Here is a 115,343-nt window from a genome sequence, read left to right as displayed (position 1 = left end):
ATCATCGCTATGCGATTGCCACGCAGCTTGCGCATTTCACGCGACGACATTGACCGCAAATCCTGCCCTTTGAAGCGTATCACGCCATCCGTTATCGACAGTGGTTTGCGCAGCAATCCGATCATCGATAGTGCAGTGATGCTCTTTCCGCAGCCAGACTCTCCAACCAGTCCGAATGTCTCGCCGGCTCCGATAGTGAACGATACGTCTTCGACCACGTTATGTTTGCTCGAACCAGAAACAATATCGATCCGGAGGTTCTCTACCTCAAGAAGTGCTTGTTCGCTCATACCTTGCGTGTCCTCATATGCGGGTCGAGCCAGTCGCGAAGACCGTCCCCGAACAGATTGAGTCCAAGCACCGTGAAGAAGATGGCCAAACCGGGAAATACGGCAGCCCAAGGCGCGTTCACGATCAACTCACGCGCATCAGTGAGCATGTTGCCCCAGCTTGGATCCGGTGGACTGATCCCAAGACCAAGATAGGAAAGTGCTGCTTCTGCGAGAATTGCGTCGCCCATTCCAAGAGTGCCGATAACGAGGATCGGTCCGATCATGTTTGGCACGATCTGCGTGATCATGATGCGGGCATCGCTATAGCCAAGCATCTTGGCAGCCTGAATATAGCCCTGCTTCTTTAGTGAAAGGGTCGAACTGCGCGCAATGCGGCAAGTCCAGGACCAATTCGTCAGGCCAAGCGCGAGCAGAAGGCTTGGCAAACCGGGGCCGAGGACCGCCATAATTGCCAGCGCGAAGATCAGCGACGGAATTGCCAGCATGAGATTAGTGAGACCATTGACGAAATCATCCCACCAACCGCCGAAATAACCGGCAGAAATGCCAAAACACAGACCAATAACCGTGTTGATGCATTGCGAGACGACACCAACGGTCAAAGACACTTGCGCACCATAAAGGATGCGCGAATAAACATCACGACCCTGGGCATCAGTGCCAAACCAGAACTGTGCGTCAGGCGGCAATTCAGCATTCATCAAATCAGCGTCGAGAACCGGATTATAGTGCGCCAGCAACGGCGCAAAGACGGCTGCTGCAACGATGACGATACACACGAACCCGCCGAATACGAGATTGAAACGGAGCTTCATGGGCTTACTCGTGGCTTATGCGCGGGTCGATAACCGCGTAGAGAATGTCAACGATCGTATTGATGACCAAAAACCACAACACGATTACGAGAATTGCCCCCTGCACCACGGGAATGTCGCGCAGCGAAACGCTATCGATCAGCAAGGAGCCAAGGCCCGGCCATGAGAATAGCTTCTCCACCACCACGGCCTGCCCCATCATCGATCCGAATTGCAAGCCGATTGTCGTGATAATCAGCACCAGCGCATTGCGCATGACATGCCATTTCACCAGGCGAAAGCTGCTCATGCCTTTAGAGCGGGCGGTACGAATGAAATCAGCGCCCATCACTTCAAGCACGGCTGCACGCGTTGTTCTTGCCAGCAACGCCAATGGCGCAACACCCAACGTCAGCGCAGGCAAAATGACGTTTCTGATGCCTCCATCGCCATAGCCGAAACTCGGCAGCCATCCGAGTGTCAGTGCGAAGAGATACATGGCCAGCAGGCCCAGCCAGAACTGTGGTAGCGAGAGGCCCGAGACTGCGCCTATCATCGTCACACTGTCGAGAAGGCTTCCGGGTTTAAGTGCCGCGAGAAACCCAAGCGGTACGCCTATCAGGATCGCAAACCCCATAGCCGCAAAAGCGAGCTTCAATGTTGGCCACATGCGCTCCTGAATAAGCGAGACAACCGGCTGTCTTGATCGATAGGACGTACCAAGATCAAACTGTGCCAGTTGAACCAGATAATTGCCGAAACGCACATGGACAGGCTTGTCGAGGCCAAATTCCTGAGTGATCTTTTCGACCATCTTCGGGTCGTTCATGCCCTTACCATTGGCAATTAGGCCAGAAGCGATGCTGCCCGGAACAACACTGAAAATGATGAAGATCAGCAGTGATACAGCGACGACCGTCGGTATCATCTGCAAGACGCGCCGAAAAATAAAATAGAGCACACGGTCCTCCTTTCGGATCAGCGTAAACTACGCTGGAGCAAAGGGGATCAGTGGCCCGCCCGATAACGAGCGGGCCGATCCAGATCAGCCAGAATTAGCGACCGGACGGAACCGTGTCATCAACCCACAGCTTTTCATAGGACTGAACGGCGAGCTCCGCCGAGTTTGGCTGCAGGCCATGCAACCATGGCTGATGTGCCATGACAGCCTTATTGTAGTTGAAGAACCAGACCGGCGCTTCTTCCTGCAACAGGTTGTTGGCCTTCTTCAGAAGCTCGTTCTTCTCTCCTTCGGTTTTCGCCACCTTTGCCTCATCGACAATCTTGTCGAATTCTGCGTTCGAGAACTTCTGGTAGTTGCACGCAGATTGTGGGGTCGTGGAATAGAAGCACTGCATCGCCGTCAGTGCATCCGGACCGCTTTCGAGCGACCACATATAGGCCTGGAAATTGCCAGCCGGAACTACATCCGCAAGCACTGACGCTTCAACCGGCTTTGCCTTCACCTTGATACCGACCTTGGCGAGCATCGGAATGATCGCTTGAACGATGGTCAGGCCCCAACTCTCGTTTTGCGTTGCTGTCAATTCGAATTCGAAGCCGTCGGGATACCCAGCTTCAGCAAGCAAAGCTTTTGCTTTTTCAGGGTCATACGGATAAGGCTTCGCATCCTTGTCGAAGGCTGGCGATGAGTTTGGCAGCCAACCAACAGCACGATAGGCCTTGTCCTTGACGAGACGCTTGATGATGAGATCGCTATCGATGGCGTAGTTGATTGCCTGACGAACGCGCTTGTCCTGGAACGGCTTGAAATCCGGATTAAAGCCGACGGCGCGCGTATAGACCTCGGCTACCTCGACCATATTCTTCGCAAGTTCAGGATCGGCCAGATAGGCCGTATACTGCGCCGGCCCGAGCACGGCTACGTCGATCTCCTTGTTGCGGAACGCAACGTCGCGCGCGGCCGCATCACCCATGATCATGATGTTGATCTTGTCAGCGTAAGGCTTGCCCTTTTCGTAATACTTGTCCCACTTCTCAACCGTCAGGCGCGAGCCGGGAACATATTCGGCAAACTTGTAGGGTCCGAGACCAATCGGGTGGCGCTGAAACTCTTCGCTATCACCCTCACCTGCCGGGTAAATGGCAGTGTTGTTGCGCATGAACTGGAAGCCCGGATCAATTGGCTGTTTCAGCGTGATTTCGAGCGTATGGTCATCGATCTTCTTCAGGCCGGAAATTTCCTTGGCCTTGCCCTGCGTATATTCCTCCGCCCCTTTGATTTCGGCGATGTAACGTGCCGGTGGGAATGCCTTTTTCGGATCCATGATCCGGGTGTAGCTCCAGATAATGTCGTCTGCCGTCAAAGGCTTGCCATTGTGGAAAAATGCGTCCTGACGAAGCTTGTAGGTATAGACGAGCCTGTCGTCGGACACAGTCACATCGGTTGCAAGACCGAGTACCGGTTTGTTGAGATCAGCATCCCAATCATAGAGCGTACGGTGAATCGCCTTGGCGTAGAACTCGTCTTGTGTGGCAGGCGATGCTTGAATATCGAGCGTCGAGAAGCTGTCGCCGTAGGGCGCGACAAAATTGATGACGCCTCCCGAACGTGGTTCGTCCGCCGCGTAAGCCGCCGTTCCGGCCAGCAGGACTGCGGACAGCGCTGCCAGCAATGCAAATTTTCTCATGTTGTTCCCCTTCATAAATGTCATTCTTGCGATTCAGATGAACCGTTCTTCGGGCAGCTCTGTCGAAACCTCGCTGCCCGAAATCGCCCCGAAGCGTTTACGCTTCAATTCTTTTTATTGCCCCCGGAAACCGGGAGCATTTAACTCACGACCGTTCGAATACGACCTCACCGTCACGCATGGTAAGAACACAATGCGTGTCGTTGAGAATCTCTTCCGGCTTCGCGGTGAGCATATTGCGTGAAAAGACCGCAATATCAGCAACCTGCCCAGGTACAAGCTTGCCCTTCACATTCTCCAGCTTCTGAGAGAAAGCACCGAACTCCGTATAAACCTGCAGGGCCTCTTCGATGGTCACGCATTCGCGGGTATCCATCACCGTTCCCTTACCCGTTTCGCGCGTAAGCATCGAATAGATGTTTGGATAGGGGTTCGGATGGCAGACCGGTGAATCACTGCCAGTCGCAGGCTTAAAGCCCAGATCCTTCCAAGTTTTCAGCGGATAGCTTGAAAGAGCGCGTTCCTCGCCAAGAACAGAAATATAGGCGTCACCAAAATCGTATATGAAGACCTGTTGCGGACAAGGATAAATCCCGGCTTTCTTCATCCGCTCATGCTGTTCCGGCGTAGAGAATCCGCAATGTTCGATACGATGGCGGCGATCTGGATCGGGATGCGCTGCGAGTGCCTTTTCATAGGCTGTAATAAGTTGTCCAATCGCTGCATCGCCGATAGCGTGGCAAGCCAACTGATAACCCTTTTTGTGGGCATCGAGCACCAGCGCTTCCAGTTCTGCATCCGGCAATATCTGGACACCTATATTATCGTCGTCGCCGAGATACGGCTTGCTCATCCATGCAGTGCGTCCGCCCGCCGATCCATCAAGGAAAATCTTGACGGCACCGACTGTCAGCATGTCATCGCCGACACCGGAAACAAGGCCTGCTTTGTAGCATTCTTCGACAATGGAAGGTCCCGGATCGCCGAGCAGTACGAGCCAGGTGCGCACCGGCAAGCGCTTGTCGAGTTTGGCGAGGTTATAGGCACGGATTTCATCGAAGCCCGCGACCTGACCGACAGCGGCGTCCATAACGCTGGTGATGCCATAGGAAAGGAGAAGATTGCCTGCGGCCTCAATGGCCTCGATCATCTCTTCCGTCGTTGCCTTGGGGATCGCTTTGCGGACAGCGCCTTGCGCATTTTCTGCAACCATCCCCGTCAAAGTACCATTCTTCTGCTCGATCAAGCCGCCATCCGGTACCGGGGAATTTTCGTCGATACCCGCCAGTTCAAATGCCTTCGAATTGAAGATCGAAACGTGGCCACATGCGCGTACCACCATGACAGGATTGTTTGGAGCAACAGCATCAAGCTCCGACTTATGCGGATGGCGACCGACATCGAGCTTGGTCTGGTCATAGCCGCGTGCTCTGATCCATGCCCCGGGAGGTGCGGAAGCAGCCTGTTCCCGAATGGCGTCAAGCAGGCTTTGCAATGTCGGGGCCGCCTGCGGCGTCGCATCAATCCACTTGAGTGTCAACCCAATCGAAATGAGATGCAGGTGAGCGTCATTCAGCCCGGGTGTGGCAAAGCGCCCTTTCAGATCGATCAAACGCGTATTATCGCCCTTCAAAGACCAGATTTGATCCTTGGTGCCCGTAGCAAGCACCTTGCCTTGCCAGATCGCTAGGGCTTCGACTGTGCCCTCTTCATATCCACACCAGATCGTGCCGTTATAAACTATGGTATCGGCACACAATTTGGGCATTACAGGCATTTCAGCGATCCCCTCCCTACTTCACGCTTTTATAAGTGCAGGGAGATTTCCATTGATGCTTTGAACGATCAAGCCGTGGATTTGTTAAATTTCGTGGGAACAAATTGTTCAAAATGACAACTACACGGTCAATCTGCCGAAACTTTTGAAAAAAAGACCGGCATCCGCTTGGCAAAATGATAAAAGGTTTCCACCATAATGATAGCTGCCGCGCTCACCTGTCAGCAATCGCAGCTTATAAATGTTAGCGAAAAAGCGAAACATGAGCGGCGGTCACTCGTGAGGGTGTCGCATGATCCGGAACAATCTGGATCAACCACGTACCCCCGAACTCGTTCCTTGACGACTGTTGAGACCAGCACAATTAGCCGTCAAGGGATGGGGTGAACAGGGCATCCTCGTCAGCACGACCACGACGCCCTGGAAAATGACGACCAACCTGTCAATATGCCGATCCGGGCGAGCGATCCGCCAATTGTTCGGGTGTCAGCAAATCTGCATGATGAGCACGCGCAACATCAGGATGGGACCGGAGGCGACTTTTGAGATTATTTGCACCGACCTCTCGGAAGATTGGATTTAGCGCATCAACAGTAACGCCGCGCTCCCTGGTCTTCAACTCATCCGGCAAATCTATAACAGGGATGATTGCATCGTATCGGGCGCCCAGGAAAAAGGCGACGGAAAAGCGTTCCACACCGGCTGGCGGCGCGACAACGCCATGCACATCTGCCCGCACGAATCCATTGGTGGCAAGCTCAAGCAATTCTCCCGTATTGATAACAAAAGTGCCGGGAACCGGAGGCGCATCGATCCATTCACCGTCTTCCCGCTGAACGCGCAGACCGGGGACAACATCCTGCAACAGAACAGTAACGAAACCGCCGTCCTTGTGGGCTCCTACCCCTTGTTCGCTTTCCGCCACATCGCGCCCAGGATAACGGATAATCTTCAGGAGCTGAGACGGATGCGGCTCATAAATCTGGGCGAAGAAGTCTTCCGGCTGTCCCAAAGCCGCCGCGATGGCCTTGAGAATATCAATGCCAACGCGTGTCACCTCGGCCTGATAAGCAAGCAACAATGGCTTAAGTTCGGGCAGTGCTTCCGGCCACTGGTTCGGGCCGATCAAACGCTTCCATGCCGGGCTATTCGGACCGATCTCGGCAGGTTCTGCTTCCGTGTTGATATCGAGCTGTTCGCGCCAATCCTGCTCGCCACGCGTCCGTTCAAGGCCGGCACGATTGTAACCGCGGAAATGCGATGACTTCACCATTTCTATCTTGAGTTTTTCTTCCGCTGGAAGTGCGAAGAACGTCTTCGCCGTTGCAACCACGTCCTCCACGAGTTTCGGATCGACGCCATGTCCCGTGAGATAGAAAAAGCCATGTTCGTGAAGAGTGCGGCGCAGCTCCTCAATGAAACTGTCGCGCTCCTCGGCGCTGCCGTTGAAACGGGACAAATCAAGCAGAGGCAGATTGATTGGGGTGGTATGTATATTCATCGGAAGCTCCTGAAAAACTCTCAGCGGGAACGACGGCTGCGCGCCACACGGTGATTGACAAGACGGGCAGCGTAGTCGCCCGTGATCTGGATGGATTGCACGATCGCAACCAGGATGATGACGACGGCAACCATGACTTCCGGCATGAAGCGTTGATATCCGAAGCGAATTCCGAGATCGCCCAGTCCACCGCCGCCGACTGTTCCTGCCATCGCCGAGTACCCGACAAGGCTGACAAGCGTAACTGTTTGCCCCGCAATGATCCCGGGTAGCACTTCAGGCAAGAGCACCTTGAAGATGATCTGAATTGGCGTTGCACCCATGCTCTCGGCAGCTTCGATCAGGCTCTGGTCCACCTCACGCATCGCCGTTTCGGCGAGCCGTGCGTAGAGAGGTGCGATTGCCGCGGTCAGTGGTACGATGGCCGCATAGGTGCCAACGGTCGTTCCGGCAATCAGGCGCGTTAAGGGAATGATCGCCACCATCAAAATGATGAATGGCGTGGATCGAACCAGATTGACGACAGTGCCCGCAACACGATTGAAGACCGGCCGTTCGAGAAACTGGCCCGGACTGGTAACAACCAGTGCAACACCGAGCGGCAGGCCAATCAATGTCGACAGAATGGCAGATGCGGCCACCATAGTAGCCGTCTGCTTCAGCGATTCAAGCAAGAGCCCGACGAGTGCCGGCGGAAGCAGATCGGACAACATGACCGAGGACCTCTCCATGAAGATTGAGTGAAGACAGATAATTGCGAACGTCCGCGAGATCGGCGGAACCATCCTCAGCGACGAGCGTTATGATGCCCAGTGGTCTGCCACCGATATAGTCTATGCGCCCGTGCAATATGTTCGGATTTATCCCGAAGCGCTGTACGAGCGTAGCAACGACCGGCGCATGCGCGGCTTCACCGGAAAAGATAATGCGCAGAACCGGATCCGACCCGACAACTGGTTGTGGAAGCACCCGCTGCGATACTTCCGGCGGTAGGTCGTGGGCGACGATGCTAGCCAGAAATGACCGGGCGATCGGTGTTTGCGGAAAGGCGAAGACGTCGAAGGTCGCTCCGTTTTCAACGACTTTGCCGCCATCAAGAACCGTCACGTGGTCTGCGATCTGGCGCACCACGTCCATTTCATGCGTTATGAGTACAATCGTCAGCCCCAGTCGCCGATTGATATCTTTCAATAACGAAAGAATTTGCTCCGTGGTTTCGGGATCAAGCGCCGACGTCGCCTCATCCGACAGCAAAACGCTCGGCTCCAGAGCCAATGCGCGCGCGATACCCACACGCTGTTTCTGACCACCAGACAGTTCCGATGGATAAGCATCGGCCTTTCCCTTGAGACCCACCAGATCAAGCAAATCGTTCACGCGGGTTCTTATGGTGCTGCGATCAACGCCTGTGAGCTCCAGTGGCAGGGCTATGTTGCCAAAAGCAGTTCGTGAAGACAGCAGACTAAAATGCTGAAATATCATTGATACCTCACGACGAACCTGTCGCAATTCGCCTTGACGCAACGTTGTGATCTCTCGCCCGGAAACAACGACTTGTCCTCCGGTTGGGTGCACCAGACCATTCAGGCAACGCACGAGCGTGCTTTTTCCAGCGCCTGAACGACCAATGATTCCGTGAATGGTTCCCTTGGCGATTTGAAGCGAGACATTGTCGATGACCGGACCGGCCTTCTTGTCAAAGGTCTTTGTCAGCGAACGTATGTCGATGATTGACGGTGCCGGGTTTGTATCGTCCGGTACGGCGTTCGACACAGGTCCGCTGCGTACGAGCACGTTCATGTCACCAACCCGCTACGATATTGCCATCGAACTTCTTCTCGATGAAGGCTTTGACATCAGGAGATTTATAAGCCTCGACAAGCGTCCTGACCCACGGTGCATCCTTGTTCTTTCCCGCGACAGCAAGCAGGCAGAAATAATCGGATAACTGGTCTTCGATCAGGATCGCATCACGGGTCGGAACCAGCCCGGCACTCAGCGCAAAATGTGAAGTGATGACGGAAAAATCCACGTCTTCCAGCGACCGTGGAAGCTGGGCCGTTTCCATCGGTATGATTTTGACCTTTTTCGGATTATCGACAATATCGAGTTCAGTTGCGTTGAAAGTTACACCCGGCGTAAGCTTGATAACGCCGCCAGCTTCAAGAAGCTTCAAGGCACGGCCTGCATTGCTCGGATCATTGGGAATGGAGATTTGTGCGCCCTCTGGCAGCTCACTTAGAGATTTGTACTTGCGTGAGTAACCAGCCATTGGCAGCAAGACAGTACGTCCGCCAACAGCAACGAGATTGAGACCTCGATCCTTGTTCTGTTGATCGAAGTAAGGTGTATGCTGAAAGCCATTGGCGTCGAGATCGCCATCATTTGTCGCCGGGTCGATCAGTGCGCCGTCCGAAAACTCCACAATCTCGATATCCAGCCCCTTTGCCTTGGCAACGGGCGCGAGTGCTTCGGCGATTTCAGCATGCGGCCCCGAAGTTACACCAAACCGGATTTTTTCCGCAAGCGCCGGTGAAGCGACGAGCACTGAGAAGAGTGCTGCGGAAACTGCACCGCGCAAAAATGAAACTGAATGCATCTTATTTTCCCTGTAGTGATTTTCGGGCGCGCCTATGATGCCGCGCGCCAATTGTGCTCATTATTCCACTGGACCAGCCGTGAAGCGGCCTCCCGCAGCGTTTCTTCGCCCTTGGCGAAACAGAAACGGACATGGCTGCGCACATCGCGTGCACCATAAAAAGATGAGATAGGAACCGGGGTTACACCTGCTTCAAGCGTCAACCGTCGGCAAAAATCGAGATCGTCACCGCCATGATCGAGCGACTTTATATCGGCCACCGCGAAATAGGTGGCAGGGACAGCTACGACATCAAAACCCGCAGATTTCAGCCCTTCAACCAGCAGATCCCGTCGCGATGCCAGCGTTGTCCGAAGGCCGACAAAGTAGCTATCAGGTAACGAAAGCCCAACCGCAACCGCCGACTGGAATGCTGGCGGCGTGGCGAAAGTGACATACTGATGAGCACGAGCAATCGGTGCGAGAAGCTTCGCGGAAGCTGTCACATAGCCGACCTTCCATCCTGTCAATGAAAAGCTCTTTCCAGCGGAGCCAATTCGCACGACACGGTCGCGGACTTTCTCAACACCGAACATAGAATGAAACGGGTGACCGTCGAAGACGAGATGTTCGTAGACCTCATCCGAAACGATCACGAGATCATGCTTGATCGCAAGTTCGGCGAGAAAGTCCAGCTCATCTGGATCCAGTATCTTGCCGATTGGGTTCATCGGCGTATTGACGACAATGAGTTTCGTCCGTGGAGAAATGGCTTTTGCCAGCTCCTCTCGCGGTAGCTCCCAATGAGGTGGTTTCAGCCGTACCGGCACCACCTTCCCGCCTGCACGGCGGATAAGCGTAGCGTAAGCATCGTAGACCGGCTCGAACAAGATAACCTCGTCGCCCGTATCCAGATGCGCCAGAAACGTATCGGCGAGCGCTTCCGTAGCGCCGGACGTAACTAGAACTTCCCTTTCCCAGTCTACGTCAATACCGAGAAATCGCCTTGCGTTTTCTGCGACAGCTTGGCGGAGAACCGGCAGCCCCATCATGGGCGGATATTGTTGTGAAGTTTCACGAAGAGCCCGAGCAGCGGCATCAAGGAGCTCGGACGGTTCAAAGCCTTCTGGAAATCCCTGCCCCAGATTGATGGCTCCACGCTCAACAGCAAGTCGCGACATCGCCTCAAAAATAGACGTCCCCGCCTCGCCGAGTACCTGATTGACCATCGAAGCTCCCCTGTTGCAATCGAATTCACGGGGAGAAAGATAAAGCCTACAAAATTAGTAGACAAAGCATGGACTTGCCATCCTCGAACGAGCGAGAGAAAGCTTTTTCAAATTCTGCCGGACGTGAAACAGTTTTACGTTCCACAATCGCAACTACTTCCAAATCACGCCGCCGCCCGGCTGTGGCGATTTCGCCAGAGCTTTTCGGCTTTCTCGAAAAATTGCGCATGGCTTTCGTTGTCTGCGGCGGCGGCCGTCATCATCGCCATGGCAGCCGTCGCAACGATTGTATTTTCTGCACGTTTGTCCGTTGCCGCGCCAGACCAGATGCCATACCAGTATTCGAATGAACTGAAGCTCGAATGCTTGTCACCACTTTCCTTGGAAAGGGTCGGAAGCAATAAATCTGTTTCACGACCATTAAGAAGCCTATGGATCGTATGCGTTCGATGCGGAACTAACTCGGCAACGTCCCGGCTGGTCGAAACTACCGAAATAGAAGGCATATCAAGAAGTACGCCCGCATCGCGGTGTAACTCACGATATGTGGGCTGTGTAACCCCCAAAAACGATGCCTTGAGATTCATCGGATTGAGCAAATGAACGAGGCTATTCATCGATGAACGCGACTCGAACAGTGGGTAAAGCGCCATCAGCGCATGAATCTGAGGAGCGAAACCGGCCAACGGCATAAAACAGATGCCATGCGCTCTTAATGCACCTTCTGCGAGCGAATGTGATGTCGCGATCGGGAGATTGATAGCTTCGGCCGCTATCTCAAGCTTGCCCGAGATTTCACCTGTGCCACAATTACCGTGTAAGACAACAGGATAACCAGCCCGCGCGACCAGCAAGGCTGAAAGCATGAACCACGGTGACTGCACAGAATTCGGCGATAGATAAGCTGGCCAGTCCAGCGCTGGCATGTTCAAGCCCGCCTCCACGGAATAAATTCGTCTCGCTGCTCGCGCTATGCCAGCAAGTTCCGGTGCAGTTTCCCCACGATAGTGAATGAGCCGCAGCAACGCACTGATCTGCATCGGATCGGCATTACCCCTAAAGATCGTCGTGAATGCATCATCAGCCTCAGACATCTCGAGCGGACGGGTGTGCCCGGCTTTTCGCCCTACAACAGCGATATATTTCGCTAGTCGTCTGGCCGGATCGTTTTCGTCCTGGATGTTGGCGAACTGTGCTGCAAGCTGCTCTGGTGTCGGATGGTTTTCAAGCTCAACAACCTTACGGATTCCGAGCGGCGGCGGTGTTACAATGGCGCTTCGCTTCCACCCGTGATGCCCGGTACAGCTCGACTTCGGCAATTCGGTAAAGTCCAAACTCAACAGCGTTTCGGCCTCATTCGCCAACCGCCGTAAACGCCCGCGCAGCGCCTCGGCTTTCGGGGTGGCCACCATGTTTCGGCCGGAGCGAACTAGAATGGGGTCGTTGAACTTTTCGCGAATCTGTCCGAGCAGTCGGCTCATAGCCGCAATGCTTAACCCCATCTGTTTGGCAGCACCGCCAACACTGCCTTCCACAAGAAGTGCATCAAGAGCGATAAGCAAGCGCAATTGTCCCAAACGAAGGCTTTCACTCTCACCTTTCTCCGTTTGTTGCTGCGTTTTCACCGGCTTGCCCGACATCACTTTCTTACCCGTCCATTTGCGGTTTTTGAAATTTAGAACACTTATAAAACATCACGATTGACGTCACCCGACAGCCATACATAAGGAGACTTGAAAACTCAACTTTAAACGGTGACGAAAATGACCAGCTTGTTTCGGGGATTGTGGGCCGATGGTACACAAAACAGGCGTTTGGCCAGCAAATCGCTCATTTATCGGGCGATCCTTGCGGGGACGTGTCTTTCCACAACGCTACTTCTGAGCGAAATGAATGCCATCGCGCAAACCGCGATCAACGCTGCGGAAGAGGCAACTTCAGACGAAGCTGGCACCAAGAAGAAAAAGGCAACGGAAGCGGGCATCGAAACGACCGCTGATGGAGCTGTCAAACTTAACCAGATTGTTGTCACGGCAACAGGGTTCGAACAGAACATCACCGACGCTCCGGCAAGCATCACTGTCGTTCCTGGCGAAGAGCTGGAAAAAGGCGCCTATCGCGATCTGACCGATGCTCTGAAAGACGTTCAGGGCGTCGCGGTGACAGGTCCGGCGGCCGAGCGCGACATATTCATTCGTGGTCTTCCTGGTTCTTATACTTTGCTGCTCGTTGACGGGAAGCGCCAGAGCACGCGCGATGCCCGCACCAACGGCAACTCCGGCTTCGAGCAGAGCTTCTTACCGCCTGCGAACGCAATCGAACGGATCGAGGTCATTCGTGGCCCCATGTCTTCGCTCTACGGATCGGACGCGATGGGCGGCGTTATCAACGTGATCACCAAGAAAGTATCGGACACCTGGAGCGGTTCTTTCTCTGTAGACGGCACGGTTCAGCAGCATTCCAAATTCGGAAATTCGTTGCAGGGGTCTTACTACATGACCGGGCCGCTGGTCCCGAACCTCGTCGGCGTTCAGGTCTGGGGACGCGGTCTCAAGCGGCAGGAAGACAATATCGTCAGCGGGACGCCAGAACAGAAAGATATCGACATCACCGGTCGCGTTACAATCACGCCGAATGAAGATCATGATATCATGCTCGAGCTGGGCAAGACTCGCCTTCGTCGCGACGCCACCGTCGGCAACACGGCGGCATCGGGCTCGGATTCCTACAACTACAATGATCGCGATCATTGGTCGATCAGCCATACTGGTCGCTGGGGACCGACAACGTCGGAATTCTCATTCCAGCAAGAATGGGCAGAACGCACCAATTTCAATTGGGACAACAAGACCAAGAGCTACGTCGAGAACCTGCGTTCGCCGCATATCCGTAATTCGGTACTCGATGGCAAGTTCACAACTCCGTTCGAATTCTACGGTAATCACACGCTGGTAACCGGTGGACAGTTTTCGCAATCGGTGCTGACCGATCAGAACCCAGGACGTCGTACCGGATTGGATGAAGAGTTCAGCGTTCGCCAGTGGGCGCTCTTTGCAGAAGATGAATGGTGGATCACGCCAGACTTCGCCCTGACAGGCGGTCTGCGTATGGACGACCATGAGATTTATGGCTCCCATTTCAGCCCACGCGGCTATGCCGTCTGGCACGCAACTGAACAACTGACGTTCAAGGGCGGTATCTCCACCGGCTTCCGTGCACCGGAACTCCGTACTATCGCCCCGGGATATGCTTATACGACGGGCGGCGCGGGATGCTCGTATGGTCCAAACGGCACCTGCGGCGTAATCATCGGCGATCCAGATCTGCAGCCTGAAAAAAGCACAAGCTATGAAGCGAGTGTTCTCTGGGACAACCAGTCTGGCCTTCGCCTCGGCGCAACCTATTTCTACACGGATTTCAAAGACAAGATCAGCAATGCGCTGGTGACGGATGCCAATGGTAATCCAATTCGCTGGAGCGAAGATCCGAACTATCGTCTCTGGTACAGCTTCAATATCGATGAAGCCGTCATGCAAGGTGTGGAGTTAACCTTCAACTGGGAAGCAACCGACACAATTACCGTGCGCGGCAACTATACCTACACCGACTCCGAACAGCAGACCGGTGACTACAAGGGCTTGCCTCTGACACGTACGCCGAAGCACATGGCCAGCTTGCGTGCAGATTGGATAACGCCGATTGAAGGCTTGAGTGCATGGGCCAGCGGTAACTACCACGGCGAAGAAACCAATGCGGGTGCGCGTATCGGCACAGCCGGTGAACCCGTCTACAGGAACGGCAAGGTAGTCGCTCGCAAGTACAAGCCCTATGCAACCTTCGATATCGGCGGCTCGTATGACTTCAGCGAGAATGTTACTCTGAACGCTGCCGTCTACAACGTCTTCGACAAGAAGGTTGATGTTGATGACTTCAATACAGTCGTCGATGGTCGTCGCCTCTGGGTCGGTATGACTTCCCGCTTCTAGTATCACAACAAAAAGACGCCTGCCCGCAATGGCTGGCGTCTTTTGCATGAATGGGATGCTCTTATGAGCGCACTGACGAATATCGTGAAGAAAGCATGCCTGATGATGACGGGGATACTGATGGCTTCCACCGTGAAGGCTGCTGAGCCTTCCACCTCGTCCTTTGATATGGAAGCCAACGGCATCGCCTATCGTATATTCACCGCTGCACCGCAGGAGGCTGCACCCGAAGGTGGCTATCCTGTCATATACATGGTCGACGGCAATCGCATGTTGCCGATTGCAGCAAAGCTCATGGCAGAAAACTCTGCCCTGAAGGCTGTATTTGTGGGCATCGGCTACCCGACTGACAATCAGGAAGAAATCGTCCGCCTGCGATATTTCGACTTCACGCCTCCGACACCTGACGATCTGATCCCAGTCCACTTCAATGTACCAAAGACTGGAGGACGAGATGCATTCTTCGACTTCATCGACCATCAGGTAAAGCCAGAAGTCGAAAAGCGTTTCAACGTCGATGAAAGCCGACAGGCCCTGTTCGGCCACTCTCTGGGCGGATTGTTCACCCTTTATGCCTTGTTCAACCACACGAATTCCTTCCAGAGCTATAGCGCAGCGGACCCATCGATCTGGTGGAATGATCGTTCAATTCTAACTGATAAAAATCAGTTCATCACGCGCTTCAAGGATGCCCCTCGCCCAATCCGCTTGCTTATAGAAACCTCCGGCAAACGTGGTAGCCGCCCCGGCCAGACGAAGCAGGACGATGACCGTTTGAAGAAACTGCGTGGCGGACCTTCCGGTTCAGACATCTTCAAAGAGCTTTCTGAACTACCGCAAGTTGGCGCAGCCTTTCATCGTTTCGAGGATGAGAGCCACGGCTCAATGATACCGCTCACGGTGGCGGACAGCCTTAATTTCATTGTGCTCGGACAAAACCCCAAGGGCAAAAACAACTGAATTTTCTCTCTCGGTCTTTGACGGAGAAGATACTTGACTGTAAAGCACAGGATTGATGAAAGGATCGAACATCATGCTGAATATCGCTCAACAGGTTACACGCTTGTGCGGTGCCGCCATAATGGCGCTGAGCATTGCCTCAACTGCAAATGCTGCTGATGTGACTATCAAGCATGCTCAGGGTGAAACAGCAGTTCCAGCCTCACCGGCTAAGGTACTGGTTTTCGATCTCGGCACCCTCGACAATCTGGATCGCCTTGGCGTCAAGGTGACTGGTGTTCCCAGCGGCATATCGTTTCCTGAATATCTGAAGAAATATCAGGGCGACGAGTATGCGAAAATCGGCACATTGTTCGAGCCTGACTATGAAGCCGTTAATGCGGCAGAACCAGATCTTATTATTGTGGCAGGTCGTTCGGCTGCGAAATATGGTGAGCTTTCGAAGATCGCTCCAACCATCGATCTGACGACCAATGCGAAGAATTTCATCGCCGACACTGAAGCCAATGTCGAGAAACTTGGCCAGATTTTCGGGAAGGAAGCAGAAGCAAAGGCGGAAGCCGAGAAGCTTGATGCCGCACTTGCTGCATTGAAGGAAAAGGCCGCCAACAAAGGCACCGGCCTTCTGATCCTCACTTCCGGCGGCAAAATCAGCGCTTATGGCCCCGGTTCGCGTTTCGGCGTCTTGCATGACAGTTTCGGGGTCAAGCCTGCAGCGCCTGACCTTTCCATCGGCAATCATGGCCAGCCCGTGAGCTCGGAATTTATCCTCGAAACCAATCCCGACTGGCTGTTTGTCATCGATCGTGACGCCGCCATCGGTCGTGAAGGCAATTCGGCAAAGCAGGTTCTGGACAATGAGCTCGTGCGCCAGACCAATGCCTGGAAAAGGGAGCAGCTTGTCTATCTGAACGCTCAGAACTGGTATCTGATTGGCGGCGGTCTCGGCGCGCTTCACGGCACGATCGATCAGCTTTCCCAGGCTTTCGACAAAGCAAAGTAACAGCTTTCCAAACCCAATCCGGTCGGGCCACACAGTTAATAGCAGGTGGCCCGAAACCGTGATCAGGCAACAGAACAGGAAACGAGCGTGAAGGGACTTGCAGCAGCCATTGCCGTTGTCGCCGTACTGGCTGTCATCAGCCTGTTTATCGGCGTCAGCGATGTGTCGCTGAGCACGCTATTCGGCACCGAAAGCACTGACCGTGCCGCCGAAGTCATGCTTGTCAGCCGTATTCCACGCACCCTTGCAATCATTCTGGCGGGCATGTCCATGGCCGTCTCAGGCATGATCATGCAGATGCTGACACGCAACCGTTTCGTTGAACCATCGACGGCAGGTACGGTGGAATCTGCCAGTCTTGGCATCCTTCTGGTCATACTGTTTGCACCGGAAACGCCAGTAATCGGAAAAATGCTGGTCGCTTCTGTTACGGCGCTTGCCGGAACTGCTTTGTTCCTTCGCATTCTTCGTGCCATTCCGTTGCGATCCGTTCTTGTCGTGCCCTTGGTCGGCATCATGCTTGGTGGTGTTGTCAGCGCAATCACTACTTTCATTGCTTACCGCTTTGATCTTCTGCAATCGCTCAACTCCTGGACAACCGGCGATTTTTCCGGCGTTCTTCGCGGACGCTATGAACTCTTGTGGCTTGCGTTCTTCCTTACAATCATCGCCTACATTGCCGCTGACCGCTTCACGGTCGCGGGACTGGGCGAGGATTTCACCACCAACCTTGGCCTAAATTATCGCCGTGTAGTCACACTTGGCCTTGTCATCGTTTCGATGGTCAGCGCATCAGTCGTCGTGACCGTTGGCATGATACCTTTCCTTGGTCTTATCGTTCCGAACGTCGTCAGCATGTTTATCGGCGACAATATGCGACGGGCTGTACCGTGGGTTGCAATACTCGGCGCTGGACTTGTTCTTGCCTGCGATATTGTCGGGCGAGTAGTCCGCTTTCCTTACGAAATTCCAATCGGTACCATGATGGGAGTCGTGGGAAGCGTCATATTCCTCTATCTTCTGTTGCGGCGGGGATCACGCCTTGCTTAAGCGCCCTACCTTGATCCTCTCGCTCCTCTCTGTGATCACTCTGCTTGCAGTGGCAGCATTCATGACAGTCGGCGCAAAGGGAAGCTGGTCTTTCATCCTGTCCTTCCGCGGCACCAAGCTTGCAGCCATGGTACTGGTCGCATACTCGATTGCGGTTTCAACGGTGTTGTTCCAGACAGTCACGAACAACCGCATCCTAACCCCCTCGATCATGGGGTTCGACGCGCTTTATATTCTGATTCAGACATTGGTAGTCTTCTTCTTCGGCGCTGTTCAAATCGATTGGATCGGACCGAATATTCGCTTTCTGGCAGAAACCGCTATCATGGTGGTTTTCGCTGGTACACTCTATTACTGGCTCTTCTCCGGAGCAACGCGCAGCCTGCACCTCGTTATGCTTGTCGGCATTGTCTGCGGTGTCTTTTTCCGCAGCATTTCCAACCTGATGCAGCGGATGCTTGATCCAAATCTTTTCGCTGTTCTGCAAGACCGTTTCTTCGCCAGTTTCAACACCATCAATAGCGACATTCTGATTATGTCAGCCGTTATTGTCGCGGCTGTTTCGCTCTACGGTCTGCGCTTCGTCTATGTCTTTGACGTCCTGTCACTCGGCAGAGATCCGGCAATCAATCTGGGCGTCGATCATCGACGCATCGTGCGCAAAATCCTGTTCATGGTCACGGTGTTGGTTTCCGTTTCCACCGCACTGGTTGGACCTATAACCTTTTTCGGTCTTCTGGTCGCCAATCTGGCTTACATGCTTGCCGGTTCGGCAAAACACCGGTTTATCCTGCCTATAGCCATCTTGCTTGCAATCCTCTGCATCGTTGGCGGACAGACCATTCTGGAACGGGTCTTCTCGTTCAATACCGCACTCAGTGTCATCATCGAGTTTCTGGGCGGCCTTGTCTTCATTATCCTTCTCGTCAGGGGGCACGCGCGTTGATAGAAATCAGCCAAGTCAGCAAATCCTACAACAGCACACTTGTCGTTGATGATGTGACCCTGAAATTGCCTGCTTGCGGCATAACCTCGATCATCGGGCCGAATGGGGCAGGAAAATCGACGCTGCTCTCGATGGTGAGCCGTCTCCTGCCAATGGACAAGGGTCGTGTGACCGTAGACGGACTCGATGTTTCAACGACATCCGGTGATGTGTTGGCAAAACGCCTTTCGATCCTACGACAGGAAAATGCGATTAATTCCCGCCTGACCGTGCGCGACCTCGTAACCTTCGGTCGTTATCCCTATTCTAAAGGCCGCCCGAATAGTGAAGACCGCAATCATGTCGAGCAGGCCATCGGCTATCTCGGTCTTGAAGATCTAAGCGGACGCTTTCTGGATGAACTTTCGGGCGGACAGCGCCAGCGTGCATTCGTAGCAATGGTGCTATGCCAGGATACAGATTATGTGCTGCTGGACGAACCGCTCAACAACCTCGATATGAAGCATTCAGCTTCAATGATGAAGTTGTTGCGGCGAGCTGCAGACGAACTTGGAAAAACCGTTGTTCTGGTTCTGCACGACATCAATTTCGCATCGTGCTATTCCGACCACATAGTCGCCATGCGCCACGGCAAGGTTGTGCATCAAGGAAGCCCGGATGAACTTATTCATCCGGAAATCCTTGCAGACATTTACGAGATGGAGATTGCCGTCGAAATTATCGGCGGCAAACGCATTGGCGTCTATTATCTTTAAGCAACCGCATCCGAGGGAAGCATCATTTGCAAGGCATCATAGGATGCCAGCACGGTTTCCATTTGCGCCGTGTGTCCCTTGACGAAAGCATCGCCATAAACCGTCTCATCCGGATACTCGGTGATCAGCGTCAATGGCACCGTATGGCGGTCATCCACGCCGACGAGGCACGGAAACCCATTGATGATGCGGAAACCCGTTTCGCCTGCATGCTGCTCGAACAGCCTGATCTGGGCATTGTTATAGGCAACCAAGCCATCAATCGCGGCCAGATGTTTCGTCACGCGGTCGATTAGTTCTTCTGCTGCCTTCTCCCAGGAGGCATGGTGGCGGATGATCAGGAAAAAGCCCTTCGGCAACGTCCACATGGCAAAGGAACGCGGCACATAGCCGGACAGCGGACGCGTCCATTCATGCGATGGATAACCATGCAGGTTGACGTGCAGTTTCGCATCCGTCAGCTTTTCAGCCTCGACACGAATGGCCTTTTCGTAAAGCCCCTCGCCGCTGCGATATTCAAGATCGTCACCCAGCGCCGTATAGCGCGCGGCGTGATGCATGTGGTGCGGCTGAAGTGCGCAAAGCCGCTTGTGTATCTCGTATCCGTCTGGATTCTCCTGCGGGGAGATCGTGAAATGCGCGCTTTTGCGCGCAGCAAGCCGGTTAGCCGCCCGTAACGCGCCGACAACGCCGGTCGTTTCATTGGCGTGCTGTCCGGCGCTGATCATCATCGCGGCATCGCTGCCCTTGCGATAGGTCGCGCGCACCGTTCTGCCTGAACGGGTCTTTGCCTCGAACGGCTTGCCGCCCAGTCTGGCGATTTCACGGCGGATCTGATCGGCGGAAAGCGGCGCTTGCGCCGTCTCCAGAACCTGTTCTGCCGTCAGCGCGTCATCGGTTGAAAGCGAGCGTGTCTCCACTTTGACCGACGGCTCGGCATCGCGAAAGCGGACTTCCGGTACAATCTGGCCCGGTTGCAAGCCACGATCGCCCACCGGACGACCCGACTTTTTCTGAAAAACTTCGAGCAGCGAGAAGTAGATATCCTCGTGCATGGCTTCGGTGAGGCTCAGCGTTTCCTCGTCGTAAGGCAGGCGGCGGTCGGTGATCGGCAGACTGACCGCGATGTTCAACTCATCGAAATAAGGTTCGCCACGCTTCCAGTCATGGGCGGCGATGGCCGCGACGGTGTCATGAAACAGCTTTTCATAGGATGTCTCATAGCGCGCGTTTTCAATCTTGCCGTGCCGCGTGACGGCCAGCCAGCCGGTTGGCGACACCAGCGTTTCGCCGATGAAATCCACATGCACGCGGTTGGGCGCGAAAACCCGATGGCTTTCGCTGTGGCCATCGGCAAAGACCAGATCGACTTCATAATGAAAGTCGTCTTTGCCCGAAGCCGAGAAATCTATCTCCGTCTCCGGAAGAAGCGCTGATAAAGGATAGGTCTCAAGCAGAAACCTGTTCTGCACACAGGCGTCATGACGCGGATAACGGATCGCTGCCGACTTCAGCGCAGAGCCATCAACTTCTTCCAGAAAGAAATGCAGGAGCGGCTTATAAGCCGAGCGCAGCCGCACCTCGACACCAGCCTCGCGCAGCGTCGTTTCCGCGGCAAAGCGGCTCGGCTGATCATCGAACAGCCATGCTTCCACCTTCGCGCCGCGCATTTCCGGTTTCAGGAAGCGTTCGACAAGCGCATGAACCGTACGCGGATAGGTTTTCTCAAAAAGCACGCTCATCGGGAAGTCCTGCCGGTTGGATCTAGGCTGTCGCGCAGCCAGTCGCCAAGAAGATTGAGACCAAGCACCGTGAACAGAATGGCGAGGCCCGGGAAAATGCTCACCCACCATGCAGTCTGGAGATAAGTGCGACCATCGGCCAGCATGCCGCCCCAGCTTGGAATGGTCGGATCAACACCAAGGCCGAGGAAGGTCAGGCTCGATTCCAGCAGGATATTATTGGCGACATTGAGCGTCATCAGCACGATGACCGGACCAAGCAGGTTCGGCAGCAGGTGCTGGAAGATGATGCGCCAATCCTTCACGCCGATGGCCCGGGCTGACAGGATGAACTCGCGCTCGCGCAACGACAACACCGAGCCGCGCACCAGTCGCGCATATTGCACGCATTGCGAGACGATCAGCAAAATGATGGTGTTGAAAAGCCCGCCACCCAGAATGGCCATCACAGTGATGGCAAGCAAAATGAAGGGCATGGCCAGCTGCACATCGACAAAGCGCATCAGCGCCATATCCCAGAAGCCGCGATAATAGCCAGCGACGAGACCCATGATGGTGCCGATAAGAACGGAGCCGATCACCGAGACAAAACCGACAAACAGCGAAATCTTGCCGCCGGTGATGACACGCGCCAGCACATCGCGGCCCAGCGGATCTGTGCCGAAAATATGGGCCTGATTGACAAATGGCGGTGTCAGGCGCGCCAGGAGATCGATCTTGTTGGCGCCGCCCGGAAACAGATAGCCGGAGAAAATCACCGCCAGACAAATGCAGCCGGTCAGCACGACGCCGACGATGAATTCGAGGCTCGCAAAACGCGAAAACAGAACGGATAAGGTCTTGGTTGCCATGGGTCCTACTCCGTGCGGATACGCGGATCGACAAGGCCATAAGCGATGTCCACGAGAAGATTGACGCCGATGATCAGCATGGAAAGGATCGCGATGGTGGCCTGCAGGACAGGATAATCGCGCCCGGCCACCGCGTCGAAGGCAAGTGTGCCCATGCCCGGCCAGTTGAACACGCGTTCCACCACGACGATACCACCGAGAAGACCGCCGAACTGAAGCCCGAGATAGGTGATCAACGGAATGGCGCAATTGCGCAGCGCATGCTTGTAGAGAACCTTGTTCTCGCTCAACCCCTTGGCGCGCGCCACCATAATATATTGCGATTGCAGCGTCTCCAGCATCGCCGTGCGCACAAGACGAACATTGGTTGCAGTCAGGATGACGCCCATGGTGAGCGCGGGCATGATGAAGCTTGCAATGCCGCTCATGCCGCTTGGCGGTAGCCATTGCAGCGAGATGCCGAACAGCAGCACCAGCATGGTCGCCAGCCAGAAGTTCGGAAAGGACAGGCCCACCAGCGAGCAGATGCGGATCAGCTGATCGGCCCATTTTCCACGCGACACCGCAGCCTTGATACCGAGTGGAACGGAAATCACGATAGAAACGAACAGCGAGGCGAAGGCCAGCATCAGCGTGGCGGGCAGAGCGCCAGCAACGAGCGTGGAAACCGACGTTCCACCGAGGAAACTGCGCCCCAGATCCATCGTGAACAGTCCTTTCAGGAACTGCCAGTATTGAACGAAGAACGGCTGGTTGAGACCGAGGCCTTCACGGATGCGCGCAAGATCAGCTTCGGTAATGCTGCCCGCGCCTTGCGTCAGCATCAATGCCGGATCGCCTGTCAGGCGGACCGCGAAAGCGACAAGCAGCGTCATCGCGACAAGCACGAACAACGCCTGCAAAATTCGTTTGATCAGAAATCCGGCCACCAGTGCGCCTCCGAAATGCTGCAGCAAGCCGGATATGACCGGCTTGCCGTATTGTCATTCTTGCTTACTCGACAGTGACGTCCGTGAGACGCAGACGGCTGTCGGGAACCGGCACGAAGTTCTTCACGCGTTTGTTGACGCCGAAGATTGCCTTGAGATTGTAAAGCGGCATTTCGAGTGCACGGTCGGCAGCGTAAACCGCGATTTCCTGCAAGAGCTTTTCGCGCTCGCCGCGATCAATAACCGAGCGCTGCGCTTCCAGCATCTTGTCGAGCTTTTCGTCCTTGTCGTAAGGGTTCCACTTCTCGCCGGAATGGTACATGGAATAGGCGGTGTTATCGTAGTCGAAGGTCCAGCCGCCCCAGGCCTGCTGGAACATCGCGCCGGTCTTGCCCTGCGGGATGATATCGTTCAGCAAAACATTGGTGTCATAAGGCTTGATGGTGGCATTGACGCCGACCATTTGCAGGAAGCTTGCGATAGCCTGCGCCACTTCATTGAAGCTTGCATCCTGACCGCGCACATCGATCTGCACGGTTGCGCCGGGCTTGACGCCCGCTTCTTCGAGCAGTTTCTTCGCGCCTTCCGGATCGTAAGGCAGCGGCTTCATGTTCGGATCGAAACCGAAGGACAGCGAGCCCTGGAAGCTTGCAATCGGTTCTGCCTGACCGGCCAGAATGGACTGGATGATCGCATCGCGGTCAACTGCCATGATCAGCGCCTTGCGAACGCGCTCGTCCTTGGTGATGCCATCAGCCGTGTTGAAGCGCAGGGCATAGACCGTCGGGCCTGCCGTCGTGACGAGTTCCAGCTTCGGATCGCCCTGAATGGTCGGGATCATGCCAATCGGAATGGTCGGCGGAATGACCAGATCGACGCGCCCGGCCTGAAGTTCGGCAACGGCGGTCGAAGGCTCGGTGATGAAGCGATATTCCAGTTCGGAAAGTTTCGGCGCACCGCCCCAATGATCAGCGAAAGCCTCAAGCTTGATGCTCACCTTCGGTTCATAGGACACGAATTTGAATGGCCCGGTACCGACCGGATGCGTGTTGAAATAATCGTCGCCTTTTTCCTGAATGTATTTTGGCGGAACGATCATGCCACCATAACCGGCCAGCTTGGTGATCAGAACCGGATCTGGCGCCTTCAGATGGAAATCGACGGTCTTGTCGTCTATAACTTCCACCTTCTCGATGGCGATATAGTTCGAACGCTGCGGGCCTTTCGCGCCCTCGTCACCGAGCAGGCGATCAAAGGTGAACTTGACGGCTTCGGCGTTGAACGGCTCCCCATTATGGAACTTGACGTTCTCGCGCAGATGGAAGCGGATGCGCTTGCCGTCATCCAGCTCATCCCACGAGGCTGCCAGTGCCGGAACAATCTTGAGGTCTGGTCCGCGATAGACGAGACCGTCGAAAATATTGGTGGCGACAGAAGCCCAGTTGACGAGGAAAGTGTCGATCGGATCCCAGCTGCCCGGGTCCTGCGGCGACGAAACGGTCAGCTTTCCGGCAGCGAAAGCCGGAGCAGATGCAAACACTGCCGCCGAGAGAGCGGAAGCCATAAGAACGGCTTTAAGTGTCTTCCTTATCATTGTTTTTTCCCCTTTGGGTTTCTGTTGAACTTTATGCGTCAGACGGTTTCGGCCACGAAATGTCCGGCTGCGATCTCGCGATGACGATAGATCGGCGGCTTGTCGTCGATCCGGCGCGTCGTGCTTGGAATTTCACCTTCCAGTGCGGACCGGTTGGTGCGCGCAGCGGGATCGGCAATCGGCACCGCCGAGAGAAGCCGCTTCGTGTAGTCATGCGACGGCGTTTCGAAAACCTGCTGCCGCGAGCCGAGTTCCATGATCTGGCCGAGATAGAGAACGGCCACGCGGTGGCTCATCTTTTCGACCACCGCCATGTCATGGCTGATGAAGAGATAAGCGAGATCCTGCTCTTTCTGGAGGTCCATGAACAGGTTGATAACCTGCGCCTGAATGGAAACATCAAGCGCCGACAGAGCTTCATCGGCAATGATGAGCTTCGGCTTGGAGGCAAGCGCACGCGCAATGCAGACGCGCTGGCGCTGACCGCCGGAAAATTCGTGCGGATAGCGCTTGGCATGTTCCGGGCCGAGACCAACCCGCTCCAGCAATTCTGCCACGCGCGCATTGATCGCCTTACTATTGTCGAGAAGGCCATGCGTGCGGATCGGTTCTGCAATGGAAAAGCCAACCGTCTTGCGCGGATCAAGCGATGCAAACGGGTCCTGGAAAATATACTGCACTTCGCGACGCATGGCATATCGCTCGGCAGCACTCATGGCCGAATAGGCCTTGCCGTTGAAGCGAATATCGCCGGAAAGCGGCGTCTGCAATTGCTGGATGGTGCGCCCTATGGTCGATTTTCCCGAACCGGATTCACCGACCAGCGCCAGCGTTTCGCCCGGATAGATATCGAATGCGACCTTCGACACAGCGTTGCAGACATGCGTGACCTTCCCGAACAGGTTCTTCTTGATCGGAAAGCGCACATAAAGATCGTCTACGGAAAGCAACGGCTTGTCGCCATAACGCGCCGTGTCCTGAATGCGCTCCTCGCCCGTCAAAACAGGCATGCCGTCACGCATGGTCATGACCGGCATCCGCTTGGGAAAGGCTTCGCCCGTCATGCTGCCAAGCTTCGGCACTGCCGACAGCAGCGTCTTGGTATAGGCATGTTCCGGTTTCGAGAAAATCTGCCCGACCGGGCCTTCCTCGACCTTCTTACCCTTCCACATGACGACGACATCGTCGGCCATTTCCGCCACCACGCCCATATCGTGTGTGATGAAAATCACCGCCATTTCAAGCTCTTGCTGCAAATCTCTGATAATGTGCAGTATCTGGGCCTGAATAGTCACATCGAGTGCGGTGGTCGGCTCATCGGCGATCAAAAGCTTCGGGCGGCAGGCAAGCGCCATGGCGATCATGACGCGCTGGCGCATCCCGCCAGAAAGCTGGTGCGGATAGCGCTTCAGCAGTCCTTCCGCATCCGGCAGCCGCACCATTTCCAGAAGCCGCCTACCCTCGGCAAGCGCCGCCTGCTGGGTCATGCCCTCATGCAGCATCAGCACTTCGGATAGCTGGTTGCCGATGGTGAAAACGGGATTAAGCGACGTCATCGGCTCCTGGAAGATCATGGCGATCTCCTTGCCGCGAATGCCGCGCATCGTCTTTTGATCGGCTTTCAGCAGATCACGTTCGCCAAACAGAATGCGGCCAGACGGGAATTTCGCGCCGCTCATATCGGCAAGCCGCATGATGGAAAGCGACGTGATGGACTTGCCCGAACCGGATTCTCCAACCATGGCCAGCGTGCGACCCGGATGAACCGAGAAACTCAGATCGTCAACGACACGGCTCGCGCCAAATTCGACACTGAGGCCATCGACAGTCAGCAGAGGCTTTGAAACTGGTGCGTTCAACTCGGTTCCGCTCAAACTTCCAACCCTTTTACAGTGTGATGGCAGACCGCGTGGCCTGATTGAATGCACCGGACATGAAGCGCAAAAGCGCAGCCACTTCCGAAAGCGTTTCTTCCGAAGGGCGTGCATTGGCAGTGGAATCGACCAAAAGGCGCTCGCGAATCTGCGCATAGCGCGCGCAGGCATCAGCGCCCTTGGCGGTGATCTTCACCGTCTTTTCCTTCGCCGCCTTGCCGGTCGTCAACAGACCGGCATTTTCAAGCTTGCGGATGGCATAGGTGGCAATATGCGTGTCTTCAATGTCGAGAACGAGGCAGATATCGGCAAGCTTCTTCTCGCGATCACGATGGCGGATCGAATGGAGAATCAGCACCTCGATGGGCGAAAGCCCCGGCAATCCAGCCGCAGCCATGCAGCGAACCATCCAGCGCGAAAATGCGTGCGATGCGAGAATGAGGCCATATTCAACCTCGGACATACCTGGCGAACCGCCTTCGGCAAGATGCGCAGACGATACAATGGGACCTATTGAGGCGACGGGGCGCAGATGCTTGGGCAACGCGACTTCATCGAAGCTTGCTTCCCGGGTCTCGGAAGACACCGTTACAGTTTCTTCGCTGTCCCTGTTCTTCCCCATTCTTGCTGCTCCCTTATTTATGTGTATTTTATGTCACCATCTTATCGACATTTTGTCAATAAAGTGGGACTATGAAATCCTGAAAAGATTTCGAAATGCACCAGTAGTGCTGTGTGAGGGAGCCGATAATGAGCGGAACAGGACGCGGAGTATGGGACTTCTGGATCGACCGCGGCGGTACGTTTACGGACATCATCGGGCGAGATCCGCAGGGCCAGCTCCATGCACGCAAGGTTCTCTCCGAAAATCCGTCTGCCTATAAGGATGCCGCCGTTCACGGCATTCGCCTGCATCTTGGCCTCAGGACCGGCGAAGCGGTTCCCGCCGGTATCATCGGCGAAGTTCGCATGGGAACGACGGTCGCGACCAATGCGCTTCTCGAGCGCAAGGGCGAGCGGCTGGCCCTTGTCACCACCAGGGGGTTTCGCGATGCGCTGCGCATTGGCTATCAGGAACGCAAGAACATCTTTGCGACTGAAATCATCAAGCCGGAAGCGCTTTACGAAAAGGTGGTCGAGCTGAACGAACGCGTTCAGGCAGACGGCACGGTTGAAACGGCGCTCGATCCCGCCGAGGCGGAAGCCGTACTGGCTGCACTGAAGGAACAGGGCTACAAATCCGTCGCCATCGCGCTCATGCATGCTTATAAGTTCCCTGCACATGAGGCTGAAATTGCTCGCATTGCGCGCAGTCTCGACTTTGAACAGGTCTCCGTCAGCCATGAAGTTTCGCCGCTGATCAAGCTGGTCGGGCGTGGCGACACCACTGTCGTCGATGCCTATCTGTCGCCGGTTCTTCGCCGCTATGTTGCGCAGGTCTCCAACGAGCTGGATGTCGAGCGCACCGGCGCACGCGTCATGTTCATGATGTCGTCAGGCGGCCTCACCGCAGCCGATCTGTTTCAGGGCAAGGATGCAATCCTCTCCGGCCCGGCAGGCGGCGTCGTCGGCCTCGCCCGGACCGGCGAAACGGCTGGTTTCCCGAATGTCATCGGCTTTGACATGGGCGGCACCTCCACGGATGTCGCGCATTTCGACGGCGAATATGAACGCGCTTTTGAAACGGAAGTTGCCGGTGTGCGCGTGCGCGCGCCGATGATGCTGATCCACACGGTTGCCGCAGGTGGCGGTTCGATCCTGCATTACGACGCCGGACGTTTCCGTGTCGGACCGGATTCGGCAGGCGCCAATCCCGGTCCGGCCTGCTATCGCAATGGCGGACCGCTCGCCGTCACCGATGCCAATGTCATGCTGGGCAAGCTTCTACCGGAATTTTTCCCGGCAATCTTTGGCCCCGACCAGAACCAGACACTTGATGTGGAGCGGGTGCGGGAACGCTTCGCCGCGCTGGCAACTGAAATCGGCGATGGTCGTTCGCCGGAAGCGGTTGCCGATGGTTTCATCCGCATTGCGGTTGCCAATATGGTCGAGGCCATCAAGAAAATTTCCGTCCAGCGCGGCTATGATGTGACGCGCTATGCGCTCAACTGCTTTGGTGGCGCGGGCGGACAACATGCCTGTCTCGTGGCCGATGCGCTTGGCATGAAGAATATTCTTCTCCATCCCATGTCCGGCCTGCTATCCGCCTATGGCATGGGCCTGGCCGATATTCGCGCCACGCGCCAAAAGGCGCTTGGCGTCGCGCTCGATTCAGCAGCGCCTTCAGCCTTGAAAGAACTCGGCGAAGAACTGGCGCAGGAATGCGTCGTTGAACTTCTGGCCCAGGGCATAGAGGCTAAAGCCGTGCAGCGTCATCTGCGCGCCCACATCCGCTATGCGGGCACCGACACGGTGCTCTCCATTGAAGCCGCCTTCCCGGCACAGGATAATGCCGACCGTCTTCGCGCCGAGTTCGAGGCCGCCCATAAGCGCCGTTTCGGCTTCATTGCGGAAAACAAGGCTCTCGTTATCGACGCAGTGGAAGTTGAAGCCGTTGGCGGAGGTGCTGGCGAGACCGAAAGCGCCCAGTCGCTCGACAGCGATCTGGAAGCGGCAACCGCCAAACGGACCAGCTTCTTCTCGCAAGGCACGTTGCACGATGCGGGCGTCGTCTTGCGTGAGCAGATGCAGCGCGGCCAGACCGTCACCGGCCCGGCAATCATCATCGAGAAAAACCAGACCATCGTCATCGAAGATGGCTGGCAGGCTCGCCTGACCGCGCATGACCATGTGGTGCTGACGCGCATCAAGGCGCTGCCCGCCCGCACGGCCATCGGCACCGAAGCCGATCCGGTCATGCTGGAGATTTTCAACAATCTCTTCATGTCCATAGCCGAGCAGATGGGCGTGACGCTTCAAAACACCGCCTATTCGGTGAACATCAAGGAACGTCTCGACTTTTCCTGCGCAGTTTTCGACGCGGCAGGCAATCTCGTCGCCAATGCGCCGCATATGCCGGTGCATCTGGGTTCCATGGATGCATCCGTCGCCACCGCCATCCGCGAAAACAGCGACATCAAGCCGGGCGATGTGTTCCTCATCAACGCGCCTTATAATGGCGGCACGCATCTGCCCGATCTTACAGTATGCACGCCGGTTTTCGATGACGACAATCGCGAAATCCGCTTCTGGGTCGCTAGCCGTGGCCATCACGCGGATATTGGCGGCATCGCGCCGGGTTCCATGTCGCCGCTTGCGGTCAATATCGAGCAGGAAGGCGTCTATATCGACAATTTCAAGCTGGTTGATCGCGGCACCTTCCGCGAGGAAGCGCTCGCCGCTCTGCTGACGGGTGCGACCTACCCCGTCCGCAACCTGACGCAGAACGTCAACGACTTGAAGGCGCAGATCGCCGCCAACGAAAAGGGCGTCGCCGAGCTGAAAAAGATGATCGGTCTTTTCGGCGAGGATGTTGTGAAAGCCTATATGGGCCATGTTCAGGACAATGCCGCCGAAAGCGTGCGCCGTGTGCTCGACAAGCTGCCGGACGGCCATTTCACCTATGAGATGGATCAGGGCTGCCAAATTGAGGTGCGCGTCACGATCGACAAAGAAAAGCGCGAAGCGACGGTTGATTTCACCGGCACGTCGGAACAGCGCCCGGATAATTTTAATGCGCCGGAACCGGTGACACGTGCCGCTGTGCTCTATGTCTTCCGTGTGCTGGTCGAAGGCGACATTCCGATGAATGCGGGCTGCCTGCGCCCGATCAAGATCATCGTTCCGCAAGGTTCGATGCTTTCACCGCGCTATCCGGCAGCCGTGGTGGCGGGCAATGTCGAAGTCAGTCAGGCTGTCACCAACTGCCTGTTTGGCGCGACCAAGGCCATGGCCGCAGCGCAAGGCACTATGAATAATCTGACCTTCGGCAATGATGAATATCAGTATTACGAAACCATCTGTTCTGGTGCCCCCGCCGGTCCGGGTTTCAACGGTGCAGATGCCGTGCATACACATATGACCAATTCCCGCCTCACCGATCCGGAGATTCTGGAAACACGCTTCCCGGTGTTGCTGGAAGATTTCCACATTCGGCATGGATCGGGCGGCAAGGGCAAGTGGCACGCTGGCGACGGCACCAAGCGCACGATCCGTGCACTTAAGACGCTCGATTTCGCCATTCTCTCAGGACATCGCCGCGTAGCGCCCTTCGGCCTTGAAGGCGGCGAAGCCGGTCAAACCGGTCGCAATGAAGTACGGCGAAAGGACGGCTCCATCGAAGTGCTCGGCAACTGCGACCAGACCGTTCTGGAAGCAGGTGAAGCCTTCACCGTCATCACACCAACCGGTGGCGGTTACGGCAAACCCTAGTAGTTGGCCTGCCCACCGACACGCAAAGCGCCGCCAGCTGAAATTCTGGCGGCGCTTTGCGTTCAACCGGCATCGATTGCTTAAAGTCATCTCATAGTGACTGAGGGCGGGTGAATGCTTTCTCCACCCTTCCGATCCGGACTGAAGGGTGTTAGAATTATTCACTCAAATTATTCAAATAATTAGTAACCAATCCTAATAATTACTGCGTAATGGTCGTTTTGGACGCATCTTTAGAATTAAATTTCTGCGATCAATAGAACCTCAACCAGTTCACGGATACCGAAAATGAAATTCGCTCAGATCATCGCTACCGCAGGCATCATTCAGGCAGCTCTTTTCACTGGCGCTATGGCCGGAGAAAATCTCGACGCCATAAAGTCGGCGGGCGTTTTAAAGATCGGCACTGAAGGCACCTACGCGCCGTTCACCTATCACGACAAGGACAACAAGCTCGTCGGCTTCGACGTGGAAATCGGTGAAGCCGTGGCTGCCAAGCTCGGCGTAAAGCCGGAATTCGTTGAAGGCAAATGGGACGGGCTCATCGCTGGGCTTGATTCCAAACGCTATGATGCCGTTATCAACCAGGTAGGCATTACCGAAGAGCGTCAGAAGAAGTTCAACTTCTCCAACCCCTATATCGTTTCCAAGGTCGTTCTGATCGTCAACGACAAGGACGATACGATCAAGGATTTTGCTGACCTTAAGGGCAAGAAGTCAGCACAGTCGCTCACCAGCAATTACGGCAAGCTCGCGAAGGAAGCCGGCGCTGAACTCGTAGCCACAGATGGTTTCGACCAGTCGATCCAGCTTGTTCTGACAGGCCGTGCGGATGCGACCCTCAATGACAGCCTGTCTTTTCTCGACTTCAAAAAGCACCAGCCGAAGGCTCCGGTCAAGGTTGTGGCCGAGAAAGAAAATGCCGACGCGTCGGGCATCATCGTCCGCAAGGGCGACGATGATCTCGTAACGGCAATCAACAAGGCTCTCGACGAAATTAAAGCCGACGGCACCTACGACAAAATTTCACAGAAATATTTCGGTCAGGACGTTTCCAAGTAAGCGTTTTCCTGGTTTACAAGACGAAGCCGGAAGCTCCTTCCGGCTTCGTTTTATTGTGATTGTGAAAAACTATTCCCAAGACATGAATGTCAGGCTGTATAAGATAAGGACGCGCAGGTTTATCAGCGCAAGTTCATTTCAGTCTGACTTTATACATTATTGAGGAGCCGAAAACCGTGCCCGATTGGCTTCAACTGATGGTGGAATCCCTGCCGACTCTTTTGTGGGCTGGCTTGATCTTCACTATTCCCCTCACCCTTCTGTCCTTTGCATTCGGCCTGACATTGGGGCTCCTGACTGCGCTCGTGCGGTTGTTCGCTCCGCTTTGGCTTTCATCTATCGCACGCTTTTATGTCTGGATATTCCGCGGTACCCCCCTGCTCGTGCAGTTGTTCGTAATTTTTTACGGCCTGCCAAGCGCCGGCATCTATCTCGATGCATTTCCAGCGGCCGTAATTGGTTTCTCTCTCAGCGTTGGTGCTTATAGTTCGGAGATTATCCGGGCGGTCATATCTGCCGTTCCGAAAGGTCAATGGGAAGCCGCATATTCCATTGGTATGAGCTGGCGTCAGGCACTTGCCCGCACCATTCTGCCACAGGCAACCCGGACTGCAGTGCCTCCGCTCTCCAATTCCTTCATTTCTTTGGTGAAGGACACGTCGCTTGCAGCCGCCATCACCGTGCCGGAGCTTTTCCAGTCCGCGCAACGTATCGTCGCGACCACTTACGAACCTCTCATCCTCTATATCGAAGCAGCCTTGATCTATCTCGTGATGAGTTCCGTACTCTCAGCGCTGCAAGTGCGCCTTGAAAAACGCTTCGGACGTTATGGCGGCACACTGGAGACAAACGCATGATCGAGCTGCAACATATCGTAAAGCGCTTTGACGACGCTGTGATCCTTAATGATATCAACGTTGCGATTGCCGAGGGCACAGTAACAGCACTAGTCGGTCCATCCGGCGGAGGCAAAAGCACGTTGCTGCGTTGCATAAACCTGCTGGAGATTCCGACGTCGGGCACTCTGGTTCTGGGTGGCCAGAGCCTCAGCTTTGAGCCTGACCGTAAGCCGAGCTGGCAGGCAATCCAATCAATCCGCCGCCAGACAGGCATGGTGTTTCAGAACTTCCAGCTCTTTCCTCACCAGACCGCGATCCAGAATGTGATGGAAGGCCTCGTTACGGTTCTGAAATGGCCGAAGGACAAGGCAAAAGAACGTGCGATGGAATTGCTCACAAAGGTAGGGATGGCGCATAAAGCGGATGCTTGGCCTTCAACGCTCTCTGGTGGCCAGCAACAGCGTATCGCGATTGCACGTGCATTGGCACCATCCCCGCGTGTTCTGTTATGCGATGAGCCCACCTCGGCCCTTGACCCCGAACTCGCCTCCGAAGTCGTTGATGTTCTGAGCAAACTTGCAAAGGAAGGCACCACCATGGTGATCGCGACACACGACCTGCGACTCGCTTCCAAAATTGCAAAGAACGTCGTCTTTCTCGAGTCGGGCAACATCGTTGAAACGGGCTCCGCACACGAGGTTTTCACGCGGCCTGCGCGTGAGCGCACAAAACAATTCGTTGCGACAATCAACGCAGCCCATACTTACGACATCTAACCTGCAGACATATCGTCTCCTTAAGGGCTTTCGCCACCAGCGAAAGCCCTCGGGCGCGCCGTTGGCTCAAATTTCATACGTGCATTCAAAATTTTCCGGCGGCTCTCGACAGCCTGCCCCTTGGTAAAACAGAAAACCACTGTTACATTATGCACAACGTAGAAATTGAAGCGCCTTGCTTGCGTCCTGACAGGTTCGCGCGGCGCCATAAGGACAAAAACCTTGAAGAACCCCGACGAGCGCACCGCCGAAATGGTGCATCAAGGGGCGTCCGGCGGACAATCGGGCAATTCGCAGGCCCGGAATCCGTCCGATAACGGCAAGCGCAGACCGCGCAAGAAAGCCGTTACAGATATCGGCAATGCCCGTAGTGCATCCGATTCAGGACGCTCAAAGCCACAGGACGAGACCGAAGGCACGAATTCGCAGAGCCAGCGTAAACGCGCACGTCGGCGTCGGCGCGGTAAGTCTGTGCCGGCTGTTGAAGCTTCTGCGCAAAAGCCCGAGGCTGCAGAAGCAGCAAACAACCAACAGCGATCTTCCGGAAAAATCTCGAATCGCCGCCGCCGCGCTCGTAAAAAGAAGCAGTCACGACAACAGGGTGCGCAGACGCCGCTGGTAGCTGAAGCTGCGTTGAAGTCTACGCATAATGTCGCGCGCGCGGAAAGCCAACATGCATCGACGCCGAACAAGCGTAAGGGCGGCAATGGCCAGATGCCCCGCGCTGCTAATGGCGCGCATCACGAAAAGGGCGACGCTCCACTTTATGCGGCTTTGGATCTTGGCACAAATAATTGCCGCCTGCTGGTTGCGTCGCCGACGCGGCCTGGCCAATTCCGCGTTGTGGATGCATTTTCACGCATCGTACGATTGGGAGAAGGCTTGAGTGCCACTGGCCAGCTTAGCGAAAATGCGATGGATCGTGCCGTTGAAGCACTGAAGGTTTGCCGTGACAAACTTGCAGGCAAGAAAATCAGACGTTCGCGACTGATAGCCACCGAAGCCTGCCGTTCGGCTTCGAATGGCGAAGCATTTTTGGCACGGGTTCTGGCGGAAACCGGACTTGAACTGGAGATCGTAGACCGGCAGACGGAAGCCCGGCTCGCTGTCTCAGGCTGCGGTACACTGGTTACCCGCGAAACGGATGCTGTCGTGTTGTTCGATATTGGTGGCGGTTCCTCTGAAATCGCGTTGATTGATGTTTCCCGTCGCCGTTCTCCTCGTCTGGCAGAGCATATCATGGCCTGGACGTCTCTTCCTGTCGGCGTCGTGACGCTGGCAGAACGTTTCGGCGGACGCAATGTCACGCAGGAAAGTTTCGATTCCATGGTTTCGCATGTGACCGATCTGCTTGCGCAATTTGCCGAGCGGCAGTGTCTCGGAAATCTGACTGCCAGTCCACGTTTCCACCTGCTGGGTACATCTGGAACCGTAACCACGCTCGCTGGAATTCATCTCGGCCTCGACCGCTATGATCGGCGCCGAGTCGATGGCATGTGGATGGGTGCCGACGATGTGACGCAAATGACCAACCGTCTTCTGTCGTGGGATTTTGACGCTCGTGTAGCCAACCCGTGTATTGGCGCAGATCGCGCCGATCTGGTATTGGCAGGCTGTGCTATTCTCGATGCGATACGCAAAGTATGGCCCAGCGAAAAACTACTTGTTGCCGATCGTGGTTTGCGTGAAGGCATTTTGACCGAACTGATGTCGCGCGACGGCGCATGGCGACACAATCGCGCGACAGGCGCTAGAAACAGGCACTGAAAATGAGCAAGGCAGGCGGAAACAAGGGTGGAGTAAAAACTGGTGGTCGCGGTGGCGCGGGCTCCAGCAATCTGCAGGTACGTGTGAAGAAAAAGGCAGGCACGATCAAGGAATCGTCACGCCGCTGGCTGCAGCGCCATTTGAACGACCCCTATGTGCACAAATCCAGGCAGGACGGATATCGTTCGCGCGCAGCCTACAAGCTCATTGAAATCAATGATCGTTATGATCTGCTCAAAAAGGGTCAAAAGATCATCGATCTCGGCGCTGCGCCTGGCGGCTGGTCGCAGATCGCGGCCAAGATTGTCGGTTCAACCGACGAGAATCCGAACGTCGTTGGCATCGACTACCTTCACGTCGACCCCCTGCCCGGCGTTGTCTTGCTGGAAATGGATTTTCTCGATGATGAGGCGCCACAAAAACTGATGGATGCGCTCGGTGACAAGCCCGATTTAGTCATTTCCGACATGGCTGCCCCGACGACTGGCCACCGCAGGACTGATCATCTGCGTACCGTGCATCTGTGTGAAGTCGCCGCTGATTTTGCCATTTCGGTTTTGAAGCCGGGCGGGCATTTTCTCACCAAGACATTCCAGGGTGGCACGGAAAATGAACTACTAGCTCTGCTGAAGCAGAAGTTCCGCTCTGTGCATCATGTCAAACCACCTGCATCACGCGCGGAATCGGTCGAGCTTTATCTACTCGCCCGCGATTTCAAAGGTTGAAGCTTATTTTCCGGCTGAGGTGCTCGCGGCTTCGATGGCTGCGGGCTCCTTACCGTGATGTTTCACGACTGTTGGCGCAGACAGTTCCTTGCCTGCATCAGGTGCGAGCCGCGCAAACCAGAGAAAAGCCAGAGCGGAAACGGCAGCAACCACAAAGAAGCCGATGTGGAAGTCCACCAATTCGAGATGGGCTCCGCGTAACGACGTACTGATTTCCAGAATACCACCTGCCAGTGCCACACCGATAGCAATGGAAACCTGCTGCGCCACTGCCGTGATGGGCGTCGCCTGACTGGTCTTTTCATCGGGGATTTCGGCGAAAGCAAGCGCATTGACACCAGTGAAAAACAACGAACGCGCAAAGCCCCCCACCAGCAAAAAGCCGATGATGATCCAGTAAGGTGTTGTCGGTGTGAACAGGCCGTTGACGGCAATGAAGCAGGCCGAAATCAAGGACCCTGCCATCAAGGCGCGCCGGAAACCAACGCGAACAAAGATACGCTTTGCACCGAATTTCATGCTGATCGCACCGATCGCCGAAACGAAAGTCATCATACCCGACTGAAACGGTGTGAGACCAAAGCCAAGCTGAAACATCAATGGCAGCAGGAATGGAATAGCCCCGATCCCGAACCGGAAAATGCTGCCGCCGATGACTGCGGAACGAAATACCTGATTATCGAAAAGTTTCAGGTTCAGCAGCGGATCATCGGTTCTCCTCGCATGCCGAAGATAGAGAACCGTGCAGACAATACCGATTGCAAGGGTTGTAAAACCCACCGCAGGCGGCAAGGCTGGCAGGCTGACGACCGACAATCCGAAGACAACACCCGACATTGCGATCCCGGAAAGAAAGAAGCCCGTCCAATCAAGGCGCTTTACGATGCGCTCGTCTGTGTCCGGCAGAAACCGCGTTGCAAACCAGATACCGACGAAACCGATCGGTACATTAATCAGGAAAATCCAATGCCAAGTCAGAAAAGTCGTGATGAAACCACCGACTGGTGGACCTACCAGCGGCCCGACCATTGCTGGAATCGTAAGCCACGCCATGGCTGACACAAGTTCACTGCGCGGAGTCGAACGGATAAGTACGAGACGGCCAACCGGTGTCATCATCGCACCGCCCATACCCTGCAAAAACCGCGCAACGACGAAAGCAGTCAGTGAATTCGATGCAGCGCAGGCTACAGAACCAACCACGAATACCGCAATTGCAGCCCGGAAGACATTCTTGGCCCCGAAGCGATCGGCCATCCAGCCGCTGACGGGAATAAAAACTGCGAGCGCAACAAGGTAAGCAGTCAGCGCCAGCTTGAGCGCAATAGGGCTTGTACCGATGTCAGCAGCGATAGCAGGAAGCGACGTCGAGATGACGTTCGAATCCATTTGCTCCATGAATAGGGCTATGGCCAGTACGAGAGGAATGATGCGATTCACGGTAATATTCCGAAATGACGGATATTTAAGAGCTGACAATCCTATGTAGCGCCACACTGATTATTGCTAGTCAGAGCAGCGTCACATTGCGGTGAATATGCGATAAAATCAGTAATTTATCGCGGTTTTGGGCCTAACTGGCTCTCTGCCGACAAAAGTCACTGAATTTCTCACGCCAGATTTCAACCGTTCACATTTGCGTAAAACAGGGTTGCGCTTCCCGTAACAGCTTGTTACATTTCGTTACAGTTTCACGAGGCTTCGAACCGGGTGGGGGGCCGCTCCGGTTCAAGGAGGTAGGAAATGAACGATATTACAAGAACCGCCATCATCTACGGAATGATGATCATTTCACTGAACACTGCGCTTGCAGTCGGCCTTCTTGGGCTTGATTTCCTGCATTAAAGCGTGCCCCTAAACAAAGTTTTTTGCCCTCCAGGCAGACATGAAAAAGAGCGTTTCCAATAAAATGGAAGCGCTCTTTTCGTTTCATACAGTCTCCGCAGTGTTGGCAAAGATTGCACTATGTGCCTCACAGTCAGAGAATTCGACCCTGACTGTTCGGGTCAAAGAAGACCGACTTGTCCAGGTTGAAGGCCAACGTGGCCGGTTGTCCCGCAGCGATGCGGGCATCTGCGCGCAGTCGTGCCACAACGTGCTTGCCGCCCAATCGCGTAACAGCAAACGTATCCGAGCCTGCGGGCTCGACAACATCGATCAGGCAATCCCCTTCCACTATCGCATTTGCATTGCGATCAGCTCCATCCGGATCTGTGAGTGCTTCAGGGCGAATACCGAAGACAATATCCTGGCCTTCATAAGCGCCTAGTCCTTGGGGCGCCGCCTTCAATGGCAGCTTCAACGGTTCACCTTCACCACGTCCGAGATTGATGGCATAGCCCGAACCGTTCTTTTCGACCCGAGCAGTTAGCAGGTTCATTGCTGGCGATCCCATGAAGTCAGCAACGAACATATTGGACGGATTATTGTAGATTTCGGCTGGCGTTCCGAATTGCTGCAAGATTCCATCCTTGAGAACGGCGATCTTAGTTGCCAGCGTCATTGCCTCGATCTGATCGTGCGTCACATAAACGATCGTAGTTTTCATCCGGCTGTGCAGCCGTTTAATCTCGGTGCGCATGTCGACACGCAGCTTGGCATCGAGGTTGGAAAGTGGTTCATCGAACAGGAATACCTGCGGATTACGCACCAGAGCACGCCCCATGGCCACACGCTGACGTTGGCCGCCTGAAAGCTGGCTTGGTTTGCGATCCAGCAGATGGCCGATCTGCAGGATATCGGCAACTTCCTGAATAGCCTTATCGCGCTCAGCCTTCGGAACCTTACGAATTTCCATGCCGAAAGCGATATTCCCGGCAACCGTCATATTCGGATAAAGCGCATAAGACTGGAAGACCATCGCAATATCGCGCTGGGATGGATGCAGGCCGGACACCGACTTGCCATTGATGGCTATGTCACCCGATGTGATCGGCTCAAGCCCGGCGATAGTATTCAACAATGTTGACTTGCCGCAGCCAGACGGGCCCACGAGAACGAGGAAACCGCCTTCATCAATCTCGATATTGATATCCTTCAAAACCGAAACATTGCCGTAGGATTTGTAGAGATCAGATATTTTCAGAAAAGACATTGCAACTTATCCCTTTACGGCACCGGACATCAGGCCACGTACGAAATAGCGACCGGAAACGATATAGACGATCAGCGTCGGCAGAGCTGCCAGGATGGCAGCTGCGAAATGGACATTGTATTCCTTAACGCCGGTGGAGGAGGAAACCAGATTGTTGAGTGCAACCGTCATCGGTGTGGAATTTGCACCCGAGAAGGAGGCACCAAACAGAAAGTCGTTCCAGATGTTCGTGAACTGCCAGATCACCGACACAACGATGATCGGTCCTGAAGACGGTAGCAAAATACGCCAGAATATCTGGAAGAAGCTCGCTCCGTCGATCTGCGCCGCCCGCACCAATTCTGTCGGGAAGGCTTCATAATAGTTGCGGAAATAGAGCGTCGTGAAACCGATACCGTAAACCACATGCACGAGGATCAGTCCCCAAATCGTGCCCGCAATCCCCAGAAAACCAAGAACACGCGCCATCGGAATGAGTACGATCTGGAACGGAATGAAGCACGACAACAGCAATAAGCCGAAAAAGATGTTCGACCCGCGGAATTGCCATTTGGTCAGAACGTAACCGTTCAAGGCGCCGACAATAGTCGAGATCGCAACGGCTGGAACCACCATCAGGATCGAGTTGATGAAGAACGGCTTCAACCCGGTAGGCTGAACTCCGATCTGTGCGGTCGACCATGCAGATAACCATGGTTCGATGGTCCATTGCTGCGGGAGGTTCAACATCCCGCCCTGACGGATTTCTTCAAGGGGTTTGAAGGAGTTGACCAGCATCACATAGAGCGGCAGCAGATAATAGAATGCAAAGAGCAGTAGCGCAGTGTAGATCAGCGCTCGCGTCAGCTTTCCGCTGTTGATGGCATTGTCTTGCGACTGGGCGCTCATGACCGAGACCCTCCGCGAATTTCAGAATACAGATAAGGAATGATAATCGAGAAGATCATCGCCAGCATGATAATCGCCGACGATGCACCGATACCCATCTGGTTCCGTGTGAACGTATAGGAATACATGAAAGTCGCAGGTAATTCGGTGGCCTGCCCCGGACCGCCACCGGTCAGCGCAATAACAAGATCGTATGCCTTGATTGCCAGATGAGCGAGAACCACGAAAGCTGACAGGAAAACCGGACGCATCAACGGGATAATGATGCGGCGATAGATCGTACCGGATGATGCTCCGTCAATCTGCGCCGCTTTGATGATTTCATTATCCACGCCGCGCAATCCTGCTAGGAACATCGCCATCACAAATCCGGAGGATTGCCACACAGCAGCAATCACCAGACAGTAGATTGCCATTGTATTGCTCTTGATCCAGTTGAAGGAGAAACTCTCCCAACCCCATAAATGCATTGTGTTTTCCAGACCGATACCTGGATCGAGAAACCACTTCCATGCCGTTCCAGTGACGATGAAAGATAACGCCATCGGATAAAGATAGATCGGACGTAGAACGCCTTCACCGCGGATCTTCTGGTCAAGAAGGATCGCAAGGAACAGCCCGATGACCGAACAGATAATGATGTAGAGCGATGCAAAGATCGCCAGATTGGTGATCGCACGCCACCAATGAGGCAAGGCCCACAACTTGGTGTAATTCGTAAGTCCGACGAAGCCATATGACGGCAGCATTCGGCTATTGGTTAGCGAAAGAACGCCCGTATAGATGATAAAACCATAGACAAACACGAGCACTATCAGAAAGCTCGGCCCCAGAACCAGCTTTGGCACCAGTTCTTGTAATCGGTTGTTACGCTGCATCTCTGCGTCACCTTGTTTACGCCACCCGGACATACGCCAAACATCAGGCGCACGTTCCGGACATCTGTTTGATCGGCATTCCAGCGCTTCTGCATTATGCGCGACCGAATGCACCCAATAAATTCAGTCTGCTGCAATTTCCGATGGAAACATGCAGGCCTTCATCATGCAATTGTTGTTTTGATTTCTGGCCACTGATGCCAGTACTTTCAGATGCTCTACCAATATCCAAAGCACCTGAGATAGAAGGCGTCCGGAAAGGGCCGGACGCCTCTTTGCTGTTATTTCGCACCTTCAACAGCCGACACGAGTTCTTTGACGGCATCTTCCGAGGAAAGCTGACCGTTGAACTGGCGTGTTACGACGTCATAGATCGCATTCTTCACCGCAGCAGGGTTAGCGTAACCATGCGCCATGGAGCCCAGCATCGTGCCTTTTTCACTCGCTTCCTTTTCGTCAGCGATAGCCTTCTTGCCGCAAGCATCGAAGTCGGTATCAGGCACATCGGTACGAGCCGGAGCGGAGCCCTTCACTACGTTGAATGCCGACTGGAAAGTCGGACTTTCAATCGCCGATGCCATTTCAAGCTGTGCAGGAACCTTGTCTTCCGAGACTTTGAACATGGCAAACATATCGGAGTTGAATGTGATAGCGCCCTGGGTGCCCGGATAGCGCATGCAAACGAAGTCTTCGCCCGGCTTCTTGCCAGCCTTGACAAACTCACCCTTCGCCCAGTCGCCCATGAACTGAAGGCCGGCTTTGCCTTCAATGACCATAGCTGAAGCCAAGTTCCAGTCGCGACCGGAGAAGTTATCGTCAACATAGGAGCGCAGTTTCGTCATACGATCGAAAGCCTGCTTCATCGTATCGCTGCCGAGCGTTTCTGGATCCAGATCGATGAAGGCCTTCTTGTAGAAATCTGTACCGAAAGAAAGCACTACAGCATCAAATATCGTTGCGTCCTGCCATGGCTGGCCGCCATGAGCGATCGGGGTGATGCCCTGTTCCTTGAACTTATCGAGGAGAGCGATCAGTTCATCCCAGTTGGTAGGCTCCTTGCCGCCAGCCTTGTCGAGCGCTGCCTTGTTGATCCACATCCAGTTGGTGGAGTGAACATTGACAGGAGCAGCGATCCAGTGGCCGTCATACTTGGCAAACTCCTGCAGAGGAGCCGGAATGACCTTTTCCCAACCTTCCTTGTTTGCGATCTCATCAAGATTACCAAGAGCACCCTGCTCTGCCCAATCGCGGATGTCGAAGCCGAGCATCTGCACTGCCGTCGGAGCATTGCCAGCTGTGACGCGCGCGCGCAGTACTGTCATGGCTTCCGTACCACCGCCACCGGCAACCGGCATATCGGTCCAGCTAATGCCCTTCTTTTCGAGATCCTTCTTGAGAACGTCGAGCGCGGCGGCTTCACCGCCAGCAGTCCACCAATGCAGAACTTCAACGTTCTGCTTGTCCTGCGCACTGGCAACAGGGGCCATTCCGGCGAGCAAAGCACAGGCGGCTGTACCCATCGCGGCGAGCTTCAAAAGTTTATGCATGTCTACCTCCCGTAGAAACAAACGAAACTAAAACTATCGGATATCTGGCTAAGCCTTTGCTTCAGCGCAGTAATCCGTCTCGTCATTCCCATCCGCGCCTCTTCGGCACAGACCCGAAACCAGCTGCACCACACAACCAGTTTCTCCTACTCACTGCCGCAATACGATGCGAAAGCTTCCGCTTTCACCTGTGCCCGGCCATCCCTCACGACGCTTTTCCTGAAATCCTCCATCCCACTCATACGCCGCTTAAGCCCAATTGACAACGTTGTCTTTTAAGGATGCTAAATATCCACAAGACAAGATGTGAACATAGGATAGGCCCAAACCCTGCCAGGGTGTCAATATCTTCCGATAGATAAAACGCGTAAAATTCAATCGATTAAAACTTCAGGTAGAGCCGGCGCCCTGAAAAACGCTTAGAAATTAAAGCATTACCACCTCAAGGGCAGCGTTTTACATGGCGCCTCCCATCAAACCAGCACTCTAAAATCCCCCTCATCGACCTGAAATGCCGGCAGTATAAAATTTCCCTTATTTTACTGGACAAGCCCGCGACGAAACCCTAATTTCACGCCGCTCGCACAATGGTGTGCGGGCTTGTTCTCGGGGCGGGGTGAAACTCCCCACCGGCGGTATGAAGCAAAAGTTTCGAGCCCGCGAGCGCCTGAAAGATGCCGATTCGGCTTCCGTTCAGGGTCAGCAGATCCGGTGAGATGCCGGAGCCGACGGTTAAAGTCCGGATGGAAGAGAGCGAATGAGCGTTAGGATTGCGCCCTTGGGCACAATCAATGCGTTCTTTTGTGCGCCCTGATTCTAGTTTCGTGTGGAACCTATGAACCAGAGCTATCCGAACAAGACTTCCTTCAAGATCGCATTCATTCAGGCCCGTTGGCACGCCGATATTGTCGACGAAGCTCGCAAGAGCTTTATCGCGGAACTGTCCGCAAAGGCTGGCACAAATATAGAAGTCGAAATCTTCGACGTTCCAGGTGCCTATGAAATTCCTCTCCACGCCAAGACTCTGGCCAAAACCGGCCAGTATGCTGCCATTGTCGGCGCTGCGTTCGTCGTGGATGGCGGCATCTATCGACATGATTTCGTGGCAACTGCTGTCATCAACGGCATGATGCAAGTCGGCCTAGAGACCGAAGTTCCGGTGCTCAGCGTTGTTCTGACACCGCATCATTTCCATGAAAGCAAGGAACATCATGAATTTTTCCATGCCCACTTCAAGGTGAAGGGCGTGGAAGCAGCCAATGCGGTGTTGCAGGTCGTTAGCGAACGCAGCCGTATTGCCGCCCTTGCATAATGATGCTTCGACCGGCCTTTGCGAAAAGGCCGGTCATTCTCCTGCGATACGCTCTCCATGGGCATAAACGTCGAATTCAACACCTCGCACCAGTGCAACAAGCGTTAGGTTGGCATCTTCCGCCGTTCGAATGGCAAGAGCTGTCGGCGCAGAGATTGCGGCCAGAACTGGCGCACCGAACATAACTGCTTTCTGCACCATTTCGACCGAAACACGGCTGGTAATCGCGACGATCCCATTTCCCGGTGCAGTACCAATACGCGAGACAGCTCCGACGAGCTTATCCAATGCGTTGTGACGCCCCACGTCCTCACGTACAGCAATAAGCCCCTCGCCTGGCACATAGAACCCCGCCGCATGAACTGCATGGGTCTCAGCATTCAGTTGCTGCTCTTTCGTGAGAGACACGACAGCCATTGAAATATCGTTGGAAGAGAATTTCCTATCACCTTGTTCCAAAGCCTCAAGCGACCGCAACGCATGGTCGATTGAATCTATACCACAGAGACCACACCCAACGGGACCAGCCATAAACCTGCGTCGCGCGGCAAGCCTCTGCTCGGGGCGTTCGGACAGTCTGATCTGTAGGTCTATACCCTTTTCAAAGGCTACGACATCAACCGCTTCTATCTCGGAAATATGGTCAACGATATTCTCGGTGAGCGTGAAACCGATCGCGAAGTCCTCAAGATTATCCGGTGTAGCCATCATTACGGCTTGGGTTGAACCGTTATAGCTGACCGCCACGGGCACTTCTTCCGGGACCATTCGGGTGCTTTCATGAAAGCTCGACACACGATGCGCGATACGTACAGCGCTCTGGCTAACCTTGTGGATCGTCACCTTAATCGCTCCCCTGTCATCGCATCCGTTCTCCCAGCAGTTTCATGTGGCATGAAAACAACTTTAATGTAAGTTGCCACCGGACAAGCCGTCGCGATTTGAGCGGCAAGTGAGGAAAATATGGATATTCGCCAGGTAGACGACAATTATTCAGTCTCGGGCCAGATCGAGCCCGACGACGTACGCGATATTGCAGCGGAGGGATTTCGCACAATCATTTGCAATCGGCCAGACGGCGAAGGCGGCCCTGAACAACCCGAGTTCAGCGAAATTGCACGTGTCGCCGAAAAAGCCGGGCTTGCAACTTACTACATCCCGGTTGTAGGCGGACAATTGACGCAAGAAGATGTGGATGCGATGGCAGCAGCGCTGGATGAAGCTGAGGGCCCCATTCTTGGTTACTGCCGATCGGGTGCACGCTCTACGAATATTTACGGGATCGTGCAGCAGCAAAAGCGCGGATAAAGAACGAGCGCAAGCTATGTGGGCGGTGAAGCCGCAAAGGCATTTCAACAGTCTTTGCAAACATGGCGATCACCGTCCAGAAAGCCGGGTGCGGCCCGAATGAACACCGCGCGATGTATGTGCGCAATATTGGCGATAATAGCTCATACCGGTACGTGTCACAGTCGCAACAACACCGCCAAGAACGAGAAGCCATCCAATGGCTTGTGGCCAGTTGAAGCTTTCAATCCCGCCGCTCAGCGCGACAATAAAGATACCAGCCCAGAGCAGAGCAGCCGTGCGGCGCCAGAATACCGGGTTGAGCTCATCGAAGACAGCCTTCCACAGTGAGTGAACAAGGCAGGCGAAGAAAAGGGCAGCGGCCAGCCCGATATTGAGCAACTCGACCGGAAGCCATTGTTGCGAAGTAAGCATCGTTTCCATCATCCACTTAACCAAGATGCGTATCGAGGACCCCGTTACGGGATTTGTCTTTACGATCACTAGTACTGTTACTGTTCGTCCTATTCAGCTTTCGCTTTGTGGCCGTAACGTGTTACAAGCACGGAAAGCTCCTTCGGATAAATTCACTTATTATTGCGATCACGCGAAATATCGTGTTGAAAACACTACGCTATTCGCAGTGTTCGACTGCATTGGATGTGGCGCAACCCCTTCCAGCGATTGAGAAATTTGTGGTTCCGCCCCCTGAATATTTCACTATGGAATTTCATTCACAATCGCATCAAATAACAGCTTTGTAACAATTCGGCACAGCAAAGAGGCTCCGGCAACACCGAAGCCTCAAAGTTATTCACAAGGTTGCAGTTTATTAGGTAGTCTTTACTTGCCCACCGCCCTTTTTGCTAGGAAGCCGCGAAGACGGATCCGCTGACGCTGGCGCATTGGCCGGACGTCCGAAAAGAAAGCCTTGAACCTGTTCGCAACCCTCTTCGATCACCATGCGATGCTGGTCAAAGGTTTCTATACCCTCGGCCACCACCGGGAGATCAAGACTACGACCCAACCCGACGATGGCTCGTACAATGGCTCTCGCACTAACATCCGTTTCCATGCTGGTGATGAAACTGCGGTCGATCTTGATCTTGTCGAATGGGAAACTTTGAAGGTTACTGAGCGACGAATAGCCAGTGCCGAAATCATCCATCACGATACGGACACCCAGCTTCTTCATGCGACGCAACAGTTCGAGTGTCGTCAATCGGTCCTTCATTAATGCGGCTTCCGTTACCTCCAGCTCCAATCTCGTGGGATCCAGACCCGTTTCTAGGAGAACCGAACTGACCGTGTCCGGCAGATTGACCAAACGGAACTGTACTGGGGAGAGGTTTACAGCGATAGTTAAATGCTTCTCCCATCCGGCGGCAGTGCGGCAGGCTTCACGCAGAACCCACTCACCGAGTGGGACAATTACCCCCGTTTCCTCAGCGATAGGAACAAAAACCTCCGGTGGTATCTGGCCACGTTCCGGATGGTTCCAACGAACCAGTGCTTCATAGCCGGTACAACTACCATCTGCTGTTGCGAACAATGGCTGATAGGCAATACTGATCTGACCGCGAACCATGGCGTGGCGCAAATCAGCCTCCATCTGGCGGCGCTCTCTTATTTCACGGTCCATTTCCGGCGAGTAGAATGCAACCGTACCCCGTCCTTCTGTCTTCGCCCGATAAAGCGCAATGTCTGCCGCATGTCGGATGGCTTCTGCATCCTTGCCGTCATTCGGGTATACGGCAACGCCAATGCTGACACCGACAGCAGTCGGATCGAGCACTGTATTCAGTTCCGACCGGAAGGTATCCAGAATCTTTTCGGACAGTTTCCGTGCACCCTTGGGCTGCGGAACCCCGACCTGCAGAATGATAAACTCGTCGCCGCCAATACGTGCTGCCGTGTCTATACCGTTTATGGATCGCTTCAGAATGCTGGAAACCGTCTTCAATACCCGATCACCTTCGGCATGGCCGAAAATATCGTTCACTGCTTTGAACCGGTCCAGATCAAGCGCGAGTACAGCAAAAGGCTCTCGGCTGCGGCGTGCCACTGCGTTTGCGAGACGCTCTTCAAAGAACATTCGGTTAGGTAAATCCGTGAGTGTATCATGCCGCGCCATATGCTCGATCTGACGCTGGGCCGTGCGCTTTTCGGTAAGATCACGGACAGCCAGAACTTCGCAAGGGCGTCCCTGATACTCAATCGTATGAACCGCGAGTTCAAAGATGCGCTCATCATTTGGAAATCTGGGTGCGGCCTCGATTGCTTCCGGGCGAGAAGCACAGACGGGGAGCCCATCAGCCGCCAGCAACAGAGTATCCGGCGCAACACCGACAAGCGCCTTTTCACTGCTTCGCATGAGATCGGAAAACCGAGCGTTCATCTCGACTATTCCACCATCACGAACGACGGCCAGTCCGTCCAGGGTAGCGTTCGCAAATCCCTTCAAGTCCGTCATGTAACGATCTACAAATACTGCAATAATCGTTGTCAGCGCTACTATACTGACAACAGCGGCAATTGCACCGATCAGCCAGAGACGCCCTATGCCCAGCGGATCAGCAGCAGGAAGGGTCGGGTTTGGAACCAGCTCGGTCGACGCAACTGCAGTAAAGTGGAGCGTGCAAACAGCAAGAATCCCCCCAACGGTCGGTAGCAAAACGCGCATCCAGCCGGCAGCGTTCATCACAAACCAGAAAGCAGCCAGCAAAAGCAGGATCGATATTATACTGCCAATCAGGATCGGTGGAAGGTCATAGTGAACATCTGCAGCTGCTCTGATTGCACTCATACCAGTGAAATGCATTGCGGCAATCGATAGGGTTGCTGAAATGGCTGCGATCAAAACGTATTTGAACGCCTTACCATTCAGGAAGCGCACACTCAGCCAAAAGCCAAGTACGGCAATTGCCGCTGAAAGAACCGTGATCGTAAAATCGAACTCGATTGCCACGGTGCCACGATATGCAAGCATCGCCACGAAATGGGTTGCCCACACGCCCAATCCACCCGCGAGCGCGCTTATCGCCAGCCAATTGTCACGGCGGCTTTCCGTGCATTCCCGCGCGCGGACGAGCAACAGAAAGAAAGCAAACATGCTTGCAAATGAGATGGATGCAGCCAAAACCACGAAAGGCTGATCGTGCTGTACTGTTACGCATTCCAGGACTTTAAACATACCGCCCCCTGCGCCCGCCTGAAGTGCCACCATATAAAAATACAACCAGAAGCATCATTCAGACTGTGCTTTGTTCCCTGAACAAAAGTACCAATAACTATTTAAGCATTTCTGAACTATGATATATATCGGCCCACATAAGCTGACGTTGCAAGAGTGGATCAAGTACGCTTGCCAAAACGCCGTCCGACACGAGCAAGCAATATCACGGGCAAAATTCCGACTACCACGATGGCAAGCGCCGCAATGGACGCTTCCTCATAAGTCCCGCGCGCAGCCTCACCATAAAGATGCGTTGCAAAAGTTTCGACATTAAGTGGGCGCAGCAAAAGTGTTGCTGGTAATTCTTTCACACAGTCTACGAATACGAGCAAACCTGCCGCCACAATGGCTGTTCTGGATAGTGGCAGATGAACTGCACAGAATGTTTGTGTCACACCGCGCCCTAATGTGCGCGATGCATGATCCAGCGACAAGGGTATGCGTTCTAATCCGGAATCAATACCACCTGCAGAAATGGCGAGAAATCGGACCACATAGGCATAAATGACCGCTGCACCCGTTCCGATCAGTACCAATCCGGCGGAATATCCGAAGAAATGCAATGTGAACTGATTGAAGAGATGATCAAAGCCGCCGGCGACCACCAGAATACCGATGGCGATTACAGTGCCCGGCGCCGCATATCCCATCGTCGAAAAGCGATAAGACCAGCGCGAAATTGAACCCGGAAAAAGTCGGACGGCATATGCGACAAACATTCCGCATATGAGCACCAGCGCAGTCGCGATCGAAGCCAGAGCAACGGTATTAAAAGCTTCTCCGAGCAATCGCGGGGACACACCTGCAAAACGAATACGTTTTATGGCCTCCACGACCAGATAGATTGCCGGCAGTACGAATCCGATAACTACCGGCAGTGAGCAGAGACAGAACAACCAGATCGCTTGCCCTCGTCTGACTTTCAACGGCTCGAAGCCACGCGAATGGCGGATATTGGAAGCAAAGCGCTGCTTGCGCCGTGCCCAGCGCTCGATTGAAACGAGAGCAACAACCAGAAACAGAAGAGCGAGTGCAAGTTGGGCTGCACCAGGCAGATCGGAACGCGTTATCCAGGTCGTATAAATCGAAACGGTCAATGTGCGAACGCCCAGGAACTCGGCAGCCCCCACATCGTTCAATGTTTCCATCAAGGCCAGACTGACACCGACCGCCACGGCAGGCCGGGCAAGTGGCAATGCAACCCGCCAGAAGATGCCCTTGCGGCTTACCCCCAGAGTTCTCGCTGCTTCGATGAGGCTGGCGGATTGGGTGAGAAACATGGCTCGTGTAGGAATATAGACATAGGGATAGAGAACGAAGCCTAGCAGAATGATACACCCGGTCATCGAGCGGACGTCGGGCAATCGAAACTGACGCGGGCTTTCATATCCTAGTACGAAGCGAACAGCACCTTGCACCGGACCAATGGGATGCAGGATATCGAGATAGGCATAAGCGATAATATATGTCGGGACAGCCAATGGCAGCAGAAGCGCCCATTCCAGCACGCCTCGACCGCGAAAATCATAAGCCGTGACCAGCCATGCCATCGACGTTCCGAGGACGGCAGCGATAATGCCAACGCCGGTAAGCAAGATGACTGTTTCAAGAAAAGCCGTTGGCAGGTTGGTGGTAAATAGATGCGTCCATAGTCCGACTGAGCCTTGTATGGCTTCCAATGCAAGGGCGAAAACCGGCAGCAAAACCAGAACTGCGACGAAAACCGAGAACCATAACCAGCTGCGCCCTGCTCTTGCGGGTTGCAAAACTCGTTTCCGCATGGCTGCAAGGACTTCCATTCGTCTCTCTATAGTGCAACGCCGGCGCATGAACTGCACCGGCGTTATTCTGCTTAACTTATTCGGCTTTTAGTTGTCGAAACCGACTTTGTCGACCAGTTCGCTTGCCTGCTTACGATGGCTGACGATTTCAGACAGCGGAACGCTGTCGATCTTCAGCGCACCGAACGATTCCACGATCGGATCAAGCGGCGCACCCGGCTTTACCGGATATTCGAAATTTGCCTTGGCATAGATCTGCTGAGCCTCATCGGAAACCAGATATTCAAGCAGCTTGACTGCCGCGTCCTTGTTCGGCGCGTTCTTTGCAACAGCCGCACCACTGATGTTAACCTGAGTACCCCCATCCTTGAAGGTTGGCAGCAGAACCTTGATGCCTTCGCCCCAAGCCTTCTGCTCGTCGCCGCCCTTGCCCGAACGCATCAGACCTACATAATAGGAATTGGCGACTGCTATGTCGCAGATACCCCCGACGATATCCTTAGCTCCGTCACGGTCCCCGCCAGCAGCTTTGCGCGCGAGGTTATCCTTGAGACCCTTGAGCCATTCTTCAGTCTTTTCCGCACCATAGTGCGCAATATAATCCGCGAAGAGAGCGGTGTTGTAAGGATGCTGGCCCGCACGAATGCAGACTTTGCCTTTCCACTTCGGATCAGAGAGGTCTTCATAATTGATCTTGTCGAGTTCCAGATCTTTGGCTGCATAGACAACGCGAGCGCGCATGGAGAGCGCGAACCAGTTATCCTTCGCGTCGCGAAGCTGCTCCGGAACGGCCTCTTTCAGCACCTTGGAATCGACAGGCTGGGTAAGGCCCTTGTCAACGAGATCGACCAGATTACCGGCGTCGACCGTCATAAGGATGTCAGCGGGCGAATTCGCACCTTCAGAGGCCACACGCTCTGCCAGACCATCCTTCAGGAACACCGTATTGACCGTAATTCCCGTGGACGACTTGAAAGAGTCGAGCAAGGGCTGAATGAGACCCGGTTCGCGTGTCGTGTAAATGTTCACTTCATCTGCGTGGGCGGCTCCTGCGAACAGCGTTACTGCGACGAGGGCGAGACCGGAACGCGCAAATTTGGACATTTTACCTCCAGATGGACATGGTTCATTTTGAATTATGAGCGGACTAATCAAGTTATACGGTGAGGCTCGCTGACGGTCAATTACCCATGCAACTCTAACGGCGTATATTTTCCATCACTTGGGGAAAATGAGCGCCTTATCCCAATGTGGGCATAAAAAAATATCGGTCGCAGAGGCCGGAAGCCTCAATTCTGTACGCACCCGCAACAACGGCGCAGCATCAGTCACCCGTACAACCAATTCTTCGATTTCACCGAGAAACGTTCGTGATTCAATATGTCCATGCAGCACAGCTTCGTTGGATTCAGCATCGGACAGAATCGAGAAGTCGCGCGGACGCAGATAAACAAACGCTTCGGCATTTGGTTCAAGCTGTTCAGCCAGAGCAAGCTCTCCAAAGGGAGTTGCCAGTTTACCGTCTTCAGCTTTGCCCGATATCATATTGAAGTCGCAGAAAAAATCTGCGGCATAACGGTTCGTTGGCCGGTCATGGAGTTCGCGTGCCGGACCGCTTTGAACGACCTTGCCAGAGCGCATCAACACCACACTATCCCCAGTCGACAAGGCTTCTTCTGCTTCGTGCGTTACAATAATTGCTGTCGTTCCAAGTTCCCTTAACAAAGCCACTGTCTCACGACGAACCCGGGCACGCAGACCTCTGTCGAGATTCGAAAATGGCTCGTCCATCAGCAGAAGATGTGGGTTCGGAGCAAGGGCACGGATAAGAGCAACACGCTGCTGCTCACCGCCTGACAGCATATGCGGATAGCGATCCGCCATATGGGAGAGCGACACCAGTTCGAGAAGCTCGGTTGCTCGTGCGTTCGCTTCGTCGCGGGGTATTCTTCGCAAGCCGAACAGGATATTTTCTTTGACCGTCAGATGCGGAAACAAGGCGTAGTCCTGAAAGACCACACCAACGTTCCGTTTTTCCGGCTCAATAAAGATAGATGGTCCGACAAGTGTCTTGCCCCCCATCGTGAGTGTTCCACTATCTGGAGCATCAATGCCGGCGATGATGCGCAACAGGGAAGTCTTGCCACAGCCCGAATGACCAACCAGACAAATGATCTCACCCGCATGAACATCAAGAGACACGTCATCAAGCGCACGCACTGCGCCAAACTGGCGACTGACACCGGACAGCGTCAGCGCCGGACCGGAATGACCGGAGACCTGTCGTTCATCATGCGGGTTGCGTGCGTCCATAAGCAAGATCGCGTGTCCAGATTGCAGTTCAGGCGGATATAGAGACACATTCTCCAGAAAGCTACCAAAACAGGATAGAATATCTCAGGAATATCGTAATTGAGTATTTTTAGAATGGGTTATCTGGTTGATCGTGAACAAAAAGCGGGCCATGCTCACCATGCTTCCACATACCCAAATCACCCAATCGCATTGCAGGAGAATACCGAAATGGGGCCGGTCACGGATAAGGTGGCGACAGCTGAAAGCTTGCCGCAGGAAACCAAAATTGCCATCATTGGCGGCGGCATTATTGGTGTTTCTACAGCCCTCTTCCTGGCCGAACGCGGTATTCCCGTCGCTCTTCTTGAAAAGGGAGAGATTGCTGGCGAACAGTCCAGCCGTAACTGGGGCTGGTGCCGCCGCACAGGCCGTGACAGCCGCGAAATGCCGCTCATCGTCGAGAGCATGCGGCTATGGGGTGGTATGAACGAACGTACAGGTCGTGAAACGGGCTTTCGCGTTACCGGGATTGCCTATACGGCTGAAAAAGAAGAGCAAATGGCTCTTTATGCCGAATGGATAAAAATCGCCAGCGAACACGGCATCGAAACACAACTTCTCAATACTGAGCAAGCTGCAGCACTTGCACCGGGCGTCAATCGACATCTCGCAGGCGGCATGATTACGCCACTCGACGGTCGCGCGGAGCCGCAAAAGGCCGTTCCGGCATTTGCAGCAAAAGCACAAGAGAATGGTGCTGTCATCCTGCAAAATTGTGCGGTGCGCGGTATCGAGACGACCAATGGTCGGGTGACGGCTGTCCTCACCGAAAAAGGCCGCCTGCGCTGTGAAGCGGTGGTCATCGCGGGCGGGGCTTGGTCCAGACTTATCATTTCCGCTTTTGATGCCCATCTGCCGCAATTGAAAGTTCGTTCATCCGTATTCCGTACAGCGCCTATTGATGCCGGTGTGGAGCCTGCGATTGCATTTTCAGATTTTGCACTGCGCAAAAGGCTGGACGGAGGTTATACGGTCGCAAGCCTTGGAGGCTCCATCGCCGATATCGTGCCTGACAGCTTTCGGTTCTTCCGCGATTTTATACCATCGCTTTCGACCGAGTGGCGGTCGTTGCGATTCCGGTTTGGCGAACGTTTCTTCGAGGAAGCATTCCAGTGGAAACTTCGTCCCGCCGATCAGGTCTCCATCTTCGAGAAAATCCGCACGCTCGACCCCGCCCCACGCAAGGCAGCAAATGCTCAGGTCCTTGCGAAACTGAAGCAGGCAATTCCTTCTTTCGCGTCGGCCACAATAGCGCAGGAATGGGCAGGCCTCATTGACACAATGCCGGACGTCATTCCGGTCATTTCACCCCTTCCAGGCGTGGAAGGGGCGATCGTAGCGACAGGCTTTTCAGGGCATGGCTTCGGTATCGGCCCAGGCGCAGGTAAGCTTGTGGCCGATATGGTCACGGGAGAAACGCCGGTTGTCGATCCTTCAGCGTTTCATATATCGCGCTTTTCAGATGGCTCCAAAATCCGCATCGAGAACTGGGGATAGATCTTCGCTCCAGACTATTCGATCACACCGCAGGCAAACCGTGCTCCGCCGCCGCCAAGTGGCTTGGGCTCGTCGGAATAATTGTCGCCACCAACATGAACCATCAAAGCTCTGCCTTTGATTTCATCCAGTGACTTGAGACGCGGTGCCATAACGCTTTGCGTTATGTTGCCCTCGGCATCTGTTTTGAGCAAAGGCAAATCACCAAGATGTCCTTCGCCTTCCGGCCCCATGTGATGCTTGGAATGTGAGGGGTCGTAGTGCCCACCGGCGGCTTGCGCCGGAACAGTTTTTCCATCTTGTTCGCCGGGTGCGCAGCTTCCTTTCTCATGGACATGAAAACCGTGCTCACCCGCGGGAAGGCCACGCAAATCGGGTTTGAATTGTAATCCGTCCGCAGTCTGCGAGATCGTGACGGTGCCGATTTCCTTCCCCTGCCCCGTCGGCAGAGCTTCGTAGAGTTTGACACTCACATCCGCCGCAGCGGCTGGAACTGTCAGAAGCATCATTGCTGAAGCAATCAATAACGGCTGCATCATTTCCTCCTGATCGCGATAATTCGTGATGAGAGGACAACGCACACCGTCAGAAATTGTTCGAAAATAAATCTTCCGTGTGAGGACCGCGTGACAAACGCCTGACACGCGGTCCAGCCGGATTATACCGTTACGAACTGAGCCATCATGCCCACATCTTCATGTTCCAGCACATGGCAATGGAACATGAACGGGTGGCTCTTTGCTCCCTCACGGTCAAAATGGACAAGTATTTCGGCCTTGCCATCGATCAAAGCAGTATCCTTCCATCCCGACTGGTGCGCTGGCGGAGCCTTGCCATTCAGGGAAAGAATGCGGAATGAGGCTCCATGGATATGGAACGGGTGTGGCATCTCCTTGGTTGTGAGATCCCAAATCTCCCAGGATCCAAGTTTAGCCTCGACATCAATACGATCCATGTCGAACGGTTTACCCGCGATTGCCATTTCCACACCCGAAGTCAGAGCTTCAAGCGCAGGCCCCGCATCGGCAGAAGTTCTGGCACCGTGCATATCATGATCCATGGCGCTGGACATCGAGCTCATATCCATATTGCCCATATTATGCCCGGCATGAGGATCAGCTGACGGCTTTGCCATCATCAGTTTCATATTTTCCGCCATGCGCTCATCGAAGAAAAATGAACGGCGTTTTACAGATAGTTTTTCATCGGCTGCATCAGGACCATCAAGACGATCTGGAACTGCCGTGATTTTCCCTCGCAAGGTGCTGTCCACGACAAACCGCATCAAGTGCAGATCGTCACCGCCGCTGTCATCCCCATAGGTCAACAAATCAGCGGCTTCACCTTTGGAGAAATCAACCAGAACCTCGTAGCGCTCGCCGGGGCTGATGGTCAGCCTTTCGACCGCTTCTGGCTTTCCAATGAAGCCGCCATCAGATGCTATGACAAGCAAAGGCCGATTGTCGCTCAGACGAATATGAAAATTTCGCGCATTGGCACCGTTCAGGATACGCAGGCGGACAATGGAGGCGGGAACACGTGCTTCCGGTGAAACGACACCATTCACGATAAGCTTGTCACCTCGGAAACCATGCATCAAGTCCATGATATCCGGTTGATAGACCTTATCACCTTCGATCACCCGGCGATCCTGAAGCACCAGCGGAATATCGTCCACTCCGTAATCTTCTGGTAGTCCGCGCTCAGCATCCTTGCCGTCAGTAACCACCATCAAACCGGCAATACCCATATGCGCCTGGCGGGCGGTGTTGCCATGCAAATGTGGATGAAACCAGTTGAACGAGGCCGGCTGGTTAACCGTAACTTTCGGCTTCCATTCTGCGCCCGCCGCAATCAGATTGTGTGGCCCGCCGTCGAGTGCGGACGGAACGAAAAGCCCATGCCAATGAAGTGTAGTCTCTTCATCCATGCCATTTTCAACGGAAAGAGTGACCGTTTCGCCGTTCTTCAGACGAACGAGGGGGCCGAGATAGGCACCATTGATGCCAGCGGATGCCGCTTCGCTTCCTTCTTCAAAGCTGTGCCGGCCTGTCTGCACTTTCAGTTCAACAACGCCCGATGCGTCCGGTTCGATCAACGGCGGTAAAGGCAAAGGCCGTCCAGCCGTGGCGGTCGCTGAGGAAGCAGCGCCGTGGCCCATGTGCGCGTCCTGGGCAATGCTGTCAAAAGGGCGAATAGCGGTTAGAAAAGCGGCCCCTGCCCCAAGAGACAGCAGGCGACGACGTGTAATTCCAGTCATGGTTATTCTCCAGACAATAATCTCATGGCCGCCAAAGGTTTGGCGGCGATTTTCAGATCAAGCCGGAAGCAGTATGGGAGGCCGCAAATCTCTATTCGGCATTTTGCCGCTAAGTGCCGCGACAAGCGGCGGCAAACCAAAATCCAGAACAGGAGTAAAGGCACGCAAATTCGTGCCAAGCTGAACGACGCAGCCACAAATCATCATGACACAAGCATTGGGTGCTTTAGCGCCGTGATCCATTGGGGCAGATTTATCCATGCTCGACGGCATCGACGAATTGTCCACGTGATGCGGCAGGCTCACACTGCAATCAGAAACTGTCTGCACAGATGGCATGTCATGCGCCATTGCGTAACAGAGTTGCACTGAGAGAAGAAACACGAACGAAAGCATTGTCACGAGCACGCGGGAGGGCGAACACAAGACCGCATGGCCTCGTGCTGTATTCCTGAAACCGATATCGTACTGTGCTCGATACATCTTTGCTTCCAAACGGACGACATTGGAAATCTAGTCGTCCGTTACGGCAATTAAAAGACCTGAAGGAGCACTGACGGGAATTTTACCCACTTTCGCTTTTCTTTCCAAAATCGCCTATTCGAAATCATAAAGTTGCTCAAAAGCCGTTTTTTGCTTGCGATTCCATACCCTGCGGTTTTAAAGAAGCCGTATCTCGGGCTCCTCCCCCAAATTTAGACGGCCCGTAAATATTGGATCTGAAACAATGACTGTCGCTGTAGCGGTTGCCCCGCAGAAAAATTCCGCGCGCCGAGTTCTGGCCGCGAGCATGATCGGCACCACGATCGAATTCTTTGACTTCTATATTTATGCCACCGCTGCGGTGATCGTATTCCCGCATCTGTTCTTCCCTGCGAGCGACGGCAATTCCGCGCTTCTCCAGTCTCTGGCAACCTTTGCGATTGCCTTCTTCGCCCGCCCTATCGGTGGTGCTCTGTTTGGTCACTTTGGCGATAAGGTTGGACGCAAAGCGACGCTCGTTGCAGCGCTCATGACCATGGGCATTTCCACCGTCGCCATCGGCTTCCTGCCAACCTATGATTCGATTGGCGTCTGGGTAGCCCTTTTGCTCGCTCTCTGCCGTCTGGGCCAGGGACTTGGTCTTGGCGGTGAATGGGGTGGTGCAGTGCTGCTCGCAACAGAAAACGCACCCGAAGGCAAGCGCACCTGGTACGGCATGTTCCCGCAGCTTGGCGCGCCAGTTGGCTTCATTCTGGCGACGGGCATCTTCCTAGTTCTGGCAGAAGCTCTAACTGAAGAACAGTTTTTCGCTTTCGGCTGGCGCATTCCTTTCATCGCCAGTGCACTTCTGGTCGGTGTAGGTCTGTTCATCCGACTGAAAATCGCTGAAACGCCAGAATTCCAGAAAGCAATCGACAAGGCTGAACGCGTCGAAGTACCGGTCGCAGCTCTGTTCAAAAAGCACAAGATGAGCCTGTTGCTCGGCACGATCGGTGCGGTTGCAACCTTCGTCCTGTTCTATCTGATGACAGTCTTCTCATTGGGTTGGGGCACGCGCGCCCTTGGTTACAGCCGCGAAGAATTTCTTATTCTTCAGATGATTGGCGTAATCTTCTTCGGCCTCATGATCCCGGTAGCGGCCCTGCTGTCAGACCGCTTCGGCATGCGTCCGGTCATGATCATCGTCACCGTTCTGATCGGCCTCTACGGCTTCATCATGGCGCCTTTGTTCATGGCTGGTACGGCCGGCGTACTCGCATTCCTCGTCATCGGCTTCGGCCTGATGGGTCTGACCTACGGTCCGATTGGCGCTGCTCTGGCCGAACCATTCCCAACCTCGGTTCGTTACACCGGTGCTTCGCTGACTTTTAATCTGGCAGGCATTCTGGGTGCTTCAGTAGCGCCTTACATCGCAACCTGGCTCGCAACACATTATAGCTTCGACTATGTCGGCTATTACATGTCTGCCGCAGCTGTGATCTCGCTGATCGGTTTTGCCTTTATCTCGTTCAAGCGCGGCGAATAACGAACTTCCGAAACGAAAAAGCCCACGTGGAGCGATCCACGTGGGCTTTTCTTTTTAGGGAGCTTGCAGCTTTTATTCTGTGTCAGCAGCTTCCAGCGCAATAGCCACTGACTGGATAATCGACGCAAAACGCACGGCTGTCTGGATCGTTTCCGACGTCACATTGGCTTTGCGCAAAACATCCTCATGCGCATCGATGCACATGCCGCAGCCATTGATAGCAGATACGGCCAGCGACCAGAGTTCGAAGTCAATCTTATCGACACCCGGATTACCGATCACATTCATGCGCAGCTTCGCTGGCATGGTGCGGTAGTCCTTGTTGGTCGCAAGATGCACGAAGCGGTAATAGACATTGTTCATGCCCATGATCGACGCAGCAGATTTTGCCGCCTGAATGACGGAGGCATCGACCTTGGCAGCGGCTTCGGCAACAAGCGCCTTGCGCACGTCGGCATTACGAGAAGCAATGCCGCAGGCGACGAACAGACCGTATTTCTGTTGCGGTGTCAGAGTTTCGTCGCTTGCCATCGACGAAAGATTGAGACGAACGTCCTTGGCGAAATCCGGGATCTTTGACTTCAGATCATCAATGGACATGGAACCCTCTTTATCTGTCATTTGGATACTAGAGCATGTCTCCCGAAAGTGGGAACCGGTTTTGGGGTAAAGACATGCCGAAAACAAAGAGATAGAGCGGTTCCAACGATTCCGTTTTAACCGGAACCGCTCTAGATAAAAGAAAGGCGGGCCTTGACCCGCCTTTCTGCAAACCAATCAGGGCCTATCAGGCAGCCTTGAGCGTCTCGCCACCGACTTCACGGTTGCATGGGCAGAGCTCATCGGTCTGCAGCGCATCGAGAACGCGCAGCGTATCCTTGGGAGCGCGACCAACGTTGAGGTTGGTTGCGTAAACGTGCTGGATCGTGTTGTCCGGATCGATAACGAAGGTGTAGCGGTACGCAACACCATCTGGCGAACGAACACCGAGGCCATCGACCAGCGAACCATTGGTGTCGGCAAACGACCAGATCGGCAGCTTGTCGAGATCCTTGTGATCGCGACGCCATGCGAGCTTCACGAACTCATTGTCGGTCGAACCGCCCAGGACGACTGCGTCACGGTCTTCGAAATCCGATGCAAGACGCGCAAATTCGGCGATTTCGGTCGGGCAAACAAAGGTGAAATCCTTCGGGTAGAAGAAGATAACCTTCCACTTGTCCGCAAAGCTTGCTTCGGTGATTTCTTCAAATGCCGAAACGCCGTTTTCTTCGTGATGGTTGAAACCGGGCTTTACGCCGGTGACCTTGAAGGAGGGAAGCTTATCGCCGATACCGAGCATTTTATACCTGCCTGTAAATTCAATTGTTATGCGGAAATTTCTGAACTTACAGAATTTTCCGACTACGAGTCATATATAGGGATTCTTGTTAAATCGGTCAAAGCGATTATAACGATCAAATCCATCGATTTTAACGATGGAGCAAAGTCGAAAGAATCAATGCTCAATATCAGCGTCCGCCAGCTCCATTACTTTATGGCCCTTGTCAAAGCGGGGTCCTTTTCGCGTGCAGCTGAGGTCGTGGGTGTTACCCAATCGACATTGAGTGCTGCTATTCAGGCGCTTGAAACAGAACTTGGCGTAACGTTGATCGATCGCTCGGGCAGACGAATGCAGCTTTTGCCCGCTGGTGAGGATTTTCTGGCACGCGCTCGTACGATTATAGCCCTCATTGAAGAATTGCCTGAACACGCGCGACAAGCTGAACGACCGCTGACGACCAGACTACGAATGGGCGTCATTCCGTCGATAGCGCCTTTTCTGCTACCTAAAGTCCTGCCTGCGACCGCTAAAGCCTTTCCCGAATTGCAATTGACCATTCGTGAAGGTCTCACTCGGTCGTTGCTCGACAGCTTGCGTTCAGGTTCGCTCGATGTAGCACTGGTCGCCCATCCCTACGACCTTGATGAATTTGAGATAGCAGAGCTTGGTCGGGACATCTTCTATCTGGCAGTACGGCGCGATCATGCGCTGGCCAATCGCGAACAGGTCGATGCAGACGACTTGCAGGACCAGCCGTTTCTTCTACTGGAAACCGGGCATTGCCTTCGGGAACACGTCATGGCTGCCATAGGGTCCACACCGGCCCAAGCAAGCGGTGACGTTCATGCCACATCTATCATGACATTGGTGCAACTTGTCGACTTCGGGATGGGTGTTACGCTGCTGCCTGAAGTGGCGGTCAAAGCCGGAGCCACGCGCGGAACGGAGCTGAGCATCGTTCCTTATGAAGGCAAGCACAATTATCGGTCACTGGTTCTCGTCTGGCGCTCCAACGCCGCCCGCCGCAACGAGTTTCAGCTCTTCGCTGACCATCTTCGCGGCAAGTGCATGAAGCCGGCCTAGAGAATTCCCCAGGCGCGAAACCGTCCGCGCCCGGTGACTTCTCTGAGATTGAGTTCCGAGATCAGCTTCAAAGCCCCTTGCTGCGTAACCTGCAATTCCTTCTCCACCATCTGGCTGGAAATAACGGGACTGCGCAAAACCATATCCATCAGTTGCGGCAATCGCGAATTGGACCTGCGCCCCTTGAGCTTACGCTGCATCTGTTCGCGCGCCAGCAGCAGCCGGTCATGCTCCTTCATGGTCGTATCGGCTGCATCTTCGATACTTTCAAAAAACGCCCTGAGACGGACAAGACGGTTAGGTGAGCGCCGTTCATCCGGTCGTTTCGCGCGGAGACCAAGACTGATTGCTGGCAAATGACCGATTGCAAGGCCACTCTGACGCAAGAAGGCGGCTGTCAGCAACCGACCAATCCATGACGATCGCTGCACGACTTCCAGAGAAAACCACGCGTCGTGGATCAATGCGGCGCGCATAAGGGGCGGCAGATGCCTTGTCGCTGCAAGACAGTCCCGCCATTCCTGCAAACGCGCATCCTCATCCCAGTCGTCGTCGTAGAGTAACGTATCGCGCACGACGGCTTCCGGCTTCGACCTGTCTGAGACAGTTCCCTTCAAAAGAGCATCAGTTCGCGCAAGCAAGTTGTCGATGTCATCAAGCATCGGATCAACATCATCGTCGTCCATTGCCCCGGATGGCTCAATTCCAGAGGGCACGGTATCGACCGTGCGGCCAAGCAATTGCTGAACACCAGCAGGGTCAAGAGCCCAATCTGCAGGTCTTCCAGCAATCTGCCGACGCATGCGCAAAACCGCATGTGCGATGGTCAGGGCGTGACTAGGCATCCGGCTGTCCATCAAGGCATCATGCAAGACCAAGTCTTCCATATGTACCAGTTCGCCTTCAAGCCACATCGAAGCGACGGCATCGTGCATATGCATTCGCTCGAGCATCCCTTCGCGAATGGGCGAGCGCAAAAGTCGTTCATCGAGCCGCACCAGAGCCGCCGTAGCTTTGCTCACGGGTACGAAAAATTCTCCGAACGGCAAATCATCGATCTTGTAGGCCATGCCCCGCATATCGCAGCCGATTGCGAACAAAGGCAAACAAAATTACCGCCTTATCCGAGAACTTCCGCAACTTTGACAGTCCGGCCTTCCCTTACCGAACGAAGTGCTGCCTCAGCCAGAGCCAAAGCTTGCAATCCATCTTCTGCTGAAGGATGCGGCGCTTTGCCGGTGTCCAGCGTATCGATAAACGAGGCGATTTCCGCTGCATAAGCAGTCGTGTAGCGGGTCATGAAAAAATCGTGCAATGGCGGACGGTTATAACCGTCTTTAGAAGCGATTTCTATCGAGATCGGACGCTGGTTTTCCGCCGAAACAGCACCGAGCGATCCATGGACTTCAATGCGCTGATCATAGCCATAGGAAGCGCGGCGCGAATTGGAAATGACGCACTGGCGACCGGAAGCAGTCGTCAAAATGACGCTTGCACTATCATAATCGCCAAGTTCTCCAATTTTCGGATCGACCAGCACCGAAGCCGAGGCCGATACGTTCTCGATTTCCTCACCGAGGAGAAAACGCGCCATGTCGAAATCATGGATCGTCATGTCGCGGAAAATACCGCCGGATACTTTGATATATTCTGCCGGCGGTGCACCCGGATCACGGCTGGTGATCGTCACCATTTCAACATTGCCGATGCGCCCATCTTTGATGGCTTTGTGCACCGCTGCAAAATGCGGATCGAAACGGCGATTGAAACCCAGCATCACTTTCGCGCCAGTTTCTCGAATGACATTGAGGCAGGCTCTAACGCGCGCTATGTCAAGATCAATCGGCTTCTCACAAAAAACAGCCTTGCCGACGCGAGAAAACCGTTCAATAAGATCGGCGTGGGTATTGGTCGGCGTGCATATCAGCACTGCGTCCACATCGTCTGATTGCTCAATAGCGTCGATACTGCGGACTTCCGCACCGGCAGAATCAGCAATTGCTCGCGCCGCCGCCTCATTTGCGTCTGCGACCGCGACCAATCGGGCCCGCTTGTCCGCAGCGATTGCGCCTGCGTGAACCTTGCCGATACGGCCCGCGCCGAGCAGTGCCAGACGTGTCACCATTGCCTCATCCTCCCAGGAAACGGCCATCTTCGGGTAAACGAAGATATACTATAGAATATTTATTCTATTTTGCTAGAATGTGACATAAAGATTGTCAAGAGACCATATGAAAGGCCACTGATGGATTCCCCCGCCCCGTCATCAATCAACGTTCCGACGAATATCAAGGAATTCGAGGCGAAGCTGCTAGAGGTTTCCGACCGTTTGCCGAAGAGGCTGAAACAGTGCGCCGATTTCGTTGCCGCCAACCAGGACCGTATCGCTGTGTCGACCGTCGCCGAGATGGCTGAAGGTGCGGGTGTGCAGAGCTCAGCCTTCATGCGTTTCTGCCAGATCATGGGTTTCTCCGGCTTTTCGGAGATGCAGAAGCTGTTCCGGGATTCCTATGCAGGCGGCTGGCCTGACTATTCAACCAGATTGCAACATTTGCGAGAAACGGCGACCGGCAGCGCCCCTGCCCTTCTTGCCGAGTTTGCCGAAGCAGGGCGCACGTCTCTTGAAGGGCTGCTCAAAACCATTGATCCAGATGCACTCGAAAAGGCCGTTCAGCTTTTGGCCAGCGCGCAGACAATCCACATTGTCGGCATCCGCCGTGCTTTTCCCGTCGCGAGCTACCTGGCTTACGCGCTGGAGAAGATGCAAGTGCCTGCCATGCTGCACAGCGCTGTCGGCAAACTGGAGAACCTGCATGCTATTCGCGAAGGTGATGTGCTTCTGGCGATTACCTTCTCCCCCTATTCACCGGAAACGGTCGCAATGGCCGAAACTGTCGCTGCGCGTGGTATCGACGTCGTCGGCATCACTGACACGTTTGTCAGCCCGATGAGTAAATCCGCCAAACAGACATTGCTCGTTTCAGAGGTGGATTTCGGCGCCTTCCGTTCACTCTCCGCAACGCTTTGTCTTGCTATAGCGCTCGCTGTAGCCGTAGGCACCGCACGTCAAAGCGACTGATCCTTCCCGTGCATATTCCATTTTTTAGTTGAAATGGAATAATAAATCCATTTTAATCAAAAATGGAATAACTGCTATGTGTGCATGAATTCTGCACAGCCTTGCAGCAATAAGAAAATAGCGAGGGAGGATTGTAGTGAAGCGGCTCGACTTGATAACGATTGGCCGATCTTCGGTTGACCTGTATGGTGCACAGGTTGGCGGCCTTCTGGAAGACATGGCCTCCTTCAACAAATATGTAGGTGGCTCTCCTACCAATATCGCAACCGGGACTGCACGGCTGGGCCTTAAATCCGCACTTATCACCCGTGTTGGTGACGAGCACATGGGCCGTTTTCTGTTACGTGAGCTGGAACGCGAAGGCGTGGACACACGCGGTATCGTCACCGATCCCGAACGCCTGACCGCGCTCGTTATTCTCGGCATTCGCGATCAGCAGCATTTTCCACTGATATTCTATCGCGAGAATTGTGCCGACATGGCATTGTGCGAGGACGACATCGATCCGGTCTTCATCGCCGAAGCTGGCTGTATTCTGGTTACGGGCACACATCTATCACATCCGAAGACAGAAGCGGCTGTTCTGAAAGCACTCCGTCTTGCTCGCGACAATGGCAGCCGGACGGCCCTCGACATAGACTATCGCCCCAATCTCTGGGGGCTTTCCGGTCATGGCGACGGTGAAAACCGTTTTATCGAATCCGCAGATGTTACGACCAAACTGCAATCGACCCTGCATCTGTTCGACCTGATCGTCGGCACGGAAGAAGAGTTTCATATTGCTGGCGGCTCGACAGACACGCTTCAAGCGCTGAAAGCCGTGCGCGCAGTAACGGACGCTGCACTGGTTTGCAAACGCGGCCCCATGGGAGCCGTGGTTTTCGAAGGCCCAATCCCTAACAGCCTCGACGAGGGACAGAGCGGCGAAGGGTTCCCGATTGACGTTTTCAACGTGCTTGGTGCGGGCGACGGGTTCATGTCCGGGCTTTTGCGCGGTTGGTTGAAGGGCGAAGACTGGCCTACCAGCCTCAAATTAGCCAATGCCTGTGGGGCCTTTGCAGTCTCGCGACATGGATGCACGCCAGCTTATCCGAGCTGGGAAGAGCTTCAGTATTTTTTCCGTACCGGCATTCGCAACAAGGCTTTGCGCAAGGATGCCGCGCTGGAGCAGATACATTGGTCCACCAATCGCAACGGCCACTGGCCAAATATGCGCGTTTTTGCCTTTGATCATCGTATTCAACTGGAAGAAATGGCCGCCGAGGCGAGCGTTTCAACGGAAAAGATTGGCGAGTTCAAACAGCTTTGCCTGAATGCGGCCTTGCAGGTGGCAAACGGGGATGAGGGTTACGGCATATTGTGTGATGGTCGACTGGGCCGCGATGCTCTTTACCGGGCCGCCGGTTCGGGCTTGTGGATCGGACGTCCGACCGAATGGCCCGGCTCGCGTCCACTCAAGCTGGAACCGGAACTCGGACCAGACTGCGGTGGACTGGTCGAGTGGCCTGTCGAGAATGTCGTGAAGTTGCTATGCTTCTATCATCCGGATGACACAGCTGAATTCAAGGCAGAACAGGAAGAAACTGTTTCACGTCTTTTCGCAGCCGCACGGCGCAACCGATTGGAATTCCTGCTGGAAGTCATCCCATCCAAAGCAGGTCCCGTCGATGACGACACAACTGCGCGTGTGATCGAGCGGTTTTATGAAATCGGCGTCTATCCCGACTGGTGGAAGCTAGAACCCATGAAGACCAGAGCGGCCTGGGCCAATGCCTGTGACGCGATCACGCGCAATGATGCACACACACGCGGTATTGTTGTTCTGGGTCTGGATGCACCAGCGGAAGAACTCAAAGCCAGTCTTGCAATTGCTGCCGAATTCGACCTCGTCAAAGGCTTTGCAGTGGGACGTACGATTTTTGGTGACGCGGCACGCAAATGGCTGAACGGTTCGATCAGCGACGAAGAAGCAATCGCCGACATGGTGATGCGCTATCGTGGCCTTTGCAACGTCTGGGACAGCGTGCGTACATATTGAATTCGTTCTGCCGGGAGGAAACTGGAGGAGCTATGAAAACCGTTCGATTAACCGCCGCACAGGCATTGGTGCGCTACCTCGCCAATCAGATGACGCCGGATGGTGAGACCTTTATCGCAGGTGTTTGGGCTATTTTCGGCCACGGAAACGTGGCCGGACTTGGCGAGGCCCTCCATGGCATTCGCGAAGAACTGCCTACATGGCGCGGCCATAATGAACAGACCATGGCCCATGCAGCCATTGCCTATACCAAGCAGCTTGGCCGCAAGCGTGCCTGTGCTGTCACCTCCTCCATCGGCCCCGGCGCAACAAATATGGTCACTGCAGCAGCCCTTGCCCATGTGAACCGCCTACCAGTTCTCCTCATTCCCGGCGACGTCTTTGCCAATCGTGGACCTGATCCCGTGCTGCAACAGATCGAAGACTTCAATGACGGCACTATGACCGTGAATGACTGTTTTCGTCCGGTCAGCCGCTATTTCGACAGGATCACCCGACCTGAACAGCTTCTCACTGCCCTGCCCCGCGCCTTCCGCACCATGACCGATCCTGCTGATTGTGGGCCGGTTACGCTTGCTTTCTGTCAGGATGTGCAAACGGAAGCATATCACTGGCCGGAAGAGTTCTTTGAACCGAAAGTCTGGCACTGGCGCCGTCCACCGCCGGATGAGAATGAACTGAATGCTGCAGCGGCAGCAATCAAGGCAGCGCTGAAACCCGTTATCGTTGCAGGCGGCGGAGTGCACTACTCCGGCGCTCACGAAGCGTTGCGCGATTTTGCCGAAGCACATGGCATTCCAGTCATCGAGACGCAGGCTGGCAAATCGGCGTTACCGTGGGATCACCCGCTCAATTTTGGTCCGGTTGGCGTGACTGGGGCAGACAGCGCCAATGCTATCGCGGCGGAAGCCGATCTTGTGATTGGCGTCGGCACACGCTTTCAGGACTTCACGACCGGATCATGGGCGCTGTTCAAACATCCAGGGCGCAAGCTTGTCTCGCTAAACGTCCAACCCTATGACAGCTCCAAGCACGGTTCGCTTCCATTGGTTGCCGATGCAAAGATTGGTCTTGAAGCGCTCTCGCAAGCGGTTGGCAGCTATAAGCGCCAACCTGCAGACACAGCGTTGAAAGAAAAATGGTTTGCGGCGGCAGATGGGTTTACCGCTGCCCCCAGTGACGGCAACGCTTTGCCAACCGATATGCAGGTGATCGGCGCGGTACAGCGTCAGGCACGAGAGAACACGGTCGTCATGTGCGCGGCAGGCACCATGCCGGGCGAACTGCACCAACTCTGGAAAGCCGGTCGCCCCATGTCCTACCATATGGAGTATGGCTTCTCCTGTATGGGTTATGAGATAGCTGGCGGCCTTGGTATCAAGATGGCCGAACCGGATCGAGACGTCATCGTGATGGTCGGTGACGGCTCTTACATGATGGCCAATTCCGAACTCGCCACTGCCGTCATGATGGGGCAGAAGATTACGGTCGTTATTACCGACAATCGTGGTTTCGGTTGCATCAACCGGCTGCAGATGGCGACTGGTGGCGCTGAGTTCAACAACCTGCTCGACCATTCGAGCCACGTGAACCCGTCGCACATCGATTTCGCCGCCCATGCCGGAGCTATGGGTGCCGATACGAAGAAAGCAGGGTCGATCCGCGAGCTGGAAGAGGCTTTGGCGGAAACCCGCAACAGCCCGCGCACCACTGTCGTCATTATCGATACCGATCCTTACCCGACCCCTGAAACTGGCGGTTGGTGGTGGGATGTCGCGGTGCCGGAAGTCTCGGAGCGCGAACAGGTACGTGCTGCGCGTAAAGATTATGAAGCCAAGCTCAAAGAAAGAAACTGACCGATGATCCTCTATGGCACCAATCCTATTGCCTGGTCGAACGACGATGATCGCAACCTCGGTGCGCATATCACCCTGGATCAATGTCTCGATGAAACAGCCGAGATCGGCTTCGATGGAATCGAGAAAGGTCACAAATTTCCGCAGGAGCCGGCTGCACTCAAAGCCGTGCTTGAACCTCGCAAGCTTCGCTATGTATCGGGCTGGCATTCGCTCAATCTACTGGTCAATTCGGTCGAAGAAGAAAAGAAGGCAATGCAGCCTGCGCTCGACCTCCTGAAAGCAATGGGCTCGAAGGTCATCATTGTTTGCGAAACGTCGAATGCCATTCACGGCGACAACGACAAGCCGCTGTCTGAGCGTCCAGTGCTGGAAGAAGCGCGCTGGGAAGAATTCGGCACGGGCGTCGAAGCACTGGCACAACATGCCGCCGCCCAAGGTATCGCGCTTGTCTACCATCATCACATGGGAACGGTGGTGCAGAGTGAGGATGAGATAGACCTTCTGATGCAGCATACAGGACCGCACACGAAACTTCTTCTCGATACCGGTCACTGCCTGTTTGGTGGTGGCGACCCGGAGCGGGTTGCGAAAAAGCATATGGACCGCGTCGGGCATATCCACGCCAAGAACGTTCGCCCGGCCATAGCCACTGAAGTACGCAACCAGAGCCTGTCGTTTCTGGAGGGGGTCCGTCGCGGCGTCTTCACTGTTCCGGGCGATGTAGATGGCGGCGTCGACTTCGTACCTGTACTGAAAGTTGCTGCTGATAAAACCTATCAAGGCTGGCTGGTGATCGAGGCAGAACAGGACCCCGATATTCGTAATCCGTATCAGTATCAGTCACTTGGGCTAAAATCGCTAAAATCATTCGCACGCGAAGCAGGACTCGACAAAGGAGACTGAGACATGGCCAATTTGTTACGCAAGCCCAACGGCAAGCATGGCAAGGTCCACGACATCACTCCGAAAAGCGCCAAATGGGGTTATGTCGGGTTCGGGCTCTATCGTCTCAAATCCGGCGAGAGTGTCTCCGAAAAGACCGGATCGACGGAGGTGATCCTTGTTCTTGTGGAAGGCAAGGCAAAGATTTCCGCTTCTGGCGAGGATTTCGGCGAGATGGGCCAGCGCATAAACGTGTTCGAGAAACTGCCGCCACACTGCCTCTATGTGCCTGCTGAAAGCGACTGGCATGCAACCGCCACGACAGATTGTGTTCTGGCTGTTTGCACCGCACCGGGCAAGCCAGGTCGCAAGGCACAGAAGCTTGGGCCGGAAAGCCTGACACTTGAACAACGCGGAAAAGGTGCCAATACCCGCTTTATCCATAATATCGCAATGGAAAGCCGCGATGTTGCCGATAGCCTTCTTGTTACCGAGGTATTCACACCGCAGGGAAACTGGTCGTCCTATCCACCCCACAGACACGACGAAGACAATTTCCCGCATATGACCTATCTGGAAGAGACCTATTATCACCGTCTCAACCCGGCGCAGGGCTTCGGCTTCCAGCGTGTTTTCACCGAAGACGGAAGCCTTGATGAAACCATGGCGGTCTCTGACGGAGACGTCGTGCTTGTACCAAAAGGCCACCATCCATGTGGCGCGCCCTATGGCTACGAGATGTATTATCTCAATGTGATGGCCGGTCCCTTGCGCAAATGGCGCTTCAAGAACCATCCCGACCATGACTGGATTTTCAAACGCGACAATCCGTAAACAGAAAAGCCCCGGATCCGGGGCTTTTCAATAAGCTGTCGTTCGTCGCTATCGGCCGGCTGGCAGCGCATTGTTCGCCCGCGATGCATCGATGCTCAGGGGGCCAGGTCCGGCAATAAACAGATAAAGAAAAATGAAGCAGAACAGGATTGCAGCAACACCGCCATTCTGGCCTGGGAAAAAGCTTTGGGATGCATGAGCGATGAAATAGGCGCATGCCATCAGGCCCGAGAGAATGAAGGCAGAAAACCGGCTGAAAAGACCGATTAGCAGCGTGAAGCCCAAAACAAGCTCAAGGACACCCGCGGTCCACGACAATGAGAACATTGCTGGCGAACGGCCTGAAGGAAAGCCAAGTATCTTCTCCGTACCATAACTGAAGAGTACAAGAGCTGCCACGATACGTAAAATACTGAGCATGATCGGTTGATATGCAGCTGTCCATCCGTTTGCCGACATAGGCTTCCTTCCTTCAAATGAAACACTATGCCAGCATATTATTGCGGCCTGCATTAGTTAAATAAAACACATTCACGAGTACGTTATCAGGGCCTCTCAGCTAAACCGAAACAAACAGTTTAGGAAATTAGGCGTTCTTTGTTTCTGTCCTCTCCTTGCTTATCTCGGGCTTAAACGCGCGATTTTTCTCAGATCTTCCACCGCTCCGGGTGCAGCCACGAAGACCTTGTTGCCTTTGGTGAGCTGTTCTCCGTCTACCGGAAAAGGATGCACATAACCTCCCGCCTCACGCACGAGACAGAAGCCTGCCATGCAATCCCAGGCATGCATATAAGGCTCATAATATCCGACCAGCCTGCCAGCCGCGACATAAGCGATCATCAGTGCGCCTGAACCATTACGGAGAAAGGTTCCGCCCGCCTCAAGCAGGTCTTCTACGATTTTTGCAACAACCTGTGGTGTTACGTAGTTGTTGGCGCCGATACCCGTCACCGAATTACGGATCGTGCGGCTCGGATCGAGAACCAGCTTCTTTCCATCAAGTGTTGCACCCAAGCCTTTTGCCGAAGCATAGAGTTCGTCGAAGCACGGCGCCTGGATTACGCCGATGACGGGCTCGCCGTCTTTCAGAACGGCAATGGAAACACACCAGTTCGGCATACCGTTGACGAAAGGACTGGTGCCATCAATAGGATCCACAACCCATGTGTAACCCGAAGTGCCTTCATTCAACCCGTATTCCTCTCCCAGAAAACCATCCTGAGAAAACGCTTCCGACACACGGGCACGGATAAGCTGTTCAACGTCCCTGTCGGCAATCGACACCACATCCTGCGGATCGCGCTTGGTTTCGATAACCAGTGTTTCACGCTGCTTGAAATAGTCGAGGGCCTTGGCGCCCGCCTCGCGCGCGATCTTTTCGGCAAGCGCCAGCCGCGCTTCTAGTTCCTGTCGGGGATGGGAAGTCATGATGATTTTCCGATGAGAGATAAAGAAAGGCGCGACGTTTTTGCGCCTATTGATTGATAATGGCAAGTCCGCGCGTTTTGAACTCGATCGATACATCGGTTTGCGGCGGCAGAGCCTCCTCGACCGCCGGATCGACAATGAAAAGCTTGCCGTGCTCGGTCTCGATTTCATACTCGATATGATCGCCAAGATAGGCCGAATGGGCAACCCTTCCGGGGAATCCGCCGCCAGCCTTTGGCTGCAAGGTCACCGCGTTGGGCCGGATAGCAAGTTGCGCCGGACCTGGTCGAGCGTTGCGCGCGGTAACCCGGTGGGTCAGGCTGCCCACACGAATGACAGCTTCGCCCCCATCTGCCGTCATCACCTCACACGGCACAACATTCGCCTCTCCCATGAAATCCGCGATAAAGGCTGAGGCCGGTGTTTCATAGAGATCACGAGGGCTTCCCTTCTGTGCGATATTGCCCTCCTTCATGACGATGATCGTATCGGAGACAGCGAGCGCCTCGTCCTGGTCGTGCGTGACATAGACGGCGGTAAACCCGAGCCGCTGCTGAAGCTCGCGAATTTCGGTGCGCACACGGCGGCGCAGGCGAGCGTCGAGGTTCGAAAGCGGCTCGTCCAGAAGCAGAACCTGCGGTTCAAGCACAAGCGCGCGCGCTACGGCCACGCGCTGTTGCTGGCCACCCGACAGTTCTGCCGGAAGGCGATGCCCCATTCCTGCAAGACCGACGAGCTTCAGCCCCTCTTCCGCACGTTCGCGCGCTTCCGCTTTTTTCAAACCTGAAGATTCCAAGCCGTAGGCCACGTTGTCGAGCGAGTTCATATGCGGAAAGAGTGCATAGGACTGGAAGACCATGGACACATCCCGCTCATTGGCTGGCAGATTGGTCACATCCTTGCCACCGATCAGAATGCGACCCGAAGTCGGATGTTCAAGCCCAGCCAGCAGCCGCAATGTCGTCGTCTTGCCGCAACCGGATGGTCCAAGGAGCGTCACCAGAGTTCCCGGCTCGACGGTCAGGGACAGATCGGGCAAGGCGGTAAAATTACCGAATTTCTTGGTGACATTTTCAAATGTAACGGAGCCGGGACGGATCGCAGTCATGCGGTTTTCTCCTGACGAACGGTTTTGACGGGGGGGACAGCCGCAACGCGGTTCTCGCGCCTGAGTTTGCGTTCACCCACGAGGAGCTGGAAGCCTGTAATGACCACGATCATCACGACAATCAGCATCGATGAATAAGCGATAGCCACGCCGAATTCACCGTTTTCGACCAGCCCGACAATGTAGGATGTCGCCATGTTGTATTGCGCCGAAACGAGGAAAATAACCGCGCTGATGGACGTGATGGCACGCACGAAGGAATAGACCAATGCAGCTGTGATTGCGGGACGCAGCAGTGGCAGAATGACTTTGCGGATCGTGCGGAAGCTGTTTGCCCGCAACGTCAGCGAGGCTTCGTCGAGGCTCTTGTCGAGTTGGCTCATTGCTGCGATGCCGCCACGCACACCCACTGGCATGTTGCGGAAGACGAAACATGCAATCAGGATCAGCGCCGTGCCAGTCATTTCAAGCGGTGGCAGATTGAAAGCCATGATGTAGCTGACGCCGATGACGGTGCCGGGAATTGCGAAGCTCAGCATCAAGGCGAATTCGAAGACGTTCCGTCCAACAAAGCGCTGGCGAACGATCAGATAGGCCGTCAGCAACCCGACAGCAGCAGTCAGCGGAGCCGAGATTAGCGAGATTTCCATCGTCGTCCAGAATGAATTCCATGCCACACCGGTCCACGCAATGCCACTCTCTGTCCAATTGAGGGAAAACGCCCGCGCGTAGTGCTCGACTGTCAATGTATTGTCGAGCCCCCACTGACGCACGAAGCCGCCAATAAGGATCATCGCGTAAACAACGACAGTGAAAATCATCCAAGGAATGACAAGGGCATAAACGCCGATCTTTAGGCCGCGTGGCAGCCCGGCATGCATACCGGAATCGCCTTTGCCGGTCACAGTTGCGAAGTTCTTGCCTGAGAGCCAGACGCGCTGGATAAGAAACGCAGTCAATGTAAAGCAGAGCAGCACGATTGCGAGAACTGCCGCGCGCGATGGATCGTTCTGCGCACCAACCACGGCAAAGAAGATTTCAGTCGAAAGCACGCCATTGCTGCCTCCGAGCACCATAGGATTGCCGAAATCCGCCATGCTTTCGATGAAAGCAATGAGAAACGCATTGGCAAGCCCCGGTGCCATCAGCGGCAGAGAAACCCTGCGAAACGTACGCCAGCGATCAGCGCGCAGAGTTTGAGATGCTTCTTCCATCGACGGTGACACACCCTCGACAACACCGATAAGTACGAGGAAGGAAATCGGGGTGAAAGACAGGACCTGCGCGATCCATATGCCGGTGAGGCCATAAAGCCACCGTCCCGGCTCCACCCCGAATATATTGGAAATCTGTTCCGTCACCACGCCTGCGCGGCCAAAAAGCAGCGTCAATGCAAGACCGACAACGAAGGGCGGCGTGATGATCGGTAATATGGTGAGAAGCCGTAAGCCTTTCTTGAAAGGGAAGCCTGTGCGGGTCGCAACCAGTGCAAAGGCAAGCCCCAGCACTGTAGAACCAGTCGCAGTCATCAGAGCCAGCCATAACGTGCGCCATGCAACGCCACATCGCCCTTCGCCGATAACGCAGGCCAGACTCCAGATTGAGGAATCCTGAATATTGCCGATAAACCCCTCAGGTTTGAAAGAACCGTCGAAATCCTGCACCGACCCTGCAAACATGCTGATAACAGGATAGAAGACGAATACAGCCACCAATGCAACCAGCAGTGTAATGGAAGAGACGACAAAAGCGTCCCCCTTCATGACGCCGCGTTCTGCGAGACCAAACGAGAAAATCAGCAGAAAGCAGAGACCTGTCAGGATTGCTCCAGCGCCGAAGGCTGGCTGGCCTTCAGAAAGTGCGCCGAACAGGTTTTCACTGATGGTCCAGTTCCAGCCGGAAAAGCCGATGGCCAAGCCTTGCAGCGTCAGGACAAGTACACCAAGAAGGCTCGCCCATATCAGAACACCGCTCCGACGTTCAACAGGCAATAGCAAGCGGGCACCGGCACAAAGCAGCATGAATACAGCAACAGCGCCAATCCAAGGCCGCCCGAAGAAGGCTATCTGCCAAAGGCCGGGCGCCGTTGCACCATCACCGAACATTCCAGCGAGCCAGCCGAAGCTCAGAAAGCCGTCTTCTATGCGATACCACGGCAACAAGACAAATGCCGCGAGTGCAAGTGCCAGAACGATATCCAGTCTGCGATTATGCTGTTTCATGGATGTCCGCGTCCCTCCAGATCGGGGATTTCCAAGGAATGGCTAGAGCATTTCCAGCAAAAGTGCGAAGCGGTTTTGCGCAGGATAATGCGTAGAAACAAAGAGATGGAGCATTTCCAATGATTCAATTTAAACTGGAAATGCTCCAGGTGCGCCGGCTCCTGCATATTTCAGGAAAACCGCTGCCTTGTTCCCTCATCCGGGACAGGTGCGTCGCACAACAAGAGCGGCGCACCCGGATTTCAAGCCAATGAAAGATCAGTTGGCGTGTGCACCGATTTCCTTATCCCAGCGCTCGAGCAATTCCTTGCGCTTGGCGGGTTCGCCATAGGTCTTGAAGTCATAATCAATGAGCTTGATGTCCTCGAAGCGCGGGGATTCCTTTGGAACCTCGGCTGATTTGTTCGAAGGCAACTGGAAGGATTTCGCATCTTTCATGTGCGACTGCACTTCGGCGGTCAGCGCCCAGTCGTACCACTTCTTCGCATTTTCGAGATTCTTGGCACCCTTGATGATCGACATGGAACCGATTTCGTAGCCTGTGCCTTCACACGGTGCGACTGACTTGATCGGGAAACCTTCTGCCGTCATCGATACTGCATCATGCATGAAGACGATGCCGATGCCAGTTTCACCACGCGCAGCCGACTTGACGGGAGCCGAGCCCGACTTGGTGTACTGCGATACATTTTCGTTGAGCTTCTTCAGATAATCATAGGCTTTGTCTTCACCCATGATCTGAACAAGCGTTGCCAGTGCCGTGTAGGCGGTACCGGAAGAATTCGGATTGGCCATCTGGATTTCGCCCTTATAGGACGCATCAAGCAGATCGGCCCAGCATTTCGGCTCTTTCAGGTTCTTCTTGGCAAGAATATCGGTGTTGTAACCCCAACCGAGCGCACCGGCATAAACGCCAACCGTGCGGAAGCCGGAGCTTTCGGCCTGTTTCTTGGCCCAATCATTCAGCTGGTCGAGCATCGGGGATTTATATTCGAGCGTCAGCCCTTCGGCCGCAGCCTGAAGATGCGGATCGCCGGTACCGGCCCACCAGATATCTGTCTTCGGATTGCGCGCTTCGGCCCGCACCTTGGCATAGGTTTCACCGGAGGAAAGCCGTACCATGTTGACCTTGATGCCAGTATCCTTCTCGAACATGTTCTTCATCTGCTCACAGATGACCACGTCCGCGGAACAGATAAGATTGAGATTGCCTGCGGCCTGCGCAGAAAAAGCGAATGAAGATACACCTGCGGCCAGCGCCGCAACCAGAAATGCTGAACGCATTGTTTTCCTCCCTTTATACGGCGCCTCCACGCCGACGCTTTTGCAAGCGTGTGCACAGTGTTTGCCTTTTATGAAAGCCTGTCAATGCCTTTGTAAATTTTATTCTGAAATTATAAAAAATAATCAAATCATTCTGTTTTCAACTATCATTTGCACAGCCATGCAAACTTATATCGATAAAAGAAAAAGGCGGCCTAAGCCGCCTTTTAGTTGTTGCCTGTCCCCAAGGAGATCAGCCAATTGCCATCAAGCTGGCATTGCCACCAGCTGCCGTGGTGTTGATCGAAGTCGAAACTTCTTCCAGCAACCAGTTGAGACAATAGGCATCCGGGTTGTCTGCCAGTTCTTCCGTGGAGGCGGCTTGTGTCAGAACCAACGGTCCGGGAAGCGTTGCAAGCTTCTTGTTGATCTCGACAATGCGTTCAGCGTTCCCTTCGACCAACGCTCCAGCGAACGGTGCGTCCGATTCCCAGTTATTCGTCCAGATCGTGCGCGCTGCGACTGAAGCTGGAACATCTTTCAGGACATTCCGCAAATCTGAAGCCTCGTCGACATACACAGTATTGCCCGTAGCGAGGGCAGCCGTCATCTGGCGATAAAGGCCTGCTTCCGTTTGCGGAACCAGCAGGATATTTCCACGCGGATGCAGCGCATAAAGATTGCGCTCGCCAACAGGACCCGGCAATTCAAGGTCAAGACCGAGAGCCGAAGCGCTACCGGTGTCGCGCGCAGCCTGAGCCAGATCGTTCATGCCGCGTTGGCCAAGCCATTTCGCAAAATCCTTGAGCGCCGGATCAGTGTGAACCGAGCTATGACGCGGCGGGATTGGAGCTGTTTCCACGAGACGTCCGAGATAGAGCGGACCACCTGCCTTTGGACCAGTGCCGGACATGCCGCGTCCGCCGAATGGCTGCACGCCGACAATCGCGCCAATAACATTGCGGTTGATATAGACGTTTCCGACACGGATACGATCCGCAACATTGGCGATGGTCTCATCAAGGCGCGTATGCAGGCCGAAAGTAAGCCCGTAGCCGGTCGCATTGATATCATCGATCAGGCGCTCCATATCATCGCGCTTGTAGCGCACGACATGCAGAACCGGGCCAAAGACTTCCCGCTTCAGATCGCGAAGCGAATTGATCTCGACAATGGTCGGTGCAACGAAAGTTCCATTCTGGGTTTCAGGACCAAGCGGAAGCTGCTCAACCTTGCGACCGAGATCGCGCATACCCTGAACGTGCTTTTCGATGATGTTCTTGGCTTCATCAGTGATAACCGGCCCAATGTCCACCTTCAGCTTGTCGGTGCGGCCGATGGAAAGTTCCCTGAGCGCGCCCTTCAGCATCGTCAGGATACGATCTGCGACATCTTCCTGCAGGCAGAGAACGCGGAGCGCCGAACAACGCTGACCCGCACTGTCGAATGCCGATGCAATCACGTCGAACACGACCTGCTCGGCCAGAGCGGACGAATCCACGATCATTGCATTCTGACCACCGGTCTCGGCAATCAGCGGGATTGGCTTGCCGTTCGGCAACAGGCGCGAGGCAAGCTGAGCCTGAATGAGGCGCGCCACTTCGGTCGAACCGGTGAACATCACGCCGCAAGTCTCTTCCGCAGCAACCAGCGCGGCCCCAATGCGGCCATCCCCCGGCAGAAGTTGCAGCGCATCCGCTGGAATGCCAGCCTCGTGCAGGATGCGAACACCCTGTGCTGCAATCAGCGGCGTTTCTTCGGCAGGCTTTGCCAGCACGGGATTGCCTGCAACGAGTGCGGCTGCGATCTGACCGGTAAAGATCGCCAGCGGGAAGTTCCACGGGCTAATGCAGACGATAGGTCCAAGCGCCTTGTGGCCGACGCCCAGCGTACGACGGGTCTGCTCTGCATAATAACGCAGGAAATCGATGGCTTCGCGCACTTCAGCAATCGCGTTCGGCATGGATTTGCCGGCTTCGCGCATGATGAGGCCAAGCAGAACCGGCATATCACGCTGCATGATATCCGCTGCGCGCTCAAGACAAGCCGCACGTTCGGCTGGCGCAACCGCAGACCAACTTGCCGTTGCCTTCTGTGCAGCTTTCATGGCTTTCGCCACATCTTCTTCGGCGATCTCCGTCACCGTACCGACAACATCGTTCCGGTCACCGGGGTTGAGAACCGAGCGGCTGGTGCCTTTTACCTTGGTTCCGGCAAGCTGAGGTTCCGATGTCCACACGCGGTCAGCGCTGTCTTTCAGAATCTTGCTGAGTTCAGCGAGCGTGACTTCGTTCGACAGGTCGAAACCGTCAGAGTTCTTGCGAGCGCCATAGAGATTCTCCGGCAGGGCAATCTGGTCGTGGCGTGCTCCGACGACAGCCATTGAGCGAACGACATCAACCGGATCCGCGATCAGCTCATCGACGGAGACACTTTCATCGCCGATGCGATTGACGAAAGACGAGTTCGCACCGTTTTCGAGAAGTCGGCGAACAAGGTAGGCCAGAAGCGTTTCATGTGTGCCGACCGGCGCATAGATGCGGGCCGGACGGCCGAGCTTTTCGGCACCTACGACTTCATCATAAAGCGGCTCACCCATACCATGCAGGCACTGGAACTCGAACTTTCCGGTTTTGAAATCTGGACCAGCCAAATGATAGATGGTGGCCAGCGTCTGCGCATTATGCGTTGCAAACTGCGGGAAAACAGCATCTGTCGCCGCAAGAAGCTTGCGTGCGCATGCAATGTAGGAAACGTCGGTATGTACCTTGCGGGTATAAACCGGGAAGTCTTCCAGACCGTCAACCTGTGCGCGCTTGATTTCGGCGTCCCAATAGGCACCCTTCACCAGACGAACCATGACGCGGCGCTTGTTCTGACGGGCCATATCGATGATGAAATCGAGCACGAACGGGCAGCGCTTGCCGTAGGCCTGCACCACGAAGCCGATGCCTTCCCAATCTGCCAGATCCGGATCTTCGATCAGGCTCTGCAACAGATCAAGCGACAGTTCCAGACGGTCTGCCTCCTCGGCATCGATGTTGAGACCGATATTATAGGACTTGGCGATAGCGGCCAGCGCCTTCACCTTCGGCAGCAGCTCTCCCATGACGCGTTCGCTTTGCGCGCGGACATAGCGCGGATGCAAAGCGGACAACTTGATGGAAATGCCGGGGCCGTCATAGATGCCGCGACCGGCGGAAGCGCGACCAATGGCGTGAATGGCGGTTTCGTAATCCTTGTAGTAACGCTCGGCGTCGGCAGCGGTGGTCGCGGCTTCGCCCAGCATGTCGTAGGAATAGCGGAAGCCGCGTTCTTCCAGCGGCTTGGCGCGCTTCAAAGCTTCGTCGATGGTTTCGCCGGTGACAAACTGTTCGCCCATCATCCGCATGGCCATGTCTACACCGCGACGAATGACAGGTTCGCCGCAACGAGCGATCAAACGTGTCAGGGCAGCTGACAGGCCGCGATCATTGACCGTGTTGGTCAGCTTGCCGGTAACGACAAGTCCCCAGGTTGCAGCATTGACGAAGAGCGAACGACCACCACCGATATGAGATTTCCAGTCGCCATTCGAAATCTTGTCACGGATCAACGCATCACGCGTCGCCATGTCCGGAATACGCAGCAGCGCTTCGGCAAGGCACATGAGCGCCACACCTTCCTGGCTCGACAGCGAATATTCATGAACCAGGCCTTCGACGCCTGTACCCTTGTGCTTGGCGCGCAGCGCTTCAATCAGCTTGCGAGCCGTGGAACGGACTTGCTTGGCTGTTTCTTCCGGCAAGGCGGCCTGTGCAGCCAGCGCGGAAACGCATTCAGCTTCCGGGCGGCGATAAGCGGCGGTAATCGCCTGCCTCAGTGCGCTTTGCTCGCGGATCGGCGGCGCAAAATTCTGGAAAACCGGATTGATAGGAGCGGGTATGGTGTCGGTCATGGTGCAATGCTCACAAATGAAAACAGCCCCGAGCGTCTTTGCCCAGTTTAGCTCTGCTTTAAGTGGGCGCACACTATCATTTGTGCAAATTGCATTCTGCCTTCATTTGCTCCATATAAAGGATTATCGATCTTATTATAGGCTCCAAAGTAGGCTAAAAGAATGCGAAAGATAGATTCTGTAGACGATCTGGACCAGTTCGATCGGCGTATTCTGGAAGTATTGAGCGAAGACGGACGCATTCCTGTCACGGAACTCTCGAAAAAGGTCGGTCTTTCCAAGACACCATGCCAGGCAAGGCTGAAACGACTGGTCGATGAAGGCTATATTGTCGGCTTTCGTGCGGCCATCGACCCTGAGAAACTCGGTCTCGATCATATCGCCTTCACGACGGTCAAGCTTTCCGACACACGCGAAGCCGCGCTTGAGGCGTTCAACACGGCCGTGCGCAAGATACGTGAAGTCGAAGAATGCCATATGATCGCAAGCTCTTTCGACTATCTTCTGAAGGTGCGAACGCCCAACATCCGGCGTTACCGCGAGGTGCTGGGCGAAAAGATATCGAGCCTGCCCAATGTCGCAAGCACATCGACATTTGTGGTGATGGAGTCGGTCAAGGACAACCGCCCGGTAAGGGTCTATCCGGGCGCATTGTAATTTTCAGTTATAGCGGCTCACTTGCCAGATAACGCTCGAGCGTTTTGACAGTCCCATCCTGCCAGATGCGCAGAAGTGCGGATGAAAAAGCCGCCACATAAGCTGGATTTGAAGCGAGCGAGCCAAAGATATCATCCATCGCAAGCCATGCCGCCGGATTGCTTTTTGCAAGAGCCGCCTGCTTTTTCAGGCGGTCCCATGACGGATCGTTCGGCTCAATAACCGTGCCGCTATCGGTCGTGCCATAGCAGTAACGACACCAGAATGCGGAAACAAGCGCCAGCCCTGTCACAGACTTGCCTTCTGCCACCCGATCAGAAGCAGTGGGCAGAATGAACTTCGGCTGACGGTTGGAGCCATCAAGGCAAAGGCGGCGGATCGTATCGCCGATGCTTGGATTGGCGAAGCGTTCGTCGATGAGGATGCGATAGTCTTCGAGATTGGTATCCGGCACGGGTGGCACTTCCGGAATGATCTCATCCTTGCTGAGCTTTTCCAGATAGCGCCGGATCAGCGGATGCTCCATCGCCTCATGCACGAAGTGAATGTCGAGCAGTCCACCCGGATAGGCAATGGCTGCATGACCGCCGTTCAGAATGCGGATTTTCATCAGTTCATAAGCAGCGACCTGATCAGTGAACGTGACACCGACTTTTTCCAACGCAGGACGCCCAGTGGGGAAATTGTCCTCTACCACCCACTGCTTGAAAACTTCGCAAAAGACCGGCCAGCCATCTTCAACCCCGAAATCTTTCGCAGCGATTTCACGCTCGCGTGCACCAGTGGCTGGCGTAATGCGATCCACCATGGAATTCGGAAATGCGACATTAGCTGAAATCCAGTCGGCAAAGGCCGGATCACTAAGCTTCGCGAGGCCGGTGACGGCATCTTCCGTCACATGCCCGTTGCCCGGAATGTTATCGCACGACATGACGGTGAAAGGTTGAACACCCGCCGTCTTGCGCAGTTTCAGTGCCTGCACGATTAAGCCGAACACGGTCTTTGGCTGGTCCGGATGAGTGGCATCTGCCACAATATCAGGATGAGCAGGATCAAAGGTCTGGCTGGCCGGATCGATATAATAACCACCTTCAGTGATCGTCATGGAAACAATGCGAGTAGAGGGCGATGTGAGATAGGCCATCAAAGCCTTTCGCCCTTCTTCGGTCGATATGGTTACATAATCGATCATGGAACCGGTAATCCTTGCCCCCGCATAATCGGCTTCCTGTTCGACAACTGTGGTAAGCCAGTCTTGCGCCTTGAGCGTGTCCCGCATGGCATCATCACTGCCACGCACACCAGCGCCGACCAGCGCCCAATCGTGCCCCTCACCCATTCCGAACAGATCGTCCAGATAGACAGCCTGGTGAGCGCGATGAAAATTGCCGACGCCGAAATGCACGATGCCCGGTTTCAAACCGGTTGGATCGTAGCCGGGTTTGTGTACCTTGTCGAAGCTCTGGAGCGTTGCGCGCGACAGCTTGGTCATGACGATTTCCTTCAATTCAATCGGGTACGAACTGGACTTTCATCGTAGCTGGATCGCCACCGTGCTTGGTGAAGAACGACAGCATTTCACTGAGCGGCAGCCGATGCGAAACGAGGCGCGCCATTTCGCCCTTGTCCTTTTTCAGGATTTCCAAGGCCTGCGGAATGTTGCGGTTCAGCGAATGTGACCCGGCAATTCGGATCTGACGACGGAAAATGTCGAAAGGCGCAATCGAAATCCGCGCGTCAGGTGCGCAAACGCCAAACACCAGCACCGTACCACCGTCAGCCGTGAAGCCAATCATGCTTTCAACGACCTTGGCGATACCGGTCGCATCGGCAACAAAATCGAAACTGCGCTTACGCTTATCCAGCATTTCCGAGCCCGACACGACTGGCTCAAGGCCGAGACTTTCGACAAAAGTCAGACGGTGTTCGTTGATGTCAGCCACGGCAACCTGTTGCACGCTTTGCGCCTTCAACGATAAGGCTAGCAACAAGCCAATCGGGCCTGCACCGAAGACGAGTGCATTTTCGGCACCTTGTGAGCCGATTTTCAGTTCCGCTGCGCCAAGACCGTTGAGGACACAGGCAAGTGGTTCCGCGAGTGCTGCTACGTCAAAAGGCAGATTGCCAATGGAATGGAGATGGCTGGCATCGACAAGGCTCATGCCTGCAAAGCCACCATTATGGGTTACCCCATAGGCCTTTAAGTCCGAGCACAGATTGGTCAGTCCCTTGAGGCAGGCACGGCAATGACCGCAGGGAATATTCGGATCGACCGCAATGCGGTCGCCCACCTTCACATTGGTCACGTCTTCCGCCACCGCGACCACAATGCCCGCATATTCATGCCCTGGCACCAGCGGAAATGCGCTGGACCCATAGCGGCCATGCAAAACATCTATGTCGGTGTGACACAAACCCGACGCCCTGACGTCGATCAAGGCGTGTCCCGGCCGCAATGCTGGCTCCGGCAGATCAGTCAGTCCGGCTTCGCCGTGGCCTGTAAAATAGATCGCTTTCATTGTGTGTCCCGGCCCTGTCTCAAGCCATCCAGTTGCCACCGTCAACGCCGAAGGTCTGGGCGAGGATGTAGTCGCTATCAGATGATGCAAGGAAAACGGCCATGCCGGTAATATCTTCCGGCGTCGCGAAGCGACCGATTGGAACGGACTTCGCTACCGCCGCTTTTTTCTCACCCGGCTTCAGACCTTCCCATTTGGCAAAATTCGCATCCACCACGTCCCAATGTTCACCGTCGACCACGCCCGGTGCAATCGCATTGACATTGATGCCATGCTTGACTAGCGCCAAAGCAGCCGACTGCGTGGCGGAAATGATGGCGGCCTTAGACGCGCAATAGAGGGTCACCAGCGCCTCGCCGCGACGACCGGCCTGGCTCGCCATATTGATGATCTTGCCGCCGCGTCCGCGCTTGATCATCACGTTCGAGACCGCCTTCATCATGAAAAGCGGTCCCTTGAGATTGATACCGAGCACACGCTCATAACTGTCTTCGGTCAGTTCGTTGATAGGAGCCATATCGAAGATCGCGGCATTGTTGACCAGAATATCGATGCCGCCATATTCCGCGTCGATCTCTGCAACGACCTTGTCAATCTGACTGAGGTCGGTCACGTCAAGCTTTACCGCCTTGACCGATGAACCGATGCCGCGTGCGGCCTCCTCTGCCCGCTCAATATTAATATCGGCAATAATAACCCTCGCGCCCTCGCGCGCATAGGCTTCAGCGAAGCCAAGTCCGATACCGCGCGCAGCACCAGTGATGAGGGCCACCTTGTCTTTAAGTCGCATGGGGATACTCCGGGATATTGCAGCCTGCACTCACAGGTGCGTTTTCTTTTCCGTCAGCAATAATGGATGCCGTTCAAAGCGCTCCAAAGCCTTGCCATCGGGTGTAAACAAATGCGCGTCGGTCGGGTCAAAACCCAGTTTCGCCGTTTCGTGTGCACGTGCTGCGCTGCCACCGCCCGCCTCCGCAACAATCAGTCCGGTTGCGCTTTCATTTTGCACATAGAGATAGGTCTCACCACCAAGGCGCTCGACAACCATGATCTCACCTTCGAGGATACCATCCGCTGCCGGATGAAGATGTTCCGGACGAATACCGAGAACCAGCGGCGCCCCAGCGCTTACGCCTTCGCTTTTGACAGGCGCTTTGACCGAACGTCCATTTGCAAGCTGAACTGTCACCCCGTCGGTATCGACGGCACTGGCTTTGACTTCGATGAAGTTCATGGTCGGTGAACCGATAAAACCAGCCACAAAACGATTGACCGGATGATGATAAAGCTCCAGTGGCGATCCTACCTGCTCCACCTTCCCGTCGCGGAGAACCACGATCTTGTGTGCGAGCGTCATCGCTTCCACCTGATCATGCGTGACATAGATCATCGTCGCATTGAGCCGGTCGTGCAGGCGCGCCAATTCAATACGCATCTGCACGCGGAGCGCGGCATCGAGATTGGACAGCGGCTCATCGAACAGGAAAATCTTCGGTTCGCGCACCATTGCGCGTCCAATGGCAACACGCTGACGCTGACCGCCGGAAAGCTGTTTCGGCTTGCGGTCAAGCAATTGGTCAAGCTGCAGCGTTTTTGCAACCTCTTCCACCTTGCGATCACGTTCCGCTTTGGCAACACCTGCAAGTTTCAGCGCAAAACCCATATTGTCGCGCACATTCATATGCGGATAGAGCGCATAGGTCTGGAAAACCATGGCAAGACCACGCTCATCCGGCGGCGTATCGTTGATACGCTCACCATCAATCGTGAGGTCTCCGCCGGTAATTTCCTCAAGCCCAGCAATCATGCGCAGAAGCGTTGACTTGCCCGAACCGGATGGCCCGACGAAAACCACGAATTCGCGGTCTGCAATGTCGAGATCGACACCTTTGATGACATCAATATTGCCAAAGGACTTGGTGGCGTTTTTCAGTGATAGTGTAGCCATTTCATTCCCTTTATTTCACTGCGCCGAAAGTGAGGCCGCGCACCAGCTGGCGCTGCGTGACCCATCCGAAGACAAGTATTGGCGCGATGGCGAGCGTGGAAGCTGCCGAGAGTTTTGCCCAGAACAACCCTTCCGGTGACGAGAAGGACGCTATGAAGGCGGTAAGCGGGCCTGCTTGCGAAGCCGTCAGATTCAGGCTCCAGAACGCTTCATTCCAACAAAGGATGATCGAAAGGAGCGCGGTGGACGCGATACCCGGAAGGCTTAGCGGCAGAAGCAAATAGCGTATCTGCTGGCCGACTTTCGCACCGTCCATACGGCTTGCTTCGAGGATTTCTCCGGGCACTTCCTTGAAGAAGGAATAGAGCATCCAGACCACAATCGGCAGATTGGACAGGGTGAAGATGATGATGAGACCGGTGCGCGTATCAAGAAGCCCAGTATCGCGTGCCAAAAGATAGATCGGCACCAGCACGCCGACTGCAGGCAGCATCTTGGTGGACAGCATCCATAGAAGAAGGTCTTTAGTGCGCTTGCCGGGGAAGAACGCTGCCGCATAAGCCGCGGGCACCGCGATAATGAGCGAGAGAATAGTCGCACCCAGACTTTCAACGACACTGTTCATGGCATAGCGGAAATAATCAGCACGCTGATTGACCGCGACAAAATTCTCCAGCGTTGGCTCGAAGAACAGTTTTGGTGGTGCCACCGCGTCAATTTCCGTCTTGAATGCAGCAAGCAGCATCCAGAGGATCGGGAAGAACATCAGCAACGCCACGATCCAGCCAATGATCCCGGCAGAGACGGCAGCCTTGTTGATCTTGCGTTTTGCAGCCATCGGTCAGCCCTCCTAATTATCCAGATTTCGTGCGACAGTCCGGATCAGGAACGCGGCAACGATGTTGGCAAGGATGATGGCGATGACGCCGGCTGCGGAAGCGCCGCCGATATCCCATTGCAGGAGCGCTTTCAGATAGATGAAATAGGTCAGCGTCGTCGTGGCGATCCCCGGTCCACCCGAAGTGGTAACAAGAATTTCCGCAAACACCGACAGAAGAAAGATCGTCTCGATCATGATGACGACCGAGATCGGGCGCAGCAAATGCGGCAGCACGATATAATAGAACATTACCGGGCCTTTGGCCCCGTCCAGGCGCGCAGCCTCCATCTGTTCCCTATCAAGAGACTGCATCGCCGTCATCAGGATCAGCGCCGCAAACGGCACCCATTGCCAGGACACAATTATGATGACGGAAGCCATTGGAAACTGTGAGAACCAATCGATGACCGGCAATCCGAAACTGCGTGAAATGAAGGCGAACAGCCCGTTCACCGGATGCATCAGCAGGTTTTTCCAGATCAGCGCCGAAACGGTTGGCATGACGAAGAACGGCGCAATGACCAGAAGCCGCGCTATATTCTTGCCCCAGAAATCCTGATCGAAGATGACCGCGAACAGCACACCTAGGACGACCGATATCACAAGAACCGACACGACAAGGATCAGTGTCTTGGCGATTGCGGACCATAAGGTCGGATCGGATAACAGGAAGGAATAGTTCGAGAAACCGGCAAAACCAGTAATAAATGGATTGATGAGATTGTAATACTGAAACGAGAACCACAAGGTCATCGCCAGTGGAACGATCATCCACAGCAAAAGCAGAATGACTGCTGGAGCGAGCAGAGGTCCAGTGCGGACACTGCGACGAGACTTTGCTGCAAAGCGTGATTTTGTGCCTGCGGCCAACGCATGGTTTGCTGGCATTCGGACTTATCCTCCCCTTCCCGTTTCGGATTCACCGTGGCGAACCTCTACGAAAATCAGGTCTGCCGCCCTCCTCCTACCGAAGGCGGCAGACCTTTATCTCACGGCTACTTGATGTAACCGGATTGCGTCATGATCTGTTCGACCTGACGCTGCGCACCGTCGAGTGCCGCATCAACGCTCTGCTGACCGGCAACAGCCGACGAAATCGCCTGTCCAACCAGCGTGCCGATGGCCTGGAATTCAGGAATGGCCACAAACTGGATGCCGGTATAAGGGACCGGGTCCTTGGTCGGCTTTGTCGGATCGGCAGATTCGATGGCTTTCAGCACCGTATCCGCGAAGGGAGCTGCCTTCTTGTATTCCTCATTGGCATAGGTGGACTGGCGTGTGCCCGGAGGAACAGCAACCCAGCCTTCGGACTTGCCGACGAGCTCGACATATTCCTTGGAGGTCGCCCATTTCAGGAACGACTTAGCGGCTTCCACCTTCTTGCTCGATGCCGGAATTGCGAGGTTCCAGGACCACGCCCATGAAGAACCGTTTGGCGTCACCTCGACCGGCGCCTTGGTAAAGGCAACCTTGTCGGCAACCTGGCTCTGCTTCGGATCATAGATGCGTCCGGCAGCCGAAGTGGCGTCGATCCACATGGCGCAATGGCCGGTCGAGAACAGGGCCTGATTTTCGTTGAAGCCGTTTGACGTAATTCCGGGAGGGCCCGCTTCCTTCATCAGATCGACGTAGAAGTTAATCGCCTTCTTCCATTCATCGGAATTGATCTGGGGCTTCCAGTTTTCATCAAACCACCTGCCACCGAACGTATTGATCAATGTACCAAGGTAAGCCATGTTTTCGCCCCAGCCCGGCTTTCCGCGCAGACAGAGACCATATTGCTCTTTCGACTTGTCGGTCAGCTTGGTCGCGAAATCCTTGATTTCCACATAGGTTGGCGCATCGGGCATCTTGAGGCCCGCCGCGTCAAACAAGTCCTTGCGATAGAGCGTAAACGAGCTTTCGGCATAGAATGGCACGGCGTAAAGCTTGCCATCCACCGTCAGACCGGCGCGAACCGGCTTGATGAGATCGTCATAGCCGTAATCATCACCAAGATCATCGACCGACAGAAGCCAGCCAGCCTTGCCCCAGATTGGCGTCTCGTAACCACCAATGGTCAGGATATCGAACTGGCCGCTCTTGGTAGCGATATCGGTCGTGACGCGCTGACGCAGCACGTTTTCTTCAAGCACAACCCAGTTGATTTTATTGCCGGTGGCTTTTTCCCACTCCGGCGACAGCTTCTGCATGATGATCATGTCACCATTATTGACCGTCGCGATGGTGAGCTCTTCCGCCCACGCAGCCCCGGCCATAACTGCAACACTTGCAGCAGACGCAATAAGCCCTGCAACATAAGACTTGGTCCGCATTTCGTCTCCTCCTTTACGAATGCATAGCAAAATTCTTACATATGTAAAATTTATGGCGTGAGCTTCCGTAGCTTGTCAAGCACGGTTTTCAATTTTGCGTTGCGAGAAGAAACGACCGCTTTTGTGAACAGTTCCAAGGGCCGAAATCGCGGACATTTCCACCTGCCAAATTCACGAACCGTTGTTTTAGCATATATGGATATTCACCGCATCATTCTCTGCGAACACATTTGACTGCTTGACGTTTTGCCCCGCCTTTGACAGTTTGACGGGACTTCGCCTGGAGGAATACAACGGCGAGCGGAGCTGGAGGAACATCCTGAAATCGTTACAGAAGCGGCAACCGGGACCAGACTTTGTCCCGAGAAATCAGCACATTCCAGTTTATGCGGCGGCTTCGCAGAAAACAGCATCGTCGTGTGTACCTAGGCCGCGACAACTGACGAACAGGACGTAAAGACGTGCGCAAAACAATACGCACCATGGAGGATTTTTCGGAGTTTGTTGGGCTTTCCCGCCCGACAGTGTCGAAATATTTCAGCGATCCGTCGTCCGTCCGTCCCAAGACCCGCGAACTGATTGAAGCGGCGATCAAGCAATCCGGCTTTCGTCCCAATCTTTTCGCGGTGAACCTCAATCGACGTCGCACGACAATTCTGGGTATAATTATCCCCAACCAGCTCGATCATTTCTACATGGCGATGACGAAACGATTGCAATCGCTCGCAGAGCAACGCGGCTATCTTGCGATTGTCCTGTCATCCGATGGCAAGCCTGAGCTGGAAAAGCAGGCAATTGAAACCCTGCGTTCGCTCAATGTCGCTGGTGCCATCATCGCACCGCTTGGTGAAGAGTCGCAACATTCGACGCTGGCACGTCTCGCGGAACACGTTCCAATTGTCTATGTCGACTCTCCGCTGGACAGCACCTCACCCTTTGTCGGCACCGACAATCTCAAATCCTTCCATCTGATTGTCGATTATCTGTGCCGCTCGGGCAGCGAGCCTTGTTATTTTTCCATGCCGATGGTCAACAACAATGCAATCAAGCGGCAAGATGCGTATCGACAAGCCATGGAAAAGCTTGGTTATGAGCCACGCATCATTGACCTCGAACAAAGCCGAAGCTGGGATTTCGAACGTTATGCCTTCGAGCAGACCGCGAGAATTCTACGCGAAAAGGGACGCCTGCCGACAAGCACTGTTCTGTGCTCCAATGATCGCATCGCCTTTGGCGTAACGAGTGCACTCTGGCAGGCCGGTCTGAAAATTGGCAGACTCAAGGATTGCGACGTTCGTGTCGCCGGTCACGACAATAATCCGTTATCGGAATATACGTGTCCTCCACTCACTACAGTGGCGCAGGATTACAATGAAATCGGACGGCTGGCGATTGAGCTCTTGTTTCGAACACTGGGCGAAACAACGGATGACCGACTGGAACTTCCAGAAACACAGCGCATTCTACTCAATGCCGAAATCAAACTGCGCATGAGCGCATGAAAATGGCGGGGTAACCCGCCATTTCAGTGTTCGCTTTTTAATTCAGGCCGAGCGTCCCGCGCAGGGTAGAAAGATCTTCGGCAAGCGTGGTCACAGGACCAGCAAGCGCCTTGCGATCATCATCCGACAGCTTGTCGTAGGATTCGTAGCCGTCACCCTTCTTGTACTTTGCAAGAATGTCGTCGACAGTCTTGAAGTTGGCTTCCACCTTCTTCACGAGATCCGGATTTTCCTTTTCCAGCAAAGGCTTGAAGAGCTCGACGATTTTCTGGGCGCCATCGACATTGGCCTTGAAATCCCAAAGATCGGTGTGGCTGTAACGATCTTCCTCACCGGAAATCTTGGTTGCAGCCACTTCTTCAAGCAGGGCAGCAGCTCCGCCAACAACCTTTTCTGGCGGAACGGTGAGGTCTTTTACACGCTTCTGGAGTTCCAGCACATCTGCGTAGAGCTTGTCGGCAACCGGAGCGAGTCCTTCGGTTGAATTCTGCGCAAACAGGCCATACTCGATGCGATGGAACCCGATAAAGTCTTCCGACTTCTCGCCGTTTTCATGGTCATCGGCGCGGCTGTCGATCGAAGCGTCAAAATCGGCGAAAAGCTCGGCAATCGGCTCGATCTTTTCGTAGGAGACGCGCGATGAAGGATAAAGCTCCTTGGCCTTTTCCAAATCGCCTGCTTTGACCGCGTCAGTGAAAGCCTTGGTGTCCTTTACCAGAACGTCGAGGTTTTCCTGCACATAGACTTTGTAGTCAGCAATCGGCTGAACAAGGTCCAGCGGCGAAACTTCAGCCTTGGCTGCGCCGAAGCTGAGCGTGAGGGCAACGGCACATGCCGATGCGAGCAATGGCAGACGATACTTCATGTTTAGCCTCTCCAGATAAAGCGCATTGCGGGAAATGCGCGTCAAATCAAAAACTTGAGATGCGATCCTCACCCGCCAGCATTTTGCGGACCGCTTGCCTCCAAAAGTGCGCGCGCGTAGTAGTCCTTATGATCCTGAACACCAGGCAGCGCGAAGAAATACCCGCCCCCAATCGGTTTCAGGTATTCTTCCAGCGGCTCGCCGTTGAGACGGTTCTGGACCGTGATGAAGCCCTTCTCCAGATCGGCCTGATAGGCGATGAAGAGCAGCCCCATATCAAGCTGACCTGATTTGCTGACCCCGTTTGAATAGTTGAATGGCCGACGCAGAATGAGGTGTTGCTCGGCATTGGCATCCCGCGGATTTGCCAAACGGATATGCGAGTCGAGTGGCGTCACCTTGCCATCCGCATCCTTCGCATAATCGGGAACATCGGCTTCGGTTTTACCGTCGAATGGCGCGCCACTATTCTTGCGGCGTCCGAAAATGGTTTCCTGCTCCTGCAGCGGCGTGCGGTCCCAGCGTTCGACAAAATTGCGAATGATGCGCACAGCCATATAGCTGCCATTAGCGGCCCAGCCCGGCTCTTCATTTTGCTTCTGCACCCAAACGATGCGGTTCATCAATGCATCATCGGCGGAATCCGGATTGGCGGATCCATCGCGGAAACCGAGGAAGTTTCGTGCGCTTTCCTTCGCCCGGGGCGAATGCGGCGGTTGCACAGGAACCGTCCCTTCCTGCTTCCAGCGAACCATCAGAAGATCAGGCATGTTCTTCATGATGTCGCGCAGCGCATGGATGTTCGTGTCCGGCGTATTCGAACAGAACTGAATGACGAGGTCCCCGTGGCAGATGTCCTTCTGCAGGGCGTCGTTGGGGAAACCGGTCATGCGCTGCAGAAGTTTCGGCTTCAACGGCTTCAAACCGAAACGATCATCGAACAATGATGAGCCGAGCGCCACCGTAACCGTGAGGTTATCCGGCGTGACGACAGGTCCAAGAATACCGGAATCCGATGGCGGAAACTTCGCATCAAGCTCCGGTGGTTCTCCACCCTTCATCAAAAATTCTGCCCGCTCGGTGAGCAGTTTGAACATGCGTTCCAGTTCGGCGCGGTCACGCGCCAACACATCAAAGGAAGCGACGAGACCCGCAGCAGGGCGCGGCGTGACGATACCGGGCTGGTGCTTCCCATAAAAAGGCTGGCTTTCGTGAATCTTGTCGCTTTCCGGCGCATTGGTCACGCTTTCCGAAGAAAGAGCATGGGCTGTCTGCGGGGCAAGCACGCCTGCAACTGCTCCGGCAACCCCGGTTGCACCAGCCCCGAGGAGCAGTGCACGGCGACCGGCGGAAACAGGCTCTTCTGTGGTAATCTTATCGGTTTTGAAAAATTTTCTGGTCATCAATCTACCCCAAGCTGATCGCGGAGTTTCGTAAACTGTGCAGCGAGTTGAGCCGCACCTTCCTTAATTTTCGTCTTTTCATCAGACGACAGAGCATCGTACGCCTTGTAGCCATTGCCTTCAGCACCCGTACCAAGCAGCTTCCTGATCGAAGCTGCGTCCTTGTCGATGCCTTCAAAGGCTTTCGGATCAGCCTTTATAACAATGGGGCGCAGAACATCGGCAGTCTTGCCAGAGCCTTCAAGAAGGCCAGACAAAGCCTGCAGATCGGTGTGAGCGTACCGGTCTTCACCAGCATCCGACGCCGTCGATGCAAAACGGTTCAATGCAGAAGCAGTGCCCGCCATCATGCGATCCGGCGAAATCCGAAGCCCGCGAATGCGCTCTTTCAATGCAGTGGCATCCTGCTCAAGCTTGCCAGCAACAGGAGCCAGACCATCGACGGATTTCTGTTCGAACAAACCGTATTCGATACGGTGCAAACCACCGAACGCAGGGTCCTGCTCGCGCTTTTCAAAATAATCCGCACGAGCATTGATAGCTGTATCGAGATCGGAGAACGCTTCCGACACGGGAGCAATGCGCGCATAGGCTTCTCGCGCCGGACCGTAGGCGGTTTGCGCAGCCTCAAGATTACCGCTGGCTATTGCCGTGGAAAGTGCCGAAACCGATTTCTGGAATTCGGCAACCTCTGTGGTCAGATAAATCTGATATTCAGCCAGTGCACCAATGAAAGCTGTAAGCGGAAGCTTGCCCTTTTCCGCTTCACTGGCAGCGGTCGCAGTCACGATCAGCTTGCCGCGCGGATTGGAAAGAAGCCCGCAGGTAATCTGGTATTCGCCTGGCGTCAGCTTGGCGGTGATGGTCTGTTTGAAGCCAGGAGCAATATTTTCGCGCTCCTCAAGAACCATTACTCCGTCGAGAATTTCCCACTCGACCGTACGGTCGGACTTATTGACAATTTCGAATACCGAGCGCCCGGCCGGAACGGTCAGTTCGTTCGGCTCGCAGCTTTTTGCGTTGATCGCGACCTGTATTGTGTCACCGGCTTCTGCATGGCGGGCTTTGTCCGATACACGGGATGCATAATAAAACGCAGCGCCAGCGGCGAGCAGCAACAGCACGGCGAAAGCCAGTCCGATGCGGACCAGATTGCGCGACATGGGTTCAGCAGGTTTCGGATTCGTCATTGAAATCTCTTTTACTGTGCGCTTGTTTTGGCCTGGCTTGCCGTTGCTGGTGCATTTGCAGGCATCAGAAACAGAATGAGCGCCGGAACGAGGAAGGCTACATAGGCAACAACTTCACTGACGGTCGGTGTCGCGATGTAACCGAAAATGCCAGCAAGAACTGAACCAAGCGTGCTGTCGAGCGGGAGAATATCGCTCATATCGAAAACGACCGTCTGGAAATGGTTCCAGATGCCAGCTTCGTGCAATGCCATGACCGAATTGGCGAGAATGCCTGCCGCAATGATCAAAATGAAAACGCCGGTCCAGCGGAAGAAACGGCGAAGGTTCAGCTTCAAGCCGCCTTTAAAGATGCCGTAGCCAACTGCCGCAGCTAGCAACACGCCAAGAAGCGCGCCAAGCGGTGCTGCCGCCCCTTCGCTCTGCTGGAAAGCCGCCAGCAGAAAGAAGACCGATTCAAGCCCCTCGCGTGCGACAGCAAAGAACACCATCAGAATGAGGCCGAAACCTTTATGTGTCGGTGTCTGAAAAGCTGCATCGATGGAATGATGCAGTTCCGACTTGATAGAACGGGCCGCCTTGCGCATCCAGAACACCATCGAGGTCAACACAAAAACGGCAATCAGACCAATAATGGCTTCAAACAGTTCCTGCGCCTTCTGTGGGAATTCTGCACTCAGAAGCTGCAGGATAGCGCCGACGGCCAACGACATGGCCAATGCCAGCAATATGCCGATCCAGACCACTGGCATCCAGGCACTGCGGCCAGTCTGATGGAGATAACTGGCAATAATGCCAACGATCAGCGCTGCTTCCACGCCTTCGCGGAACATGATTAGAAAAGGTACGAGCATTCCAACTATCCAAAAGACAGAGAAATCGGCCTGTCCCTCGGTCGCTTCTCTTCAAACCCGGCATGAAGCCTTCGCCATTTGGTCATCTTTTTATATCCGCACGGCCAGCGCTGCAAGCTAAATGAAGTTGACCAACGTAGGAATGTTTTAGAATTATTCTAATTATTTCAGGAGCTTATGAGTCCGTTTGTTAGCGAGGAATGATAGTCTGCCAAGTTCAGAGATGATTGCATAAGTCATTGAAAATGCACTGAAGCCATGGCCCAAGCACTTTTAGACAGCAGTTGATTGCGCACTGAAATCAAACTGATCTAGGTTTCAAATCCCTCGGGCAAACCTGCTTTCCCGGCTTGCGACGGATTAAGCCGGACATAGTCAGCTTTCAAATCTTCGGATGTCTTGCGGCTGCCATCATGGCTCCAGCCGGGAGGCGCGATCATATACATCAGGCGCTGCCGCAAGGTGAGACCTGACGAGAATACGTCTTTAAACATACCAACCCATTCGTGAAACGCCACACGCACCGGATTAAATGTGCCGACATTTTTCACGATGCCATAGCGCGGCATATCTTCCGGTAATTCCTCCACGAAAGTGCCGAACATGCGATCCCAGATAATCAGCGTGCCAGCGTAATTTGCATCAAGATAACGCGGATTGGTCGCGTGATGTACGCGGTGATGCGACGGGGTGTTGAAGATGAACTCGATAGGCCTCGGTAGTTTGTCTATGGCTTCCGTGTGAATCCAGAATTGATAGATCAGATTGAACCCATAGACGAAGGCGATCACCGCAGGGTGAAATCCGATGAGTACCATCGGCACTTGCAACACGAACATGCCCGTCATCTGTCCTGTCCACGACTGACGCAGCGCCGTCGTGAGATTATAGTGCTGACTGGAGTGGTGGTTGACGTGTTCCGCCCAGACCCAGCGCACACGATGCGCAATCCGATGATAGCAGTAGTAGCGCAAATCATCGAAGATGAAGGCGACTACAAATACCCACCAGTGCAGGCCGAGATCAAGAAAGCGGAACTGCCAAACCCAAAGCAGCGCTGTCACGGAAACGAAGCCGAGCAGCAAACCCGCCGCAACATTGCCCGCCCCCATCAACAGGCTTGTAAAAGCGTCTCTTGTCTCAAATTCGCCCTTGCGTTGCCAATATCGGATTGCCACGAGCTCAATCAGGATTCCCAGCACATAAAGCGGGATCGCAACACGCGTCACATCGAAAAATACCGGATTGCTATCCATGTCGGTTCCCCTCCCCAGACGGACCTGAAAGCCAGGCCATCACTCTTTCCCGATCCTCAGCATTACTGAAAAGAAACCGCGCTTTGGGCCAAGTAAAATCCTTCATATGTAATATCAGTTCGGTATTGCCTTTATCCTCTAGAGCAAGGACGTCTGCGGCGGTCACGCATCGCGTCAAAAAGCGGTCCCCGACGCTATGAACGAGCCCTGTGGATGCGCCACGCAACGGGAAAAATGCTGTACGACGATCATCGGTATAACAAATCTCGCCGATTTTGATTTCAGGATAGTCAAGATGAAAGCGCGCTTTGACACTTTCGTCGTCGGGAAGAATACTACGCTTAAGCCCTCCACCCAGAAAATGAATTAACAGAACCCCGAAGCCTATCCCGGCGACAACCATAAGCAGAAGCAGCCGCAAATCCATGAAATCTCCCATTCGCAGCGATGCCAAAATGTTCCCGACGACATCCTAGTCATCAACCAGTGCGAATACATCCCAAAACTTTGCGGGCCGATTTGCTAGTCGCAACCCACTTGGTATTTGCAACGAGCGATTGTTTCGATTTGGAGCACGCCGAAGCCGTAACAGGATACAAATACTGGCCAATAAGCCAAAGAACACGGCCGAAATTCGAAAAGTTTCAGAATTTTCCGAAATGGTCAAAAATTTCGTGTTTCAGGGGTTGAAGATTGGAGCAAGGTGATACATATCACAGTCACTTACCGCTGTGCCTCCTCCCATTGCGCGCGGTAAGTGTTCCCCTCTGGAGGTTTGCCCAATGTGGCACCTTCATAACTTAGCCGGACTTCTCAGTCCGGCTCTTTTTTTGCCCAAAATCTGGATAGCGGCTCATTTCACTAAAAATGTGCAACTTGTGCAACTTGCTGTTTTAAAAACACTAATTCATAAGAATCAGCTTCACTATATTCGCCACTCTGCAAATTAACTTATTCTCAGTTAATCAGCCAAATACACGTGGGTGCAACATAGAAAAAAGCGCCGCGTTTCCGCGGCGCTTTCCATCAATAGACCTACATTTTATCTCAGCCGTAGGCTGCTACTGGCGGACACGAGCAGATGAGATTTCTGTCGCCGCCGACATTGTCGACACGGCTGACCGGCGGCCAGTATTTTGCCGTCGCATCGAAATCGCCATTGATCGCGCTTGCCGGGAATACGGCTTCCTCACGCGTGTAAGGATGCGTCCATTCCGTTGCCAGTGTATCGCCTGCCGTGTGCGGTGCATTGGCAAGCGGATTGTCATCTGCTGGCCAAACGCCGTCGGCAACCTTCTTCGCTTCGCCCGCAATGGCGATCATCGCATCGCAGAGACGGTCGATTTCCGACTTCGGCTCAGACTCGGTCGGTTCGATCATCAGCGTTCCGGCGACCGGCCAGGACATGGTCGGTGCATGGAAACCATAGTCGATGAGGCGCTTGGCCACGTCTTCCACGGACACACCTGCGCTGTCCTTCAGAACACGCGTATCGACGATGCACTCATGCGCCACACGATCATGCGCGCCGGTGTAAAGGATCGGATAGGCGTCCTTCAGGCGATGCGCGATGTAGTTGGCATTGAGGATCGCAGCTTCGGTTGCCTTCTTGAGACCTGCGCCGCCCATCATGCGGATATACATCCACGTGATGACCAGAATGGATGCGCTACCAAACGGTGCAGCCGAAACCGCATGCTTGGAACCGATATCCACATGGCCCGGCAGGTAAGGCACCAGATGCTTGGCAACACCAATCGGACCGACGCCCGGACCACCACCGCCGTGCGGGATGCAGAAGGTCTTGTGCAGGTTCATGTGGCAGACATCGGCGCCGATATCGCAAGGGCGCGCAAGGCCGACGAGTGCATTGAGGTTTGCGCCATCGAAATAGACCTGACCGCCATTATCGTGGACGATTTCGCAGAAAGCCTTGATGCCTTCCTCGAACACGCCATAGGTCGACGGATAGGTAATCATGAACGCCGCGAGATTATCGCGATGCTTCTCGGCCTTGGCCTTGAGATCGTCGATATCGATATCGCCATCCGGACGGCAATTGACCACAACAACGCTCATGCCTGCCATCGAAGCACTGGCCGGATTAGTGCCATGTGCAGACGATGGGATAAGGCAGATGTTGCGATGACCTTCGCCGCGTGACTGGTGATAGTGGCGGATGGCCAGGAGACCAGCATATTCGCCCTGACTGCCTGCATTCGGCTGCAACGAAACACCCGCAAAGCCGGTGATTTCGCAAAGCCATGCTTCGACGTCAGCCGTCATCTTCGCATAGCCTTCAGTCTGGGCCGCAGGCGCGAATGGATGCAGGTTTGCAACCGTATTCCAGCTCACCGGCATCATTTCTGCCGCTGCATTGAGCTTCATGGTGCAGGAACCGAGCGGGATCATTGCACGGTCAAGCGCCAGATCCTTGTCGGCCAGACGACGCAGGAAGCGCATCATCTCGGTTTCGGAACGGTGCGAATGGAACACGTCCTGCGTGAGGAAACCTTCACCGCGCCCCTTGCCGGGAACAAGAGCTTTGTCGCCATCGACCGACTTGGCACCGAACAGAACGGCGAGTGCTGCAAGATCTTCCTCGGTCGAGGTTTCGTCAAAGGTGACACCAACTGTATCCGCATCAATGATGCGGAGCAGACGACCGCCCTTGTCGGCTTCGTCGGCAATCTTCGCAGCCTTACCGGCAACTTTAATCGTTACCGTATCGAATAGGCTATCACCTGCGATCTCGACACCAGCAGCTTTGAGGCCAGCCGCAAAGCGTGCAGCAAGGCCGGCCACGCGTGTAGCAATAGCCTGCAGTCCTGCCGGGCCATGCCAGATCGCGAAAGATGCAGCCATATTGGCAAGCAGTGCCTGTGCAGTGCAGATGTTCGACGTGGCCTTGTCGCGACGGATATGCTGTTCACGAGTCTGGAGCGCCAGACGATAGGCCGCACGACCATGCGCATCAACCGACTGACCGACGATGCGGCCCGGAATGATGCGGGTCAGAGGCTCGGACACCGCCAGATACGCGGCGTGCGGACCGCCGAAGCCCATCGGAACGCCATAACGCTGCATGGAGCCTACAGCCATGTCGGCACCCCAGCTGGCAGGCGCTTCCATAATGGTCAATGCCAGCGGATCGGCAACGGCGATGACGAGGGCGCCCTTGGCTTTCGCATCGGCGATGACCTTGCTGAAATCGCCATAGACACCACGCGTATCCGGCCACGGCACGACGATGGCAGCGGTATTGTCATCGACAGTGCTGCCAGTTTCGATCTCCCAGCCGAGCGGTTCGGCGCGGGTGTTGATCACATCGACGGTCTGTGGGTGCAGTTCACCTGCAAGCAGAATACGGCTGCGCTTGTCGCGGTGGTGACGGCAAGCAACGCCGATGGCTTCAGCAACCGCAGTCGCTTCATCCAGGAGCGATGCGCAGGCAACCGGCAGGCCGGAAAGCTCAGCAACCAGCGTCTGAAAGTGGAAAAGAAGCTCAAGACGACCCTGGCTGATTTCCGACTGGTAAGGCGTATAAGCCGTGTACCAGGCCGGATTCTCAAACAGGTTGCGCTGAATGACGGGTGGCGTTTCCACACCATGATAGCCCGCGCCGATGAAGCTCTTCTTCACCACATTGCGGCCCATGATTTCATTGAGCTCCGCAAGCGCTGCATGTTCGCTCAAAGCGGCTGGCAAATCGAGCGCGCGATTCAAACGAATGGATGCTGGAACCGCCTGGGTGATAAGGGTTTCCATGGAAGGAAGGCCGAGCGCTGCAAGCATTGCGCGCTCGTCTTCCAGTCTTGGCCCGATATGACGGGCAACAAAGGGAAGAACCTGTTGCGTCATTTGTTTATCCTACCAGTTTGTCGTAACCGGCCTTGTCGAGCAGACCGGAGAGCTGGCCTTCGTCGGAAAGCTTCAGCTTGAACAGCCAGCCTTCGCCTTCTGCAGCCTGATTGATAAGGGCTGGATCGCTTGCAACGGCTTCGTTGACTTCGACCACTTCACCATCGACTGGCGCGTAAACGTCGGAAGCGGCCTTGACCGATTCCACAACCACGATGCCTTCGCCCTTGGTGGCCGTGCGGCCGACGTCCGGCAGTTCGACGAAAACGAGGTCACCCAGTTGTTCCTGTGCGTGGATCGTAATGCCGACAGTGGCAACGCCGTTTTCGACGCTGATCCACTCGTGATCTTCGGTGAACAGGATATTGGCCATGGAAATCATCCTTTGCGATAGCGATGCGGAGTGAAGGGAAGCGCCGAAACGTCAACGGGAACCTTGTTGCCGCGAACGTCAGCGAAAACACGTGTGCCGGGGGTAGCGAGGCTTGCCTCGACATAACCCATGGCGACTGGGAAGCCTGCCGATGGACCGAACCCACCGGAAGTAACTGTTCCGATCTGGCGACCGGATTCATCAAAAAGATCGGCTCCGCCGCGAACCGGCTGACGGCCTTCCGGCTTCAGGCCGACGCGCTTGGCAGATGCGCCCTTGGCGATCGCGTCCAGCACGGCTTTTGCGCCGTTGAATGCAGCCTTTTCGCGCACGGCTTTGGTGATTGCCCATGTGAGGCCCGCCGAAACAGGATCCGTTTCCGGCGTGATGTCCTGACCATGCAGGCAGAGACCGGCTTCAAGGCGCAGACTGTCGCGAGCAGCCAGGCCGATCCATTCGACGCGCTCGTCGGCAAGCAGTTTCATTGCAAGCGCACGGGCTTCATCGGCTGGAACGCCGATCTCGAAACCATCCTCGCCGGTATAGCCCGAACGGGTCATGAACCAGCCAGCCTTGGGTTCAAACCCGCTCATGAAAGCAAGCTCGGCACCAGCCAGCCCGGCATCATTGATGACGGCTTCCGCTTCCGGCCCCTGAAGAGCAAGAAACACACGGTCAAGCGGATTGACCTTAACGTCCTTGCCCGATGCGGCTTCCGTCAAATGCTCGATATCGGCATCGGCATTGCCCGCATTGGCGACAACCATGAAACGGTCTTCGCCAAGACGCGTGACGATCAGATCGTCCAGAACGCCGCCATTATCATTGAGGAAGAAAGTGTACTTCGACTGACCTTCCTTCAGCACAGTCGGGTCGAGCGGACAGGTTTCGGCAAGAAGCGCAGCGGCATCCGCACCCGAAACCTCGATCAGCTTCATATGAGAAATGTCGAAAAGGCCCGCATGTTCACGCGTATGAAGATGTTCCTTCATGACGCCCAGCGGATAGGTGATCGGCATGTTCCAGCCAGCAAAGCCGCCGAAGCGCGCGCCAGCCTGTTCATGCAAATCCTGCAAAGGCAGGGTATTCAAATGTGCGGTATCGCCCATAACAACTCCAGAGTCGCACGTGTGCCTCCGCAAAATGCGGTTGCTTCGTGCCCCTCTGTCTCAGGCCTGAGAGACTCGCATGGCTATATAGAAAGCCATACTTACACCTTCGGCGCAGGGTTTCCCCTGACTTTCCAGAGTTGTCTTACCCGTCTGCGGTTCCTTGTACCTGAGAGATTTCGGGCGATTTCCCCTTCGGCGGCCAATTGGCGCTCTCCCGCAGACAGACAGTGCAAGAACGTCATATTATATGGCGTCCCGACACCCGACGGAACTCCCTTACCCCAATCCGGCGCGCAAGTCATGTAGAATTGTTGTCTCTAACCGACGATTTCCCGGACTTTTGCGACAAAATTTTAAGCGGACAGGAGGTCCGGATTTATACTTTATTATACATGCATATTGCGGCACAGACGAGACCGCGCATTTACCGGCAACTAAATCCGTTGGACGTGCCGCTCTCCACCACATTTTGTGGAGCAGTTTTTCGGCCAGCGAATTTTTAAAGAAGTTTTAACCAGTTAGCTGCCGGAGCAGCCTGAATCCAACCGATTTGCCTAACAGGGCATCAGATTGTGATCGCATGATGACCAAGCTGCGCAAAAGGCGTGCAACTGACAAGCTTTAACGCATTGCAGCTATGCAAATCTGTCTCTCCAATTCGAAATGCTTCAAGCCTATATGCTGTTTGCAACAAAGAGATAAGATTTTACTAGGTGAGAGAAATGAACCTGATCCGCTCGTACAACAACTGGCGCCGTTACCGTAACACCGTAAACGAACTGAGCCGCCTGAGCCCACGTGAACTGAACGACCTTGGCATCCTGCCTTCGGAAATCCCGTTCGTTGCACGCAAGGCCGCTGCTCGCTAATAGCGCCTCCGGAAGGCATCAGCCTTCTTCAAGGATCGCGAGTCCCCATAACCGCGCGGTCCTACAGTTTCCAGAATATCACCGGGGTGCTTTCTCCTCCTCCCATTTCCTCGGTGATTCAAGACCGGATGTCCTCCTCCCAAGTCCGGTCTTCCCCATAAAACACCCGTCGCCTCCTCCCGCGACGGGTGTTTTCGTTTATGGGCTGTATTTATGCCTCTTGCGAGGCAGGTGTTGCCGCACCGCGTCTGTCGAATGCAATCGAGATTGCAAAGACCACCAGACCAGACAAGGCAAGCAATGCGCCGACTGTTCCCGTCGACGTCCAGCCATAGCCCCATGCAACCGCAAGACCGCCGAGCCAAGCACCGAGCGCATTGGCGAGATTGAGCGCGGAATGGTTGAGGGCAGCAGCCAGCGTCTGCGCATCCGCCGCTACATCCATCAGACGCGTTTGCAATGCTGGGACGAGTGCAAACCCGCCGCCGACCAGAAGCACGTTCAAGAATGCAGTCACAGGATGCTGCATGAGGACGGGGAATGCCAACATGACGGCCATATCATAGAGCAGTACCAGACCAACAGTTCCCATAACCGAACGATCTGTCAGTCGCGACCCAACTATATTACCAAGCACCATGCCGAGGCCGAACATCGCGAAGACGAAAGGCATCCATTTCACATCGACATGCGAAACCTCGGTAACTGTTGCCGCGACATAGGTAAAAACGGAAAACAGGCCGCCCGTGCCAATTGCACCAATCCCAAGCGTCAGCCAGACTTGCTTGCGGCGAAATGCTCCCAGTTCGCGTAGGGGTGACGCCCCCTCCTCTGCAGGCTGTTTGGGTACATAGATCGCGACCAGCACCATAGTTAGCATTGCGATCAGGCCAACGGATGCAAACATTGCGCGCCACCCGGCAATCTGGCCAAGAGAGGTCGCAAGCGGCGTCCCGCACAATGTCGCAATGGTCAGTCCCATCATGACCCGTCCTACAGCCTGAGCACGCTTGCCCGGTTCCGCCAAAGATGCGGCGACGAGTGAAGCAACGCCGAAATAGGCTCCGTGAGGAAAACCAGCGATGAACCGCATCATGTAAAGACCGGCATAGTCCTGCATGAATGCGCTTGCGAGATTACCGAAAGCGAATAGCCCCATCAGCAGGAAGAGGAGCTTGCGGCGGTCAAGCTTTGCGCCGATCACTGCAAGCACCGGTGCGCCAATCAGAACACCGAGCGCGTAAGAACTGATGAGATGGCCGCCTTGCGGTATGGTCACCTTAAGATCACGCGCGATATCGGGCAGCAGCGCCATAATGGCGAACTCACCGGTACCTATACCGAAGCCGCCGATGGCAAGCGCTAGTTCCGCCAATCGTGCAGACGAACGTAGCGAAGTTTCCGGCGATGAAGCCGAAGGCTGAATTTTGGACATGAATGGGCCTGAAGGGAATGGAGGATGTCGGACAACCCTACCACTCCTTTCAGGTAAAGGCGATACGCATTGCTGCGGCGCTTTGACGGCTCAAAACAAACGATTATCTGGCCGCGACCGCCTCGATTTCGACCTTGAATTCCTCACGTGTGAAACCGGAAACGATCATCAGCGTGGAGGCTGGCGCTGGTTGCGGGAACAGCCTGTCACGAACATCCATATAAGGACGCATATAGGCCCGGTCTGTCACATAGGCGTTGATACGCACGACATCGGAAAGGTCCATACCGCCATCGCGCAAAATACGGCGAATATTCTCGAAGCAGAGTTCAGCCTGAGCGCCTGCGTCTTCCGGCACATTTCCATCCCGCGCGATGCCTAACTGACCGGAACAGAAAATCATTTCAGCACCGGCTTTAACCTTCACGCCATGGCTGTAGGCGGCAAAGGGTGCTGCCATGTCAGCGGGCAGCAGATGTTTCAAACTGTTCATCGTGAATCCTCAAGATTTCGGCGCAGCGGCCAGCATTTCTTTCAGCCGCGCCGCCCCGGCGGCAATATCGGCCTCGGTCGGATTAATACCCGCAGCCAGCAGACGGCGCGCGATCATATGGTCTGCCGGACGATTGATGGAATCGACAGCCACAAGCCTGTCACCGGCAAAATGGAAGATGGAAAATGCATTTTCTTCCGGGTTCCCCGAAAGGATATGCCGATCAGCATCGAAGGAAAGTCCTGCCGTCTGCAGCTTCATATCGCCCTGATCAGACCAGAACCAGGCGACTTCCCGAAACGGCGCTTCGCGTCCGACAATGGTGCGCGCCACATGCTTTGCCTGATCGGTCGCGTTTTGTACCGATTCCAGCCGTACCCGGCGACCAGCATGAAAGTGATCGTAGCTCACGCAGTCGCCAATGGCGTAGACACGGCTGGCAGAAGTACGCAGGTTCTCGTCGACAATAATCCCGTTGTCGATTGCAAGTCCCGCCGTTACTGCAAGCTCGACATTTGGCACCGCACCAGTGCCGATCACGACCATATCCGCCGGGAATATCGTGCCGTCTGCAGCTTTCACGCCGATAACATGGTTATTTTCCCCCTCGACTGCCGCCACGCCGAGACCGGTTAAAAGTGTGATGTTAGCGGCGCGGCTGCGCGCTTCCACATGGGCAGAGATATGAGTTGCAACCGAACGCCCCAGCACACGAGGCGCCGCTTCGATCAGAACCGTCTTTTTGCCAAGCGCGATTGCGCTATGAGCCATTTCGAGGCCAATGAAACCGCCACCGATAATGACGACATTCTCGACATTCGGCATTGCCGCTGCGATACGGCGTACATCTTCCATCCGGCGCAGCGTAAAGACACCTTCGAGCCCGACACCTGGTACATTGGGAATGCGCGCACGTGCGCCGGTCGCGAAGATCAGTTCAGACCAGTTCAACACGTGCCCATCATCAAGCGCGACCGTCTTGTCGGCAATCGATACGGCATCGACGTGATGGCCGAACAGCATCTCGATATTATTGTCGCGATAGGTTGCTTCCGGGCGCAACACCAGGCCACCGCCTTCCGGGGCTTTCAAATAGGATTTGGAGAGCGGAGGCTTATGATAGGGAATATCGGTTTCGTCGTTGATGAGAACGATTTCGCCTGCATAGCCTTCCTGCCGAAGGCTGATAGCGGCCTGCGAACCGGCATGGCCGGCACCAATGATAATGCATCTGTCGTCCATAGGACCTCCGGAAATTTCCGCGCATCATAAACACGTCACGGCCCGTCGCGTGACCGAATAGCCACGGATTCACACCTTAATTGCACGCAATTCGAATATTTAAAACATTTAGTTTGACCGATCGGTCAGATTGTTTAGTAGGATATGTCTAACGCCCTTGGCCCGAGCGTGTAGGAGTTGCAATCTTGAAACGATATTGGTCCGATTATACGAGCGAGGCATTCTCCCGCCTCGATCGCGAGAAGCTCGTGGCGGTTCTGCCCGTCGGCGCAATCGAACAGCACGGACCGCACCTGCCGCTGGCGGTCGATGCCGCGATTGTCGACGGCATGGTGAAGGAAACAATCGCCCGCCTGCCTGAAACAAGCCACGCGCTTTTCCTGCCGACGCAGGCCATTGGCAAGAGCAACGAACACAGTCTTTATCCCGGCACGCTGACGTTCTCGGCAGAGACAATCATTCGCATGTGGTGTGAAATAGGTGGCTGCGTGGCGGCAAGCGGCGTTCGCAAGATGGCGCTTCTCAACAGCCATGGCGGCCAGATCAGTGTCATGGATATCGTGGCACGAGAACTTCGTATCCGCCACAATATGATGGTGGTGAGCATCAACTGGTTCGGTCTCGGAATGCCGGAAGGCGTCTACAGCGACCACGACGCCAAGCACGGCATTCATGCCGGTGACATGGAAACCTCGGTGATGCTGGAAATGCATCCAGACCTGGTCGACATGTCGAAAGCCCAGGATTTCCGCACTCTTACGGAAACTTTTGCACGTGATTTCAAGCATCTTGCGCTGAGCGGCGGCGCGAAGCCTGCCTGGCAGATTCAGGATATCAATCCCTATGGCGCCGCTGGCGACGCAACGCTCGCGACTGCCGAAAAAGGTCGAGCGACCATCGATTTTGCCGCCGAGCGGCTGGTCGAGGTTCTCGCAGAAATCGAACGAGCGCCGCTTTCCTGGCTCGACAATCAACCAGCCTGGTAAGGACAATGAGCGTGGCCCCCAACTCGCAAGCTTCGTCCTCTCTGATCGAGATAGACGGCGTCTACAAGCAATATGGCACTGGTGTGATGGCCGTGAGCGACATGTCGCTCACGATCGAGCAAGGCCAGTTCGTCAGCTTCCTTGGTCCATCGGGCTGCGGCAAGAGCACAGCGCTGCGTATGATCGCCGGTCTGGAATCGATTTCCGCCGGTGATATCCGCGTCAACGGCCATGCTCCCGGCAAAGGTCCTATCGGAGCGCAGGATATCGGCTTTGTTTTTCAGGAGCCGACGCTGATGCCGTGGGCCAGCGTTTTCGACAATGTCTATCTGCCGCTGCGCCTTGCCGGTATCTCCCGCAAGGAGGCGACCCCGCGCGTTGAAGAAGCTCTGGCACAGGTTGGCTTGTCACGCTTTGCCAAGGCTTTTCCACGAGAGCTCTCAGGCGGCATGAAAATGCGCGTTTCCATCGCCCGCGCGTTGGTTACACGTCCGCGTCTTCTCTTGATGGATGAACCTTTTGCGGCACTCGATGAAATGACGCGCTTCAAGCTCAATAATGACGTGCTGCGCCTCTGGCAGGAACATGGCCTGACGGTGATCTTCGTCACTCACAGCGTTTACGAGTCGGTCTACCTGTCAAACCGCGTTATCGTCATGGCGGCAAGACCGGGCCGAGTGGTTGCCGATATACCAATCATTGGTTCCTATCCTCGCGCCGAAAATTACCGCACGACAGACGCATATGCGAAATATTGCGCCAAGGTTTCCGACGCGCTGACCGCGACGCTTTCTTCTCAAGATATAGACCATTGAGGGCGGGAAGATGAACCAGATGCAAAACGAACTGCCAGTTCTCAATTCCGAACAGGATCGCCTCGCCCGGCGCGAGCGCACTTTGCGCATCATGATGCCGACATTGGCAATCATCATCGCGCTCGGCATATGGGAAGGCCTTGTCCGCTACTATCAGGTACCGCATTACCTGATCCCAGCTCCTTCGCTGGTCGCCGAGACCCTGATCAAGGACGGTCCATCCTTAACGGCATCCATGTGGTTCACCGTCAAGCTAACCCTGATTTCGCTGGCCTGTGCCATTATTGGCGGCGTTCTGCTCGGCATGATCTTTGCCCTATCGCGCCCGATAGAAATGGCGTTCTTTCCCTTCGCCGTAATCCTGCAGGTCACACCGGTCATTGCTATTGCGCCGCTCATCCTCATCTATGTACGCGATACATTTTCAGCCCTGTTGATCTGCGCCTGGATCGTGGCGTTCTTTCCGATCCTCTCCAACACGGTAATAGGATTGCGCAGCGCCGACCACAATCTGCGCGATCTGTTCAAGCTCTACCGCGCCTCGCCATGGCAGCGCCTTCGCTATCTGCTGGCACCAAGCGCTCTGCCCTATTTCATGGCCGCGCTAAAAATCGCTGGCGGCCTGTCACTGATTGGTGCGGTTGTAGCTGAGTTTGTTGCCGGTACGGCAGGCCAGAGCACCGGTCTTGCCTCGCGTATTCTGGAATCGAGCTTTCGCAACGAAATTCCGCGCATGTTTGCGGCACTTTTCCTCGTGTCGCTGCTCGGCATCGTGATTTTCCTCATCACAAGCTGGTTGTCGCGCTTCGTCCTCGGACGCTGGCACGAAAGCGAAATCCGTCGTGAGCGCTAAAATGCTGACTGGCGTCGCCATAGCCGGACGTTCCGGACACTACGACATCAAGATCGAAGGTGATCGCATCGCATCGCTTGTTCCGTCGCAGGCAGTGGATGGTGGACTTGTCACCCCGCTTTTTGCGGATGTCCACGTCCATCTCGACAAGACGTTCACGATTCAGCGTATTACAGAAAATGGCAGCGCCACAGTGGATTGCCTGTTCGACGCCATAGACCTGATGGGCACAGACCGGAAGAACTGGAGCGCGGAAGATATCCGCACGCGCGCTAGCAGAGGCATTGAGGCTGCGTTCGAACAAGGCGTCGGCGCCATGCGCAGCCATGTGGACTGGACGACACCGGAAGTTCCTGTTGCATGGCCCGTTCTGAACGAGCTGCGCGAGGAATGGAAAGACCGGATCGACCTTCAGCTGGCGGCACTTGTGCATGGTGATCTGGTGCTTGATGCAGGCTCACAAATCGCGGCCCGTGTTGCAAAAGACGGCGGCGTCTTCGGAGCGTTCTTCTATCGCAACGCCGATCTTGAAGCCAAAATCGAAGAGATGTTCCGCCTCGCCGTGCAGCATGATCTCAATCTCGACTTCCATGTCGATGAAGGTCTGGATGTCGAAGCAAACGGGTTTTCGCTGATAGTATCGGCAACCAAACGCCATGGCATGGCTGGTCGGGTGCTGTGCGGTCATGCCTGCTCGCTATCACTGCGCAAGCCGGACGAACTGCAGCGTATCCTGGACGCTGCCGCGGATGCAGGCACGGCACTCGTTTCGCTACCCACGACAAATCTCTATCTGCAAGACCGGATCGGCGGAAAGTCTCCGCGCCTGCGCGGTGTTGCACCGTTGAAGGAAGCGCGCGCAGCAGGCATGGATGTCATGCTCGGTTCCGACAATGTCCGCGATGCATTCTATCCCTATGGCGATTACGACCCGCTCGCCATTCTTCGTCTCGCAGCGCCGGTTTGCCATGTCGAGCCGCAGGACTGGCTCGACAGCATCACCACCCTGCCCGCCCGCCTTATTGGCAGCGAATGCGTGCAGCAACCGCAGGCAGGTGGCGTGGCCAGTTTTGTCTGGCACGACGCAGCAGACCTGAACGATCTCATCAGCCGCCCGCAGGCCCGCCGCGTCGTCTGGCGTAATGGCGTTGCCGTGCCTCAAATCAACGGGAGAGCCACATGAATTCTGCCGCTCCACAGCGCATCTACGACTGGGCCGCATTTCGCGCCGAAATCGATGGAATCCGCATTTATGACGACCCAAAGCAAGTCGAACTGCGCTCGCGTGATTATTTCTGGTATAGCCCAATCCTCACCGAAGATATCGGCCATTATGTCGGCGATCTCGTCGTCATCCCGAAAGATCAGGATGAGGTGCGTCGCGTAGCGGCAGCCGCTGCAAAATTGCGTATCCCGATCACCGTTCGTGGCGGAGGTACCGGCAATTACGGTCAATGCGTTCCGCTCGAAGGCGGCATCATTCTGGACATGACCAAGATCGACCGCATCGTCTCCATCGAACCCGGCAAGGTTCGCGTGGAAGGCGGCGCGCGCATTTCGCGTCTGGACGATGCCGTACGCGAAACCGGTCAGGAACTGTTGATGTATCCGTCGACCCGCCGCATCGCCACGATTGGCGGCTTCTTCTCGGGTGGTTCAGGCGGCATCGGCTCATTGCGTCACGGCATGTTGCGCGACGATGGCAATGTCTATTCGGTCAAGGTTCTGACTGTCGAACCGGAGCCGAAGATTATCGAATTGACCGGACGCGACATTCATAAAGTCCAGCATGCCTATGGCACCAACGGCATCATTCTGGAACTGGAAATCGGTCTTACCAAGGCAACGGACTGGATACATACTGCAGCCTTGTTCGATAGTTACGAGGCAACGCTCAACTTCTGCCTCAAGGCGCTAGAAGGCAATCTCGACTGCTATCTTCTGACCACTGTAGATCGCCGTTTTGCGCGCTTTTACACCAAGTTCGGCGACCTATTCCCATCCGACAAGGATGCGGTTTTTGCCATGATTGCCCCGGAAGAAATGGCTCGTTTCGAAGCGCTCGCCACTGAATTTGGTGGCAAGATTTCCTTCGCCATGACGCTGGATGAATTGCACAAGAACGGGCTGCAACCCGCTTATGAATGTGGCTGGAACCACACAACCTTGCAGGCGCTGAAAGCCGAGGAAGGCTGGACCTATCTGCAGGTCGCCTATCCGCGCCCGTTTGACGTGGACGTAGTGACACGCCAGATCAAGCGCTACGGCGAAACGCAGTATATGCATCATGAAATGGCGCGCCTTGAAGGAGAAGTGCAGATTTTCGCGCTTCCGCTTGTTCGCTTTGAAGGTCGTGACGAGATGTACCGCCTGATCAAGGAACTGGAGCAGGTTGACGGTTGCGATATCTACGATCCGCATGCCTACACCATCGAGGATGGCGGCATGAAAGAAATCGACAGTGTCCAGATCGAATTCAAGAAACTGGCAGACCCATATGGCCTGCTCAATCCGGGCAAAACGCGCGGCTGGACCGCTGACATGGCTTTGACTGATTAAAACAAGGGGAACCAAATGAAAAAGACACTGGTTGCGGCGTTGGCTGCACTTTCCATGGGCCTTTCTGCACAGATGGCCTATGCGCTCGACAAGGTGACGCTCGGCACCAACTGGCTCGCGCAAGCCGGTCACGGCGGTTTCTATCAGGCTGTCGCAGATGGTACCTATGAAAAATACGGCCTCGATGTGCAAATCGAAATGGGCGGACCGCAGGTCAACAATCGCCCGATGCTTGCTGCAGGCCGTCTCGACTTCCTGCTGACCGGAAACTTGCTACTGTCGTTCAACAATGTCGCCAACGGCGTGCCGACGACGGTTGTTGCCGCATTCTACCAGAAGGATCCGCAGGCATTGATGGCGCATGAAGGTGCGTACAAGGACTTCAAGGACCTGGCCAATGCCGAAACGATCCTGATTTCGAAGGACGGCCAGTTCTCGTTCTGGCCATGGCTCGTCAAGGATTTCGGCTTCAAGGACGAACAGCTGCGCCCTTATGGCTACAGCCTCGCCCAGTTCCTCAACGACAAGAAAGTCGTGCAACAGGCCTATGCGACCGCCGAGCCGATCTATGCAGAAAAGGAAGGCGCTAAGGTTACGACCTATCTCCTCGCCGACTACGGTTACAGCACTTACGGCAATACAATCGAAACCCGTCAGGATCTGATCGAAAAGAACCCTGATCTGGTACAGCGCTTCGTCAGCGCTTCCGTGGAAGGCTGGACCAATTTCCTCTACGGCGACCGCAGCAAAGCCTATGAACTGATCCTGAAAGACAATCCGGATATGAGCAAGGAAACGCTCAATGCGGAACTGGAGCGGATCAAGAACCTTCAGCTTATCGACAGTGGCGATACGCTTGAAAAGGGAATTGGCGCAATCTCGATGGATCGCGTCAAGGCGTTCTACGAACTCGCCCGCAAGGCAGGGATTGTCAGCGGCGACGAACTCGACATGAGCAAGGTCGCGACCGATGCCTTCGTAAACAAGGGCGTAGGGCTCGACATCAAGAAAAAGCTGGGGCAATAACCCCTCCTCAATCGCGGCAGGCATGAATGAACAACGGCGACGAGAATGACGACACCGAACTGACCGGACGGGACAAGGTTCTCGGACGCAGGCGGCGCATTCTCGGTGCAATACGGGCTGCCGCGATCGATGAATTTGCCGAAAAAGGCCTTGCGGGGGCATCCACGCAAGGCATTGCGCACCGCGCCGGTCTCACCAAGCCGCAACTGCACTACTATATTTCGAGCAAGGAAGAGCTTTACGAGGACATCATCGTATACATCCTCGAAGAATGGGAAGACATATTCCTCGGGGCTAGTACCGAAGATGACCCTGCCAAGGTGATCCGCCAATATATCCGCGCCAAGCTCGAATATAGCCAGAAAAGCCCCAAAGCCTCGCGCCTTTTCACCACCGAAATTGCCAATGGCGCACCTTATCTGAGCCGCCATTGGAAAAAGCACGTCGCAGCGACCCATAATGCAGTGAAACTCATCCAGTCGTGGGTGGATGATGGTCGGATCAAACCTGTCGATCCCCTACTATTTCAGATGCATATCTGGGCCGTCACCCAGCATTATGCCGACTTTGAAACGCAGGTTCGCAGCATGATGGAACTCAACAAGGACGAACCGCTCGATCTCGAAAGGATCGAGAAAGAGGTTTCGGCGCTGTTTCTGCGGGCCTGTGGATTGGAATAAAACGCGTACCGACAACCCTTTCAGCGTAATCCTTCAAGTTCCGCGATGCGGGCGGCACTGTCTTTTTCAAGCATTCTGGTCATTTCGCGAATGACCGTTTCCGCCAGCACAAAGAGCGCTGCCGAAGAATCCCAGGCTGACGGTACGGCCGTACGTCCCGCCAGAACATGACGCGCCACGCGTGCAATCGGTGAAAGCCACTGGTCGGTCACGAGGATGACTTCCACGCCTCGTGACCTTGCCGTCTCAGCCAGTTTCAAAAGACTGTCCTGATAACGACGAATATCGAAAACCACCAGAACATCACGCTTTCCCATATCGAGAAGACGGTCACGCCACACGCTCTCCTGTCCACCCAAGTGAAAGACATGCGGGCGAATGACCGTCATATGCGCCGCCATATATTGCGCAATCGGATCGGTGAAGCGCCCGCCAATCAGATAGACATTGCCCTTGGCGTCACTCAAAGCCGACACGGCCTGCCGCAACTGCTTTGCACCCAAATGCCGGAAACTTTCACGAATATTCTCAAGCGTATGTTCCACCGCCGGATAGGCTGTGTCTCGCCCGGTTCCCGGCTGTTCGTTGCGGTGGTGCGGTGATTGCAGTTGAGCCGCAAGTTCATCCTGCAAACGCGCTTGAAAATCAGGATAGCTCTGAAACCCGAGCCTGTTCACAAAGCGCAATATCGTTGGGGAGCTGACACCGGCCAAGCCGGAAAACTCCGCGACAGTTTTTAGTCCCAGCATCGGGTAATTGGCGATCAGCGTCTGGGCGGCACTGCGCTCGCCCGCTGGCATCGTGTCGATCCGTTCATTGATCAATTCCGCAACGCTTGCATGCACCGGCACAGCACTTCCCATTCCTGAACGCCCTTTTTGAATTCGGGCGAAATTGTGTTTGACAAATAATCATAGGACGTATCAAATAATCCGCAATAGCGCATAATTGGAAAAAACGTAACATAAGTTACAGCGCGGGGAACGAACAGAATGACGGACGAGCGAGAACATCGCACGGCTTCGTGCGAGCCTGTTTCTGTCTTCAACAAGGATGGGGAAAGTCCCTATCTTCTTGTCTGCGAGCACGCATCCAATTTCATTCCCGAGACTTTCAAGGGGCTCGGTCTAGAGGGAGATGCCTTGCAGGCACACATCGCGTGGGACCCCGGCGCGGTGGAAGTCGCAAGACATCTCGCTACGTCTCTCGATGCGCCGCTCGTCGAAAGCCAGCTTTCGCGACTGCTGATTGATTGCAATCGTCCACTCGACGCTCACGACCTCATTCCGGAAATCAGCGAGACAACCGTGGTTCCCGGAAATCACGCGCTCAATTCCATGGAACGTCTGGCACGTATCGATCTTTCACATCGGCCATTCCACACTGCTGTCGAACACGTGATTGCAGAGCGTGCGCGACGAGGACAGGCATCCTGGATCGTGACAATCCACTCCTTCACGCCCATCTATCGCGACGTCCCCCGCCCCTGGCCGATCGGCATCATCCACGACGAAGATGACCGGATCGGCAAGCCGTTGATCGCTGCACTGCGAAAAGATCCAGCGCTCAATGTCGGCGTCAACGAACCCTATTCACCAGCCGATCGCGTCTATTACACGCTGGAGCGGCACGCGCGTCCGCGCAATGCGCCCTGCGTGATGATCGAACTTCGCAACAATGAGATTGCCGACGGTCCGGCACAGATTGCCTGGGCCGAAAAACTCGCAACGATATTGAGGGACATTGCGAAAGCAATCGACCCTCGCAACACAGAACAGAAAGCCTGAAGGAGCGGGAAATGCCGAAGCCGATCAGACTGTTCGTCAAATATGTTGATGCAGTGAATTACTATGTCGGGCGCTTCGCGATGTATCTCTTCTTCGTGCTCGGTGCCTGCCTTCTATATTCGACTTTTTCGCGTGTTGTTCTCGGAGTACCGGTCAACTGGGTATTGGAAATGTCCCAGTTCTTGCTCTCTGCCTATTATCTGCTCGGCGGTGCCTACGCCATGCAGCAAGGCGCGCATGTGCGCATGGACCTGTTCTTTGACCGTCTTTCACCACGCAGGAAAATGATCACCGACATGATCACCATCCTGTTCATCATCTTCTATCTCGGTGTGATGGTCGCCGGTGGCATTTCATCGACCAACTACGCCATCGTTTACAGCCAGAAGAACTATACCGCCTGGGCGCCGCTTCTCTGGCCGATCAAGCTCATCATGACTGTCGGTATTCTCCTGCTGCTGCTGCAATGCGTCTCCAATTTCTTCAAGGACTGGGCCTCCCTGCGTGGACAGCCGATCAGCACCATTGCGGGTCCTGCCATTGAGGAAGGGCATCACATATGAGTTCGGAATTCATAACGCTCTTCATGTTTGCAACCATGATGGTGCTGCTCATGACCGGGCAGCGCGTATTCGGCGTGATCGGTTTTGTCGGCTCGCTCGCCGCGCTTCTGCTTTGGGGCAAAGGCTCGTTCGAGATGCCGTATAATGCCACCTTTGCGGTGCTGAACTGGTATCCGCTTATCACTGTGCCCTTCTTCGTCTTCATGGGCTACATGCTCTCGGAATCGGGCATTGCCAGCAATCTCTACCGCATGTTCCACGTGTGGTTCGGCGGCATTCGCGGCGGTCTGGCACTGGGTACGATCGGCCTGATGGTCATTATTTCCTGCATGAACGGCCTGAGCGTTGCGGGCATGGCAATCGGTGCTACCGTCGCACTGCCAGAGCTTCTCAAGCGTGGCTACAACAAGGTTATGGTAACGGGCGTCATCCAGGCGGGCAGCTCGCTTGGTATCCTTATTCCGCCAAGCGTCGTGCTGGTACTTTATGCGATGATTGCCCGGCAGCCGGTATTGCAGCTCTGGCTCGCAGGGATTGGTCCCGGCCTTCTCATGGCCGCGCTCTTTGCGATCTATATCTACATACGCTGCCGCCTCCAGCCCGAGCTCGGACCGACTTTGCCACAAGAAGAACTGGACAGGATCACATGGCACGACCGCTTCGTCGCGCTACGCGCAGGCATTCTGCCACTCGTGGTCTTCGGCGCGATGATGGGCCTGTTCCTCACCGGCGTTACCAGCCTTGTTGAAAGCTCAGCCGTCGGCGCATTGCTTGCAACGCTTGCCGCGCTTTTCACCGGACGCCTCAACAAGATTGTCTGGGAAACCACGTCACGGAACAGTCTCACCGTCACCTGCATGTTCCTCTGGATCATTCTGGCTGCACTCTGCTTTTCGTCGGTCTACGATGGCCTCGGAGCGGTGAAAGCCATTGAAAGGGTGTTGCTGAACACCTTCGATCTGTCGCCCTGGACAATCCTGATACTGATGCTGTTTTCGTTCATCATATTGGGCATGTTCCTTGATGACACGGCAATGCTGGTCATCGTGGCACCGCTTTACATACCGCTGGTCAAGAGCCTCGGCTTCAACGCCATCTGGTTCGGTGTGCTCTACACGATCACCTGCCAGATCGCATATATCACGCCGCCTTTCGGGTACAATCTCTTCATGATGCGAGCCTTGGCCCCGAAGGAAGTCACGCTGATAGACATCTATCGTTCAATCGTACCGTTCTTCTTCCTCATGGTGCTGACCATCATCCTTCTGATGATCTTTCCGCAGATCGCGATGTGGTTGCCCAACTGGTACACCGGACGATGACGATAATTACGGGAGAATACGCATAAGCCGGTGACAAGAGCCAGAACGGCCAGACCGGAACACATAAAGGGTGAACTCAAACAAGAGTGGGAGAATGGGCATGAGTGAGAATAGCAAGCTTAACAAACGCGATTTTCTCAAGAAAGCCGGGCTGACAACCGTTGGCGCGCTGGGTGCAAGCACGCTTGCAACGCCATATGTGAGGGCGCAAAGCCCAATCAAATGGCGGCTCCAGACTTATGCAGGTCCGGCACTTGCAGAGCACGTCATCAAGCCGTCTATCGACGCCTTCAACAAGGCTGCCAATGGCGAGATGGTGATCGAACTTTATACTGCCGACCAGCTTGTGCCGCAGGGTGAGCTGTTCCGCGCGGTTCAGTCCGGCACAATCGACGCCGCGCAAAGTGATGACGACTCCATGGCGTCACCAGTCGATGTCGCGGTGTTTGGGGCTTATTTCCCCTTTGCATCGCGCTACAGCCTCGATGTGCCTGCCCTGTTCAACTGGTACGGACTCAATGAAATCTGGGAGGAAGCCTATAAGGAAATTCCGGGCGTCACATGGCTCAGCGCCGGTTCCTGGGACCCCTGCAATTTCGTAACCACCAAGCCGATCCGCAGCGTTGCTGACCTAAAGGGACTTCGGGTCTTCACATTCCCGACCGGTGGCCGCTTCCTGACCAAATTCGGCGTCGTGCCTGTCACGCTGCCTTGGGAAGATATCGA

At 54.8% G+C, this 115,343-nt stretch carries 97 protein-coding genes and 2 riboswitches (2 of these 99 running past the window's edge); of the genes, 36 read left to right on the top strand and 61 right to left on the bottom strand.

Annotation, left to right across the window (positions count from 1 at the left end):
- From FG152_RS02190 to FG152_RS02140, 11 genes are all read right to left on the bottom strand, one after another.
- Positions 1-290: the start of an ABC transporter ATP-binding protein gene (locus tag FG152_RS02190; RefSeq protein WP_010658970.1), read on the bottom strand. The gene continues 691 nt to the left of window position 1, outside the view; the window shows 290 of its 981 coding nt (coding positions 1-290); its start codon is at positions 288-290; its stop codon lies off the left edge, out of view.
- The gene (locus FG152_RS02185) at positions 287-1,108 is read right to left on the bottom strand and encodes an ABC transporter permease (protein ID WP_010658971.1); all 822 of its coding nucleotides are present in this window, start codon (positions 1,106-1,108) and stop codon (positions 287-289) included. Before FG152_RS02185 ends, FG152_RS02190 begins: the two co-directional genes overlap by 4 nt.
- Positions 1,109-1,112: 4 nt before the next feature.
- Positions 1,113-2,048, bottom strand: coding sequence for an ABC transporter permease (locus tag FG152_RS02180; protein ID WP_010658972.1), 936 nt, complete (start codon positions 2,046-2,048; stop codon positions 1,113-1,115).
- A 94-nt stretch (positions 2,049-2,142) separates the two neighbouring features.
- On the bottom strand, positions 2,143-3,738 hold the full coding sequence (locus FG152_RS02175; protein WP_029375983.1) for an ABC transporter substrate-binding protein: 1,596 nt from the start codon (positions 3,736-3,738) through the stop codon (positions 2,143-2,145).
- Positions 3,739-3,883: 145 nt separating this feature from the next.
- Positions 3,884-5,506 carry an amidohydrolase gene (locus FG152_RS02170; protein ID WP_010658974.1) on the bottom strand — a complete coding sequence of 541 codons (1,623 nt, stop codon included), beginning with the start codon at positions 5,504-5,506 and terminating at the stop codon, positions 3,884-3,886.
- Positions 5,507-5,957: 451 nt separating this feature from the next.
- Positions 5,958-7,016, bottom strand: a complete 1,059-nt coding sequence (locus FG152_RS02165; RefSeq protein WP_010658975.1) for an isopenicillin N synthase family dioxygenase — start codon at positions 7,014-7,016, stop codon at positions 5,958-5,960.
- 20 nt (positions 7,017-7,036) lie between these two features.
- The gene (locus FG152_RS02160; RefSeq protein ID WP_010658976.1) at positions 7,037-7,729 is read right to left on the bottom strand and encodes a methionine ABC transporter permease; all 693 of its coding nucleotides are present in this window, start codon (positions 7,727-7,729) and stop codon (positions 7,037-7,039) included.
- Positions 7,683-8,816 (bottom strand): methionine ABC transporter ATP-binding protein, encoded by a 1,134-nt coding sequence (locus FG152_RS02155; protein WP_010658977.1) that lies wholly within the window; start codon positions 8,814-8,816, stop codon positions 7,683-7,685. The genes FG152_RS02160 and FG152_RS02155 overlap by 47 nt, the downstream gene beginning before the upstream one ends.
- Position 8,817: 1 nt before the next feature.
- A complete protein-coding gene (locus FG152_RS02150) occupies positions 8,818-9,615 on the bottom strand; it encodes a MetQ/NlpA family ABC transporter substrate-binding protein (RefSeq protein ID WP_010658978.1) in 798 nt (265 codons plus the stop codon).
- Positions 9,616-9,647: 32 nt separating this feature from the next.
- On the bottom strand, positions 9,648-10,823 hold the full coding sequence (locus FG152_RS02145; protein WP_010658979.1) for an aminotransferase: 1,176 nt from the start codon (positions 10,821-10,823) through the stop codon (positions 9,648-9,650).
- Positions 10,824-10,987: 164 nt separating this feature from the next.
- On the bottom strand, positions 10,988-12,463 hold the full coding sequence (locus tag FG152_RS02140) for a glycosyl transferase family protein (RefSeq protein WP_010658980.1): 1,476 nt from the start codon (positions 12,461-12,463) through the stop codon (positions 10,988-10,990).
- Positions 12,464-12,586: 123 nt separating this feature from the next.
- Here FG152_RS02140 and FG152_RS02135 point away from each other — a divergent pair, with 123 nt between their 5' ends.
- The 6 genes from FG152_RS02135 to FG152_RS02110 all read left to right on the top strand — a co-directional run bounded on the left by FG152_RS02135 (position 12,587) and on the right by FG152_RS02110 (position 19,523).
- Positions 12,587-14,809 carry a TonB-dependent receptor domain-containing protein gene (locus FG152_RS02135; RefSeq protein WP_105529205.1) on the top strand — a complete coding sequence of 741 codons (2,223 nt, stop codon included), beginning with the start codon at positions 12,587-12,589 and terminating at the stop codon, positions 14,807-14,809.
- Between the two features lie 63 nt (positions 14,810-14,872).
- Entirely contained in the window at positions 14,873-15,769 is an 897-nt protein-coding gene (locus FG152_RS02130) for an alpha/beta hydrolase (RefSeq protein WP_010658982.1), read from the top strand.
- Positions 15,770-15,824: 55 nt separating this feature from the next.
- A complete protein-coding gene (locus FG152_RS02125) occupies positions 15,825-16,772 on the top strand; it encodes a siderophore ABC transporter substrate-binding protein (protein ID WP_010658983.1) in 948 nt (315 codons plus the stop codon).
- Positions 16,773-16,859: 87 nt separating this feature from the next.
- Complete coding sequence (locus FG152_RS02120) at positions 16,860-17,822, top strand: ABC transporter permease (RefSeq protein WP_010658984.1); 963 nt, start codon at positions 16,860-16,862, stop codon at positions 17,820-17,822.
- Complete coding sequence (locus FG152_RS02115) at positions 17,815-18,768, top strand: iron chelate uptake ABC transporter family permease subunit (RefSeq protein ID WP_010658985.1); 954 nt, start codon at positions 17,815-17,817, stop codon at positions 18,766-18,768. The genes FG152_RS02120 and FG152_RS02115 overlap by 8 nt, the downstream gene beginning before the upstream one ends.
- Positions 18,765-19,523 (top strand): iron ABC transporter ATP-binding protein, encoded by a 759-nt coding sequence (locus FG152_RS02110; protein ID WP_010658986.1) that lies wholly within the window; start codon positions 18,765-18,767, stop codon positions 19,521-19,523. The genes FG152_RS02115 and FG152_RS02110 overlap by 4 nt, the downstream gene beginning before the upstream one ends.
- Here FG152_RS02110 and FG152_RS02105 read toward each other — a convergent pair.
- The 6 genes from FG152_RS02105 to FG152_RS02080 form a co-directional block, all read right to left on the bottom strand.
- Positions 19,520-21,265 carry a M14 family metallopeptidase gene (locus FG152_RS02105; protein ID WP_010658987.1) on the bottom strand — a complete coding sequence of 582 codons (1,746 nt, stop codon included), beginning with the start codon at positions 21,263-21,265 and terminating at the stop codon, positions 19,520-19,522. The genes FG152_RS02110 and FG152_RS02105 overlap by 4 nt on opposite strands.
- Positions 21,262-22,116: an ABC transporter permease gene (locus FG152_RS02100; RefSeq protein ID WP_010658988.1), complete on the bottom strand. Its 855-nt coding sequence runs from the start codon at positions 22,114-22,116 to the stop codon at positions 21,262-21,264. The genes FG152_RS02105 and FG152_RS02100 overlap by 4 nt, the downstream gene beginning before the upstream one ends.
- A gap of 5 nt (positions 22,117-22,121) precedes the next feature.
- On the bottom strand, positions 22,122-23,045 hold the full coding sequence (locus FG152_RS02095) for an ABC transporter permease (protein ID WP_029375986.1): 924 nt from the start codon (positions 23,043-23,045) through the stop codon (positions 22,122-22,124).
- Between the two features lie 64 nt (positions 23,046-23,109).
- Complete coding sequence (locus FG152_RS02090) at positions 23,110-24,639, bottom strand: ABC transporter substrate-binding protein (protein WP_029375987.1); 1,530 nt, start codon at positions 24,637-24,639, stop codon at positions 23,110-23,112.
- 38 nt (positions 24,640-24,677) lie between these two features.
- On the bottom strand, positions 24,678-26,513 hold the full coding sequence (locus FG152_RS02085) for an ABC transporter ATP-binding protein (RefSeq protein ID WP_498985140.1): 1,836 nt from the start codon (positions 26,511-26,513) through the stop codon (positions 24,678-24,680).
- 13 nt (positions 26,514-26,526) lie between these two features.
- A complete protein-coding gene (locus FG152_RS02080) occupies positions 26,527-27,135 on the bottom strand; it encodes a winged helix DNA-binding protein (RefSeq protein ID WP_010658992.1) in 609 nt (202 codons plus the stop codon).
- Positions 27,136-27,263: 128 nt separating this feature from the next.
- Between FG152_RS02080 and FG152_RS02075 the strand changes: the two genes are divergently transcribed.
- The 6 genes from FG152_RS02075 to FG152_RS02050 all read left to right on the top strand — a co-directional run bounded on the left by FG152_RS02075 (position 27,264) and on the right by FG152_RS02050 (position 36,053).
- On the top strand, positions 27,264-30,884 hold the full coding sequence (locus FG152_RS02075) for a hydantoinase B/oxoprolinase family protein (RefSeq protein WP_010658993.1): 3,621 nt from the start codon (positions 27,264-27,266) through the stop codon (positions 30,882-30,884).
- Between the two features lie 288 nt (positions 30,885-31,172).
- Positions 31,173-31,946 carry an amino acid ABC transporter substrate-binding protein gene (locus tag FG152_RS02070; RefSeq protein ID WP_010658994.1) on the top strand — a complete coding sequence of 258 codons (774 nt, stop codon included), beginning with the start codon at positions 31,173-31,175 and terminating at the stop codon, positions 31,944-31,946.
- Positions 31,947-32,122: 176 nt separating this feature from the next.
- The gene (locus FG152_RS02065) at positions 32,123-32,803 is read left to right on the top strand and encodes an ABC transporter permease subunit (protein ID WP_010658995.1); all 681 of its coding nucleotides are present in this window, start codon (positions 32,123-32,125) and stop codon (positions 32,801-32,803) included.
- Entirely contained in the window at positions 32,800-33,561 is a 762-nt protein-coding gene (locus FG152_RS02060; RefSeq protein ID WP_010658996.1) for an amino acid ABC transporter ATP-binding protein, read from the top strand. The genes FG152_RS02065 and FG152_RS02060 overlap by 4 nt, the downstream gene beginning before the upstream one ends.
- Before the next feature lie 222 nt (positions 33,562-33,783).
- Positions 33,784-35,328, top strand: coding sequence for a Ppx/GppA phosphatase family protein (locus FG152_RS02055; RefSeq protein ID WP_029375988.1), 1,545 nt, complete (start codon positions 33,784-33,786; stop codon positions 35,326-35,328).
- Positions 35,329-35,330: 2 nt separating this feature from the next.
- Complete coding sequence (locus tag FG152_RS02050) at positions 35,331-36,053, top strand: RlmE family RNA methyltransferase (RefSeq protein WP_010658998.1); 723 nt, start codon at positions 35,331-35,333, stop codon at positions 36,051-36,053.
- 3 nt (positions 36,054-36,056) lie between these two features.
- Here the strand turns inward: FG152_RS02050 and FG152_RS02045 are convergent, their stop codons facing one another.
- The 5 genes from FG152_RS02045 to FG152_RS02025 form a co-directional block, all read right to left on the bottom strand.
- Complete coding sequence (locus FG152_RS02045) at positions 36,057-37,493, bottom strand: DHA2 family efflux MFS transporter permease subunit (RefSeq protein WP_010658999.1); 1,437 nt, start codon at positions 37,491-37,493, stop codon at positions 36,057-36,059.
- A gap of 538 nt (positions 37,494-38,031) precedes the next feature.
- Positions 38,032-39,147 carry an ABC transporter ATP-binding protein gene (locus FG152_RS02040; protein WP_010659001.1) on the bottom strand — a complete coding sequence of 372 codons (1,116 nt, stop codon included), beginning with the start codon at positions 39,145-39,147 and terminating at the stop codon, positions 38,032-38,034.
- 6 nt (positions 39,148-39,153) lie between these two features.
- The gene (locus FG152_RS02035; protein WP_010659002.1) at positions 39,154-40,035 is read right to left on the bottom strand and encodes a carbohydrate ABC transporter permease; all 882 of its coding nucleotides are present in this window, start codon (positions 40,033-40,035) and stop codon (positions 39,154-39,156) included.
- Positions 40,032-40,913, bottom strand: a complete 882-nt coding sequence (locus FG152_RS02030; RefSeq protein ID WP_010659003.1) for a carbohydrate ABC transporter permease — start codon at positions 40,911-40,913, stop codon at positions 40,032-40,034. Before FG152_RS02030 ends, FG152_RS02035 begins: the two co-directional genes overlap by 4 nt.
- 281 nt (positions 40,914-41,194) lie before the next feature.
- Complete coding sequence (locus FG152_RS02025) at positions 41,195-42,460, bottom strand: ABC transporter substrate-binding protein (protein ID WP_010659004.1); 1,266 nt, start codon at positions 42,458-42,460, stop codon at positions 41,195-41,197.
- A 598-nt stretch (positions 42,461-43,058) separates the two neighbouring features.
- Positions 43,059-43,219, top strand: a riboswitch (FMN riboswitch).
- A 76-nt stretch (positions 43,220-43,295) separates the two neighbouring features.
- On the opposite strand from FG152_RS02025, the gene FG152_RS02020 reads away from it, so the two are divergent.
- Entirely contained in the window at positions 43,296-43,772 is a 477-nt protein-coding gene (locus tag FG152_RS02020) for a 6,7-dimethyl-8-ribityllumazine synthase (RefSeq protein WP_010659005.1), read from the top strand.
- 33 nt (positions 43,773-43,805) lie between these two features.
- Here FG152_RS02020 and fdhD read toward each other — a convergent pair whose 3' ends face one another.
- Positions 43,806-44,615, bottom strand: coding sequence for a formate dehydrogenase accessory sulfurtransferase FdhD (gene fdhD, locus FG152_RS02015; RefSeq protein WP_010659006.1), 810 nt, complete (start codon positions 44,613-44,615; stop codon positions 43,806-43,808).
- A 120-nt stretch (positions 44,616-44,735) separates the two neighbouring features.
- On the opposite strand from fdhD, the gene FG152_RS02010 reads away from it, so the two are divergent.
- Positions 44,736-45,080, top strand: coding sequence for a protein tyrosine phosphatase family protein (locus FG152_RS02010; protein ID WP_010659007.1), 345 nt, complete (start codon positions 44,736-44,738; stop codon positions 45,078-45,080).
- A 69-nt stretch (positions 45,081-45,149) separates the two neighbouring features.
- Here FG152_RS02010 and FG152_RS02005 read toward each other — a convergent pair whose 3' ends face one another.
- The 5 genes from FG152_RS02005 to FG152_RS01985 form a co-directional block, all read right to left on the bottom strand.
- The gene (locus FG152_RS02005; protein ID WP_181152406.1) at positions 45,150-45,506 is read right to left on the bottom strand and encodes a hypothetical protein; all 357 of its coding nucleotides are present in this window, start codon (positions 45,504-45,506) and stop codon (positions 45,150-45,152) included.
- A 385-nt stretch (positions 45,507-45,891) separates the two neighbouring features.
- On the bottom strand, positions 45,892-48,252 hold the full coding sequence (locus FG152_RS02000) for a bifunctional diguanylate cyclase/phosphodiesterase (RefSeq protein WP_036563555.1): 2,361 nt from the start codon (positions 48,250-48,252) through the stop codon (positions 45,892-45,894).
- 161 nt (positions 48,253-48,413) lie between these two features.
- The gene (locus FG152_RS01995; protein ID WP_010659010.1) at positions 48,414-50,093 is read right to left on the bottom strand and encodes an ABC transporter permease; all 1,680 of its coding nucleotides are present in this window, start codon (positions 50,091-50,093) and stop codon (positions 48,414-48,416) included.
- Between the two features lie 69 nt (positions 50,094-50,162).
- Complete coding sequence (locus tag FG152_RS01990) at positions 50,163-51,179, bottom strand: Fe(3+) ABC transporter substrate-binding protein (protein WP_010659011.1); 1,017 nt, start codon at positions 51,177-51,179, stop codon at positions 50,163-50,165.
- 114 nt (positions 51,180-51,293) lie between these two features.
- Positions 51,294-52,388 carry an ABC transporter ATP-binding protein gene (locus FG152_RS01985; protein WP_010659012.1) on the bottom strand — a complete coding sequence of 365 codons (1,095 nt, stop codon included), beginning with the start codon at positions 52,386-52,388 and terminating at the stop codon, positions 51,294-51,296.
- A 210-nt stretch (positions 52,389-52,598) separates the two neighbouring features.
- On the opposite strand from FG152_RS01985, the gene FG152_RS01980 reads away from it, so the two are divergent.
- A complete protein-coding gene (locus tag FG152_RS01980; RefSeq protein WP_010659013.1) occupies positions 52,599-53,927 on the top strand; it encodes an NAD(P)/FAD-dependent oxidoreductase in 1,329 nt (442 codons plus the stop codon).
- 14 nt (positions 53,928-53,941) lie between these two features.
- Here FG152_RS01980 and sodC read toward each other — a convergent pair whose 3' ends face one another.
- The 3 genes from sodC to FG152_RS01965 form a co-directional block, all read right to left on the bottom strand.
- Positions 53,942-54,463: a superoxide dismutase family protein gene (sodC, locus tag FG152_RS01975; protein ID WP_010659014.1), complete on the bottom strand. Its 522-nt coding sequence runs from the start codon at positions 54,461-54,463 to the stop codon at positions 53,942-53,944.
- Positions 54,464-54,585: 122 nt separating this feature from the next.
- The gene (cueO, locus tag FG152_RS01970) at positions 54,586-56,187 is read right to left on the bottom strand and encodes a multicopper oxidase CueO (RefSeq protein ID WP_010659015.1); all 1,602 of its coding nucleotides are present in this window, start codon (positions 56,185-56,187) and stop codon (positions 54,586-54,588) included.
- 57 nt (positions 56,188-56,244) lie between these two features.
- On the bottom strand, positions 56,245-56,670 hold the full coding sequence (locus FG152_RS01965) for a hypothetical protein (protein WP_080574583.1): 426 nt from the start codon (positions 56,668-56,670) through the stop codon (positions 56,245-56,247).
- Between the two features lie 244 nt (positions 56,671-56,914).
- Here FG152_RS01965 and FG152_RS01960 point away from each other — a divergent pair, with 244 nt between their 5' ends.
- Positions 56,915-58,195 (top strand): MFS transporter, encoded by a 1,281-nt coding sequence (locus tag FG152_RS01960; RefSeq protein WP_498985129.1) that lies wholly within the window; start codon positions 56,915-56,917, stop codon positions 58,193-58,195.
- Positions 58,196-58,267: 72 nt separating this feature from the next.
- On the opposite strand, the gene ahpD is transcribed toward FG152_RS01960, so the two are convergent.
- Positions 58,268-58,795, bottom strand: a complete 528-nt coding sequence (gene ahpD / locus FG152_RS01955) for an alkylhydroperoxidase, AhpD family (protein ID WP_010659017.1) — start codon at positions 58,793-58,795, stop codon at positions 58,268-58,270.
- 187 nt (positions 58,796-58,982) lie between these two features.
- Entirely contained in the window at positions 58,983-59,537 is a 555-nt protein-coding gene (locus FG152_RS01950; protein WP_010659018.1) for a peroxiredoxin, read from the bottom strand.
- Between the two features lie 159 nt (positions 59,538-59,696).
- Between FG152_RS01950 and FG152_RS01945 the strand changes: the two genes are divergently transcribed.
- Positions 59,697-60,602, top strand: coding sequence for a hydrogen peroxide-inducible genes activator (locus tag FG152_RS01945; protein WP_010659019.1), 906 nt, complete (start codon positions 59,697-59,699; stop codon positions 60,600-60,602).
- Here the strand turns inward: FG152_RS01945 and FG152_RS01940 are convergent.
- Positions 60,599-61,681 carry an RHE_PE00001 family protein gene (locus FG152_RS01940; RefSeq protein WP_373418744.1) on the bottom strand — a complete coding sequence of 361 codons (1,083 nt, stop codon included), beginning with the start codon at positions 61,679-61,681 and terminating at the stop codon, positions 60,599-60,601. The genes FG152_RS01945 and FG152_RS01940 overlap by 4 nt on opposite strands.
- A 41-nt stretch (positions 61,682-61,722) precedes the next feature.
- Positions 61,723-62,727, bottom strand: coding sequence for an inositol 2-dehydrogenase (iolG, locus tag FG152_RS01935; protein WP_151576561.1), 1,005 nt, complete (start codon positions 62,725-62,727; stop codon positions 61,723-61,725).
- Positions 62,728-62,847: 120 nt separating this feature from the next.
- Between iolG and FG152_RS01930 the strand changes: the two genes are divergently transcribed.
- From FG152_RS01930 to iolB, 5 genes are all read left to right on the top strand, one after another.
- Complete coding sequence (locus FG152_RS01930) at positions 62,848-63,681, top strand: MurR/RpiR family transcriptional regulator (RefSeq protein ID WP_010659022.1); 834 nt, start codon at positions 62,848-62,850, stop codon at positions 63,679-63,681.
- Positions 63,682-63,817: 136 nt separating this feature from the next.
- Entirely contained in the window at positions 63,818-65,719 is a 1,902-nt protein-coding gene (locus tag FG152_RS01925; protein ID WP_010659023.1) for a bifunctional 5-dehydro-2-deoxygluconokinase/5-dehydro-2-deoxyphosphogluconate aldolase, read from the top strand.
- Between the two features lie 32 nt (positions 65,720-65,751).
- Entirely contained in the window at positions 65,752-67,575 is a 1,824-nt protein-coding gene (gene iolD / locus FG152_RS01920; protein ID WP_010659024.1) for a 3D-(3,5/4)-trihydroxycyclohexane-1,2-dione acylhydrolase (decyclizing), read from the top strand.
- A gap of 3 nt (positions 67,576-67,578) precedes the next feature.
- Entirely contained in the window at positions 67,579-68,481 is a 903-nt protein-coding gene (gene iolE / locus FG152_RS01915; RefSeq protein ID WP_010659025.1) for a myo-inosose-2 dehydratase, read from the top strand.
- A 3-nt stretch (positions 68,482-68,484) separates the two neighbouring features.
- Positions 68,485-69,294: a 5-deoxy-glucuronate isomerase gene (gene iolB / locus FG152_RS01910; protein WP_010659026.1), complete on the top strand. Its 810-nt coding sequence runs from the start codon at positions 68,485-68,487 to the stop codon at positions 69,292-69,294.
- A gap of 48 nt (positions 69,295-69,342) precedes the next feature.
- Here the strand turns inward: iolB and FG152_RS01905 are convergent, their stop codons facing one another.
- The 6 genes from FG152_RS01905 to putA all read right to left on the bottom strand — a co-directional run bounded on the left by FG152_RS01905 (position 69,343) and on the right by putA (position 79,252).
- Positions 69,343-69,753 (bottom strand): DoxX family protein, encoded by a 411-nt coding sequence (locus tag FG152_RS01905; protein WP_010659027.1) that lies wholly within the window; start codon positions 69,751-69,753, stop codon positions 69,343-69,345.
- A 159-nt stretch (positions 69,754-69,912) separates the two neighbouring features.
- Positions 69,913-70,722, bottom strand: a complete 810-nt coding sequence (locus tag FG152_RS01900; RefSeq protein WP_010659028.1) for an inositol monophosphatase family protein — start codon at positions 70,720-70,722, stop codon at positions 69,913-69,915.
- 46 nt (positions 70,723-70,768) lie between these two features.
- Positions 70,769-71,830 (bottom strand): ABC transporter ATP-binding protein, encoded by a 1,062-nt coding sequence (locus FG152_RS01895; RefSeq protein WP_010659029.1) that lies wholly within the window; start codon positions 71,828-71,830, stop codon positions 70,769-70,771.
- Positions 71,827-74,052: an ABC transporter permease gene (locus FG152_RS01890; RefSeq protein WP_010659030.1), complete on the bottom strand. Its 2,226-nt coding sequence runs from the start codon at positions 74,050-74,052 to the stop codon at positions 71,827-71,829. Before FG152_RS01890 ends, FG152_RS01895 begins: the two co-directional genes overlap by 4 nt.
- 258 nt (positions 74,053-74,310) lie before the next feature.
- Positions 74,311-75,336 (bottom strand): ABC transporter substrate-binding protein, encoded by a 1,026-nt coding sequence (locus FG152_RS01885; protein WP_010659031.1) that lies wholly within the window; start codon positions 75,334-75,336, stop codon positions 74,311-74,313.
- 232 nt (positions 75,337-75,568) lie between these two features.
- Positions 75,569-79,252: a trifunctional transcriptional regulator/proline dehydrogenase/L-glutamate gamma-semialdehyde dehydrogenase gene (gene putA, locus FG152_RS01880; RefSeq protein WP_010659032.1), complete on the bottom strand. Its 3,684-nt coding sequence runs from the start codon at positions 79,250-79,252 to the stop codon at positions 75,569-75,571.
- Positions 79,253-79,414: 162 nt separating this feature from the next.
- Between putA and FG152_RS01875 the strand changes: the two genes are divergently transcribed.
- Complete coding sequence (locus FG152_RS01875; protein WP_010659033.1) at positions 79,415-79,909, top strand: Lrp/AsnC family transcriptional regulator; 495 nt, start codon at positions 79,415-79,417, stop codon at positions 79,907-79,909.
- A 7-nt stretch (positions 79,910-79,916) separates the two neighbouring features.
- Here FG152_RS01875 and FG152_RS01870 read toward each other — a convergent pair whose 3' ends face one another.
- The 7 genes from FG152_RS01870 to FG152_RS01840 form a co-directional block, all read right to left on the bottom strand.
- The gene (locus FG152_RS01870; protein WP_010659034.1) at positions 79,917-81,401 is read right to left on the bottom strand and encodes a mannitol dehydrogenase family protein; all 1,485 of its coding nucleotides are present in this window, start codon (positions 81,399-81,401) and stop codon (positions 79,917-79,919) included.
- A 16-nt stretch (positions 81,402-81,417) separates the two neighbouring features.
- Positions 81,418-82,428, bottom strand: coding sequence for a zinc-dependent alcohol dehydrogenase family protein (locus tag FG152_RS01865; protein ID WP_010659035.1), 1,011 nt, complete (start codon positions 82,426-82,428; stop codon positions 81,418-81,420).
- 19 nt (positions 82,429-82,447) lie between these two features.
- Positions 82,448-83,218 carry an L-iditol 2-dehydrogenase gene (locus tag FG152_RS01860; RefSeq protein WP_010659036.1) on the bottom strand — a complete coding sequence of 257 codons (771 nt, stop codon included), beginning with the start codon at positions 83,216-83,218 and terminating at the stop codon, positions 82,448-82,450.
- A gap of 30 nt (positions 83,219-83,248) precedes the next feature.
- Positions 83,249-84,376, bottom strand: coding sequence for an ABC transporter ATP-binding protein (locus FG152_RS01855; RefSeq protein WP_151606383.1), 1,128 nt, complete (start codon positions 84,374-84,376; stop codon positions 83,249-83,251).
- A 10-nt stretch (positions 84,377-84,386) separates the two neighbouring features.
- Complete coding sequence (locus tag FG152_RS01850) at positions 84,387-85,214, bottom strand: carbohydrate ABC transporter permease (protein ID WP_010659038.1); 828 nt, start codon at positions 85,212-85,214, stop codon at positions 84,387-84,389.
- A gap of 12 nt (positions 85,215-85,226) precedes the next feature.
- Positions 85,227-86,144, bottom strand: coding sequence for a carbohydrate ABC transporter permease (locus FG152_RS01845; RefSeq protein WP_010659039.1), 918 nt, complete (start codon positions 86,142-86,144; stop codon positions 85,227-85,229).
- A gap of 107 nt (positions 86,145-86,251) precedes the next feature.
- Positions 86,252-87,571, bottom strand: a complete 1,320-nt coding sequence (locus tag FG152_RS01840; RefSeq protein ID WP_010659040.1) for an ABC transporter substrate-binding protein — start codon at positions 87,569-87,571, stop codon at positions 86,252-86,254.
- A 482-nt stretch (positions 87,572-88,053) separates the two neighbouring features.
- Here FG152_RS01840 and FG152_RS01835 point away from each other — a divergent pair, with 482 nt between their 5' ends.
- Positions 88,054-89,073: a LacI family DNA-binding transcriptional regulator gene (locus tag FG152_RS01835; protein ID WP_010659041.1), complete on the top strand. Its 1,020-nt coding sequence runs from the start codon at positions 88,054-88,056 to the stop codon at positions 89,071-89,073.
- Positions 89,074-89,110: 37 nt separating this feature from the next.
- On the opposite strand, the gene efeO (FG152_RS01830) is transcribed toward FG152_RS01835, so the two are convergent.
- The 9 genes from efeO (FG152_RS01830) to gcvT form a co-directional block, all read right to left on the bottom strand.
- Entirely contained in the window at positions 89,111-89,938 is an 828-nt protein-coding gene (gene efeO, locus FG152_RS01830; RefSeq protein ID WP_498985116.1) for an iron uptake system protein EfeO, read from the bottom strand.
- Between the two features lie 68 nt (positions 89,939-90,006).
- Entirely contained in the window at positions 90,007-91,341 is a 1,335-nt protein-coding gene (gene efeB / locus FG152_RS01825; RefSeq protein WP_010659043.1) for an iron uptake transporter deferrochelatase/peroxidase subunit, read from the bottom strand.
- Positions 91,341-92,531: an iron uptake system protein EfeO gene (gene efeO / locus FG152_RS01820; protein ID WP_010659044.1), complete on the bottom strand. Its 1,191-nt coding sequence runs from the start codon at positions 92,529-92,531 to the stop codon at positions 91,341-91,343. Before efeO (FG152_RS01820) ends, efeB begins: the two co-directional genes overlap by 1 nt.
- Positions 92,532-92,542: 11 nt before the next feature.
- Positions 92,543-93,385 (bottom strand): iron uptake transporter permease EfeU, encoded by an 843-nt coding sequence (gene efeU, locus FG152_RS01815; protein WP_010659045.1) that lies wholly within the window; start codon positions 93,383-93,385, stop codon positions 92,543-92,545.
- Positions 93,386-93,696: 311 nt separating this feature from the next.
- Positions 93,697-94,641 carry a sterol desaturase family protein gene (locus tag FG152_RS01810; RefSeq protein ID WP_010659046.1) on the bottom strand — a complete coding sequence of 315 codons (945 nt, stop codon included), beginning with the start codon at positions 94,639-94,641 and terminating at the stop codon, positions 93,697-93,699.
- Entirely contained in the window at positions 94,634-95,068 is a 435-nt protein-coding gene (locus FG152_RS01805) for a hypothetical protein (RefSeq protein ID WP_036563560.1), read from the bottom strand. The genes FG152_RS01810 and FG152_RS01805 overlap by 8 nt, the downstream gene beginning before the upstream one ends.
- A gap of 620 nt (positions 95,069-95,688) precedes the next feature.
- Positions 95,689-98,502 carry an aminomethyl-transferring glycine dehydrogenase gene (gcvP, locus tag FG152_RS01800; RefSeq protein ID WP_010659048.1) on the bottom strand — a complete coding sequence of 938 codons (2,814 nt, stop codon included), beginning with the start codon at positions 98,500-98,502 and terminating at the stop codon, positions 95,689-95,691.
- Positions 98,503-98,506: 4 nt separating this feature from the next.
- Positions 98,507-98,875 carry a glycine cleavage system protein GcvH gene (gcvH, locus tag FG152_RS01795; RefSeq protein WP_010659049.1) on the bottom strand — a complete coding sequence of 123 codons (369 nt, stop codon included), beginning with the start codon at positions 98,873-98,875 and terminating at the stop codon, positions 98,507-98,509.
- A gap of 5 nt (positions 98,876-98,880) precedes the next feature.
- Positions 98,881-99,984: a glycine cleavage system aminomethyltransferase GcvT gene (gene gcvT, locus FG152_RS01790; RefSeq protein WP_010659050.1), complete on the bottom strand. Its 1,104-nt coding sequence runs from the start codon at positions 99,982-99,984 to the stop codon at positions 98,881-98,883.
- A 146-nt stretch (positions 99,985-100,130) separates the two neighbouring features.
- Positions 100,131-100,214: riboswitch (glycine riboswitch) on the bottom strand.
- A gap of 495 nt (positions 100,215-100,709) precedes the next feature.
- Between gcvT and FG152_RS01785 the strand changes: the two genes are divergently transcribed.
- Positions 100,710-100,856 carry a DUF1127 domain-containing protein gene (locus FG152_RS01785; protein WP_002965914.1) on the top strand — a complete coding sequence of 49 codons (147 nt, stop codon included), beginning with the start codon at positions 100,710-100,712 and terminating at the stop codon, positions 100,854-100,856.
- Positions 100,857-101,067: 211 nt separating this feature from the next.
- Here the strand turns inward: FG152_RS01785 and FG152_RS01780 are convergent, their stop codons facing one another.
- The 3 genes from FG152_RS01780 to FG152_RS01770 all read right to left on the bottom strand — a co-directional run bounded on the left by FG152_RS01780 (position 101,068) and on the right by FG152_RS01770 (position 104,026).
- Positions 101,068-102,291, bottom strand: a complete 1,224-nt coding sequence (locus FG152_RS01780; RefSeq protein ID WP_010659051.1) for an MFS transporter — start codon at positions 102,289-102,291, stop codon at positions 101,068-101,070.
- 103 nt (positions 102,292-102,394) lie between these two features.
- The gene (locus tag FG152_RS01775) at positions 102,395-102,784 is read right to left on the bottom strand and encodes a RidA family protein (protein WP_010659052.1); all 390 of its coding nucleotides are present in this window, start codon (positions 102,782-102,784) and stop codon (positions 102,395-102,397) included.
- 9 nt (positions 102,785-102,793) lie between these two features.
- The gene (locus tag FG152_RS01770; protein WP_010659053.1) at positions 102,794-104,026 is read right to left on the bottom strand and encodes an NAD(P)/FAD-dependent oxidoreductase; all 1,233 of its coding nucleotides are present in this window, start codon (positions 104,024-104,026) and stop codon (positions 102,794-102,796) included.
- 185 nt (positions 104,027-104,211) lie between these two features.
- On the opposite strand from FG152_RS01770, the gene FG152_RS01765 reads away from it, so the two are divergent.
- From FG152_RS01765 to FG152_RS01735, 7 genes are read left to right on the top strand one after another with little or no spacing between them, the layout of a single operon-like run.
- Positions 104,212-105,012 (top strand): creatininase family protein, encoded by an 801-nt coding sequence (locus tag FG152_RS01765; RefSeq protein WP_010659054.1) that lies wholly within the window; start codon positions 104,212-104,214, stop codon positions 105,010-105,012.
- Positions 105,013-105,017: 5 nt separating this feature from the next.
- A complete protein-coding gene (locus tag FG152_RS01760) occupies positions 105,018-105,827 on the top strand; it encodes an ABC transporter ATP-binding protein (RefSeq protein WP_010659055.1) in 810 nt (269 codons plus the stop codon).
- Positions 105,828-105,837: 10 nt separating this feature from the next.
- Positions 105,838-106,680 carry an ABC transporter permease gene (locus FG152_RS01755; protein ID WP_029375997.1) on the top strand — a complete coding sequence of 281 codons (843 nt, stop codon included), beginning with the start codon at positions 105,838-105,840 and terminating at the stop codon, positions 106,678-106,680.
- A complete protein-coding gene (locus FG152_RS01750; RefSeq protein ID WP_226622539.1) occupies positions 106,670-107,863 on the top strand; it encodes an amidohydrolase family protein in 1,194 nt (397 codons plus the stop codon). Before FG152_RS01755 ends, FG152_RS01750 begins: the two co-directional genes overlap by 11 nt.
- The gene (locus FG152_RS01745; protein WP_010659058.1) at positions 107,860-109,239 is read left to right on the top strand and encodes an FAD-binding oxidoreductase; all 1,380 of its coding nucleotides are present in this window, start codon (positions 107,860-107,862) and stop codon (positions 109,237-109,239) included. The genes FG152_RS01750 and FG152_RS01745 overlap by 4 nt, the downstream gene beginning before the upstream one ends.
- 15 nt (positions 109,240-109,254) lie before the next feature.
- Positions 109,255-110,265 carry an ABC transporter substrate-binding protein gene (locus tag FG152_RS01740; protein ID WP_010659059.1) on the top strand — a complete coding sequence of 337 codons (1,011 nt, stop codon included), beginning with the start codon at positions 109,255-109,257 and terminating at the stop codon, positions 110,263-110,265.
- A gap of 26 nt (positions 110,266-110,291) precedes the next feature.
- Positions 110,292-110,945 (top strand): TetR family transcriptional regulator C-terminal domain-containing protein, encoded by a 654-nt coding sequence (locus FG152_RS01735; protein WP_010659060.1) that lies wholly within the window; start codon positions 110,292-110,294, stop codon positions 110,943-110,945.
- Positions 110,946-110,965: 20 nt separating this feature from the next.
- Here FG152_RS01735 and FG152_RS01730 read toward each other — a convergent pair whose 3' ends face one another.
- Positions 110,966-111,808, bottom strand: coding sequence for a MurR/RpiR family transcriptional regulator (locus tag FG152_RS01730; RefSeq protein ID WP_010659061.1), 843 nt, complete (start codon positions 111,806-111,808; stop codon positions 110,966-110,968).
- A gap of 129 nt (positions 111,809-111,937) precedes the next feature.
- Here FG152_RS01730 and FG152_RS01725 point away from each other — a divergent pair, with 129 nt between their 5' ends.
- The 4 genes from FG152_RS01725 to FG152_RS01710 form a co-directional block, all read left to right on the top strand.
- Entirely contained in the window at positions 111,938-112,732 is a 795-nt protein-coding gene (locus FG152_RS01725) for an N-formylglutamate amidohydrolase (protein ID WP_010659062.1), read from the top strand.
- Positions 112,733-112,743: 11 nt separating this feature from the next.
- The gene (locus tag FG152_RS01720) at positions 112,744-113,295 is read left to right on the top strand and encodes a TRAP transporter small permease subunit (RefSeq protein ID WP_010659063.1); all 552 of its coding nucleotides are present in this window, start codon (positions 112,744-112,746) and stop codon (positions 113,293-113,295) included.
- The gene (locus FG152_RS01715; protein WP_010659064.1) at positions 113,292-114,617 is read left to right on the top strand and encodes a TRAP transporter large permease; all 1,326 of its coding nucleotides are present in this window, start codon (positions 113,292-113,294) and stop codon (positions 114,615-114,617) included. Before FG152_RS01720 ends, FG152_RS01715 begins: the two co-directional genes overlap by 4 nt.
- 100 nt (positions 114,618-114,717) lie before the next feature.
- Positions 114,718-115,343 carry the 5' portion of a TRAP transporter substrate-binding protein gene (locus FG152_RS01710; protein WP_012093235.1) on the top strand. It continues 442 nt past the right edge of the window, so only the first 626 of its 1,068 coding nucleotides appear in the window; its start codon is at positions 114,718-114,720; its stop codon lies beyond the right edge, outside the window.

Origin of the sequence: Ochrobactrum sp. XJ1 (assembly GCF_024701725.1) — a bacterium.
Classification (GTDB): Bacteria; Pseudomonadota; Alphaproteobacteria; order Rhizobiales; family Rhizobiaceae; genus Brucella; species Brucella anthropi.
Note: the sequence above shows the minus strand (reverse complement) of the source record. Positions and strands in the feature narration are given on the sequence as shown.

Bases quoted from the DNA above. Each gene is read 5' to 3' on its own strand.
- FG152_RS02130 (WP_010658982.1), top strand. From the start codon at position 14,873: ATGAGCGCACTGACGAATATCGTGAAGAAAGCATGCCTGATGATGACG.
- FG152_RS01725 (WP_010659062.1), top strand. From the start codon at position 111,938: ATGACGGACGAGCGAGAACATCGCACGGCTTCGTGCGAGCCTGTTTCT.
- efeB (WP_010659043.1), bottom strand. From the start codon at position 91,341: ATGACCAGAAAATTTTTCAAAACCGATAAGATTACCACAGAAGAGCCT.
- FG152_RS02010 (WP_010659007.1), top strand. From the start codon at position 44,736: ATGGATATTCGCCAGGTAGACGACAATTATTCAGTCTCGGGCCAGATC.
- FG152_RS02105 (WP_010658987.1), bottom strand. From the start codon at position 21,265: ATGAGCGTGCTTTTTGAGAAAACCTATCCGCGTACGGTTCATGCGCTT.
- FG152_RS01885 (WP_010659031.1), bottom strand. From the start codon at position 75,336: ATGCGTTCAGCATTTCTGGTTGCGGCGCTGGCCGCAGGTGTATCTTCA.
- FG152_RS01745 (WP_010659058.1), top strand. From the start codon at position 107,860: ATGAATTCTGCCGCTCCACAGCGCATCTACGACTGGGCCGCATTTCGC.
- FG152_RS02005 (WP_181152406.1), bottom strand. From the start codon at position 45,506: ATGATGGAAACGATGCTTACTTCGCAACAATGGCTTCCGGTCGAGTTG.
- FG152_RS01985 (WP_010659012.1), bottom strand. From the start codon at position 52,388: ATGGACGCACGCAACCCGCATGATGAACGACAGGTCTCCGGTCATTCC.
- FG152_RS02030 (WP_010659003.1), bottom strand. From the start codon at position 40,913: ATGCAGCGTAACAACCGATTACAAGAACTGGTGCCAAAGCTGGTTCTG.
- FG152_RS02155 (WP_010658977.1), bottom strand. From the start codon at position 8,816: ATGAACGTGCTCGTACGCAGCGGACCTGTGTCGAACGCCGTACCGGAC.
- FG152_RS01950 (WP_010659018.1), bottom strand. From the start codon at position 59,537: ATGCTCGGTATCGGCGATAAGCTTCCCTCCTTCAAGGTCACCGGCGTA.
- FG152_RS02125 (WP_010658983.1), top strand. From the start codon at position 15,825: ATGAAAGGATCGAACATCATGCTGAATATCGCTCAACAGGTTACACGC.
- FG152_RS02035 (WP_010659002.1), bottom strand. From the start codon at position 40,035: ATGAGCGCCCAGTCGCAAGACAATGCCATCAACAGCGGAAAGCTGACG.
- FG152_RS01980 (WP_010659013.1), top strand. From the start codon at position 52,599: ATGGGGCCGGTCACGGATAAGGTGGCGACAGCTGAAAGCTTGCCGCAG.
- FG152_RS02075 (WP_010658993.1), top strand. From the start codon at position 27,264: ATGAGCGGAACAGGACGCGGAGTATGGGACTTCTGGATCGACCGCGGC.
- FG152_RS02080 (WP_010658992.1), bottom strand. From the start codon at position 27,135: ATGGGGAAGAACAGGGACAGCGAAGAAACTGTAACGGTGTCTTCCGAG.
- iolE (WP_010659025.1), top strand. From the start codon at position 67,579: ATGATCCTCTATGGCACCAATCCTATTGCCTGGTCGAACGACGATGAT.
- FG152_RS01845 (WP_010659039.1), bottom strand. From the start codon at position 86,144: ATGCCAGCAAACCATGCGTTGGCCGCAGGCACAAAATCACGCTTTGCA.
- iolD (WP_010659024.1), top strand. From the start codon at position 65,752: ATGAAAACCGTTCGATTAACCGCCGCACAGGCATTGGTGCGCTACCTC.
- FG152_RS01995 (WP_010659010.1), bottom strand. From the start codon at position 50,093: ATGGAAGTCCTTGCAGCCATGCGGAAACGAGTTTTGCAACCCGCAAGA.
- FG152_RS01775 (WP_010659052.1), bottom strand. From the start codon at position 102,784: ATGAACAGTTTGAAACATCTGCTGCCCGCTGACATGGCAGCACCCTTT.
- ahpD (WP_010659017.1), bottom strand. From the start codon at position 58,795: ATGTCCATTGATGATCTGAAGTCAAAGATCCCGGATTTCGCCAAGGAC.
- FG152_RS02145 (WP_010658979.1), bottom strand. From the start codon at position 10,823: ATGGTCAATCAGGTACTCGGCGAGGCGGGGACGTCTATTTTTGAGGCG.
- FG152_RS01755 (WP_029375997.1), top strand. From the start codon at position 105,838: ATGAACCAGATGCAAAACGAACTGCCAGTTCTCAATTCCGAACAGGAT.
- FG152_RS02150 (WP_010658978.1), bottom strand. From the start codon at position 9,615: ATGCATTCAGTTTCATTTTTGCGCGGTGCAGTTTCCGCAGCACTCTTC.
- FG152_RS01965 (WP_080574583.1), bottom strand. From the start codon at position 56,670: ATGTATCGAGCACAGTACGATATCGGTTTCAGGAATACAGCACGAGGC.
- FG152_RS01730 (WP_010659061.1), bottom strand. From the start codon at position 111,808: ATGGGAAGTGCTGTGCCGGTGCATGCAAGCGTTGCGGAATTGATCAAT.
- FG152_RS02020 (WP_010659005.1), top strand. From the start codon at position 43,296: ATGAACCAGAGCTATCCGAACAAGACTTCCTTCAAGATCGCATTCATT.
- FG152_RS01720 (WP_010659063.1), top strand. From the start codon at position 112,744: ATGCCGAAGCCGATCAGACTGTTCGTCAAATATGTTGATGCAGTGAAT.
- FG152_RS02175 (WP_029375983.1), bottom strand. From the start codon at position 3,738: ATGAGAAAATTTGCATTGCTGGCAGCGCTGTCCGCAGTCCTGCTGGCC.
- FG152_RS01890 (WP_010659030.1), bottom strand. From the start codon at position 74,052: ATGAAACAGCATAATCGCAGACTGGATATCGTTCTGGCACTTGCACTC.
- FG152_RS01865 (WP_010659035.1), bottom strand. From the start codon at position 82,428: ATGAAAGCGATCTATTTTACAGGCCACGGCGAAGCCGGACTGACTGAT.
- efeO (WP_498985116.1), bottom strand. From the start codon at position 89,938: ATGAAGTATCGTCTGCCATTGCTCGCATCGGCATGTGCCGTTGCCCTC.
- FG152_RS02185 (WP_010658971.1), bottom strand. From the start codon at position 1,108: ATGAAGCTCCGTTTCAATCTCGTATTCGGCGGGTTCGTGTGTATCGTC.
- FG152_RS01715 (WP_010659064.1), top strand. From the start codon at position 113,292: ATGAGTTCGGAATTCATAACGCTCTTCATGTTTGCAACCATGATGGTG.
- FG152_RS02135 (WP_105529205.1), top strand. From the start codon at position 12,587: ATGACCAGCTTGTTTCGGGGATTGTGGGCCGATGGTACACAAAACAGG.
- FG152_RS02025 (WP_010659004.1), bottom strand. From the start codon at position 42,460: ATGCATAAACTTTTGAAGCTCGCCGCGATGGGTACAGCCGCCTGTGCT.
- FG152_RS02140 (WP_010658980.1), bottom strand. From the start codon at position 12,463: ATGTCGGGCAAGCCGGTGAAAACGCAGCAACAAACGGAGAAAGGTGAG.
- FG152_RS01940 (WP_373418744.1), bottom strand. From the start codon at position 61,681: ATGCGGGGCATGGCCTACAAGATCGATGATTTGCCGTTCGGAGAATTT.
- FG152_RS01760 (WP_010659055.1), top strand. From the start codon at position 105,018: ATGAGCGTGGCCCCCAACTCGCAAGCTTCGTCCTCTCTGATCGAGATA.
- FG152_RS02090 (WP_029375987.1), bottom strand. From the start codon at position 24,639: ATGATAAGGAAGACACTTAAAGCCGTTCTTATGGCTTCCGCTCTCTCG.
- FG152_RS02160 (WP_010658976.1), bottom strand. From the start codon at position 7,729: ATGTTGTCCGATCTGCTTCCGCCGGCACTCGTCGGGCTCTTGCTTGAA.
- FG152_RS01810 (WP_010659046.1), bottom strand. From the start codon at position 94,641: ATGGATAGCAATCCGGTATTTTTCGATGTGACGCGTGTTGCGATCCCG.
- sodC (WP_010659014.1), bottom strand. From the start codon at position 54,463: ATGCAGCCGTTATTGATTGCTTCAGCAATGATGCTTCTGACAGTTCCA.
- FG152_RS02070 (WP_010658994.1), top strand. From the start codon at position 31,173: ATGAAATTCGCTCAGATCATCGCTACCGCAGGCATCATTCAGGCAGCT.
- FG152_RS01835 (WP_010659041.1), top strand. From the start codon at position 88,054: ATGGAGGATTTTTCGGAGTTTGTTGGGCTTTCCCGCCCGACAGTGTCG.
- FG152_RS02165 (WP_010658975.1), bottom strand. From the start codon at position 7,016: ATGAATATACATACCACCCCAATCAATCTGCCTCTGCTTGATTTGTCC.
- FG152_RS01990 (WP_010659011.1), bottom strand. From the start codon at position 51,179: ATGTCCAAATTTGCGCGTTCCGGTCTCGCCCTCGTCGCAGTAACGCTG.
- efeU (WP_010659045.1), bottom strand. From the start codon at position 93,385: ATGCTCGTACCTTTTCTAATCATGTTCCGCGAAGGCGTGGAAGCAGCG.
- FG152_RS01850 (WP_010659038.1), bottom strand. From the start codon at position 85,214: ATGGCTGCAAAACGCAAGATCAACAAGGCTGCCGTCTCTGCCGGGATC.
- FG152_RS01895 (WP_010659029.1), bottom strand. From the start codon at position 71,830: ATGACTGCGATCCGTCCCGGCTCCGTTACATTTGAAAATGTCACCAAG.
- cueO (WP_010659015.1), bottom strand. From the start codon at position 56,187: ATGACTGGAATTACACGTCGTCGCCTGCTGTCTCTTGGGGCAGGGGCC.
- FG152_RS01735 (WP_010659060.1), top strand. From the start codon at position 110,292: ATGAACAACGGCGACGAGAATGACGACACCGAACTGACCGGACGGGAC.
- FG152_RS01840 (WP_010659040.1), bottom strand. From the start codon at position 87,571: ATGCGGACCAAGTCTTATGTTGCAGGGCTTATTGCGTCTGCTGCAAGT.
- FG152_RS01805 (WP_036563560.1), bottom strand. From the start codon at position 95,068: ATGGATTTGCGGCTGCTTCTGCTTATGGTTGTCGCCGGGATAGGCTTC.
- FG152_RS01960 (WP_498985129.1), top strand. From the start codon at position 56,915: ATGACTGTCGCTGTAGCGGTTGCCCCGCAGAAAAATTCCGCGCGCCGA.
- FG152_RS01770 (WP_010659053.1), bottom strand. From the start codon at position 104,026: ATGGACGACAGATGCATTATCATTGGTGCCGGCCATGCCGGTTCGCAG.
- FG152_RS01860 (WP_010659036.1), bottom strand. From the start codon at position 83,218: ATGCGACTTAAAGACAAGGTGGCCCTCATCACTGGTGCTGCGCGCGGT.
- FG152_RS01780 (WP_010659051.1), bottom strand. From the start codon at position 102,291: ATGTCCAAAATTCAGCCTTCGGCTTCATCGCCGGAAACTTCGCTACGT.
- putA (WP_010659032.1), bottom strand. From the start codon at position 79,252: ATGACCGACACCATACCCGCTCCTATCAATCCGGTTTTCCAGAATTTT.
- FG152_RS02060 (WP_010658996.1), top strand. From the start codon at position 32,800: ATGATCGAGCTGCAACATATCGTAAAGCGCTTTGACGACGCTGTGATC.
- FG152_RS01785 (WP_002965914.1), top strand. From the start codon at position 100,710: ATGAACCTGATCCGCTCGTACAACAACTGGCGCCGTTACCGTAACACC.
- FG152_RS02040 (WP_010659001.1), bottom strand. From the start codon at position 39,147: ATGTCTTTTCTGAAAATATCTGATCTCTACAAATCCTACGGCAATGTT.
- FG152_RS01900 (WP_010659028.1), bottom strand. From the start codon at position 70,722: ATGACTTCCCATCCCCGACAGGAACTAGAAGCGCGGCTGGCGCTTGCC.
- FG152_RS01945 (WP_010659019.1), top strand. From the start codon at position 59,697: ATGCTCAATATCAGCGTCCGCCAGCTCCATTACTTTATGGCCCTTGTC.
- iolG (WP_151576561.1), bottom strand. From the start codon at position 62,727: ATGGTGACACGTCTGGCACTGCTCGGCGCGGGCCGTATCGGCAAGGTT.
- FG152_RS01870 (WP_010659034.1), bottom strand. From the start codon at position 81,401: ATGACCAAGCTGTCGCGCGCAACGCTCCAGAGCTTCGACAAGGTACAC.
- FG152_RS02050 (WP_010658998.1), top strand. From the start codon at position 35,331: ATGAGCAAGGCAGGCGGAAACAAGGGTGGAGTAAAAACTGGTGGTCGC.
- FG152_RS02100 (WP_010658988.1), bottom strand. From the start codon at position 22,116: ATGGCAACCAAGACCTTATCCGTTCTGTTTTCGCGTTTTGCGAGCCTC.
- FG152_RS01740 (WP_010659059.1), top strand. From the start codon at position 109,255: ATGAAAAAGACACTGGTTGCGGCGTTGGCTGCACTTTCCATGGGCCTT.
- FG152_RS01930 (WP_010659022.1), top strand. From the start codon at position 62,848: ATGGATTCCCCCGCCCCGTCATCAATCAACGTTCCGACGAATATCAAG.
- FG152_RS02000 (WP_036563555.1), bottom strand. From the start codon at position 48,252: ATGTTTAAAGTCCTGGAATGCGTAACAGTACAGCACGATCAGCCTTTC.
- FG152_RS02170 (WP_010658974.1), bottom strand. From the start codon at position 5,506: ATGCCCAAATTGTGTGCCGATACCATAGTTTATAACGGCACGATCTGG.
- efeO (WP_010659044.1), bottom strand. From the start codon at position 92,531: ATGACGAATCCGAAACCTGCTGAACCCATGTCGCGCAATCTGGTCCGC.
- FG152_RS01875 (WP_010659033.1), top strand. From the start codon at position 79,415: ATGCGAAAGATAGATTCTGTAGACGATCTGGACCAGTTCGATCGGCGT.
- iolB (WP_010659026.1), top strand. From the start codon at position 68,485: ATGGCCAATTTGTTACGCAAGCCCAACGGCAAGCATGGCAAGGTCCAC.
- FG152_RS01905 (WP_010659027.1), bottom strand. From the start codon at position 69,753: ATGTCGGCAAACGGATGGACAGCTGCATATCAACCGATCATGCTCAGT.
- gcvP (WP_010659048.1), bottom strand. From the start codon at position 98,502: ATGACGCAACAGGTTCTTCCCTTTGTTGCCCGTCATATCGGGCCAAGA.
- gcvH (WP_010659049.1), bottom strand. From the start codon at position 98,875: ATGGCCAATATCCTGTTCACCGAAGATCACGAGTGGATCAGCGTCGAA.
- gcvT (WP_010659050.1), bottom strand. From the start codon at position 99,984: ATGGGCGATACCGCACATTTGAATACCCTGCCTTTGCAGGATTTGCAT.
- FG152_RS01855 (WP_151606383.1), bottom strand. From the start codon at position 84,376: ATGGCTACACTATCACTGAAAAACGCCACCAAGTCCTTTGGCAATATT.